At 74.4% G+C, this 114,241-nt stretch carries 98 protein-coding genes (1 of these 98 cut by a window edge); 57 read left to right on the top strand and 41 right to left on the bottom strand.

What is annotated here, in order from left to right; all coding sequences use genetic code 11:
• Positions 1–77: 77 nt before the first annotated feature.
• From ACYP53_RS38575 to ACYP53_RS38565, 3 genes are all read left to right on the top strand, one after another.
• The gene (locus ACYP53_RS38575; RefSeq protein WP_229928320.1) at positions 78–1,094 is read left to right on the top strand and encodes a ScbA/BarX family gamma-butyrolactone biosynthesis protein; all 1,017 of its coding nucleotides are present in this window, start codon (positions 78–80) and stop codon (positions 1,092–1,094) included.
• A gap of 99 nt (positions 1,095–1,193) precedes the next feature.
• Positions 1,194–1,850, top strand: a complete 657-nt coding sequence (locus tag ACYP53_RS38570; protein WP_189913983.1) for an HAD family hydrolase — start codon at positions 1,194–1,196, stop codon at positions 1,848–1,850.
• 130 nt (positions 1,851–1,980) lie between these two features.
• Entirely contained in the window at positions 1,981–3,189 is a 1,209-nt protein-coding gene (locus ACYP53_RS38565; protein WP_459650817.1) for a cytochrome P450, read from the top strand.
• A 147-nt stretch (positions 3,190–3,336) separates the two neighbouring features.
• Here ACYP53_RS38565 and ACYP53_RS38560 read toward each other — a convergent pair whose 3' ends face one another.
• On the bottom strand, positions 3,337–4,827 hold the full coding sequence (locus ACYP53_RS38560) for an FAD-dependent monooxygenase (RefSeq protein WP_459650816.1): 1,491 nt from the start codon (positions 4,825–4,827) through the stop codon (positions 3,337–3,339).
• A 529-nt stretch (positions 4,828–5,356) separates the two neighbouring features.
• Positions 5,357–6,925 carry an MFS transporter gene (locus tag ACYP53_RS38555; protein ID WP_459650815.1) on the bottom strand — a complete coding sequence of 523 codons (1,569 nt, stop codon included), beginning with the start codon at positions 6,923–6,925 and terminating at the stop codon, positions 5,357–5,359.
• A 127-nt stretch (positions 6,926–7,052) separates the two neighbouring features.
• On the opposite strand from ACYP53_RS38555, the gene ACYP53_RS38550 reads away from it, so the two are divergent.
• Positions 7,053–7,364 (top strand): ArsR/SmtB family transcription factor, encoded by a 312-nt coding sequence (locus ACYP53_RS38550; RefSeq protein WP_189914124.1) that lies wholly within the window; start codon positions 7,053–7,055, stop codon positions 7,362–7,364.
• 146 nt (positions 7,365–7,510) lie between these two features.
• Positions 7,511–7,747 (top strand): helix-turn-helix domain-containing protein, encoded by a 237-nt coding sequence (locus ACYP53_RS38545; RefSeq protein WP_189913979.1) that lies wholly within the window; start codon positions 7,511–7,513, stop codon positions 7,745–7,747.
• A gap of 66 nt (positions 7,748–7,813) precedes the next feature.
• Here the strand turns inward: ACYP53_RS38545 and ACYP53_RS38540 are convergent, their stop codons facing one another.
• Complete coding sequence (locus tag ACYP53_RS38540) at positions 7,814–10,993, bottom strand: putative bifunctional diguanylate cyclase/phosphodiesterase (protein ID WP_459650814.1); 3,180 nt, start codon at positions 10,991–10,993, stop codon at positions 7,814–7,816.
• A gap of 217 nt (positions 10,994–11,210) precedes the next feature.
• Here ACYP53_RS38540 and ACYP53_RS38535 point away from each other — a divergent pair, with 217 nt between their 5' ends.
• From ACYP53_RS38535 to ACYP53_RS38525, 3 genes are all read left to right on the top strand, one after another.
• Complete coding sequence (locus ACYP53_RS38535; RefSeq protein ID WP_459650813.1) at positions 11,211–14,786, top strand: amino acid adenylation domain-containing protein; 3,576 nt, start codon at positions 11,211–11,213, stop codon at positions 14,784–14,786.
• Positions 14,783–15,619 (top strand): leucyl/phenylalanyl-tRNA--protein transferase, encoded by an 837-nt coding sequence (locus ACYP53_RS38530; protein WP_459650812.1) that lies wholly within the window; start codon positions 14,783–14,785, stop codon positions 15,617–15,619. The genes ACYP53_RS38535 and ACYP53_RS38530 overlap by 4 nt, the downstream gene beginning before the upstream one ends.
• A 95-nt stretch (positions 15,620–15,714) precedes the next feature.
• Positions 15,715–17,325 carry a hypothetical protein gene (locus ACYP53_RS38525; RefSeq protein WP_459650811.1) on the top strand — a complete coding sequence of 537 codons (1,611 nt, stop codon included), beginning with the start codon at positions 15,715–15,717 and terminating at the stop codon, positions 17,323–17,325.
• 128 nt (positions 17,326–17,453) lie between these two features.
• Here the strand turns inward: ACYP53_RS38525 and ACYP53_RS38520 are convergent, their stop codons facing one another.
• From ACYP53_RS38520 to ACYP53_RS38505, 4 genes are all read right to left on the bottom strand, one after another.
• On the bottom strand, positions 17,454–18,491 hold the full coding sequence (locus ACYP53_RS38520) for a transglycosylase family protein (RefSeq protein ID WP_459650810.1): 1,038 nt from the start codon (positions 18,489–18,491) through the stop codon (positions 17,454–17,456).
• Positions 18,492–18,538: 47 nt separating this feature from the next.
• Entirely contained in the window at positions 18,539–19,768 is a 1,230-nt protein-coding gene (locus tag ACYP53_RS38515) for a hypothetical protein (protein ID WP_459650809.1), read from the bottom strand.
• Positions 19,769–19,906: 138 nt separating this feature from the next.
• Complete coding sequence (locus tag ACYP53_RS38510) at positions 19,907–20,203, bottom strand: hypothetical protein (RefSeq protein WP_459650808.1); 297 nt, start codon at positions 20,201–20,203, stop codon at positions 19,907–19,909.
• A 7-nt stretch (positions 20,204–20,210) separates the two neighbouring features.
• Positions 20,211–20,354: a hypothetical protein gene (locus ACYP53_RS38505; RefSeq protein WP_459650807.1), complete on the bottom strand. Its 144-nt coding sequence runs from the start codon at positions 20,352–20,354 to the stop codon at positions 20,211–20,213.
• A gap of 362 nt (positions 20,355–20,716) precedes the next feature.
• Here ACYP53_RS38505 and ACYP53_RS38500 point away from each other — a divergent pair, with 362 nt between their 5' ends.
• Positions 20,717–21,688, top strand: a complete 972-nt coding sequence (locus ACYP53_RS38500; RefSeq protein WP_459650806.1) for a TrmB family transcriptional regulator — start codon at positions 20,717–20,719, stop codon at positions 21,686–21,688.
• A 71-nt stretch (positions 21,689–21,759) separates the two neighbouring features.
• Entirely contained in the window at positions 21,760–22,530 is a 771-nt protein-coding gene (locus ACYP53_RS38495) for an HAD hydrolase family protein (protein ID WP_459650805.1), read from the top strand.
• A gap of 18 nt (positions 22,531–22,548) precedes the next feature.
• Here the strand turns inward: ACYP53_RS38495 and ACYP53_RS38490 are convergent, their stop codons facing one another.
• Positions 22,549–23,655 carry an HD domain-containing protein gene (locus ACYP53_RS38490; protein ID WP_459650804.1) on the bottom strand — a complete coding sequence of 369 codons (1,107 nt, stop codon included), beginning with the start codon at positions 23,653–23,655 and terminating at the stop codon, positions 22,549–22,551.
• Positions 23,656–23,776: 121 nt separating this feature from the next.
• Positions 23,777–24,238: a nuclear transport factor 2 family protein gene (locus ACYP53_RS38485; protein WP_189913967.1), complete on the bottom strand. Its 462-nt coding sequence runs from the start codon at positions 24,236–24,238 to the stop codon at positions 23,777–23,779.
• Positions 24,239–24,521: 283 nt separating this feature from the next.
• Here ACYP53_RS38485 and ACYP53_RS38480 point away from each other — a divergent pair, with 283 nt between their 5' ends.
• The gene (locus ACYP53_RS38480) at positions 24,522–24,917 is read left to right on the top strand and encodes a VOC family protein (RefSeq protein ID WP_459650803.1); all 396 of its coding nucleotides are present in this window, start codon (positions 24,522–24,524) and stop codon (positions 24,915–24,917) included.
• 403 nt (positions 24,918–25,320) lie between these two features.
• Positions 25,321–27,003 (top strand): CehA/McbA family metallohydrolase domain-containing protein, encoded by a 1,683-nt coding sequence (locus ACYP53_RS38475; RefSeq protein WP_459650802.1) that lies wholly within the window; start codon positions 25,321–25,323, stop codon positions 27,001–27,003.
• Positions 27,004–27,258: 255 nt separating this feature from the next.
• Here the strand turns inward: ACYP53_RS38475 and ACYP53_RS38470 are convergent, their stop codons facing one another.
• Positions 27,259–27,720, bottom strand: a complete 462-nt coding sequence (locus ACYP53_RS38470; protein WP_459650801.1) for an ATP-binding protein — start codon at positions 27,718–27,720, stop codon at positions 27,259–27,261.
• A gap of 131 nt (positions 27,721–27,851) precedes the next feature.
• Here ACYP53_RS38470 and ACYP53_RS38465 point away from each other — a divergent pair, with 131 nt between their 5' ends.
• The 5 genes from ACYP53_RS38465 to ACYP53_RS38445 all read left to right on the top strand — a co-directional run bounded on the left by ACYP53_RS38465 (position 27,852) and on the right by ACYP53_RS38445 (position 31,321).
• Positions 27,852–28,724, top strand: a complete 873-nt coding sequence (locus ACYP53_RS38465; RefSeq protein ID WP_459650800.1) for a helix-turn-helix domain-containing protein — start codon at positions 27,852–27,854, stop codon at positions 28,722–28,724.
• Between the two features lie 2 nt (positions 28,725–28,726).
• On the top strand, positions 28,727–28,912 hold the full coding sequence (locus ACYP53_RS38460; RefSeq protein ID WP_207815074.1) for a DUF397 domain-containing protein: 186 nt from the start codon (positions 28,727–28,729) through the stop codon (positions 28,910–28,912).
• A gap of 66 nt (positions 28,913–28,978) precedes the next feature.
• The gene (locus ACYP53_RS38455; RefSeq protein ID WP_459650799.1) at positions 28,979–29,215 is read left to right on the top strand and encodes a DUF397 domain-containing protein; all 237 of its coding nucleotides are present in this window, start codon (positions 28,979–28,981) and stop codon (positions 29,213–29,215) included.
• A 24-nt stretch (positions 29,216–29,239) separates the two neighbouring features.
• The gene (locus tag ACYP53_RS38450) at positions 29,240–30,004 is read left to right on the top strand and encodes a serine hydrolase (RefSeq protein WP_459650798.1); all 765 of its coding nucleotides are present in this window, start codon (positions 29,240–29,242) and stop codon (positions 30,002–30,004) included.
• Positions 30,005–30,082: 78 nt separating this feature from the next.
• Positions 30,083–31,321: a transferase gene (locus tag ACYP53_RS38445; RefSeq protein WP_459650797.1), complete on the top strand. Its 1,239-nt coding sequence runs from the start codon at positions 30,083–30,085 to the stop codon at positions 31,319–31,321.
• A 16-nt stretch (positions 31,322–31,337) separates the two neighbouring features.
• Here ACYP53_RS38445 and ACYP53_RS38440 read toward each other — a convergent pair whose 3' ends face one another.
• The 7 genes from ACYP53_RS38440 to ACYP53_RS38410 form a co-directional block, all read right to left on the bottom strand.
• Positions 31,338–32,093, bottom strand: a complete 756-nt coding sequence (locus tag ACYP53_RS38440) for a hypothetical protein (protein WP_459650796.1) — start codon at positions 32,091–32,093, stop codon at positions 31,338–31,340.
• A gap of 159 nt (positions 32,094–32,252) precedes the next feature.
• Entirely contained in the window at positions 32,253–33,386 is a 1,134-nt protein-coding gene (locus tag ACYP53_RS38435) for an FAD-dependent monooxygenase (protein WP_459650795.1), read from the bottom strand.
• Between the two features lie 66 nt (positions 33,387–33,452).
• On the bottom strand, positions 33,453–34,082 hold the full coding sequence (locus ACYP53_RS38430) for a GTP-binding protein (RefSeq protein ID WP_189913957.1): 630 nt from the start codon (positions 34,080–34,082) through the stop codon (positions 33,453–33,455).
• Between the two features lie 2 nt (positions 34,083–34,084).
• Entirely contained in the window at positions 34,085–34,606 is a 522-nt protein-coding gene (locus tag ACYP53_RS38425) for a DUF742 domain-containing protein (protein ID WP_459650794.1), read from the bottom strand.
• A 5-nt stretch (positions 34,607–34,611) separates the two neighbouring features.
• Complete coding sequence (locus ACYP53_RS38420) at positions 34,612–35,058, bottom strand: roadblock/LC7 domain-containing protein (protein ID WP_189913956.1); 447 nt, start codon at positions 35,056–35,058, stop codon at positions 34,612–34,614.
• On the bottom strand, positions 35,055–38,063 hold the full coding sequence (locus ACYP53_RS38415) for a sensor histidine kinase (RefSeq protein WP_459650975.1): 3,009 nt from the start codon (positions 38,061–38,063) through the stop codon (positions 35,055–35,057). Before ACYP53_RS38415 ends, ACYP53_RS38420 begins: the two co-directional genes overlap by 4 nt.
• 501 nt (positions 38,064–38,564) lie before the next feature.
• Positions 38,565–39,248, bottom strand: coding sequence for a FadR/GntR family transcriptional regulator (locus ACYP53_RS38410; RefSeq protein ID WP_459650793.1), 684 nt, complete (start codon positions 39,246–39,248; stop codon positions 38,565–38,567).
• 180 nt (positions 39,249–39,428) lie between these two features.
• On the opposite strand from ACYP53_RS38410, the gene ACYP53_RS38405 reads away from it, so the two are divergent.
• The 4 genes from ACYP53_RS38405 (at position 39,429) to ACYP53_RS38390 (ending at position 44,410) form a co-directional block, all read left to right on the top strand.
• On the top strand, positions 39,429–41,225 hold the full coding sequence (locus tag ACYP53_RS38405) for a 2-isopropylmalate synthase (RefSeq protein ID WP_459650792.1): 1,797 nt from the start codon (positions 39,429–39,431) through the stop codon (positions 41,223–41,225).
• A gap of 162 nt (positions 41,226–41,387) precedes the next feature.
• Positions 41,388–41,963, top strand: coding sequence for a YbaK/EbsC family protein (locus ACYP53_RS38400; protein WP_189913953.1), 576 nt, complete (start codon positions 41,388–41,390; stop codon positions 41,961–41,963).
• Between the two features lie 130 nt (positions 41,964–42,093).
• A complete protein-coding gene (locus ACYP53_RS38395; RefSeq protein ID WP_459650791.1) occupies positions 42,094–43,869 on the top strand; it encodes a serine/threonine-protein kinase in 1,776 nt (591 codons plus the stop codon).
• 55 nt (positions 43,870–43,924) lie between these two features.
• On the top strand, positions 43,925–44,410 hold the full coding sequence (locus ACYP53_RS38390) for a hypothetical protein (protein WP_459650790.1): 486 nt from the start codon (positions 43,925–43,927) through the stop codon (positions 44,408–44,410).
• A gap of 80 nt (positions 44,411–44,490) precedes the next feature.
• On the opposite strand, the gene ACYP53_RS38385 is transcribed toward ACYP53_RS38390, so the two are convergent.
• Together ACYP53_RS38385 and ACYP53_RS38380 are read right to left on the bottom strand one after the other, a co-directional pair.
• Positions 44,491–45,282 carry a hypothetical protein gene (locus ACYP53_RS38385; protein WP_459650789.1) on the bottom strand — a complete coding sequence of 264 codons (792 nt, stop codon included), beginning with the start codon at positions 45,280–45,282 and terminating at the stop codon, positions 44,491–44,493.
• A 122-nt stretch (positions 45,283–45,404) separates the two neighbouring features.
• Positions 45,405–47,006 (bottom strand): Na+/H+ antiporter, encoded by a 1,602-nt coding sequence (locus ACYP53_RS38380; RefSeq protein ID WP_459650788.1) that lies wholly within the window; start codon positions 47,004–47,006, stop codon positions 45,405–45,407.
• A gap of 56 nt (positions 47,007–47,062) precedes the next feature.
• On the opposite strand from ACYP53_RS38380, the gene ACYP53_RS38375 reads away from it, so the two are divergent.
• Both ACYP53_RS38375 and ACYP53_RS38370 read left to right on the top strand, forming a co-directional pair.
• Entirely contained in the window at positions 47,063–47,332 is a 270-nt protein-coding gene (locus ACYP53_RS38375) for a UBP-type zinc finger domain-containing protein (RefSeq protein WP_459650787.1), read from the top strand.
• Between the two features lie 123 nt (positions 47,333–47,455).
• Positions 47,456–47,914: a MarR family winged helix-turn-helix transcriptional regulator gene (locus ACYP53_RS38370; protein WP_459650786.1), complete on the top strand. Its 459-nt coding sequence runs from the start codon at positions 47,456–47,458 to the stop codon at positions 47,912–47,914.
• A 90-nt stretch (positions 47,915–48,004) separates the two neighbouring features.
• Here ACYP53_RS38370 and ACYP53_RS38365 read toward each other — a convergent pair whose 3' ends face one another.
• The 4 genes from ACYP53_RS38365 to ACYP53_RS38350 all read right to left on the bottom strand — a co-directional run bounded on the left by ACYP53_RS38365 (position 48,005) and on the right by ACYP53_RS38350 (position 51,535).
• Positions 48,005–48,649: a response regulator gene (locus ACYP53_RS38365; RefSeq protein WP_459650785.1), complete on the bottom strand. Its 645-nt coding sequence runs from the start codon at positions 48,647–48,649 to the stop codon at positions 48,005–48,007.
• Positions 48,640–49,803: a sensor histidine kinase gene (locus ACYP53_RS38360; RefSeq protein ID WP_459650784.1), complete on the bottom strand. Its 1,164-nt coding sequence runs from the start codon at positions 49,801–49,803 to the stop codon at positions 48,640–48,642. Before ACYP53_RS38360 ends, ACYP53_RS38365 begins: the two co-directional genes overlap by 10 nt.
• Positions 49,804–49,859: 56 nt before the next feature.
• Complete coding sequence (locus ACYP53_RS38355) at positions 49,860–50,561, bottom strand: DedA family protein (protein WP_459650783.1); 702 nt, start codon at positions 50,559–50,561, stop codon at positions 49,860–49,862.
• A 161-nt stretch (positions 50,562–50,722) separates the two neighbouring features.
• Positions 50,723–51,535 (bottom strand): nucleotidyltransferase domain-containing protein, encoded by an 813-nt coding sequence (locus tag ACYP53_RS38350; protein WP_459650782.1) that lies wholly within the window; start codon positions 51,533–51,535, stop codon positions 50,723–50,725.
• Positions 51,536–51,735: 200 nt separating this feature from the next.
• Here ACYP53_RS38350 and ACYP53_RS38345 point away from each other — a divergent pair, with 200 nt between their 5' ends.
• Entirely contained in the window at positions 51,736–52,950 is a 1,215-nt protein-coding gene (locus tag ACYP53_RS38345) for a glycosyltransferase (protein ID WP_459650781.1), read from the top strand.
• 123 nt (positions 52,951–53,073) lie between these two features.
• Here the strand turns inward: ACYP53_RS38345 and ACYP53_RS38340 are convergent, their stop codons facing one another.
• Together ACYP53_RS38340 and ACYP53_RS38335 are read right to left on the bottom strand one after the other, a co-directional pair.
• Entirely contained in the window at positions 53,074–54,042 is a 969-nt protein-coding gene (locus ACYP53_RS38340) for a hypothetical protein (protein ID WP_459650780.1), read from the bottom strand.
• Complete coding sequence (locus ACYP53_RS38335) at positions 54,039–54,572, bottom strand: SigE family RNA polymerase sigma factor (RefSeq protein ID WP_459650779.1); 534 nt, start codon at positions 54,570–54,572, stop codon at positions 54,039–54,041. The genes ACYP53_RS38340 and ACYP53_RS38335 overlap by 4 nt, the downstream gene beginning before the upstream one ends.
• Before the next feature lie 203 nt (positions 54,573–54,775).
• Between ACYP53_RS38335 and ACYP53_RS38330 the strand changes: the two genes are divergently transcribed.
• The 3 genes from ACYP53_RS38330 (at position 54,776) to ACYP53_RS38320 (ending at position 57,658) form a co-directional block, all read left to right on the top strand.
• Positions 54,776–55,534: an alpha/beta fold hydrolase gene (locus ACYP53_RS38330; RefSeq protein WP_189913939.1), complete on the top strand. Its 759-nt coding sequence runs from the start codon at positions 54,776–54,778 to the stop codon at positions 55,532–55,534.
• Positions 55,535–55,718: 184 nt separating this feature from the next.
• Positions 55,719–56,450 carry a dienelactone hydrolase family protein gene (locus ACYP53_RS38325; RefSeq protein ID WP_459650778.1) on the top strand — a complete coding sequence of 244 codons (732 nt, stop codon included), beginning with the start codon at positions 55,719–55,721 and terminating at the stop codon, positions 56,448–56,450.
• A 296-nt stretch (positions 56,451–56,746) separates the two neighbouring features.
• Positions 56,747–57,658 (top strand): urea transporter, encoded by a 912-nt coding sequence (locus tag ACYP53_RS38320; protein WP_459650777.1) that lies wholly within the window; start codon positions 56,747–56,749, stop codon positions 57,656–57,658.
• 158 nt (positions 57,659–57,816) lie between these two features.
• Here ACYP53_RS38320 and ACYP53_RS38315 read toward each other — a convergent pair whose 3' ends face one another.
• Positions 57,817–58,254 (bottom strand): protein-tyrosine phosphatase family protein, encoded by a 438-nt coding sequence (locus ACYP53_RS38315; protein WP_459650776.1) that lies wholly within the window; start codon positions 58,252–58,254, stop codon positions 57,817–57,819.
• Between the two features lie 25 nt (positions 58,255–58,279).
• The gene (locus tag ACYP53_RS38310; RefSeq protein ID WP_189913935.1) at positions 58,280–58,873 is read right to left on the bottom strand and encodes a TetR/AcrR family transcriptional regulator; all 594 of its coding nucleotides are present in this window, start codon (positions 58,871–58,873) and stop codon (positions 58,280–58,282) included.
• A gap of 97 nt (positions 58,874–58,970) precedes the next feature.
• On the opposite strand from ACYP53_RS38310, the gene ACYP53_RS38305 reads away from it, so the two are divergent.
• On the top strand, positions 58,971–59,690 hold the full coding sequence (locus ACYP53_RS38305) for an SDR family oxidoreductase (protein WP_459650775.1): 720 nt from the start codon (positions 58,971–58,973) through the stop codon (positions 59,688–59,690).
• A gap of 181 nt (positions 59,691–59,871) precedes the next feature.
• Here ACYP53_RS38305 and ACYP53_RS38300 read toward each other — a convergent pair whose 3' ends face one another.
• Entirely contained in the window at positions 59,872–61,332 is a 1,461-nt protein-coding gene (locus ACYP53_RS38300) for a helix-turn-helix transcriptional regulator (protein WP_459650774.1), read from the bottom strand.
• Positions 61,333–61,480: 148 nt separating this feature from the next.
• Between ACYP53_RS38300 and ACYP53_RS38295 the strand changes: the two genes are divergently transcribed.
• The 3 genes from ACYP53_RS38295 (at position 61,481) to ACYP53_RS38285 (ending at position 64,049) form a co-directional block, all read left to right on the top strand.
• Entirely contained in the window at positions 61,481–62,410 is a 930-nt protein-coding gene (locus ACYP53_RS38295; RefSeq protein WP_459650773.1) for an NADP-dependent oxidoreductase, read from the top strand.
• Positions 62,411–62,628: 218 nt separating this feature from the next.
• Positions 62,629–63,420: an SDR family NAD(P)-dependent oxidoreductase gene (locus ACYP53_RS38290; RefSeq protein ID WP_189913932.1), complete on the top strand. Its 792-nt coding sequence runs from the start codon at positions 62,629–62,631 to the stop codon at positions 63,418–63,420.
• 71 nt (positions 63,421–63,491) lie between these two features.
• Complete coding sequence (locus tag ACYP53_RS38285) at positions 63,492–64,049, top strand: 3'-5' exonuclease (RefSeq protein WP_459650772.1); 558 nt, start codon at positions 63,492–63,494, stop codon at positions 64,047–64,049.
• A gap of 60 nt (positions 64,050–64,109) precedes the next feature.
• On the opposite strand, the gene ACYP53_RS38280 is transcribed toward ACYP53_RS38285, so the two are convergent.
• Positions 64,110–65,006 (bottom strand): NAD(P)-dependent oxidoreductase, encoded by an 897-nt coding sequence (locus ACYP53_RS38280; RefSeq protein ID WP_229928316.1) that lies wholly within the window; start codon positions 65,004–65,006, stop codon positions 64,110–64,112.
• A 70-nt stretch (positions 65,007–65,076) separates the two neighbouring features.
• On the opposite strand from ACYP53_RS38280, the gene ACYP53_RS38275 reads away from it, so the two are divergent.
• The 5 genes from ACYP53_RS38275 to ACYP53_RS38255 all read left to right on the top strand — a co-directional run bounded on the left by ACYP53_RS38275 (position 65,077) and on the right by ACYP53_RS38255 (position 69,267).
• Positions 65,077–65,583: a MerR family transcriptional regulator gene (locus ACYP53_RS38275; RefSeq protein WP_189913930.1), complete on the top strand. Its 507-nt coding sequence runs from the start codon at positions 65,077–65,079 to the stop codon at positions 65,581–65,583.
• Positions 65,584–65,587: 4 nt separating this feature from the next.
• Positions 65,588–66,364 carry a GNAT family N-acetyltransferase gene (locus tag ACYP53_RS38270; protein WP_189913929.1) on the top strand — a complete coding sequence of 259 codons (777 nt, stop codon included), beginning with the start codon at positions 65,588–65,590 and terminating at the stop codon, positions 66,362–66,364.
• A 248-nt stretch (positions 66,365–66,612) separates the two neighbouring features.
• A complete protein-coding gene (locus ACYP53_RS38265) occupies positions 66,613–66,942 on the top strand; it encodes a hypothetical protein (RefSeq protein ID WP_459650771.1) in 330 nt (109 codons plus the stop codon).
• 5 nt (positions 66,943–66,947) lie between these two features.
• On the top strand, positions 66,948–68,618 hold the full coding sequence (locus ACYP53_RS38260) for an alpha/beta hydrolase (protein ID WP_459650974.1): 1,671 nt from the start codon (positions 66,948–66,950) through the stop codon (positions 68,616–68,618).
• A gap of 88 nt (positions 68,619–68,706) precedes the next feature.
• Entirely contained in the window at positions 68,707–69,267 is a 561-nt protein-coding gene (locus ACYP53_RS38255; RefSeq protein ID WP_459650770.1) for a hypothetical protein, read from the top strand.
• 26 nt (positions 69,268–69,293) lie between these two features.
• Here the strand turns inward: ACYP53_RS38255 and ACYP53_RS38250 are convergent, their stop codons facing one another.
• The 4 genes from ACYP53_RS38250 to ACYP53_RS38235 form a co-directional block, all read right to left on the bottom strand.
• The gene (locus ACYP53_RS38250; RefSeq protein ID WP_189913928.1) at positions 69,294–69,965 is read right to left on the bottom strand and encodes an ATP-binding cassette domain-containing protein; all 672 of its coding nucleotides are present in this window, start codon (positions 69,963–69,965) and stop codon (positions 69,294–69,296) included.
• On the bottom strand, positions 69,965–70,735 hold the full coding sequence (locus tag ACYP53_RS38245; RefSeq protein ID WP_189913927.1) for an ABC transporter ATP-binding protein: 771 nt from the start codon (positions 70,733–70,735) through the stop codon (positions 69,965–69,967). Before ACYP53_RS38245 ends, ACYP53_RS38250 begins: the two co-directional genes overlap by 1 nt.
• A gap of 115 nt (positions 70,736–70,850) precedes the next feature.
• Positions 70,851–72,887 (bottom strand): branched-chain amino acid ABC transporter permease, encoded by a 2,037-nt coding sequence (locus ACYP53_RS38240; RefSeq protein WP_459650769.1) that lies wholly within the window; start codon positions 72,885–72,887, stop codon positions 70,851–70,853.
• 6 nt (positions 72,888–72,893) lie between these two features.
• Positions 72,894–73,448, bottom strand: a complete 555-nt coding sequence (locus ACYP53_RS38235; protein WP_459650768.1) for a hypothetical protein — start codon at positions 73,446–73,448, stop codon at positions 72,894–72,896.
• A gap of 333 nt (positions 73,449–73,781) precedes the next feature.
• Here ACYP53_RS38235 and ACYP53_RS38230 point away from each other — a divergent pair, with 333 nt between their 5' ends.
• Together ACYP53_RS38230 and ACYP53_RS38225 are read left to right on the top strand one after the other, a co-directional pair.
• A complete protein-coding gene (locus ACYP53_RS38230) occupies positions 73,782–74,384 on the top strand; it encodes a hypothetical protein (RefSeq protein WP_459650767.1) in 603 nt (200 codons plus the stop codon).
• Complete coding sequence (locus tag ACYP53_RS38225; protein WP_459650766.1) at positions 74,375–75,817, top strand: ABC transporter substrate-binding protein; 1,443 nt, start codon at positions 74,375–74,377, stop codon at positions 75,815–75,817. Before ACYP53_RS38230 ends, ACYP53_RS38225 begins: the two co-directional genes overlap by 10 nt.
• On the opposite strand, the gene ACYP53_RS38220 is transcribed toward ACYP53_RS38225, so the two are convergent.
• From ACYP53_RS38220 to ACYP53_RS38205, 4 genes are all read right to left on the bottom strand, one after another.
• The gene (locus tag ACYP53_RS38220; RefSeq protein ID WP_459650973.1) at positions 75,753–76,985 is read right to left on the bottom strand and encodes a PP2C family protein-serine/threonine phosphatase; all 1,233 of its coding nucleotides are present in this window, start codon (positions 76,983–76,985) and stop codon (positions 75,753–75,755) included. The genes ACYP53_RS38225 and ACYP53_RS38220 overlap by 65 nt on opposite strands.
• A 201-nt stretch (positions 76,986–77,186) precedes the next feature.
• Positions 77,187–77,609, bottom strand: coding sequence for a MarR family winged helix-turn-helix transcriptional regulator (locus ACYP53_RS38215; protein ID WP_189913923.1), 423 nt, complete (start codon positions 77,607–77,609; stop codon positions 77,187–77,189).
• 30 nt (positions 77,610–77,639) lie between these two features.
• Positions 77,640–78,923, bottom strand: coding sequence for a M48 family metalloprotease (locus ACYP53_RS38210; protein WP_459650765.1), 1,284 nt, complete (start codon positions 78,921–78,923; stop codon positions 77,640–77,642).
• 173 nt (positions 78,924–79,096) lie between these two features.
• Positions 79,097–79,483, bottom strand: coding sequence for a dsRBD fold-containing protein (locus ACYP53_RS38205; protein ID WP_459650764.1), 387 nt, complete (start codon positions 79,481–79,483; stop codon positions 79,097–79,099).
• A gap of 275 nt (positions 79,484–79,758) precedes the next feature.
• Between ACYP53_RS38205 and ACYP53_RS38200 the strand changes: the two genes are divergently transcribed.
• The 8 genes from ACYP53_RS38200 to ACYP53_RS38165 all read left to right on the top strand — a co-directional run bounded on the left by ACYP53_RS38200 (position 79,759) and on the right by ACYP53_RS38165 (position 87,436).
• On the top strand, positions 79,759–80,925 hold the full coding sequence (locus ACYP53_RS38200; protein ID WP_459650763.1) for a CapA family protein: 1,167 nt from the start codon (positions 79,759–79,761) through the stop codon (positions 80,923–80,925).
• Between the two features lie 208 nt (positions 80,926–81,133).
• Complete coding sequence (locus ACYP53_RS38195) at positions 81,134–81,712, top strand: class IV adenylate cyclase (RefSeq protein WP_459650762.1); 579 nt, start codon at positions 81,134–81,136, stop codon at positions 81,710–81,712.
• A 180-nt stretch (positions 81,713–81,892) separates the two neighbouring features.
• Positions 81,893–82,672, top strand: a complete 780-nt coding sequence (locus tag ACYP53_RS38190) for a 2,3-dihydro-2,3-dihydroxybenzoate dehydrogenase (protein ID WP_189913918.1) — start codon at positions 81,893–81,895, stop codon at positions 82,670–82,672.
• Between the two features lie 93 nt (positions 82,673–82,765).
• Positions 82,766–83,977 carry an isochorismate synthase DhbC gene (dhbC, locus tag ACYP53_RS38185; protein WP_459650761.1) on the top strand — a complete coding sequence of 404 codons (1,212 nt, stop codon included), beginning with the start codon at positions 82,766–82,768 and terminating at the stop codon, positions 83,975–83,977.
• Complete coding sequence (locus tag ACYP53_RS38180) at positions 83,974–85,632, top strand: (2,3-dihydroxybenzoyl)adenylate synthase (protein ID WP_459650760.1); 1,659 nt, start codon at positions 83,974–83,976, stop codon at positions 85,630–85,632. Before dhbC ends, ACYP53_RS38180 begins: the two co-directional genes overlap by 4 nt.
• A 30-nt stretch (positions 85,633–85,662) precedes the next feature.
• On the top strand, positions 85,663–86,385 hold the full coding sequence (locus ACYP53_RS38175; RefSeq protein ID WP_459650759.1) for an isochorismatase family protein: 723 nt from the start codon (positions 85,663–85,665) through the stop codon (positions 86,383–86,385).
• Entirely contained in the window at positions 86,382–86,615 is a 234-nt protein-coding gene (locus ACYP53_RS38170) for a phosphopantetheine-binding protein (protein WP_459650758.1), read from the top strand. Before ACYP53_RS38175 ends, ACYP53_RS38170 begins: the two co-directional genes overlap by 4 nt.
• The gene (locus ACYP53_RS38165) at positions 86,615–87,436 is read left to right on the top strand and encodes an AMP-binding protein (protein WP_459650757.1); all 822 of its coding nucleotides are present in this window, start codon (positions 86,615–86,617) and stop codon (positions 87,434–87,436) included. Before ACYP53_RS38170 ends, ACYP53_RS38165 begins: the two co-directional genes overlap by 1 nt.
• A gap of 125 nt (positions 87,437–87,561) precedes the next feature.
• Here the strand turns inward: ACYP53_RS38165 and ACYP53_RS38160 are convergent, their stop codons facing one another.
• The gene (locus ACYP53_RS38160; protein ID WP_459650756.1) at positions 87,562–88,752 is read right to left on the bottom strand and encodes an amidohydrolase; all 1,191 of its coding nucleotides are present in this window, start codon (positions 88,750–88,752) and stop codon (positions 87,562–87,564) included.
• Between the two features lie 121 nt (positions 88,753–88,873).
• Here ACYP53_RS38160 and ACYP53_RS38155 point away from each other — a divergent pair, with 121 nt between their 5' ends.
• The 4 genes from ACYP53_RS38155 (at position 88,874) to ACYP53_RS38140 (ending at position 98,557) form a co-directional block, all read left to right on the top strand.
• Positions 88,874–96,346: an amino acid adenylation domain-containing protein gene (locus ACYP53_RS38155; RefSeq protein ID WP_459650755.1), complete on the top strand. Its 7,473-nt coding sequence runs from the start codon at positions 88,874–88,876 to the stop codon at positions 96,344–96,346.
• Complete coding sequence (locus tag ACYP53_RS38150; protein WP_189913912.1) at positions 96,339–96,524, top strand: MbtH family protein; 186 nt, start codon at positions 96,339–96,341, stop codon at positions 96,522–96,524. The genes ACYP53_RS38155 and ACYP53_RS38150 overlap by 8 nt, the downstream gene beginning before the upstream one ends.
• Complete coding sequence (locus ACYP53_RS38145) at positions 96,521–97,939, top strand: DHA2 family efflux MFS transporter permease subunit (RefSeq protein WP_459650754.1); 1,419 nt, start codon at positions 96,521–96,523, stop codon at positions 97,937–97,939. Before ACYP53_RS38150 ends, ACYP53_RS38145 begins: the two co-directional genes overlap by 4 nt.
• 69 nt (positions 97,940–98,008) lie before the next feature.
• Positions 98,009–98,557 (top strand): Uma2 family endonuclease, encoded by a 549-nt coding sequence (locus tag ACYP53_RS38140; RefSeq protein WP_189913911.1) that lies wholly within the window; start codon positions 98,009–98,011, stop codon positions 98,555–98,557.
• Positions 98,558–98,603: 46 nt separating this feature from the next.
• Here ACYP53_RS38140 and ACYP53_RS38135 read toward each other — a convergent pair whose 3' ends face one another.
• From ACYP53_RS38135 to fhuB, 3 genes are all read right to left on the bottom strand, one after another.
• The gene (locus tag ACYP53_RS38135) at positions 98,604–99,458 is read right to left on the bottom strand and encodes an MBL fold metallo-hydrolase (RefSeq protein WP_459650753.1); all 855 of its coding nucleotides are present in this window, start codon (positions 99,456–99,458) and stop codon (positions 98,604–98,606) included.
• Between the two features lie 88 nt (positions 99,459–99,546).
• Positions 99,547–100,761 carry an enterochelin esterase gene (gene fes / locus ACYP53_RS38130; protein ID WP_459650752.1) on the bottom strand — a complete coding sequence of 405 codons (1,215 nt, stop codon included), beginning with the start codon at positions 100,759–100,761 and terminating at the stop codon, positions 99,547–99,549.
• Between the two features lie 19 nt (positions 100,762–100,780).
• Entirely contained in the window at positions 100,781–103,021 is a 2,241-nt protein-coding gene (gene fhuB, locus ACYP53_RS38125; protein ID WP_459650751.1) for a Fe(3+)-hydroxamate ABC transporter permease FhuB, read from the bottom strand.
• A 117-nt stretch (positions 103,022–103,138) separates the two neighbouring features.
• Here fhuB and ACYP53_RS38120 point away from each other — a divergent pair, with 117 nt between their 5' ends.
• From ACYP53_RS38120 to ACYP53_RS38090, 7 genes are all read left to right on the top strand, one after another.
• Positions 103,139–104,173, top strand: a complete 1,035-nt coding sequence (locus tag ACYP53_RS38120; protein ID WP_459650750.1) for an ABC transporter substrate-binding protein — start codon at positions 103,139–103,141, stop codon at positions 104,171–104,173.
• 96 nt (positions 104,174–104,269) lie between these two features.
• Complete coding sequence (locus tag ACYP53_RS38115; protein WP_459650749.1) at positions 104,270–105,052, top strand: ABC transporter ATP-binding protein; 783 nt, start codon at positions 104,270–104,272, stop codon at positions 105,050–105,052.
• 132 nt (positions 105,053–105,184) lie between these two features.
• A complete protein-coding gene (locus tag ACYP53_RS38110) occupies positions 105,185–106,264 on the top strand; it encodes a PQQ-dependent sugar dehydrogenase (RefSeq protein ID WP_459650748.1) in 1,080 nt (359 codons plus the stop codon).
• 264 nt (positions 106,265–106,528) lie between these two features.
• Positions 106,529–107,386 carry a DUF4132 domain-containing protein gene (locus tag ACYP53_RS38105; protein WP_373313672.1) on the top strand — a complete coding sequence of 286 codons (858 nt, stop codon included), beginning with the start codon at positions 106,529–106,531 and terminating at the stop codon, positions 107,384–107,386.
• Positions 107,383–112,467 carry a hypothetical protein gene (locus tag ACYP53_RS38100; RefSeq protein ID WP_459650747.1) on the top strand — a complete coding sequence of 1,695 codons (5,085 nt, stop codon included), beginning with the start codon at positions 107,383–107,385 and terminating at the stop codon, positions 112,465–112,467. Before ACYP53_RS38105 ends, ACYP53_RS38100 begins: the two co-directional genes overlap by 4 nt.
• Positions 112,464–113,633 carry an ATP-binding protein gene (locus ACYP53_RS38095; RefSeq protein WP_459650746.1) on the top strand — a complete coding sequence of 390 codons (1,170 nt, stop codon included), beginning with the start codon at positions 112,464–112,466 and terminating at the stop codon, positions 113,631–113,633. Before ACYP53_RS38100 ends, ACYP53_RS38095 begins: the two co-directional genes overlap by 4 nt.
• A 4-nt stretch (positions 113,634–113,637) precedes the next feature.
• A protein-coding gene (locus ACYP53_RS38090; RefSeq protein ID WP_459650745.1) for a DUF5682 family protein crosses the window boundary here: on the top strand, positions 113,638–114,241 show its beginning. Its footprint extends 3,803 nt past the window's final position; 604 of the gene's 4,407 nt are visible here — the first part of the coding sequence; the start codon lies at positions 113,638–113,640; its stop codon lies beyond the right edge, outside the window.

Here is a 114,241-nt window from a genome sequence, read left to right as displayed (position 1 = left end):
AACAGAGGTACGATCACGCTCGCACCTCCGATCGGAGGGGTACCTACATGCAGGAGCACAGAGGGGGAAGCTCAGTCATGTCCGCAATCCACGACGGTACTCTGACCTACTCGAACACCGTCGCGCGTGCCACCGTCCACCGGGCCGCGATCTGCGAGGTCTTCCTGACCGACTCCGTCCGGGTCGCCGAGGACGAGTACCTCATCGCCGCGCAGCTGCCGCGGGTGCACAGCTACTACAGCGACAACGTCACCGCGCCCGCCGCGTACGACCCGCTGCTGCTGGTCGAGGTCTTCCGCCAGGCGTCGATCTACGCCGCGCACACCTTCCTCGACGCCCCGCTGGACAACAAGTTCATCTTCGTCGGCGGAGAGCTCGACATCACCGACCCGGAGGCGCTGCGGATCGGCGCCCGCCCCGGCCAGGCCGAGATCCGGGCCCACCAGGCCGGCCTCAAGCACCGGGACGGCGTCGTCACCGGCAGCACGCTCGACCTGGTCCTCTCGGTGGACGGCAGCGTGGCCGCCACCATGCGCACCACCTGCCAGTGGATGCCGGGCGCCGCCTGGGACCGGATGCGTGACAAGGGTCGCGCCGCGCTCGCCCTGACCCCGGCCCGGCCGCACCACACCGGCCGCCGGATGCCCGCGCTCTCCGTCGGCCGCGCCTCGGGGCAGAACGTCGTGCTGGCGGGGGTCGAGGTGGGGGACCACGAGCTGCGCACCCAGGTCGTCGTAGACCAGGGCAACCCGGCGCTGTTCGACCACCCGCTGGACCACATCCCGGGCGCCCTGATCTTCGAGGGCTTCCGGCAGTCCGCGATGTACGCGGCGCAGGAGCTGTTCGGGCTGTCGCCGCGCAGCCTGCTGCTCGCCAAGGTGGAGACGGACTTCACCCGCTTCGGCGAGTTCGAGCTGCCGACCGACTGCGTCGTGCGGGTGGTGGAGTCGCCGGCCGCGGACACCGTCGCGTTCGAGATCTCCATGGTGCAGGAGGACGAGCGGATCGCCCGGGCCCGGGTGCACCTGGCGCGCACCAGCCCCATCACCGGGGCTCTGGAGAATCGTTTCGCCTATGCCGCGGCCAGTGCCTGAGCTGCCCGGACGACCCGCGTCACAGCGCACGCAACGTCATCGCGCCACCGCACCAAGGCACCACGGCACCGCACCACGGCACCGCAAGGAGACACCGCCATGTCCAAGCCCATGATCTGGTTCGACTTCGGCGGTGTGCTCTCGCCGCCGCTGGACGACCTGTTCGACTCGTACCACGCCCGCACCGGCATCACCCCGCGCCAGCTGAAGACCGCCCTCGGGACGGTCGCCGGCGAGCTCGGCGTCGAGCCGCTCGCGCCCATCGAACTCGCCATGCTCACCGAGGCCGAGTGGGGCGAGGCCATGGTCCGCGCCCTGCGGGACAAGGACCCGGGGATCGACCTGTCCCGCGCCCGCTTCGAGCACTTCGGCGCTCAGTGGTTCGAGGGCGTGCACGTCAACCCGGTGATGGCCGCGACCGTGCGGCACGCCAAGGAGCACGGCTTCCGGGTCGGCATCCTCAGCAACAACGTCGTGGAGTGGGAGCCGTACTGGCAGGCCATCGTGGCCCCCGCCGGCGAGGTCGACTGCGTGGTCGACTCCTGCAAGGTCGGCTACCGCAAGCCCGACCCGGAGATCTTCCGGCTCGCCGAGCAGCAGGCGGGGGTGGAGGCAGAGGAGTGCGTGCTGATCGACGACCTCCCCGAGAACTGCGTCGCCGCCCGGCGCTGCGGCTGGCGCGCGGTGCACTTCCGCAACAGCGCCCAGGCCGTACGGGAGCTGACCGGTCTGATCGGGCTGCCCGCGCTCACCTGACCGCTCACCTGCGCGCTCACCTGAGCGTTCGCGTGACCGCTCACCCGAGTGCTCACCTGACCGCTCGCCTCACCGCGCCCCGGCCCTCCCCGGCCGCACTCCCTCGCAACGACGTCCAACCGGAGAACGCATGACCACCGTTGTCCCGTCCGCGACCGTCAACGTCACGGACATTCCGCACCTGGACCCCGTCCCGGCCTTCCTCCCGCTGGCCGAGCCCGGTCCCAACGGTGTACCGCTGATCGAACTGCCCAGCGGACACCCCGCCGTCCACCTCACCCGCTACGCCGACGTCCACAAGCTGCTCACCGACCCGGCCTCCGGGCGCACCGAGACCAACGTCGACGGCGGCCCGAGCTTCCTGCCCACGGTGATGCCCAAGGAGCTGCTGCTCAACCTGGACGCCCCGCACCACGCCAGAGTGCGCGGCTTCGTCGCCGCCGACTACAGCGCCAACGGCGTGGAGCGGCTGCGCCCGGTGCTCGACCGGGTCGTCGAGGAGGGGATCGCACGGCTGCGCGCGGCCGAATCCCCGGACCTGTTCAGCGACTTGATCGACCGGGTGCCGATCACCGTCAACTGCCACTTCCTCGGCGTGCCGCTGGAGGACGTGGACCACTTCCGGCCGTCCTCGCGGATCGTGCAGATCGCCTCGCACGAGGACGTGCCCGACCTCGTCGAGCACTTCTACCGGGTCTACGGCTACGTCCAGGACCTGGTCACCGGTGTCCGGCCGGTGGTGCCCGGCGGGCTGATCGAGCAGTTCCGGGCCGACCGGGACCGGGCCGAACCCGCCCTGGACGACGCCGAGCTGACCGGCATCTTCTTCGGCTCGCTGCTCGGCGCGGACCAGAACATCGTGTCCGTGCTCACCAAGTCGCTCTACACCCTGCTGGCCGCCCCGGCGCTGTGGCGCCGGCTCGCCGATGAGCCGGAGATCGCGCCGCGGCTGGCCGAGGAGCTGATCCGGCTGATCCCGCTCGGCACCATCTCCGCCTTCCCGCGGATCGCCGGCCGGGACCTGGAGACCAGCGTCGGCCTGGTGCCCGAGGGCAGCGTCGTCTACCCGGACGCCTTCGCGGCCAACCGCGACCCGGAGGTGTTCCCGGACCCGCTGGTGATCGACCCCGACCGCCAGTCGGCCAAGCGGCACCTGCAGTTCGGGTACGGGATGCACCACTGCATGGGCGCGGCGCTCGCGCGGATGGAGATCGTGACCGTGCTGACCCGGCTGGCCCAGGAGTTCCCGACGCTGGCGCTGGCCGTCGAGCCGGCCGACGTGCCGTGGGACATCGGGACGGTGCTGCGGCGGCCGACCTCGCTGCCGGTGACGTGGTAGCGGAGTCGGAGGCGGCCGGGTAGCGGCCGCCGGTCCGGTCCGGTCCGGTCCAGTCCGGATGGGCAACGCGCGAAGGGCGGGTACGGGGAGCCGTACCCGCCCTTCGCGCGTCGCCGCGCGGGGGTGCGTTGCTGGGTGCGCGGTCGGTTACGGCTCGCCGAACCACTCGCGCAGGGTGCCCGCCAGCGGTCCGCCGTCCGAGGCCCAGGCGACGTAGCCGTCCGGACGGATCAGGACGGCGTCCCACGGGAGCTTGCGGTCGCCCTCGGCGCTGACCACGCGCAGCAGGTGGGACCAGCCCTCGGCCTGCTTGCGGTGCGCCTCCTCGTCGGCGCCGAGCAGGAGCAGCACCGGGCGGCCGTCCAGCAGCAGGCGGATCACGTCGGTCGGACCGTCCGCGGTGGTGAGGGGGAGGTTGGGCAGGAAGTGCCCCTCCCACGGCGAACCGTCCGAGGTGCGGGCCGGGTAGACGGTGTCCTGGGCGCTGATCATGTTGCCGAGGTGGGTGTTGGCGCCCTCGACGCCGAGCAGTTCGGAGACCAGGTCGCGCAGCGGGTCCAGACCCGGATCGGGGCGCATCAGCGCGAGTTGGGCTCGGGTGTTGTCGACCACCCGGCGGGCGACCGGGCGGCGCTCCTCGCCGTAGGTGTCCAGCAGGTCCTTGCCCGCCGTGCCGGCCAGGGTGTGGGCGAGCTTCCAGGTGAGGTTGAGCGCGTCCTGGAGGCCGAGGTTGAGGCCCTGGCCGCCGACCGGGAAGTGCACGTGGGCGGCGTCACCGGCCAGGAAGACCCGGCCCTTGCGGTAGTCGCACACCACCCGGGAGAAGTCGTTGAACTTGGAGAAGAACACCGGGTCCGTCATCGGCACCGGGTGGCCGAGGATGCGCTCGGCCTCGCCGCGCAACTCGCCGAGGGTGAGCGGGGCGTGCCGGTCGCGGTGCGGGCCGCGGAAGTCGATGGTGAAGAACCGGCTGTGCCCGTACGGGTTCACGCCCGCGATGGTCCAGCCGCGCGGGGTGCGGTTCCAGCCGGAGGGCACCCGGTAGGGGTCGGTGAGGCGGACCAGGCCGAGCAGGGCGGAGACGGTCGCCGGGTGGGTCTCGGACGCGAAGCCGAGCAGATCGCGGACGGCGCTGCGGGCGCCGTCCGCGCCGACCACGTACTCGGCCGTGAACCGCCGTACGCCGTCCGGGCCCTCGGCGGTCACCTCGACGGTGTCGGGGCCCTGGACGAGGTCGGTGACGGTGTGGCCGCGCAGGACCGTGACGCCGCGGGCGCGGGCCCGGGCCTCGAAGTCCCGCTCCAGGTCCGCCTGGGAGCGGCCGTAGATGGGTGTTGGCTCGGTGCCGGGGGCGGTGATGACCAGGCCGGGCAGGCCCGCGAAGTGGAAGGCCTCCGCGTTCGGCCGGGCGAGGCCGTTGCCGGTGGCCTGCTGGGCGCGCAGGTGACCACGGCGGGCCAGGCCCTGGACGGTACGGGCGTGCAGGGTGCCGGCCTTGGGCTGGTCGACGGTCTCCGGGTTGCTCTCCAGGACGACGGTCGTGATGTCGTGGTGGCCCAGCTCGGCGGCGACGAGCATGCCCACGGGGCCGCCCCCGACGACGAGGACTTGGGCTCGGGTGGTGGTGGCGGGGTCCATTGGTGCGGGGTCCTTTCCGGGTGGGAATCGCGGGGCCATGAGCGGGGCTCATGGGCGGGCTCGTATGAGCGGGCCTCATGTCTGCCGCCACATGAGCGAGGCTCATGACCGGGCCACATGAGCGGGGCTAATGGGCGGTCGCATGAGCGGGGCTCATGGGCTGACCGGATGAGCGACGCTCATCGGAGGGCGACGACATGAGCGGGGCTCATGCCTGGCGCCTCATGCCTGGCGCCTCATGAGCGGCCCTCATGAGCGGGGCTCATGGCCGGTCCCCATGAGTGAGGCTCATACCTGCCGCCACATGAGCGAGGCTCATAACCGGGCCACATGAGCTCCCCTCATGGCCCCCGCCCGCCATGAGCGGCGCTCATGGCGGGCGGCGCATGGGTGAGGGCCCGGCGCCGCTCGGGGGTCGCGGCGCCGGGCCCGGCTTCGGGTGGTGCGGGGTGGTGCGGGAGGGCGGCCCGGGGGAAGCCGCCCTCCCGCGTCTCGGAACGGCCTCGCGGCCGTGGTCAAGGGGAGGCGGTCAGGCCTGGGCCTTCTGTCCGCCGCCGCGCAGCAGGGCCGCGATCACCACGAACAGCACCACGCCGACGGCCGCGAGGCCCCACAGGACGGAGTGGAAGGCGGAGTCGTAGGAGTCGGCCAGGAAGTCCACGAAGCCCTTGTGGTCGACGGCGCCGGAGAGGTCGGCCGCGCCGGAGAGGTCGCCGCCGGCGGCCTGGTCGGCGACCTTGTCGGCCTGCGAGGCACCCTCGTGGGCGCCGATGCCGTCGCCGATGCGGGTGCGGAGCACGGTGGCCAGCGCGGAGCCGTACACCGCGACGGCGACGGCCTCGCTGCCCAGGCGCAGCGTGTTGAGGAAGCCCGCCGCCATGCCGGCCTTGGCCGGGTCGACCAGTTCCAGCGCCTGGCCGTCGACCAGGCCGGCCGACAGGCCCATGCCGGCGCCGGTGATCAGCATCGGGGCGGCCAGCAGCAGGACGGTGACGGAGGGGGAGAGCAGGGTGAGGGCGAGGTCGCCGGCGACCAGGCAGACCAGGCTGATGTAGATCAGGGTGAGCGCCGGAACGCCGCGGGTGACCAGCTTGGCGGCGAGCATCGGGAAGACCAGCACCGGGGCGGTGAGCAGCAGCATCAGCAGGCCGGCGGCGCCGGTGTCGCGGCCGGTGACGGCGTGCAGGTAGCTGGGCAGGTAGGTGAGCATGGTGACGAAGCCGAAGGAGGCGGCGACGGGCACCAGGCAGAGGCCGACGAAGCGGCGGTTGCGCAGCACGCTGAGGTCCAGCATGGGGTGGGCGCTGCGGTTCTCGACGGCGGCGAAGACGGCCAGGACGACGATCGAGCCGACGAACAGGCCGATCACCTCGAGGCTGCCCCAACCCCACTGGGAGCCTTGCACGATGGCGGTGGTGAGCAGCACCATGGCGACCACGAACAGCGCGCTGCCGGGGACGTCGATGCGCCCGCCGCTGCCGCTGTCGGAGGGCATGGCGCGGGAGATCGCGGGCACCGCGAGCAGGACGGCGGCGAGGGCGACGGCGTGCACGGCGAACACCCAGCGCCAGCCGAGGCCCTGGACGAGCGCGCCGGCGAGGGAGGGGCCGATGGCGACGCCGATGCCGGCGATGGTGCCGAACAGCGCGAAGGCCTTGGCGCGGGCCGGGCCCTCGAAGACGGTGGAGACGATGGCCGCGCCGCAGGAGAAGATCGCGGCGCCGCCGATGCCGGTGAGGGCGCGGGCGGCGTCCAGCCAGATGACGTCGGTGGCGACGGCGCTGGCGAGCGAGGCGACGGCGTAGACGGCGACACCGGCGGCGAAGGCCTTGACCCGGCCGATGACGTCGGCGATCGATCCCCAGACCAGCGTGAAGCAGGCGAACGCCACGTTGAAGGCGTTCACGACCCACTGGAGCGGGGCGAGGTCGGCGTGGGTGCTGGTGCCGATGTCGGGGAGGGCGACCGCCGTGCCGGAGATGGACATGGGCACGACGAACACCGCGAGGAGGACCGCGGCCAGGGTCAGCGTCCGGCCGGGCTGCTGCCCTTCCGTCACCACTGGTGGCGTGGCAGACGACGTGGTCTGCGTACTCATGGGACACAACTCCAGGCTCGGCCCGACCGCGGAACGGCCAGGTAAGGAATTTTTCGAACCTTACCGTGCCATGCGGTCGAGGTACGATGCAACCCATACCTGAGGATGCCTGTGGATGGAGGATCCGATGCCCGACCCGGAAGGCCACCCCTCGGCCGAGGAGATGGACCTGCGCACGGTCCTGAACGCGCTCGCCGATCCGCTGCGCTACGGGGTGGTCTCCGCCCTGCTCCAGGAGGCCGAGGGGGCGGCGCGCACCTGCGCCTCCTTCAACCTCCCGGTCTCCAAGTCCACGATCACCCACCACTTCCGCGTCCTGCGCGAGGCCGGGCTGGTCCGCCAGGTCGACCGCGGCAACAGCCGCGCGGCCACCCTGCGCCGCGAGGACCTGGACAAGCGCTTCCCGGGCCTGCTCGACCTGATCCGCGCGAACCCCTGATCCGCGCGAACGGTCGACTCCCGCAGGGATGCCGGAAGGCCCACCGGCGCCAAGGGGAGGTCAAGGAACCTTGACCTCCCCTTGGCCTCCGGCGCGGTGACGGTGTGTCAAACTGTGCGCCCTCACGGCACGATGAGGAGACCCCGGTGGACCACGCCCGCCCCCTGATCGAGGACTTCCCCGCCCACCCCGACGGCGACCCGGCCGACGCCCTGGCCCGCGCGGTCCGCGACCGCCGCGCCGCCCTCGGCCTCACCCTGGCCGAGCTCGCCGCCCGGTCCGGCCTCCCCGAGACCCATCTGCGCACCATCGAGGCCGGCCACGCGATGCCGACGCTGGCGCTGCTCACCGTGCTGTCCCGGGCGCTGCGCGCGGACTGGTGACCCGGGGTACCGCCGTCCGGTCCCAGCCCGGTCGGCGCGCCGCCTCCAGCCCGTCCGCGTGCCGCCTCAGGCCGGTTCGTACGTGGTGTTGCGGACCAGCGTGCGGGCGTGCGGGGCGTCCATCGGGTGGGCGAAGAGGTAGCCCTGGCCGAGGGGGCAGCCCATGGCGGCGAGGAGGTCACGCTGCTCGGGGTGTTCGATGCCCTCGGCGATGACCTGGACGCCGAGGGTGTCGGCGATCCGGGTGATGCCCTCGACCAGGGCGTACTGCTGGGTCGAGTGGCCGAGGCCGTCGATGAAGGACTTGTCGATCTTGAGCAGGGAGATCGGGAACTCGCGGAGGTAGGAGAGCGAGGAGTAGCCGGTCCCGAAGTCGTCGATGGCGATGCCGACGCCGAGGTCGGAGAGGGTGGCCATGTCGGCGTGGATCCGGTCGTCGCGGCGCATCAGGACGGACTCGGTGAGTTCCAGGACGAGGGTGCGCGGGTCGATGCCGGAGAGGGCGATGGCGTGGCGGACGACGTCGACGAAGCCGGCGTCGCGGAACTGCCGGGCGGAGACGTTGACGTTGACCCGGAGCGGGGGCCGTCCGGTGCCGGCGCGGGCGGCGGAGCTGGCCGCGTGCCAGGCGGCGGCCTCCTGGGCGGCGCGTTCGAGGACCCAGGCGCCGAGCGGGACGATCTGGCCGCTCTCCTCGGCGAGGGCGATGAACTCGTCGGGCAGGACCATGCCGCGCCGGTGGTGCGGCCAGCGGACCAGGGCCTCGAAGGCGACCAGGTCGCCGTTTCGCAGGTCGACGATCGGCTGGTAGTACAGCTGGAACGCCGATTCCGCGATCGCCGAGTCGAGGTGCTCGTTCAGCTCGTGCCGTTCCACCAGCCCGGCCTGCAGGGCCGGCCGGTAATGGCACCACTGGCGGCGGCCGGCCGCCTTGGCGGAGTACAGGGCGAGGTCGGCGTGGGTGAGCAGTTCGGCGGCGTCGACGCTGTCGTCGGTGGTCGCCACGCCGATGCTGGCGCTCACCCGGACCGCGCCCGCCTTGAGCTTGAACGGCTCGGTGAAGACCTCCAGCACGCCGTCCGCGATGCTGTCCACGTCCGCGGTCCGCGTCGCGTCCTCCACCAGCACGGCGAACTCGTCGCCGCCGAGCCGGGCGGCGGTGTCGGAGGAGCGCAGCGCGGTGGAGATCCGCAGCGAGACGGCGACCAGCAGTTCGTCGCCGACCGCGTGCCCCTGGGTGTCGTTGACCACCTTGAAGTCGTCCAGGTCGATGAAGAGCACCCCGGTGACGGAGCCGCTGCGTTCGCCGCGGGACAGCGCGTGCCCGACCCGGTCCTGGAACAGCACCCGGTTGGCGAGGCCGGTGAGGGAGTCGTGGAAGGCCCGGTGGGTCAGTTCGCGCTCCATCTGCCGCTGCGCCGTGACGTCGCGCAGGGTGAGCACCAGGGCGCCGACGGTCGGGTCGGCGCGCAGGTCGTTGAAGCGGACCTCGGCCTCGATCGGGGTGCGGTCCGGGCGCAGCAGCCGCCAGTGCTCGCGCGGCTGCTCCCTGGGCTGTTCGCGGGGCTGCTCGCCGGTGGCCGGGGAGGCTTTGCCGCGCATCCGGGCCAGTACCCGGCCGACCTCTCGGCTGTCCTCGGGTGGGACGAGGTCGATGAGCGGGGTGCCCTCCAGCCCGGGGCGGCCGAGCACGGACTCGGCGGAGGGGGAGGCGTAGCGCACGCGGTCGTCGGCGTCGAGGATCAGGATGACGTCGCTGGTGTTCTGGACGAGCGTGCGGAAGTACAGCTCGCTGTTGCGGCGGGTGACCTCCTGGCTCAGCACCACCCGTTCGACGGCGAGGGCGGCCTGCCCGCCGAGGATCTCCAGCGAGCTCCAGAGGCTGGCCAGCTCCTGCTCGGTGCCGGTGACGATGAGCGCGCCGATCAGCGGATCGCCGGAGGGGCGTTCGGCGAGGGTGAGCGGGCAGATCAGGGCGTACGGCATGCCGTCGAGGTGCCCGGCCAGCTCGCCGGAGGGCAGGTCGACGGACTGGACGGGCAGCAGCCGGCTCTCCCGGTAGCCGGCCAGGGCGAGCACCTGGTCGGAGTCGGAGGCGGTGCCCAGCCGGTGCTTGGCCGCGCCGTGCTCGGCGTGCCGGACGTGCAGCACGCCGGCCTCGGCGACGGCGAGCAGGGCGACGTGTCCGGGTTCGGCGGGCATCAGGGTGGAGGCGGCGGACTGGACGGCGTCGGCGACCTCCTCCACGGTGACGGCGGCGGTGAGCCGGGCGCCCGCCTCGCGCAGCGCCCGCTCCCGGGCGATGGCCTGTCTGCGGGCGGAGACGACCACGGCCAGCCGGGCGAGCACGAGCAGGTAGAGGAGCGCGGAGAAGGCGCCGATGACGCCCGCGTTGCCGGTGTTCCCGGTCGCCGACTCGATGATCAGGATCGCGGGGGCGATCAGCGAGGCGAGGGTGAGCAGGACCAGCCGGGCGGTGCTGAGGTCCGGTTCCTGGGTGGGGACGGGCTTGGTCAGTTCGACCATCGACGGGTGCAGCGCGGCGGCGCCCCAGGCGGCGTAGAACGCGGCCCAGCCGAGTTCGACGGGCGTGCCGATGCGCCAGGTGCCGTGCAGCTGGATCAGCGCGTACAGCACGTCGGAGACCAGCAGGCCGAGGGTGCCGACGGCGAGCAGCTGCAGGGAGCGGGACTTGCCGCCGCGCGGGGTCAGCAGGCGCAGCAGCAGGGCGAGGACGACCACGTCGCCGAGCGGGTAGGCGACCGAGACGGCCCGCTGGAACCAGGTGAGGTCGGGGCTGCGGGTGTACGGGAGGATCAGGTAGATCCAGGCGAGCAGGGCCAGGCCGATGGTGGGGATGAGCGCGTCGAGCAGGACGGCGCGGTCCTGACGGGCCGTGCGCCAGCGGATGAAGCCGAGCACGCCGATCGCGTACAGCACGTACTCGGCGAGGTAGAAGCCGTCCGCGACGGAGGGGAACGGGTTGGGCAGGTGCAGGATGTCCAGTTGGACGGCCTGCACCACCTCGCCCGTGGTGAAGCTCAGGTTGGCGAGCGCCAGCACGTACCAGAAGCCCGCGTGGGCGGGGCGGTTGAGGCGGACACCGAGCGCGATGGCGGCGACGCCACCGAGTCCGATGCCCGTCCACCAGATGATCCGCTGGCTGGGGTTGGCGTAGTAGATGCCGGTGAACAGCACCATCCAGAGCAGGTAACAGACCATCAGGCGTTGGCGCCGGCGTGTCAACGAGTTACCTCCTCCGCGACATCACCCCGCCGGTCGGGCGGGGGAGTTCGGGCGAGGGCGGGGCCCGGGAGCGTCTTGCGGCGGCCTCGGGCGACGGGGCGGTCGCGCGTCCTCGCGCCCTGGTGGGGCGCGGTTCCGCGCGTGGGACGGGCGCTTCTTCGCGCACGTGTGCGGCGTCCGGTCGGTCGGGGGACCGGACGTTCTCAATGTGTCCTGAGTGCGTATAGTCGGAAATGTCGCACTCCCAAGCATTCTGCCGCCACAGCACGAGGTCAAGCCGGTGGACGACGCACTAGACAGCGCACAGGGCGTACGTGCGGATGCGAGGTCCGGCCGTCACGCCGTGGTCAGCAACGACAACGGTCAGTACGCGCTCTGGCCGGGGGACTTGACCGTCCCGGGCGGCTGGCACCGGGTGTACGGGCCGGCCGGGCGGGCCGAGTGCCGGGCCTGGGTGGAGCGGGAGTGGCGGCCGGCCGCCCTGGGGTTCCCGCGGGCGGAGGGCGTCCGGTGGGCGCCGGCGGGGTTCGCCGAGCCGGTGCCGGGCTTCGCCGACACGGTGCACGGACTGTTCCGCACGCGGGCGGCGCACGACCCCGAGGCCGTCGCCCTCGTCGCCGAGGGCGCCACGCTGAGTTACCGCGAACTCGACCGGCGCAGCGACCGGCTGGCCGCCGAGCTGCGGGCGCGCGGGATCGGGCCGGAACGGGTGGTGCCGGTCTGCCTGGAGCGCGGGATTGAGCTGGTCACCGCCTGGCTCGGGGTGCTCAAGGCGGGCGGGGCCTTCCTGCCGCTGGACCCGGCGCACCCGCGGCGGCGGCTGGCCCGGCTGGTCGAGGACTGCGGGGCACGGGTGGTGGTCACCGACGGTGACGGGTTTCCGGGGGCCTCCGTCCTGGGGGTGACCGACGCCGGGCCCGGCGTCGATCACCCCCAGGACGCCCGCCCGCACGAGGACGCCCGCCCGCACGAGGACGCCCGCCCGCACGAGGACGCCCGCCCCTACGACGCCTCGAACCCGCTCGCCGAGGCCGGCCCCGACGACCTCGCGTACCTGATCTACACCTCCGGCACGACCGGCCGTCCCAAGGGCGTCCCGGTCACCCACCGCGCCCTGGTGTTCACCCTGGACCGGATCGTCCGCGCCTACCGGCTGGCGCCCGGCGAGCGGGTGCTGCAGCTGGCCGCGCTGGGCTCCGACACCGCCCTGGAGCAGGTGCTGGGCGCGCTGCTCGCGGGCGCGACGGTGGTCCTGGGCGGGGGGAAGGGCGGCGGGGGCGGCACCTGGGCGCCCACCGAGCTGGTCGGCCGGCTGCCCAGGCTGGGCCTGGCCGTCGCCGACTTCACCCCCGCCTACTGGCACCACGTGCTCGACCTGCTCCCGCCCGGCGGGCGCGGCGCGGCCGGGCTGCGGCTGGTCGTGGTCGGCGGGGACGTCGTGCACGCCGACGACTGCCGGGAGTGCCTGGAGCGGCTGCCCGGCGCCCGGCTGCTCAACGCCTACGGGGTCACCGAGGCGGCCGTCACCTCCACGCTCTGCGAGGTCACGGCGGAGCTCCTCCGCGACGGCGGGTCGGCGGCCCTGGTGCCGATCGGCCGGCCGCTGCCGGGCGTGCGGGTGCACGTGCTGGACGCGGGGCTGCGCCCGGTCCGGCCCGGCGAGAAGGGGCAGATCCACCTGGGCGGGCCCGGCCTCGCCCGGGGCTACTGGCGGCAGGCCGGGCTCACCGCGGAGTGCTTCCTGCCCGACCCGTACGCGCCGCTGCCGGGCGAGCGGATGTACCGCACCGGCGACGCCGGGCGGTGGCGGCCGGACGGGCAGCTGGAGATCCTCGGCCGCTTCGACGACCAGGTGAAGGTGCGCGGGCACCGGGTGGACCCGGCGGAGATCGAGGCGGTGCTGGCCGCGCACCCGGACGTACGGCAGGCGCGGGTCGCGGCCGACGGGTCGGCGGCGGACGGCAGCCGGACGCTCACCGCGTACTACACGCTGGCGGCCGGGGTGGCCGACCGCGCCGAGGGGATCCGGGCGTTCCTGGCCGAGCGGCTGCCGGAGTACCTGGTGCCGGCCGAGTTCGTGCCGGTGGAGGAGATGCCGCTCACGGCGGCCGGGAAGATCGACCGGCGCCGGCTGCCGCACGCCCCGGTGCGCACGGCCCCGAAGGCGGGGACGGCGGCCGGGCCCGGGAACGCGGCGGCGGCCACGGCGGCGGCCGCGCCCGGGACGGCGACGACGTCCGCGCCCGCGATCGAGGAGGCGGTCGGGCACCTCTGGGCGGAGCTGCTCGGCGTCGAGAGCGTCGGCCCGGACGGTGACTTCTTCGCGCTCGGCGGCACCTCGCTGCTGGCGATGGAGATGCTGGCACGGGCCCGGATCCTGTTCGGCGTCGACGTCGGCCGGGTGCGGGCGCTCACCCGCGCGCTGCTGCGCGACCCCGCGCTGCGGGCCTTCGCGCAGGCCTTGCAGGAGGCCCGTACGGACACCGGGACCCGTACCGGCGCCGGGGCCGGAACCGCCCCCGGCGCTACGCCCGCGACCGCCGCCACGCCCGCGACCGCCGCCGGGCGGGTCGGCGGCGGGGAGGCGGCCGTCGACTGGTTCGAGGAGGCCCGGCTGACCGACCCGGTCGGCCAGTCCTGGAGCCCCGCGCCGTCCCGCGCGGAACCCGCCGAGATCCTGCTCACCGGTGCCACCGGCTTCTGCGGCGCGCACCTGCTGCACGCGCTGCTCGCCACCACCCGGGCCCGGATCCACTGCCTGGTGCGCGCGCCCGACGAGGAGCACGCGCTGGAGCGGCTGCGGGCCACCCAGCAGCGCTTCCTGCGGCACGACCTCGCGGACCGCCGGGTGGTGCCGCTGGTCGGCGACCTCACCCGCGCCCGGATCGGCCTGACGGAGCGTCAGTTCGACCGGATGGCGAGCACCCTGGACGCGGTCTTCCACCTCGGCGGCCAGGTCAACTTCCTCTACCCCTACCACCAGTTGCGCGACGCCAACGTCGGCGGCACCCGGGAGATCGTCCGCCTCGCCGGGCACAGCCGCGGCATCCCGGTGCACTACCTGTCCACCCTCGCGGTCCTGGCCGGCTTCGGGGCGGCGGGCGTCGACAAGGTCACCGAACGGACCCCGCTCGCCCACCCCGAGCGGATCGGCGTCGGCTACGTCGAGAGCAAGTGGGTGGCCGAGCAGCTGCTGCACAACGCGGCCGCGGCCGGACTGCCGGTCACGGTGCTGCGCACCAACGACGTCACCGGGGACCTGGCGAGCGGCGTGATGAACACCGGCACCGAGCTGTGCGCGCTGATCAAGTACCTGGCGGACAGCGGTACGTGCCCGGACGTCCGACTGCTGCTGGACTTCGTCCCGGCCGACCGTTTCACCCGCGCCGTCGCCCACATCGCCGCCCACGCCCCCGCCGACGGCGAGGTCTACCACCTCACCTCGCCGCAGCCGGGTCTCCTGGTGGACCTGGCCGACCGACTGCGGGCGCGCGGCCACCGGATCGACCTGCTGCCGTACGGGGAGTGGGTGCAGGGCCTGATCCGGTTCGCGGCGGGGCGGCCGACGCACCCGATCGCGCCGTTCGTCCCCTTGTTCGTGGACCGCGCGCCCGGGTCGGAGCTGTCGATCAGCGAGATGTACTTCCAGCCGACGTTCCCGCTGTTCGACCGGGCCAACACGGACGCGGCGCTGACCGGCAGCGGGATCGAACTGCCGCCGGTGGACGCCGGGTTGATCGACCACTACCTGGCGGGCCTGGAGGCGGAGGGATACCTGGAGGCGGCGGGGTGAGCGGGGCCGGCGCCGTGGGCGGGTCCGGCGAGGCGGCCGCGGCCCTCGACGAGCCCGACCTCTTCGACGCGCTCGACCTGCGGCACGCGCCGGGCGACGGCCCGGTGGCGTTCGGCGGAGTGCTCGGGCCGGCGGAACTGCTGGCGGCGTACCGGCGCGGGCTGTTCCCGCTGCCGGCGGCGGACGAGTACGCGAGCGCGTACAACGAGGCCCTGTACGGGGACGCCGTCGACGCGGGCGAGGTGGCGCTGCTGCCGGGCGGGGGAGACCCGTACGCGCTGGCCTGGTGGTCGCCCGACCCCCGGCCGGTGATCGCGGCCGACGGCGTGCGGCTCGGGCACCGGCTGGCCCGGCGGCTGCGCAACCGGTCGGCCTGGTGGACGAGCGCGGACCGGGCCTTCGGGCGGGTCCTGGAGGCGTGCGCCGACGGGCGGCAACCGGCGTGGCTCACCGAGGAGTTGGCGCTGGCCCTGACCCGGCTGCACGCGCTCGGGGCGGCGCACAGCGGGGAGGTGTGGGAGGGGGAGGAGCTGATCGGCGGGGTGTTCGGGGTCGCGGTCGGTCCGGTGCTGAGCCTGGACTCGATGTTCCGCCGCCGCCCGGACGCCGCCCGGGTCGCCGTCGCCGACCTCGGCGCGCGGTTCGGCGCGGCGGGCGGGCGGCTGCTCGACGCGCAGTGGGACGGCCCGCACGTGCGCAGCCTCGGGGCCGAGCCGGTGGCGCGGGTCCGGTACCTGGCGGAGCTGGCCGGTGGCGGTGGCGGTGGCGACGGGGACGAGGCGAGCGGCCCGGTCCTGGAGGGCGTGCCGATGCCGGTGGCACGGCTGGGGTGACCTGCCCCTGCCCGTAAACCTCTGTTCAGTGTCGATTCGGCCTCCGTTCGGCCTCTCTTCGACAAACTTATTCCTCGTCAGTAACATGACGCCGCGTGTTCAAGAGTTCGATAGGCAGGGCCGCGGGCCCCGCCGTCCTCACCCTCATCCTCGCCGGGGCCGCCGCGTGCGGGCCGACCAGCCCCGGCACCACCCAGACCGGCGCCGCCCCGGCCGCAGCCACCGTCGCCGACCCGACCGCGACCGCCGCCGCGGGCACCCCGGCCGCGCCCGCACCGGCCGCGGGGACCCCGCGCGCCAAGGCCGCCTCGCCCGCCGCCGGCCGCCCGGCCGCGGGCGCGGCCGCGGTCCCCGTCACCGCCGCACCCGCCGGGGACACGCAGGCCGCGATCGGCAGCCCCGGGAAGGACGGCGCCGCCGTCACCGCGGCGACCAGGAGCCTGCAGCTGACCGCCTACGACCCGGCCGGCGGCACGGCGGTCCTGTCCGCCGCCGGCGGCCCGGCCCCGGCGGGCCCGGCCTCCCCGAGCGCGGCGCCGTCGGCCGGCAAGCCCTCGGCGGCCACGCCCCCGACACCGCCCCCGACACCGCCCCCGGCTGCCGCCCCGGCCGCGTCCGCGCCCTCGGCAGCCGCCTCGGCGGCGGCCGTCGCGGCCGTCCAGCCCGGCCAGCTGATCGCCAGCCCGCCCACCGCCGCCGCGCCGCAGGGCGCGCTGGTCGCCGTCACCGCCGTCCACCCCGGCGCCGGCAGCACCCTCAACCTGGCGACCCGGCCCGCCACCCTCGCCGAACTCCTCGGCGGCACCGAGGCCGACGGCAGCGTGCCCGTCGACCCGCACGGCATCAAGGTCACCCCGCTGGTCAAGGACCTCAAGGCGAGCGTCGGCGCCGACCTCAACGGCGTGAAGGCCGACGCCTCCGGCACCCTGGAGGTCGACCTCAAGGCCCCCGTGCCGCTGCCCGAAGGCGCCAGCCTGGACGCCTCCGGCTCGCTGCAGCTCCACCCGGCCGTCCACTTCGCCTACCACGGCGCGGCCGCCGGAAGCCCGCGCACCGCGTCGATCGGCTTCGACCTGGGCGCCCACGCCCAGTGGAAGGTCACCGGCGACGTCGCCCGCAACACCGGCGCGGCGCCCATCCGGGTGCCCTTCGCCAAGCTGCAGGCCAGCCCGGTGCTGACCGTCGCCGGCCTGCCCGTGGTCGTCAACCTCGGCCTGACCTGCTACCTGGAGGTCAGTGCCGACGGCCAGGTCCACCTGGAGGCCGAGCAGGACGCCGCCGGCACCTGGGCCGTGCGCGCCGACTACACCGGCGGCAAGGGCTGGACCCCGGTCACCAGCGCCGACACCAAGGTCACCCCGGTCCACGTCCGCCTCAACGGCAAGGCCGGTGTGCGGGCCGCGCTCGGCGCCGAGATCAGCGTCGGCCTGTACGACACCGTCGGCGTGGAGACCACCGTCGCGCCCTACCTGAAGGCCCAGGCCGAAGGCTCCCTGGTCGCCGACTCCTCCGGCAACCCGCCGCAGGTCCAGGGCAGTTGGTCCCTGGTCGGCGGCGTCGACCTGAACGGGGCACTCACCGCCCACCTCAAGGTCTTCGGCACCCCGATCATCGAGGGCAAGCTGCCGCTCCCGCCGTTCCACAAGGAGTGGCCACTGATCGGCGGCTCGGCGACCCTGCCCGCCCCGAAGCCCACCAAGAGCTGACGCATCGTCACCATCGGCCTCCTTGACCGGTTTTCCGGTCGAGGAGGCCTCGTGACGTCGAAAGCCCGGAGCCCCGTCCGCGTGTTGGGTGCGGGCGGGGCTTCCAGGACCGGTCTGGCGGTTGGCCGTTACCAGCTTCCCTTGAGGGGCAGCCAGCCGGGGTTGCCGAACTTCGTGGTCACGGCGGCGCTGTTGTTGTCGTTGCTGAGGTAGAAGGTGCCGGTTCCCGCGTCGTAGCCGCCGATGCTGTCCTTGCCGTCACCGTTCCAGTCGCCGGCGAGCGGCTTCCAGCCGGGGTTGCCGAAGGTGGTGCTCACGGCGACGGTGCTGTTGTCGTTGCTCAGGTAGTACGTCCCCGTGTTCGGGTCGTAGGCGCCGATGCTGGTGACGCCGTCGCCGTTCCAGTCGCCCACGAGCGGCGTCCAGCCGGGGTTGCCGAACTTCACGGAGCCCGAAACGGTGCGGTTGTCGTTGCTCTCGTAGAAGGTCCCGGTGCTGGGGTCGTAGGCGCCGATGCTGTCCTTGCCGTCCTTGTTCCAGTCGCCGACGATCGGGATCCAGCCCGGGTTGCCGAACGTGGAGTTCACGGCGACGGTGCTGTTGTCGTTGCTCAGGTAGAAGGTGCCGGTGTTCGGGTCGTACGCGCCGACGCTGTCGACGCCGTCGCCGTTCCAGTCGCCCACGAGCGGCGTCCAGCCGGGGTTGCCGAACTTCGCCGAGCCGGCGACGGTGGTGTTGTCGTTGCTCTCGTAGAAGGTGCCGGTGCTGGGGTCGTACGCACCGATGCCGTCCGAGTAAGGCTTGGCGTGGTCGGTCGAGAGCCCGGTTCCCGGAGCGCAGGTCCAGGCACTGGCGCCCTGGCCGGCGAGGATCTTCTCCGCTATGAGGATCTGCTGCTTCTTGGTGGCGAGGTCGGGGCGGGGGGCGACTGCCGTGCCGCCGAAGGCCTTCCAGGTGTCCAGTGAGATCTGCAGGCCGCCGTAGTATAGGCCGTTCGACGAGACGATCGACCAGTTCCCGCCGCTCTCGCACTTGGCGACCTTGTCCCAGGTGCTCACGGACGCGGCGTGGGCGAGGCCTTGAGAGGCTGCGGACAGGACGGCCACGCCGACGGCGACGGCGGCGAGCGAGCGGGTGCGGCGGGTGGCCGGCTTGTTCTTCGGCATGCTGGGTTGACTCCCTTTCGTGTCGGGTGATGTGAGGCCGGGGTGGATTACCAGCGGCCGGCGATCGGGATGTCGCCCGGGGTGCCGTAGACGAAGCTGGTGGCAATGGAGCTGTTGTCGTTGCTGAGGTAGAACGTGGCGGTGTTCGGGTCGAAGGCGCCGATGCTGGTGACGCCGTCGTTGTTCCAGTCGCCGGTGACCGGGAGCCAGCCGGGGTTGCCGAACTTCACGGAGCCCGAAACGGTGCGGTTGTCGTTGCTCTCGTAGAAGGTCCCGGTGCTGGGGTCGTAGGCGCCGATGCTGTCCTTGCCGTCCTTGTTCCAGTCGCCGACGATCGGGATCCAACCCGGGTTGCCGAACGTGGAGTTCACCACGATGGTGCTGTTGTCGTCGGTGAGGTAGAAGGTGCCGGTGCTGGGGTCGTAGGCGCCGATGCTGGTGACGCCGTCGCCGTTCCAGTCGCCCGCGAGCGGGGTCCAGCCCGGGTTGCCGAACTTCACGGAGCCGGAGACGTTGGTGTTGTCGTTGCTCTCGTAGAAGGTGGCGGTGTCCGGGTCGTAGGCGCCGATGCTGGCGACGCCGTCGTTGTTCCAGTCCCCGACGATCGGCTTCCAGCCAGGGTTGCCGAACTTCGCCGAACCCTGCGTGCCGCCGGCGTTGTTGCCCTCGTAGAAGGTCTGGTTGGCCTGGTGGTACACGCCGACCTTGCTCGGGCGGGTCTGCACGTCGTCGACGACCTTGTTGTAGCGGTAGGGCAGGAAGCCGCCGTTGGTGATCTCGGAGCGGCTCATGTCGCGCTGCTGGGCGTGCCCCCCGGGCTTCGGCTCCTCGTAGACCGTTGCCATGGTGTGGCTGGCGTCGGTCCAGCCGACGAACAGCACCATGTGCGTGCTGATGTTGTTGAGGGTGTCTCCGGGCTTGAGCGCGTCGAGGCTGCCCAGCCGGGTGGACCACGAGGGGGCGCTTCCGGTGGTGAAGCCGCCGTTGGTGCCTGCGGTGTCGATGTGCCAGGCCATCGACACGAGACCGGAGCAGTCCCGCCGGTAGGTGCCGTTGCTGTCCGTCCGGAAGGGGGCCTCCTGCGAGTACGGGACCTGCGCGTCGACCCAGGACTTGCCGCGGGCCAGGATCTCGCTGCGGGTGATCTGCCCGTCGGCGGCGGAGGTGCCGACCGCCTGGGCGGTGGTGGCGGTGATGGCGGTGGTGGCGATGGCGCCGGAGGTGGCGATCGCGGCGGCCACGGCGATGCGGATGAGCTTGGAGGTCTTGGACGGCATGGCTGAATTCCTCATGGTGGATCAAGGGGTGACGGCATGGGGTGCCGGGGACGTGGTGCGGCTGACCGGCGTGCGTGGGCGGACGGCTGTCCTGCAGGAACAGCGGTCGGCGCGGGCGGCAGGCCGAAGGGTGCCGGGTCAGTGGCCGGGCGGGGACGGCGGCAGGTAGCGCCGCTGCATCAGGGGTGAGGCCTGGTGGCCCCGGGAGACCAGGGCGTGGACCCGGGCGAGGCTGTCCGCCGCGGAACCGGGGTCACGGGTGGCGAGGTAGACGATCAGGTCGACGCGGTCGGCCTCGCTGTTGACGGTGACGTGTTGAAGGGCGTCGTCGGGTCGGGCGTGGGCCCACAGGACGGCGCGGACCTCATCCGCCTCACCGGCCGGGATTGGCCCGGCGGTCTCCCTGCGCTGCAGGGCGGCGTAGATGACGTCCATCTGTCGGTCAGCCGCCCCAGCCGAAGCTGGCGTTGACGGTGGTGCCCGGGGCGTCCGCAGGGGCGGTGGTGAGGGCGGCGGGGGCGGCGAGCAGGGCGCCCAGCGAGACGGCGATGACCGCGGCGGCCTTGGCGATACGGGTGTGGATCACGATCGGATGTCCTCAACTGTCGTTGGATGCAAGGGGATTCATCCGGTAGGCACGTCCCGCGGTTGACGTCCGTCCGGTTGCCGTCGGGCGTTCTCCCTGGCGGCGATCACTAGCTTCGCCGCTCGGGGAACCCCTCGGAAGGCCTTGTGGGTGTCGCCAATCGGCCTGTCCGACTCCGGACATATGGACATGTCCGTGTCAACCATTTCCCGACGGGCGCCGCCCCGGACGCGCGTGACGCGAACCACCTCCGAGGGCGCCTGATCGAACTTGTGGGCGGCGCCGCCTGGTGAAAGGATCACGACGCTTCGTGTGCACTCGCACACGCGGGAGCTGGCGAATCACCACATTCGGGGGAAAACATGCTGGAGGCGCTGGGGCTGTCGGCCCGTGCCGGACGGGTCTACCAGGCGCTCCTCGACCACCCTGCCGACGACGTCGAGGCGATAGCCGGTCGCTGCGCGCTCACTGCCACGCAGGTCCACGACTGCCTCGACGAGCTCGGCCACCTCATGCTGGTCCGGGTCTCGGCGGACCATCCGGGCCGGATGCGGGCGGTCGACCCGGCCGTCGGCCTCGCCGACATGCTCGCCCGCCAGGAGGCCGACCTCGCCGCCCGCCAGGCCGCCCTCGCCGCGTCGCGCGCCGCCGTCACCCGCATGGTCGCCGAGCGTGCCGAACACCACGCCGCCCATGGTGAACGCCTGCTCGGTATGGACGCCGTCCATCACCGCCTGGAGCAGATGAGCCGCACCACCACCAGGGAGGCCCTCAGCAGCCAGCCCGGCAACCAGCGCGCCGAGGACCTCGATGCCTCCCGCCCGGGAGACGCCGGGGCCCTCGCCCGCGGCATCGCCATCCGCACCCTGTACCAGGACTCCACCCGCCATCAGCCGCACGTCGCCAACTACGCGCAGTGGCTGATCAGTCGGGGCGGTGAGGTCCGCACCGCCCCCACCATCCCGCAGCGCATCGTCATCGCCGACCGCCGCGAGGCCCTCGTCCCCATCGACCCGGAGGACCACCGCAAGGGCGCCCTCCACGTCACCGAACCCGGCATCCTCGCTGCCCTGCTGGACCTCTACGACCAGGCCTGGAACACCGCCGTTCCGCTCGGCGCCACCACCCCTGAGGACCCGGCCACCGGGCTCACGGCCACCGAGCGCCAACTGCTGCGCCTGCTCGGCACCGGCCTCACCGACGACACCGCCGGCCAGCGCCTCGGCATCTCCTCCCGTACCGTCGGCCGTCACATGGCCTCCATCATGGAGCGGCTCAACGCCGCCAGCCGTTTCGAAGCCGGCATCAAGGCCGCCCAGAACGGCTGGCTCTGAGCGCACTGTCCCTGCCGTCGACGAGGCGGCCTCATGCATCGTGTACGACGCAGGCTGGATACCATCACACGATGATCACTTCCAGCGCCCCCGCCACGGTCTTCGACATCGACGGCACGCTCTGCTTCGACGGACGGTCGATCGACGGCCGGATCGTCGCCGCCCTCGAGGAGTGCGAGCTGGCCGGTCGCAGGCTGGTGTTCGCGTCGGCTCGGCCCGTGCGGGACCTGCTGCCCGTGCTCGGCGGGGGCTTTCCGGGGGCCGTGCTGATCGGGGGGAACGGCAGCCTGGTGTCCGTCGACGGGCGGGTCCGGGCGCGGGCGGTGTTCGAGCGGGACGTGTTCGCGCGGCTGCTGGCGGAGGTGGAGCGGTACCGGGCGGAGTACCTCGCCGACGGCCCGTGGGACTACGCGTACACCGGGCCGGCCGACCACCCCATCCGCGGGAGGGTCGACCAGGGCGGGCTCGCCCGCCGGGTGGACCTCGCGGACCTCCCCGCCGTGGTGAAGTTCCTCGTCGTCTCGGCGACCGACATGGCGGCCCTCGCCGAGGCCGGGCGCGCGCTCGGGATGACGGTCAACCACCACCAGGACGAGGCGATCATCGACTTCGCCCCGGGTGCCACCACGAAGTGGGAGGCCCTGGCCTCGCTGGGCATCGACGGGTACGACGCCTTCGGCAACGACATCAACGACCTCGACCTGCTGCGCAACGCCCGGCACTCGGTGCGGGTGGGCGGCCACCCCGGTCTGGACGGGGTCGCCCGCGTCACCGTCGCGGCCGACCCGGCGGCCGTAGCCGCCGAGATCTCCCGGCTGGCGGCGGCGGGGCCCGCGGCCTGAGGGGTCGGGCCGGGGGGCTCAGGTCCAGTGGAGGTGGAAATCGGTGGGCAGTTGCTGCAGGGCGGCCAGTTCGGTGGCCAGTTCGGGTGCGGTCTGCTCGATGCGCTTGCCCTCGACCAGGGGTGCGGAGCTGTAGATCTTGCGCAGGGAGAAGCCCCAGCCGGGGCCGTCCGCCGGAGCGGGGCCGACGGTGACCGCCAGCCGGTGCGGTTCGTAGCGGATCCGGCGGCTCTCCGCCCGGGTGGCGGCGCAGGAGTCGAAGGCGGACCAGAGTTCGGGATCGGTCATCCGGGCGAGCCGGGCCGGGGTGAGCGGCGCGGTGTCGAGCAGCCGGCCGGTGAGGCGCCTGACCACCGAGACCGGGCCGACGTTGTCCCAGGAGGTGTGGAGCAGCGCTTCGGCGCGGACCAGGGCGACGAGTGCGGCCGCGGTCTCCCGGTCGGTCGACACCGCCGAGTCGTGGAGGTCGAGGCGGGCCGGCAGGAGGCCCGGATCGAGGTCGAGACGGCCGGCGGCACGGCCGCTGCGCACGTAGGAGTCGAGGTGGTCGAGGTTCAGCAGCCCGGAGCCGGAGCCGGGGCCGGAGCCGGGGCCGGAGCGGCCGGTGAGGGGCGAGGGGACCTGTCCGTCGAGGACGGCGGCGACGGCCTCGGCGTCGATGCCGTGCCCGGCCAGCACCGGACGGATCGGCTCGGCCCGCAGCAGTCGTGCGCCGATCGCGTGGTGGTCGAGGCCGCCGAGGCCTTCGGCGGTGTGGCTCAGGGGCAGGTGGCCGATGTCGTGCACCAGGGCCGCGACCCGCAGGAGTTCGTCCGCCGGGCGGAAGTGGGCGACCAGCGCGAGGACCCCGAGGCTGTGTTCGAGCCTGGAGTACGACTGCAGGGTGGTGAGCGTCGAGGCCCCCGCGTGGGCGACGAAGTGCAGGCGCCGCAGTGGTTCGGTCCGGAGGAGTGCGACTTCGACGGGGTTCAGGCGGACCGGTATCCGCCACAGCGGGTCGGTGAACTCCTGTGCCAGGCCCGCGACATCGGTCGGGACCGGACGGGCGGGGAGGGCCGGACGGGCGGGACGGGCGGGACGGTCCACGGGATCCTGCGGTGAGGTCTGATCGGTGTGGATGGCCATCGGGTCACCCTAGGCGCATCGGCGACGGGCGGCGCGGTGGTTTTCGAGGGGTCTCCTCGCGGGGCACCGGGGGTCGGTCGGTGTGCGTCGCTCATGGGGACCGGGTGGCCATGAGTGCGGCTCATGGGGTGCGCAGGTGCCCGCTGACGTCGCCGATCAGGGTGATGCGGACCTGTCGTTCGGTGAAGCGCCACTGCCCGTCGTGCCGTTCGAAGCGGTCGTCGTAGCGGCCGACGGCGATGAACTGGAGGTCGAGCCCGGGGAGGGACTGGAGGACGGCGACGTACGAGAGGGCCGTGGCGGTGCCGGCCTGCTCGTCGGTCTCGACGGCGGTGTTGGTGACGACGTGCTGGGTGCGCGGGGTGCCGTCCGGGTACAGGATCACGGTGTCGCGGAACATCCGCTCGATCTCCTCGCGCCCGTGCAGCGGCTTTCCGCTGCCGGTGAAGGTGGCGTCGGCGAGGAGGTGGCCGAGCCCGGCGAAGTCGCCGGCGTCGACGAGTGCGGCGTAGCGGATGATCAGGTCCTTGATGGCGTGGCGGCTCGTCTCGGAGGGGTCGGACGGGCGGGCGGTGGCTGGCATGGTCTTCTCCCTGGGGCTCGGCAGTGGTGCGGGGCGGAGCGCCCGGGAGTGGGAAGTCGGCCGGGCCGACTTCCCACTCCCAAACAATCGACGGGGTGTCCGACAGGGCGTCAGTAGCTGCGGGGCGTACGGGCCCTGTCCCCACTCTGCTCGACCCGCCGCACACGCAGCATCCGTCATGTGACCGTCAGTCGGTCGCGAGGATCTTTTCCTCGGCTGTCCGTCACATGTCCCGCCCGGGATCCGTCGGTGCAGTAGACCGAACGACGGAAGGAAACCCGCGATGCTCACCAACCTCATGTACGTCACCGTGTACGTCACCGACCAGGACCGGGCGCTGCGCTTCTACACGGAGCAGCTCGGCCTGGAGAAGCGGATCGACTACCCCGGCCCCGACGGGCGGTTCCTCACCGTGGGTGCCCCCGGCAGCCCGGTGGACATCATTCTCTGGTCGCACGGCCCGGCCGTCGGCCAGCCGGTCGAGATCGGGGCGGCGGCCGCGCCCGGTCCGGTCATCCTGGAGTCGGACGACCTGCGGGCGGACTTCAAGGTGTTCCGCGACCGTGGGGTGACCTTCGACAAGGACGAGCCGGAGGCGTACCCGTTCGGCATCGCCATCGAGGCGTCGGACCCGGACGGCAACCGGATCTCCCTGCGGGAGCGCCGCCAGCCCGCGTAGGGCGAAAGACGAGGATGAGTGGGAAGTCGGCTGGGCCGACTTCCCACTCCGCTTTTACGGCACGGCCGTGAGGTTCGCGGCTGGGTCGTGCGGTCAAGGGTTCGTGGCGGCGAGGGTATCGATGCTGGTGGTGGCTCCGCAGCTCATCGATTCCACCCCGGATCTTCAGATCGGCTTCATTCGGGAGTCCTCTTGCCCCGGAATCCTGCAGTGCGTGAACGACGGAAGACCGGCCGGGCCCGTGGGGGACGGTCCCTCCGCTCGACCGTCGGCAGCCGGCCACCGACCGGGGGGGACGAGGCCGCCCGCGCGAAGGGGCGCACGTAGCCGTGGTCGACGACGCGCGGCACACGACGTCACCCACTGCCCCACCGCCCCACTGGCCCCCGTTCCGAGGATCACCGTGACCGACCAGCAGCTGCCCGACTGGGCCGATCCCTCCGTCTCCCCCACCGATCTCGACGCCCAGGGCATGTCGAGGCGCGGGCTCCTGCGCCGAGCGGGTCTGTTCGGTGCCGCGTTCGCCCTCGGCGGGGCGGCCACGTCGGCCGCCGCCACGCCGGCCGCCGCCGCCGGACGGGACCTGGGCGGTTCCGACCCGCGCCTCGCCTACCTGGTCGGCGACCACCACGTCCACTCCGTCTACAGCCACGACGCGAAGTACACGTTCTCCCAGCAGGTCCGGGCCGCCGCCCGGTACGGCCTGGACTGGCTGGTGTTCAACGAGCACTCCAACTTCGGTCACGCCCACCACGGTGCCGCGCTGGAGCACCAGGAGATCCTCAAGGCCCGCGCCGAGAACCCGCGCCAGCTGATCTTCCAGGGGCTGGAGTGGTACATCCCGGCCGCCGAGCACGCCACCGTGTTCGCGGCCCCCGGCCCGCACGAGGTCGACCTGCTCACCCGGTTCGAGCTGGCCTACGACGGCAAGCTGCTGGGCTACACCGAGGGTGCGGCCGGCGCGGCCGACACCGCCCGCAACGAGGCCCACGCCGTGAAGGCCGTCCAGTGGCTGGCCGAGCAGCGCCGCACCGGCTACGTGGACGACGTCCTCGTCCTCGCTAACCACCCGCTGCGCCTCGGCATCGACTCCCCGCACGAGCTGCGCAACTGGCGGGACGCCGCCACCGGGATCGTGATCGGCATGGAGGGCGCGCCGGGCGCCCAGGGCGCGGCCATTCCGGGCTGGCGCGGCGCGAACTCGATCCGCGGCGAGTACGAGAACAAGCCGTCCGCGCAGTCGTGGTCCGGCTACCCGGCGGACGCCTACCAGACCTACGGCGGCTTCGACTGGGCGACCGCGACCGTGGGCGGCCTGTGGGACTCGATGCTGGCCGAGGGCCGGCTGTTCTCGATCACCAGCAACTCCGACAACCACCGGACCGTCTTCGACACCTGGAAGAACGGCGACTGGCAGCCCGGCCAGAACTTCGACAACACCGGCAAGGTGCCCGACCCGGTGGACACCGGCACCGCGCAGCCCGGAAGCGACTTCTGGCCCGGTCAGTTCAGCCGCACCCACGTCGGTGTGACCCGCTACGGCTACCGCGCCGTGATGGAGGGCCTGCGCGCCGGCCGGGTCTGGGTGGACCACGGGCACCTGCTCGACGGGCTCGACGTGCGCCTCAAGCGGGAATGCGACCACGGCCGCGGGGTCACCCTCGGCGGACGGCTGCGCGTCCGCAGGGGAGAGCGGCTCACCCTGTCGGTGACGGTCACGACCGCCTCCCGCCCCAACCCCCAGGGCATCCTGCCCCGGTTGGCGAACGTGGACGTCATCCGGGGCGCCGTGCGCGGCCCGGTCGCCGACCGGGACACCTGGCGGGCGCCGGACACCCGGGTCGTCCACACCGCCGACGTCACCGGCCGCACCGGCACCTACACCCTGCAGATCCCGCTCACCGCCGGCGACGAGTCCTTCTACCTCCGGCTGCGCGGCGGCGACGGCAACCGGCAGGGCACCGGCTACCTCGGTGCCGCCGTCGACCCGCACGGGCCGATCCCCCACGAGCCCGGGAACGGTGACCCGTGGGCCGACACGTGGTTCTACGCCAACCCCGTGTTCGTCGACGTGACAGGAGCCTGACCGACCCGGACGGCATCTGGATCTCCCTGTGGGAGCGCCGCCGGCCCGCCGAGGGCGAAGAACGAGGAGGAGTGGGAAGTCGGCTGGGCCGACTTCCCACTCCGCTTTTATGGGCCGGTGGTTGGGGTTGTGGTGGGGTGTGGGTGCTCGTCGTGGTGGTGGGCGGTGAGGGGGTAGATCCAGGCGAGGAGCGCGAGGAGCAGCGCGAACGGGAGAAGCGTGCAGAGGGTGACGTACCCCTCGCTATGGCGGGGCTCAGGCGGCATCGGGGACGGTGGCGAGGTCGAGTTCGGCCCAGACGGTCTTGGCGTTGGGGTGCCGGGGGATGGTGCCCCAGCGGTCGCAGAGGGCGTCGATGAGGGTGAGACCGCGCCCGGACTGCGCGTTGGGCAGGTGGACGGTGGGGAGGACGGGGAGCCGGTCGCCCCTGGGGTCGCTGATCTCGATGCGCAGGGTGGTGCCCCGGCGCGTACTGGTGGTGAGGGAGAGGTGCAGCTCGAACCCGCGCCCCGCAACGCGACCGTGCGTAGTCGCGTTAGCGGCCAGCTCCGCGACGATGAGGAGAGCCGAGTAGAACGGCTCCGTGTGCGTCGAGTTCAGCCCCCAGACGGTGAGTTGACGTCTGGCGATGCGTCGGCAGATGGCGGCGCCCTTGGGGGTGGCGGCGAGGAGGACGGTGTGGGAGTGGGGGTTGTCGAGCGGGATTTCGGTTGTCATGGGAGAAAAGCGTGACGGCACGGACGTACCCTGGCCATGGATTCGACGGGCACGGAGAGTGCTTGTACGGATGCGGACGGTCGGCATGTCGGCTGACCCGGATCAATTGAGCAAGGGGGCGAGGGGTACCTATGAGCGGTGTCGAGCGCACGGTGTTCGATGACGGTGAGACGGCGGAGAACTCGGACGGGGTCGCGGAGTTCTACAGTGCGGTGGGAAAGCAGATCAAGATCCTCCGTGAGCGGGCCGGCGTCACGCAGAAGGAACTCGCGAAGCTGACCGGCTACGGCGAGGACCACGTGAGTGCGGTCGAGCGGGGAATCCGGACCCCTCGGATCGAGTACCTGACGGTGGTGGACAAGATCCTCAACGCGGGCGGTCTGCTCGTCGTCGTCGCGGACGACGTGATGAAGGCGAAGATCCGGGTGAGTGAGCGTCACCCGGCGTTCTCCAAAGCCTTCACGGCGGAGGAGAATCGGGCCATCGAGATCCACGAGTACAGCACGATGGTGATCCCGGGGCTACTCCAGACCGAGGCGTACATCCGCGCTTTGTACGAGATGCGTCGGCCGCTGCTCTCACCCGAGCAGATCGACGAGTGGGTGGCAGCGCGAGTCGCTCGGCAGGAGATTCTCGCGCGGTGGCCCTTGCCGGTGGTGACCTGGGTGATCGATGAGAGCGTGCTCCGTCGGCCCTTGGGCGGGTGGGACGTTCACAAGGAGCAGCTCCAGCACCTGCTGAAGGTCGGACAGATGAGGGGCCCCGAACTCCAAGTCATGCCGCTCGATCGGATGAGCCACGCTGGCATGGGGGGCTCGTTCACGATCCTCACTCCGCCTGCTAGGCCGTCGATCGGCTACGTCGCGGCGCAGCACGTGAATCGATTGATCACGGATCCGGTGGAAGTCCGTAATATGGCCGCACGGTACAGCAGTATCCGGGCCCAGGCTCTGGGGCTGAAGGAGTCCCTGGCCTTGATCGAAGCGATTCTGGGAGAGCGGTAGGCATGGCCGAGCTGGCGTGGTTCAAGAGCAGCTACAGCACCAACGAGGAAGCCCAGTGCGTCGAGGTCGCTGAGACCCCCGGTGTCGTCCACGTGCGTGACTCCAAGGACAAGAGCGGTCCCCAGCTGGCCTTCGAGCCGGCCGCGTGGGAGGCGTTCGTGACGTTCGCCGCCACTGCCGAGGTCTGATCCAGGCCTCCCCTCAACGGCCCACCGTCTACCCGGCGGCGGGCCGTTGGCGTACCGTCAGGCACCATGGAACTGGTCTGGTTCAAGAGCAGCCACAGCGGCAATGAAGGCGGCGCCTGCGTCGAGATCGCCTGGCGCAAGAGTAGCCACAGCACCAACGAGGGCGGCCAGTGCGTCGAGGTCGCCGAGACCACCGAAGCCGTCCTCGTCCGTGACTCCAAGGACAAGAGCGGCCCCCACCTCACCTTCGACCCCACCGCTTGGCAGGCGTTCGTCGCCTTCGCCGCCCGGGCCGACGTCTGACCCGATCTGCCCTACCCTTCCTCCATGCTCTCCGTGGTGGTGGCCCCCTGGGCAGACAATGCAGAGCCGGTGTTCGTGCGCAACCCGGACGTCCTGCACGACGCTGCGAGCACGATGAAGGTCGCCGTGCTCGCGGCGCTCTGGCGTAACGGCGTGAACCTCGCCGCCGACGTTCCGGTGGTGAACCGGTTCGAGTCGGCCGTCGGCGGGGAGTTCGGCAACAACCAGGACTACGACAGCGACCCGCTGCCCTGGGAACTGCTGGGCACCCACGTCCCGCTGAGTCTGCTCGCGGAGCGGATGATCACCCACTCCTCGAACCTCGCCACCAATCTCTGCCTCTCCCGCACCACCCCGCAGGCCGTCGCCGACGTCTGGCGCCGCGCCGGTGCCACCCGCAGCTGCACCCCGCGCGGGATCGAGGACTACGCGGCGCGGGCGGCCGGCGTCAACAACGTGGTCAGCGCCCGTGACCTCGTCCGGTTGCTCCACTCCCTCGCCGAGGAGCCGGAACTCCTCGGTCTGATGGAGGAGAACGACTTCCGGGTGGACCTCGCCGCCGGCCTGCCTCCGGGCACCCGGATCGCCTTCAAGAACGGCTGGATCACCGGCGCCCGGCACTGCGTCGGCCTGGTCCATCCCCGGGACTGCCCGCCGTACCTGCTCGCCGTCTGCTACACCGGTCCGCTGGCCTCCGGCGCCGACCGTACCGACCCTGCCGCACGCCTGCTGGCCCGGGTGTCGGCGGCGGTGTGGAGGAGACGCCACGACATTCACCCGTTCCCGTGAGCATGACGACCGGTCAAGTGCGGTACGAACCATAGGCGTCCGCTCACACTGCCGGGGATCGCTTGGGGGTGAGCCGAAGTGTCGTCGCGCCTGCGGAGTCTCGCCCGACTGGTCACCGTGCTCGCGGTCACCGCTGCCTACGTCGCCTTGCACCTGGCGGTCAGCGCGGCCGGTGACCGCACGGCAAGTCCCGGGACGGCGGCCCTCGAAGCGGGGGCCGCGCTCTGGTGCGGGCTGTTCGCCCTGCTCCTCCTCGGCCCGGCCCTGTGGCTGCGCCACCTCCGCCGCTCGGGCGCGGCCGAACTGGTGCGCGTGGTCAGCCAGTACGTCCCGCCCCGGCCGCCGTGGCAGCGGGCACGGCGGGTGGCCAACGGCCTCGGCCTGCTGCTGTTCGGCTGCGGGGCCGGTGCCGTCCACGCCTCGGGGCGGCACGGTCACACGATGCCCCCGGCGGTGCGGATCCCGCTGCTCCTCGGCGGCGTGGCGGCCGTCGTCGCCGCTTTGCTGATCCTGCGCCGCACCCGCCCGTACGCGGTGCGACCGGCGGCCCGGGCACTGCTGCTGAGCGGCTGCCGGCCCGTCCTCTACCTGCGCAGCTTCGGGGACGACGAGGGCCCGGTCCAGCTGGACGACGGGGCGGATCTCACCCTCCACACCCGGGAGGAACAGCTCGCGAGCGCCCTGGGGGCGATCGGCCCGGTGATCGCGGTCGGCCGGCCGGGGGAGCGGCTGCCGCAACTCGGCGCGGCGCGGTTCTACCTGCCGCTGGACGACTGGAAGCCCACCGTGCTGCGGCTGATGGACCTGTCCCAGCTGATCGTGCTGCGCCTGGGGCAGGGGGACGGGCTGTGGTGGGAGGTCGAGCAGGTGCGGACCACCCAGCCCGCGCGGAAGCTGGTCCTGCTGCTACCGGGCGGCGAATCGGCCCTGGCGGCCCGGCTGAACACGTACCTGCCGGAGCCCCTGCCGCCGGGCGAGTTGGGCGCGGGCGGGGAGTGGGTCTCCACCGTCATCGTCTTCGACGACGCCTGGACGCCCCGGGTGTTCCCGGTGGGCCCGCGGCGCTCGGGCCGGTGGGGCTGGTCGGGCTGGTTTGCGAACGCCGGCCCGGGGGCGGCGGTGGACCCGAACACCACCGAGGTGGCCCGCGCGGTGCGGACCGCGCTGACCTCCTCGGGGCTGCGCCGCCGGACGATGACCTGGCGGTCCCGGCTCGCGGCCCACTCCGCCCTCCTCGCGGGCCTCGGACTGGCGGTCACGGTGGCCCTGGCGGGCTGGCTCGGCCTGCGGGCCCTGCAGTTGATCGAACTCTGGTGATCACCGGCCCCGACGGCTACTGGCGGCTGAGCTTCGCGGCCATCACGGTGAGCGCATGTCGTGCGCGCGCTTCGGTCTGGGCCTCGGTCTGCCCTGTCTCGCCGATGGCGAAGGCAGTGAGGACCACCGGGCCCTTCGTGGCGACCAGATAGATGTAGGAGTTCAGGATGCCGTCGCCCCCCTCCTGCTGCCCCTGTTCGGCGTAGATCTGGTCGACGGCGCCGGTGAAGCCGTCGAAGGGAATCTCGTGGAGGCCCTTGTTGGGGACGTCTTGGTCCTGGACGTAGCTGGTCGGGCAGCGCTTGGTGTCCGCCCTGGCGGAGGTGAGGTAGTTCAGGGCGCCGGCAGGCGTGGTGAAGACGCTCACGGTCGTGCTACCGCTCGCAAGGTACTTCGTGGGATCGCCGGCGACCGGGAGGTTCACGTTCCGGGTCATCTGCCCGGTCAGGCTCGGCGGCGGGTCCACCAACTGGTACTTGCACGACGCGTCGAGCTTGTAATACACAGGCCTGGAGTCCTCTGCGTACTCATTGCTCTTGTAGCCGTCGCCCCAATCGGCCGGAGTGAGGGCCACCGCGGCGGCCAGCGCACTGCCGGGCCCCGGCTTGCTCGTGAAGGTGGAGGCGGCCGCCGCGGGTGTCGCAGGGGCCGTTGCCGTTGCGGTGGCGGCGGCCGGGGAAGGCGACGGCGAGGAGCTCGCCGTGGAGCTCGCCGTGGAGGCGCCGGAGGAACACGAGGTCAGCAGCAGTGCGGGCAGGAGGGCGCAGACCACCGCTCCCGCGCCTCGTCTGAGGGCAGTTCGAATCACAGGGGAGAACTAAACCACCATCAAGATCGCCAGTGCGGGCGGGGTGGTCATGAACCCCGGGCCCGTACGGACGACGTCCGTACGGGCCCGGGGGCTCAAGCCGTCACGCTCAGCCCGTCACGCTCAGTACGGCTGGACGAGGACGTGGGCGGCGCCGGGGATGCCGACCTTCAGGAGCTCGTCCTCCTCCGCCGTGGTCGGGGTGCCGGTCTCCTGCTTGAGGATCGCGCGGGACAGGGCCTGGACCCACATGGCGCGAGGGCGGCGGCGCTCCTCCCAGGCGGTGAGGGCGGCCGGGACGCCGTCCGCCGCGTCCAGGCTCTGCGCGAGGACCAGCGCGTCCTCGACGGCCATCGCGGCGCCCTGGGCCAGGTGCGGGGTGGAGGCGTGGGCGGCGTCGCCGGCCAGCACGATCCGGCCGACGTGCCAGGGCTGCTCGACGGTGACCTGGGAGATCCGCGAGTAGACCACGGAGGCCGGGTCGGTGACCTGGGCGAGCGCTTCGGCGATCGGGCCGCCGAAGCCGGCCAGCCGCTCGCGCAGCTGCTCGTGGGCGTGCTCCGGGTCCGGACGGAAGTCCTCGGCCTCGGCGAACACCGAGCCCAGGTACATCAGGTCCGTGCTGATCGGGGTGAGCAGTGCCTTCGCCTTGAGGTTGCCGGTGGACATCACCACGCCCCGCACCTCGGGCGAACGGGGCAGCGTCACCCGCCAGTTGGCGAAGCCGGTGTACTCGGGGGCGTACGCCTCGCCGTACAGGTGCCTGCGCAGCGGGGAGCCGATGCCGTCGAAGCCGACGACCAGGTCGTAGCGGCCGGTGTGCCCGTCGGTGAGGGTGACGTCGACGCCCTCGCCGTCGTCCGTGACGGAGGCGATGGTGGTGCCGAAGCGGACGGTGGCGCCGGCCTTGGCGGCCGCGTCGGCGAGGACGCGGGCGAGGGCGGGGCGCGGTATGCCGTTGGCGGCCGGGGCGTCGCCCATCCGCGGCTGCGGGATCGCGGCGAGGGTGGCGCCGGCCGGGTCGCAGACGGTCAGCACCTCCCACTCGAAGCCGTCGGCCAGGCAGTCGTCCAGGACGCCGATCTCCCGCATCACGTGCAGGGCGTTGGAGGGCTGGATGATGCCGACGCCGAGGGCCTCCAGCCGCTCGCGCAGCTCGGCGACGTCGACGTGGTGGCCGCGCCGGGCGAGGGCGGTGGCGAGGGTGAGGCCGCCGATGCCGCCGCCGTGGACGAGGACGCGCAGGGGTGTGGTCATGGTGGTGCTCCCAGGGAGATGCGGTTCAGCGGGTCAGCGGACGGGAGGGCCAGCGGGCAGCCGGGTTCAGCCGACCGGGGCGACGGAGGCGAGCTCCATCAGGTGGTCGACCAGGGCGAGCAGCAGGTCCCGCCCGAAGACGCGCTCGCGCACGTCGCCGAGCAGCATCGGCACCTGCGGGTCGAGGTCGAGCGCGGCCCGGATCTCGTCGGGGGTGCGGGTGTTGGTGTTGTGGAAGCAGTTGATCGCGACCACGAACGGGATGCCCCGGCTCTCGAAGAAGTCGATCGAGGCGAAGCTGCTCTCCAGCCGGCGGGTGTCGGCGATGACGATCCCGCCGAGCGCGCCGTTGACCAGGTCGTTCCACATGAACCAGAAACGTTCCTGCCCGGGCGTGCCGAACAGGTAGACGACCAGCTCCGGGCTGACGGTGATCCGGCCGAAGTCCAGGGCGACGGTGGTGGTGTCCTTCTGGTCGACACCGGACAGGTCGTCGACGCCGACACTGGCCCGGGTCAGGTACTCCTCGGTGCGCAGCGGGGTGACCTCGCTGACCGAGCCGACCAGGGTGGTCTTGCCGACGCCGAAACCGCCCGCGATCAGGATCTTCACGGCGGCCGGGGCTGCGGGGGCGGTGGGGGAGGTGGGGGAGGTGGCGGCGCCAGGGGCGCCGGTGGCGGCGTGGGGTGTTGCCATCTTCAGAGTCTCCGGAGTCCTTCGCGTACGGCCGTGAGCAGGCCGAGGTCCACGCCCCCGGCGGCGCGGGCCACCGACAGCGGCGCCCGGGCCCTCAGCAGGCCCTGGGCGACCAGGTCGCCCAGCAGGATCTTGGTGACCGAGACCGGGAGGTCCAGGCCGGCCGACACCTCGGCGACGGCCGCCGGGCGGCGGCAGCGTTCGAGGATCATGCGGTGCTCGGGCTGGAGGCCGCGGACACCGGCGCGGCTGCCCCGCGCCAAGGCCGCGGCGGCCTCCTCCTCGACCGTGGTGAGCACGGTGATAAGGGTGAGGTCGTCCCGCTCGGGGGCGGTCCGGCCGCGGGTGATCGTGTACGGGCGGACCATGCTGCCCGACTCGTCCTCCGCGTCCTCCTCCTCCAGCTCGCTCCAGTGCGGCACCGCGCCGCGGCGCCAGCGGTCGTCGCGGGTGTCGCGGTCGTCTCGGGTGCCGCGGGTGCTGTCCCGGCCGTCCCCCCGGGCGTCGTTCCCGTACGGGCCCACCCTGGTCAGCCCCGGTTCCGGGCGGCGAAGACGTCGAAGGAGGCGGGGGCGCTCTCGTTGCGGGCCGGGGTGGTCAGCTTCTGGCCGACCTGCTGCACCAGGGTGTGCATCGCCACCGACATCACCTCGGCGTCCACCTCCTGGGAGGCGACCACGGCCAGGTGGGTGCCCTGAGCGGCGGCGATGATGAACAGCCAGCACTCGGCGAGCTCCACGATCACCTGGTGCACCGGCCCGCCGTCGAAGAGCTGGCCGACCCCGCGGGCCAGGCTCTGCTGGCCGGTGGCGACGGCCGCCAGGCGCTCGGCGTCGGCCCGCTCGATGGTGCGGGAGTGACTGACCACCAGGCCGTCGTCGGAGAGCAGGACGGCGTTCATGGTCCCGGGCACCGAGTCGACGAGTCCGTCCAGCAGCCAGTCCAGGTCCTGGTGGGTGGCGATCGTACGGTTCATGACTCTTCATCCGTTCGTGTGATTCGGGAATCCGCGGCAGGCAGCTCGGCCCAGGGGGAGGGGCCGGGAGCGGGTGCGGGAGCCGGGGGACCGGCGGGCGTGGGGGGAACCGGCCTGATGAGGGCGTCGGGCAGCCGGTGCTCACCGCTGTCCTGGGCCCGGGCGGCGCGGGACTGGCGCTGGAAGGCGCCGATCGCCGCACCCGAACGCCGCACCGGGCGCTCGGGGCGCTGGAACGGGCCCGCAGGCGGCGCGGCACCCTCGGCCGACGGGGTGGCCCCGGCCGTCGGCTCGACCCACTGCGGGCGGGCCGGCGGCGGCACCCGCAGCTCGGCGGCCAGGCTGGCCTGCCGCACCCGCTGCGGCAGCGGCGGCTGACCGCCCTCGGCCGGGCTGTACGGCACCGAGGTCGGGTACTCCCGGCTGCCGCGCCGCTCGGCCAGCCGGTAGTGGTCGGCCGGGCGGTACTGCTCGTCCGCGTACGGGGCCTCGGCCTCGGTGACCCGGGCGTAGGCGATGTCCGGGTACGCCTGGGTCTCGTGGGCCTGCGCGGGCGCCTGCGTGGGCGCCGGCGTGAGAGCGGGCCCGGGCTCGGCGGGCGAGCTGTGCTCGATCGGCTGCTCGGGGGCCAAGGGGTGCTCGGGGGCGATCGGCTGCTCGGGCCGGTAGGCCTGCGCGAGGGGCTGTGCGGGCCGGACGGCCTGCTGCGCGGGGGGCGCCGGCACCGGCGGGTAGGCCTCCTGGACGGGCTCCGGCAGGTACGGGGGCTGGTGGGCCGGGGCCTGGGGTGCGGGGGCCTGGTGTGCCGGGGCCACGGGGGAGGGCGCCACGGGGGAGGGGGCTTCCGGCAGCTGTGCCACCGGCAGGGGCACCGGCGCCGCCAGCGGCCCGAAGCCGTCCTGGCCGAGTCCGCCCGGCCCGAAGGCCTCCACCGGCGCGACCGGCGGACCGGGCTGCACCTGGGCGGGCACCTCGTCGGAGGCGGAGCGCACCGTCCGGCGCGAGCGCCGCACCAGCGGGATGGGCTCGGCGGCCGTGGCGGGGGCGCCGTCCGGCAGTCCGGCGTCGCCGTCGATGACCAGCTCGTCCGGGACGAGCACGACCACCCGGGTGCCGCCGAAGGCCGACGGGCGGAACTCGATCCTCAGCCCGTGCAGCGAGGCGAGGCGGGCCACCACGTGGAAGCCGAGGCGGATGTCGTCGGCCCGGGCCAGCACGTCGGTGCGCGGCGGACGGCTCATCAGCTCGTTGGCCGCGTCGTACTGCTCCGGGTCCATGCCCAGACCGCGGTCCTCGATCTCGATCGCGAGGCCGCGGCCGACCATGGCCGCGCGGACCTCGACCGGGGTGGGCGGCTTGGAGAAGGTGGTGGCGTTCTCCATCAGCTCGGCGAGCACGTGCGCGACCGGGCCGACCGCCCGCTCGGACAGCCACGGGTGGCCCTCGACGTCGAGCATGATCCGGCGGTAGTCCTGCACCTCGCCCTGCGCGGCGCGCAGCACGTCCAGCAGCGGGACGGGCTTGCGCCAGCGCCGCTGCGGCTGCCCGCCGGCCATGATCACGAGGTTCTCCTCGTAGCGGCGCAGCCGGGCGGTCAGGTGGTCGAGGTCGAACAGGCCCTCCAGGACCTCCGGGTCCTCGTGCTTGCGCTCCAGCTCGTCCAGCTTGCGCAGCTGGCGGCCGATCAGCAGCTGGGTGCGGCGGGCGATGCGCTGCAGCAGCCGCTCGAAGCCGCGGTGCTGCTCGGCCTGGCCGACGGCGGCCTTCAGGGCGGAGGCGCGGGCCAGGTTGAGCGCCTGGCCGAGCCGGGCCAGCTCGTCGGTGCCGGTGCTCTTGCCGTCGGTGCCGGTGCCGGTGCCGCTGCCGCCCGTTCCGGTGCCGTCCGGGCCGGTGCCGTCCGCGCCCGCGGTGATGCTGCGGGTCTCGGCCTCCACGTCCACCTGCTCGCCGCGGCCGAGGCGCTCGACCACCTCGGGCAGGGTGCGCTGCATCTCCTCGGCCTGGGTGTGCAGTTCCTTGATGCGGCGGCGCAGCGAGCGGCTGAGCCGCCAGGAGGCGATGACCACCGCGACGACCGTGATCAGGCCGATGACGGTGGTCAGCACCACCCGGGTCAGCAGGTCCAGGATCGTGCCCTTGCCGACCTCGACGATGCCGCTGGTGCGGGTCTCGATCGCCTTGACCAGGGCCGGGTTGACCTGGTCGAGGGCCTGCCGCCACTGGTCCTGGGCGGCCGGCAGCCTGACGGTGCCGTTGGCCTCGGCGGCCGTGGGTCTGGTCAGCTGCTGCTCGACGGCGGCCTTGGTCTGCCAGGCCGGGCTGTTCATCAGGTCGTGCCAGGCGGCCGCCTCGCCGTCCGGGACGTAGGGGACGACCTGGACGGTGAGCAGGTGGTCCTGCGCGCCGACGGCCTGCTGGACGGCCTGGTAGTCGGCGGTGCTCAGCCGGCCGGTGGGCCAGCCGCGGGCCAGGAGGGCATCCTCGCGGGCGAGCATCTCCTTCGCCCAGAAGGCGTTGACCAGGGTCTTGGAGATCCAGGTGACCTCGCCGGTGTCCACGTGGCTGAGCGCGGTGAACAGCCGCAGGTCCACCGCGATCAGGTCGGTGTAGTAGGTGTAGACGGTCTGCTGGTCGACGGCGCCGCGGTCGACGGCGGCGCGCTGCTCGGCCAGCTTGCCCATGGCCTGGCGGGCCTCGGCGACGGCGGTGCGCACCTCCGCGGGCGCGCTGTCGGCGGTCTCGCCGGACAGGGTCTGGAACTGGCGCACCGCGTCGTCGGTCGACTGCCGCTGGCGGCGCAGCTGGTCGGCGTTGGCGCCGGGCCGGGCGAGCGCCTCGGCGCTGAGCCGGCGCTCCTCCTGGAGGTTGTAGTAGACGATGTTCGACGGCTGGCCGGCCTTCTGGGCCAGGAGGCCCTGGGCGGCCTGCCGCTGGAAGTCGAAGACGGTCTCGCCGCTGGTGACCGCCCAGAGGAGGACGAGGGCGAGGCTGGGGACGACGGCCAGGACGAGCAGCGCCGTCCGCAGGGACAGGCGTGGACGCCTGCGGGGGCCCTTCGGCGTCGGGGGCCGCCGATTCGCACGCGCGCGCAGAGCAGACTCCTAGGGACTGGCGGCCGGCCTACAAGGGGCGGGCCGTCCGGGCACGGGCTTTTTTGACGAAGCGATACTAGTCATACCGTGTGATTGGAGTGAAAGCCCGTTCGCTGCCTGAGCGGTGCTTGTGCACGCATTGATCACAAGGTCTTGGGATCGCCGACCGTGCGTATGCGGAGCAGGCTGCTTCAGACTTGCTTGACACAGTGTCAACGGTCCTCACGGCGCGTAGGTGGCCTCCGTGTGAAAACTGTGTGACGCCGTGCCGGGGGCCGGTCGAGACCCGCTCCACCAGGCTCAACGGGCCGGGCGCCGGTCCGCGTTCACGCGGTGCGGTGGTGCGGCGGTGCGTTCTTCGCGGGCGGCCTGTTCGGCGTGGTCGGCCCGGCGGTCCGTCAGTCCGTCAGTCCGTCAGTCCGCGAGGAGGCGGGAGCGGGTGGCCTCCAGCTCCGCGGCCAGCACCCGGCCGGCCGCCTCCGGGTCGCCGTCCTGGACGGCGCGGACCAGGGCGGCGTGCGAGTCGTAGCCCTGGTTCGGGTCCTCGGCGCGGATGCCGAACAGGCCGACCAGGGCCACCAGCTGCTCCCGCAGGACCGGGGTGAACTGGGCGAAGAGGTCGTCCAGGACGGGGTTGTGGGCGGCGGCCACCAGGGCGGTGTGCAGGGCGATGTCGGCGTCCACGAAGGCGGCGTCATCGGCCCCGCCCGCCGCGTGGCGGGCCGCGAGGGCGGCGTCGAGGGCGGTCAGGTCCGCCGCCGTGCGACGGGTGGCGGCGAGCCGGGCGGCCTGCACCTCGACCATCGTCCGTACCTCGTAGACGTGCGCCAGCTCGGCGCGGCGCAGCCGGGCGGGCCAGTCCCCGGTGGGGCGGTCGGCGGTGACGAACACCCCGGAGCCCTGGCGGCTCTGCACCATCCCGGCCGCGGCGAGCGTGCGCAGCGCCTCCCGGACGGTGGAGCGGCCGACGCCCAGCTCCTTGGCCAGCGCCACCTCGCCCGGCAGCTTCCCGCCCACCGGCCACTGCCCGGCTCCGATCTGCTCCTCGATCCGCGCGGCGGCCTGTTCGGCGAGGGGGGAGGGACGGAGCGGGGTCATCGAGCTCACCTGTCAGGTTGTCTGAGGACTTCTGTCGTGGTTACTCTACCCGGCATGCAGCCGTGGATCCTCCCCGTGGGAGGCCTTCTTCTTGGTGGCCGCAGCGGGGCGTGACCGGACCGGCACCCCGCTGCGGGGCGCCGTCCTGCCGGTCACCGGTACGCGTCATGAGGAAGTCGCATGAACATCCCGACCCCGCACGCTCCGCACGCCACGCAGGCCGCGCAGACCCTGCCCGCTCCGCAGGCCACGCGGACCCTGCACGCCCCCGCCGGGCCCGTCCCGGCCGACGCCCCCGCCTGGAACCCGCAACGCGGCGGCACCATGCCCTCCCACCGCTACCGACCCGCCCACGAACGGGTCCACGTCCCCGCGCTGATCCGGCGCTGGCCCGGGCGGCGCACCGAACGGGCCCCGCTGTGGGTGCCCGTCGACCTGCGGGACGGCAACCAGGCGCTCGCCGAACCCATGGACCCGGCACGCAAGCAGCGGATGTTCGACCTCTTCCTGGCCATGGGCTTCAAGGAGATCGAAGTCGGCTACCCCTCCGCCAGCCGCACCGACTTCGACTTCGTCCGCCGGCTCGCCACCACCCCCGGAGCCGTCCCCGAGGACGTCACCGTCGTCGTCTTCACCGCCGCCCGCGCCGACCTGATCGAGCGCACCTTCGAAGCCGTCGCCGGGCTGCCGCGCGTCGTCGTCCACCTCTACACCGCCACCGCGCCGCTCTGGCGCGACGTCGTCCTCGGCCGGGACCGGGCCCAGGTGCGGGCCCTGATCACCGAGGCCGCCACCCACATGGCCCGGCTCGGGGAGGGCCGGGACGGCCTGCGGTTCCAGTTCTCGCCCGAGGTGTTCAACCTGACCGAACCCGACTACGTCCTGGAGGTCTGCAACGGCCTCACCCGGCTGTGGGACGCCAGCCCCGACCGGCCCGTCATCCACAACCTGCCGGCCACCGTCGAGATCGCCACGCCCAACGTCTACGCCGACCAGATCGAGTACCTCGACCGGCACCTGGAACGGCGCGACGCGGTCATCCTCTCCGTCCACCCCCACAACGACCGGGGCACCGGCGTCGCCTGCGCCGAACTCGCGGTACTGGCCGGTGCCCAACGGGTCGAAGGCTGCCTGTTCGGCAACGGCGAACGCACCGGAAACGTCGACCTGGTCACTCTCGCGCTCAACCTGCACACCCAGGGCGTCGACCCGATGCTCGACCTGTCCGACATCGACGCCATCCGCCGCACCGTCGAACACTGCAACCGGCTGCCCGTCCACGAACGGCACCCCTACGCCGGGGACCTGGTGCACACCGCCTTCTCCGGCACCCACCAGGACGCCATCAAGAAGGGCTTCGCGCAGCACGCCAGGACCGCCGCCGAACTCGGCGTCCCGGAGCGGGAAGCCCCCTGGTCGGTGCCGTACCTGCCGATCGACCCGGCCGACCTCGGACGGGACTACGAGGCGGTGATCCGCGTCAACAGCCAGTCCGGCAAGGGCGGGATCGCCTACCTGCTGCAGGCCGGGGCGGGACTGGAACTGCCGAGGCGGCTGCAGATCGACTTCGCCCGGGTCGTGCAGGAGGCGACCGACGACAGCGGGCGGGAGGTGACGGGCGAGGAACTGTACGGACTGTTCCGGGCGGAGTACCTCGATGAGAGTTCCTCATGGGCCTGGCGGGTGGGTGACGACTGGGCCGAGGTCGAGGGCAAGCGGGGCACCGGCGCCGGACCGCTCGACGCGGTCGCGGACGCCGTCGGGGTGGAGATCCTCTCCTTCAGCGAGCACGCGATCGGCTCCGGGCCGGACGCGGTCGCCTACGTCGAGGCCCGGGTCGACGGCCGGGTGGTGTGGGGCGCCGGACGGGACGCCTCCGTCCTCACCGCGGGCGTCCGGGCGGTGCTCAGCGCGGCCGGCCGGGGCGGCGCCGGGGAGCGGGAGGGTATGAGGGGGACTCATGAGCCGCGGTCATGAGCAAGTCTCATGGGGGCGGGTCATGAGCAGGTCTCATGGGGGCGGGTCATGAGCAGGTCTCATGGCGGTAGGTCATGGAGCAGGTCTCATACCGGGCGTCATGAGCAAGTCTCATGCGGAAATGGCATGAGCGAGCCTCATGGGCGTAGGCATGATGAGCCGATGACCTCCTCCCCTTCTTCCTTTTCCTCCTCTCCTTCCTCGTCGTCCTCCCTCCCCGCCCGCAGCCTGGCGGTCGCCGAGGCGCTGGCGGCGGCCGGCGTGCCCGGTGAGATCGTCGTCCTGCCCGACTCCGCCCGTACCGCGGCCGAGGCGGCGACGGCCCTCGGCTGTGCGGTCGGGGCCATCGCCAACAGCCTGGTCTTCCTCTGCGACGGGGAGCCGCTGCTGGTGATGACCAGCGGCGCCCACCGGGTCGACACCGGCTACCTGGCCGAGCGGCTGGGCACCGGCCCGATCACCCGGGCCGCCGCCGACCGGGTCCGCGAGGCCACCGGCCAGGCCATCGGCGGCGTCGCCCCGACCGGGCACCCGGCCCCGCTGCGTACGGTCGTCGACACCGCGCTGCGGCAGTACGAGGTGCTGTGGGCGGCCGCCGGGCACCCGCACACCGTCGTGCCGATGACGTACGACGAACTGCTGCGGGTCACGGCGGGCACGCCGAGCCCCGTCGAGCCGGACGGGACGGGTGAGCCGGGGTCGGACGGGGTGGACGGCGCCGACTCGACGGGTCCCTGACACCTCTTCCCAGCAGGGGAGTTGGCCGCGGTCGGCAGTCTTTCCGGCCCGTGATCGTCTTCGACCCCCGCCGCGCTCCCCGGACCGGTAGCGTCAGCTCCGACCTACCGACCCCCGAGGGAGCGCGGCCATGCAGCCACTGGGTCCTGACGACCCGAGACACCTGGGCGACTACCGGCTGCTGCGGCAGCTCGGGGCGGGCGGAATGGGCCAGGTCTACCTGGGCCGGACCCCGGGCGGGCGGACCGTGGCCGTGAAGACCGTCCGCCCCGAACTGGCCCGGGACGAAACGTTCCGGGCCAGGTTCCGCCACGAGGTCGCCGCCGCCCGCCGGGTCGGCGGGGCCTGGACGGCGCCCGTCCTGGACGCCGACACCGAGGGCCCGCAGCCCTGGGTCGCCACCGGCTACGTCGCCGGGCCCTCGCTCTCCTCCGCCGTCCACCAGCACGGGCCGCTCCCCGGGGCGACCGTCCGCCTGCTCGGCGTCGGGCTCGCCGAGGCGCTCGCCCACGTCCACGGGCTGGGCCTGGTGCACCGCGACGTCAAACCGTCCAACGTGCTGCTCACCCTCGACGGCCCCCGGCTGATCGACTTCGGCATCGCCCGCGCCCTCGACGCCACCACCAAGCTCACCCAGACCGGCCACGTCATCGGCTCGCCCGGCTACATGTCCCCCGAACAGGCTCAGGGCCGGCCGGCCGGACCCGCCGGCGACGTGTTCTCGCTCGGTGCCGTCCTCGCGCTCTCCGCCACCGGGCGCCAGCCGTTCGGCGAAGGCGTCGGCAGCGCGGTCCTGATCTACCGGGTCCTGCACGAGCAGCCCGACCTCGCGGCGCTCGACCAGCCCCTGCGCGCCGTCATCCTCGGCTGCCTGGCCAAGGACCCGGCCGCCCGGCCCACCCCGGAGCAGCTGCGCTCACAGCTCGACCCGGACGGCACGGCGGGCGCCCGGCTCGGCCGCAGCAGCTGGCTGTCCGCGGAACTGTCGGCGGCGGTCGGCCGGGCGGCGGTCCAGCTGCTCGACCTGGAGTCGGACGCGCCGGCCCCTGCCGCGGCCCCGCCCGCACCGGTCGCGCCGCCGATACCGACCGCCGCCCCGATACCCGCCGCCCCGATACCCACCTCCCCGTCCATCCCCGCCCCGGCCACCCCCGCCCCGACCGGCCGCTACCAGCCGTCCGTCACCGCCCCCGTCCCGCCCGGGCCCGCGCACTCGCAGCCCGTCCCGTACGGCTACCCCGTGCGGTCCGGCCCCGTAGCCCCCGCCGGGCCCACGGCCGTGCCCACCGCCCCGACCGCTCGGCGCGGGCGTGGCCTCCGACTGGCGGCGCTGGTGGCCGCCGGGGTCGTCGCGGTGACGCTCGCGGGCTACGGGATCGTCAGACTGGGGAACGGCGACAGCGACGGCTCCTCCTCGGCGGGCGGCGGTTCGTCGGCGAGCACCACGACCAACCCGCCCGTCGCGGGGGCGCCCGCGGCCGGCACGACACCCCCGGCGGCCCCGCCCGAGACCGGCGATCCGACCACCCCGTCCCCGGAGCCGTCCGACCGCTCGATGCCGCCCAGCGTCGTCCCGCCCGCCTTCCTCGGCACCTGGGAGGCCGAGCACGCGGGCGCCGACGGCAAGGGGAAGCTCTCGGTGCTGGTGGGCGAGAGCTGGATCGGCTACACCTTCGCCGCCCAGGTCCGGCTGACCGGATCCGGCGGCGGGTACTGCTCCGGGGCCTGGACCCTCACCACCGTCACCAAGACCCAACTGCGCTACACCTCACGGCTGACCGACAGCAACAACATGCAGTGCGGCAGCAACGGCGAGCGGATCCTCGACCTCCAGCCGGACGGCAACCTCCGCTACTCGGTCGCCGGCGGCAACGCCACGCCGCTGGTACTGCACAAGGTGAGCTGAGCCCGGACCGGTCCCCGCGGGCGGTCCAGGGGCCGGGCCACGGCATACTGCAGCGATGCTGTTGACGTACATCGCCGAGCTCGCCGACGAACCCCTGGCCCTGGAGCCGGACGACCACCCGGTGGAGTGGGAGACCAACACCTGGTGGCTGAGCGCCGAGGCCGAGGACCGGCGGGCGCTGACGGTCGACGAGGTGGTCGCCGCCTTCGAACGGACGGCTTCGCTGCTGCGGGCCCGGGTCGACGGCCTGGCGCACACCGGCCCGGCGACCTTCTACGTCTGGCACGACGAGCAGGCCGGTCAACTGCGCTGCTCCACCGGCTCAGTGGGCCCGCAGGGGCTGCCGTTCGGCGGCGCGTACGTGCCCGTCGACGACCTCGCGCCGATCGTCGCCGCCTTCCTGGCGGACGAGGAGCCCGGCGTGGTCAGGCTGACGGACGACGAATCGGACGACGAGACGGAGGAGGGGGCCGGCGACGAGCCGGTGCTCCAGTCCTTCCCGGTCTGGGTCCGAGCGGTGGGGACCGCCGACCACACGTGACGGCCCCGCGTGACGGCCCCGCGTGACGGCCCCGCGTGACGGCCCCCGCGTGACGGCCCCGCCCCGGGCAGGCCGCCGGCTCAGGCCGGGTAGACGAGCGAGCCCAGCGGCGGGCAGGGGACGACCAGGGTGGAGAGGCCCGGACGCTCGACGAACGCCCGTGCCGCGGCGGCCTGTTCGCGCCGGGTGTCCAGGACGTCGGCGTCCCAGGCGTCGCGCCGGGCGCCGGGGTAGTCCCAGGTGTCGTCGATGAGGCTGAGGCTGGTGTTGCCGGAGCTGCGGCTGACCTCCGCGTTCCAGGCGGCCTGGCGGAGTGCGGTCTGCACCGCGGCGACCTCGAGGCGGGAGGCCAGGATCCCTGGGGTGTTGGGCACCCGGGTCGGCAGCGGGGCCTGGGGGAGGAGGGATATGCCGGTGTCGCGGCGGCCGATGTTGTCGACGCTCGCCTGGGAGGCCTCCTGGGACATGATCACCACTTCCCGGTGCAGCCACTGGAGTTCGTCCAGGTCCGCCAGGGTGATCCGCATCCGCTGGTACAGCGCGCGGAAGCGGGGATCGCCGTGGTACGCCACCAGGGCCGGCGCGTGCAGTTCCAGGCAGTCGTTGTAGCCGGCCGTCACCGCGACGTCCAGGTGGTACAGCGCCTGGTCGACCTGCCGGTGCTTGAACGCCAGACCGGCGAGGCCGGAGTTCCCGAAGGCGACCAGCCAGCCGGCGTCGGAGCCGAGGACCAGGGCCCGCCCGATGAGGTCCTGGAAGCCCGCGACGAGGTGCGCGTCCTGCCCGGCGGCGCCCGCCGCCGCCGGACTGCTCAGGCTCGCCACCATCAGGTCGTGGGCACGGGAGGTGAGCGAGCTGACGGTGTCGACCATGGATGTCCTCGGAGCTCGGTGGAGAACGGGAGAGTGAGGGAGAGTACGGGCACGACGCTAACTCCTGTGGGGCGTCGGGCGGTAGGCGTCCAAGATTCCCTGGCCCCTGCTCCGGCACCCGCTCAGTCCTCCGTGTGCTCCAGCAGCGCCTCCTCGAAGTCCAGCCGCCGTACCAGCCGGCGCAGCAGTTCGTCGTCCATCCGGCCCGCGTCGCGCTGGGCGACCAGGGCCACCCGTTCCGCGTCGAGGGTCTCGCGGGCGAGGCGGCGGTAGGCGGAGTCGACGGATTCGCCGGTCTCCTCGTGGACGGGGGCGCCCATCCGCTCCCAGACGCCGTTGCGGCGGCGCTCCATCATCCGGCGCAGCCGGGCCTCCATCGCCTCCGGGACGCGGTTGCGCGGGTCCTCCAGCAGCTCGTCCAGCCTGGCCTCGGCCGCCTCGGAGGCCTCGTACTGGGCCTGGGCCTCGCGCAGCGTCTCGGTGGCCGGGTCCGGGGGCGGCATCGGCAGCCGTCGCACCAGGGCGGGCAGGGTCAGTCCCAGGACCAGCAGGGTGCCGAGGACCAGGGCGAAGACCAGGAACAGCACCAGGTCGCGCTGGGGGAAGGGGGTGCCGTCGTGCGTCGTCTCCGGGATGGAGAAAGCGACCGCCAGCGAGACCACCCCGCGCATGCCCGCCCAGGAGAGCACCACCGGCCGGGTCCACGCCGGACGGCCCTCCCGCTCCCGCACCCGCCGGCTCAGCAGGCCCGGCAGGTACGCCGCGGGCCAGGCCCAGACGAGGCGCAGCCCGATCAGGGCGGCCAGCAGCACCGCCGTCCACAGCGTCAGCTGCCCGGCCGAGAAGCCGTGCAACTTGCGGACGACCACCGGCAGTTGCAGGCCGATCAGGGCGAAGGTCACCGACTCCAGGATGAACGAGACCATCCGCCAGACCGCCTCCTCCTGCAGCCGCAGCGCGAAGTCGACGCAGTTGGCGTAGTGGCCGAGGTAGAGCCCCACCACGACGACCGCGATCACCCCCGAGGCGTGGAAGGCCTCCGCCGCCGCGTAGGCCGCGAACGGGACCAGCAACGAGAAGGTGTTGGCCAGCAGCGGGTCGCCGAGCCGCACCCGCAGCCGCTGGAGCGGCCACATCAGCACCAGTCCCACCGCCGTGCCGCCCAGCGCGGCCAGCAGGAACTCGCCCACCGCGCTGCCGAAGGAGAAGCCCTCGCCCACGGCCGCCGCGACCGCGACCCGGTAGGCGGTGATCGCCGTCGCGTCGTTCACCAGGCTCTCGCCCTGGAGGATCGAGACCAGCTGCGGGGGCAGCCCGACCCGGCGGGCGATCGCCGTCGCCGCCACGGCGTCCGGCGGGGCGATCACCGCGCCGAGCACGAAGGCCACCGCCACCGGCAGCCCCGGGACCAGCGCGTGCGCCACCAGGCCCATGGTCACCGTGCAGAACAGCACATAGCCGACGGAGTACAGGGTCACCGCCCGCAGGTTGGCCCGCAGGCTGGAGTACGAGGCGTCCTGGGCGGCCGTGTACAGCAGCGGCGGCAGGACCAGCGGCAGCACGATCTCGGGGTCGAGCGAGTAGTCGGGGACACCGGGCAGCTCCGAGGTCAGCAGGCCCGCCACCACCAGGAGCAGCGGCGCGGACAGCCCGTACCGGCGGGCGACGCCGGCGACCGCGGCGCTGCCCGCCACCAGGAAGAACAGGACGTTGGGGCCACTCATGGACATAGCGTCACAGAACCACACGAGTGGGGCCGCAGCCCCGTATCCTGGAGGCCATGTCCCCCTCCCGCCCCTGCGCCCACCTCGCGGACCTGCCCAGCCCGGAGCCGGCGCCGCTCACCGCCACCTGCCCGCACTGCGACCGGCTCGGCCAGCGCTCGGTCGCGCTGCGGCTGTGCCTGTACTGCGGCTTCGTCGGCTGCTGCGAGTCCACGCCCGGCTACTGGTCCGCCGAGCACCACCGGAGCACCGGCCACGCGGTCATCCGCAGCTTCGAGCCGGGGGAGAGCTGGCGCTGGTGCTTCGAGGACCGCCGGCTGGTCTGACCGCGGGCTGCCGAGGGCCCGCCTCGCGCTTGACCTGAAGTCAGCTTGAACTTCTAGGGTCGGTCCCATCGAAGCGATCGAGCGCGATCGAGCACGGTCGACGGGAAACGGAAGGTCCGGGCCATGGAGTACTCGCACAGCGACGCCGAACTGATCAAGCAGCCCATCGGCTACTGGACTTGGGCGGCCTACAAGGCCGTCGTCAGCCGCACCCGCGGCGCCCTGGAGGAGCTCGGCACCACGCAGCCGCAGTGGTGGGTCCTCGCCCAGCTCGCCCGCGCCGAGCGGCCGCGGACCCGCGACGACGTCTCCGGCGTCCTGCGCGACTACCTCGACACCGGGCAGGAGGCCCTGGGCGCCGAGATCGACGCCACCGTCGAGCGCGGCTGGGTCGTCGAGTCCGCCGGGGGCCGGCTCGACCTCACCGCCGAGGGGCGGGAGTTCTTCGACAGGGCGGCCGCCCTCCAGGACGAACTGTGGGCCGAGCGCCACGCGGGCATCACGGACGAGGAGTACCTGACCACCCTCAAGGTCCTCCAGCGGGTCGTCCACAACACGGGAGGGCGGGCCTGGCACCACTGAGGGCCCGTGTCCAGCTCGCCCGTGCCCCGCTCCGCCCTCCGCCCTCCGCTCTCCGCCCTCCGCTCTCCGCCCTACACGCCGACCTCCGCCCTACGCGCCGAGGTGGCGGAGGACGGCCAGGATGCGGCGGTTGTGGTCGGTGGTGCGGGGCAGCTCCAGCTTGTCGAAGACGGCGTTGAGGTTCTTCTCCACCGCGCTCTGCGAGATGTGCAGCCGCTGGGCGATCGCCGCGTTGGTCCAGCCCTGGGCGAGCGCCTCCAGCACGCTGCGCTCGCGCGGGGTGAGCGCCGCCAGCGGGTCGGTGCTGGTGGAGCGCACCACCAGCTGCCGCACCACCTCCGGGTCGATCACCGCGCCGCCCGCCGCGACCCGTACCAGGGCGTCCAGGAAGTCGTCGACCTCGGCCACCCGGTCCTTGAGCAGGTAGCCGACCCGCTCCGCGCCGGCGGCCAACAGCTGGGCCGCGTACCCGCGTTCGATGTGCTGGGAGAGCACCAGCACGCCGACCTCCGGCCACCGGGCGCGGATCTCCACCGCCGCCCGCAGTCCCTCGTCGGTGTGCGTCGGCGGCATCCGGATGTCCACCACCACGATGTCGGGCCGCCGCGCCGCGACCGCCGCGGTCAGGGCGGTCGCGTCGCCGACCGCCGCCAGGACCTCGTGGCCCTCCTCGGCGAGCAGCCGGACCAGGCCCTCCCGCAGCAGGGTCGAGTCCTCGGCGAGGGTCACGCGCATGGCAGCTCCGCGGTGATGACGGTCGGGCCCCCGGCGGGGCTGTCGACGTGGAGGGTTCCGTCGAGTGCGGCGAGCCGGCCGCGCAGGCCGGTCAGGCCGCTGCCCGCCGGGTCCGCGCCGCCGGCGCCGTCGTCCTCGACGCGGACGGTGAGCAGGGAGCCGGTCCGTCCGAGCCGCACCTCGACGGCCGAGGCGCGGGCGTGCTTGGCGGCGTTGGTGACGCACTCGGAGACCACGAAGTAGGCGGCCGTCCGCACGGGTTCGGGCAGTGGGCCGTCCACCTCGTACCGGAGGCGGAGCGGGATCGCGCAGCGCCCGGCCACCCCGCCCAGCGCCTCCTCCAGCCCGAGGGTGTCCAGCGCCGACGGGTACGCCCGCCAGGCCACCTCGCGCAGTTCGGTCAGCACCTCCCGCGCTTCCCGGTGGGCCTGGCGCAGCAGCGCGTCGGTCCGCTCCGGGTCCTGGTCGCGTTCCCGGCCGCGGCGCGCCCGGCCCAGCAGCATCGCCAGTGCCACCAGGCGCTGCTGGACGCCGTCGTGCAGATCGCGTTCGATCCGCCGCCGCTCCGCGTCCACGGCCCGGACCACCGCGGCGCGGCTGTCGGCGAGTTCGGCGACGCGGCGGCGCAGCAGCTCGGCCTCGGACGGGCCGAAGCAGGCGCGGGCGGTGCGGGCGTCCAGCGCCGCCAGCGAGTACAGGCCCTGCACGGCGAGGAACAGCAGCACCCCGCCCAGCAGTACCTGGGTCAGCAGTTCCTCCCCGCCGAGCGAGCCGCGCAGCACGCCCCGGACCAGCAGCCCGACCAGGACGGCCCCGAAGCCGAGCAGCGCCAGCACCGCCCCGGTGACCAGTCCGCCGCCGGCCCGCACCGCGAGGTAGCGCAGCAGCCTGTGGTCGTCCGCGCGGTAGTGGCGGGGGAAGCGGTCGCCGAAGAACGCGCGTCGCCGGGCCCGTTCGAGCGCGGCGAGGCGGCGCACCCCGGCCAGCAGGCTCCCGTACGCGTACGGGCGGGTGCGCGGCCAGAACAGGAACGGGCCGAGGGCGGCGCCGGTGAGCAGGAGGTGCAGCGCGGCGAGCGCGGCGGTCGGGACGCCGAGCAGGACTCCGGTGGCACGACGCGGCCATGACGCCGTGTCCGCTGTTCTCCCCCGCACGGGGTCCGAGCTTACGGGGTGGGGCGCGGCGGTGGCCGGGGTGGTCGCCCAGGTGGTCACCGGGTGCGGCGGTGCTGGGCGGTACCGGCGCCGCCGCGTCCGCCGCTGCGGCCACCGTTGCGCCCGCGGCCGCGCCAGCGCACCGCGACGTACCCGGTGGCGGCCAGCACGACCAGCGCGAGGACCACCTTGGACAGCAGGCCGACGTACGTCTCGACCACGTCCCAGCGGTCCCCGAGCAGGAACCCGGCCATCACCAGCACGCCGTTCCACACCAGGCTGCCCAGCGTGGTGAGCATGACGAACGCGGGCAGCGGCATCCGCTGCACCCCGGCCGGGACGGAGATCAGGCTGCGGAAGATCGGCACCATCCGGCCGAGCAGCACCGCCTTGGTGCCGTGCCGGGCGAACCACGCCTCGGTGCGCTCCAGGTCGGAGACCTTGACCAGCGGCAGCCGGGCCCAGATCGCGTGCATCCGCTCCCGGCCGAACAGCGCGCCGAACCAGTAGAGGACGACGGCGCCGAGGACGGAGCCGAGGGTGGTCCAGGTGAGCGCGGAGGCGAGGCTGATCACGCCCTGCCCGGCGGCGAAGCCCGTCAGCGGCAGGATCACCTCGCTGGGCAGCGGCGGGAACAGGTTCTCCAGGGCGATCGCCAGGCCGGCGCCGGGGCCGCCCAGGGTGTCCACCAGGTCGGCCGCCCAGCCTGCGAAGCCGTCGGCGGGCTGCTGGGCGACGGCGAGGACGGTGTGCGGCATGCGGGTCTCCCGGGGAGGTCGAAGTGGATGACTCCCACGCTAGGAACCGCGGCTCAGCGCCGGTATGGGGGTTTCCGGCGAGCCGGCTGCGGTTTTCCGCACCCCGGCACCCCGGCACCCTGCGGAGAACCGCAGGGTGCGGGCGACCGGCCGAGGACGGCTCAGCCGGCGAGTGCCGCGACGGTCTCCCGGGTCAGCTCCCGCGCCCGGGCGACCGTCGCCGCCAGCTCCGCCGGTGTGCCGCCGGGCGCGGCCAGCAGGGCGCGTACGCGCGGGCCGAAGTCCGGTGGGGCGGCGGCGAGTCGATCGGCGACGGCCAGGGCGCCCTTCTCGTTGAGGCACCACCGGCGGTCGTGCGCGTACAGGGCCTGGACCAGGACGCCGAACGCCCGGGACAGGCAGAGCGAGACGTACAGGGCGTCCGCGCCCGCGCCGCCGTCGGCGCTCTTCGCGGCGATGTCGAGCAGGAACCCGGCCTCCCAGGCGGCCGCGGTCAGGGCCCCGCGGAGCGGCTCGGGGTAGGCCGCGGTCTGCTCCTTGAGCCGGGTCAACTCGCCCGTGGGGTCGGCCAGTACCTGCCCGTACGCGACTTCGCCGGCGTAGCAGGGCGACCAGAAGCCGAGCGGATGGCCCGGTTGCACCCCGACCTCGTAGCGGCCCTCCCGGCAGTCCGTCCACACCCGCTCGACCCGGTCCAGGTCCCGCAGGATCCAGTCCACGGCGACCCCGTCGACCCGCAGCCACGCGCCGCCGTTCACCCACGGACCCCAGCCGCCGGGCCCGGCCAACTCCACCCCGGGGCCGGCCAACTCCCGTAGCCCGTCCAGGTCGAGCTCACCCCGGTAGTACACCCCGAGGTCCCAGTCCGACCCCGGCCGGTGCTCGCCGCGAGCCCGGCTCCCTCCGAGCATCACGCCCACCACGCCCGGCACCGCGGCCAGTTGCCCGGCCATCTTCTCGATGATCGTTCGCATGGACAGAGTCTGACAGAGACTGACGGAGACTGACGGAGCGAAAGACACAGAGGGGAGAGGGGTGAAGGGGTCGGGGGAGGTGGACTCACTCCCCGTCATGCTCAATGTATAGCGCACGAAGGGGCTTGCGGCAAGGCCCCGGTCATACCGCAGAATCACCAACTCAAGGCCGGGACCAGCGAAAACGGGAGAGTCACGAAGTGCGTGTGGTGTTGTCGACGTATGGATCGCGCGGGGACGTCGAGCCGCTGGCGGGGCTGGCACTGCGACTGCGGGAGCTGGGCGCGGAGGTGAAGGTGTGCGCGCCGCCGGACGAGGAGTTCGCGGCGCGGCTGGCCGAGGCCGGGATCGACCTGGTGCCGGTCGGGGAGAGCGTGCGCGCACTGGTGAGCGGGCCGCCGCCGGCGCCGGGGGATATCCCCAAGCGGGCGGCCCGGCTGGTCGAGCAGTTCTACGAGGCCGTGCTGGCGACGGCCGAGCCGGACGGCGCCGTGGTGGCGACCGGGCTGTTCCCGGCGGTGGCCGGCGCCCAGGCGGCGGCCGAGAAGCTGGGCGCGCGCTTCGCGTGCGTCGCGCTGCAGCCGCTCATGCTGCCCTCCCCGCACCACCGGCCGTTCGAGTACCCGATGATGCCGTACCCGGCGGATGTGACGGACAACCAGGAGCTGTGGGACCTCAACATCGGGGCGATGAACGCGCTCTTCGGCGAGCCGGTCAACTCCCACCGGACCGCCGTCGGGCTGCCGGTGGCCGAGAACGTCCGCGACCACGTCCTCACCGACCGCCCGTGGCTGGCCACCGACCCCACGCTCGACCCGTGGCGGCTCCCGGCCGACCGCGAGGTGGTGCAGACCGGCGCCTGGATCCTGCCGGACGACCGCCCGCTCTCCGCCGAGCTGGAGGCCTTCCTGGCGGCCGGCGAGGCGCCGGTGTACGTCGGCTTCGGCAGCATGCCGCTGCGTGACGCGGCGGACGCCGCCCGGGTGGCCGTCGACGCGGTCCGCGCGCAGGGCCGCCGGGTGCTGCTCGGCCGCGGCTGGGCCCAGCTGGCCGAGGTCGACGGCGCGGACGACTGCTTCGCCGTCGGCGAGGTCAACCAGCAGGCCCTGTTCCCCCGGGTCGCCGCCGTCGTCCACCACGGCGGCGCGGGTACCACCACCACCGCCGCCCGGGCCGGCGTGCCCCAGGTCCTCGTCCCGCAGATCGTCGACCAGCCGTACTGGGCGTCCCGGGTGGCCGAGCTGGGCATCGGCGTCGCCCACGACGGCCCCACTCCGACCGTCGACACCCTGTCCACCGCGCTCGCCCGGGCCCTCGCCCCCGCGGTCCGCGAGCGGGCGGCGGCCACCGCCGGCGAGCTGCGCACCGACGGGGCGGCGGTGGCGGCGAAGCTGCTGATGGACGCGGCGGGCTGAGCACGGCCCGCGACGGGGCGTGCGGGAGTGGGAAGTCGGTCCCGCCGACTTCCCACTCCCGCACGGGTCAGGACACCGGCGTCAGGACACCGGCGTCAGGACACCTGCGTCAGGAGGCAGGCGTCAGGAGGCGGGCTCCGTCAGGTACTTGGCTCCGGCGTCGGGAAGCTTCGTGCCGTTCTTGTCGAAGAACTGCCAGGACTTCGCCCGCATCGTCCCCGGGCGGGGGATCACCATGTGGCGGGTCGGGGAGTCGCCGACGGTGACGGGCGTGGGCTCGGTGGTCGTGCCGTCCTCCCAGGTCACCAGCACGCGGCCGACGTCGGGGCCGATGGACAGGTGCACCAGGTCGAGTGGGATCACGGGGACGTCGTCCTTGCCCCGGTGGCCGACCAGACCGCCGCCGAAGGTGTTCGCCATCCGCGGGTCGAGCTTGCCCGGGGACGGCGTGACGCCCTCGCTGTCGTGGCCGAGGCGCACCCCGTCCACCATGACGTAGGTGTTGATGACATCGGAGTCGGGGTCGTAGTAGTGCAGGACGAAGTCCTCCGTGGGCTTGGTGACGACCGGGTCGTAGGGGGCGCGCTCCTGCCACACCGCCAGCGCCTGCTCGTACGCCCGCTCCTTCGGCGCCACCGGCCAGAGCGCCTGCCAGAGCTCCCAGGTCTTGCCGTTGACGACGCCCTTCCCGAGCCGGACCCGGATCGGGCTGAACGGATCGCGCACGCCCGGGACGATCGCGCCCACCGTCACCGCCGGCTCCGGCTGAGCGGCCGCGGCTCCGGCACCGGCACCGGCACCGGCTCCGGCACCGGCACCGGCTCCGGCACCGGCTCCGGCTGCGGCGGGGGCGACCGAGGCGGCCCGGGCGGCCGCCGGGTCCGGCCGCAGCTGCGCCAGCGCCCCGCCCGTCAGGGCCACCACCGAGGCCAGCGCCACCGCGCCGACCACCGTACGGCGGCGGTGCCGCAGCCGGCGGCCGCCCGCCAGGATGTCCGCCACCGGCGCCGGGCCGATCCGCGCACCGTCGGCCGCCTCGGCCAGGCCCAGGCCGATCCACGGGTCCTTGCCGTGCTCCACGTCCGCGCTCATACCGCTCCTCCGATGTGTGTCGTGTCCTTGAGCCCCACCAGCTCCGTGACCTGCCGCAACCGCGCGATGCCCTTGGCCGCGTGGCTGCGCACCGCGCCCACCGAGCAGCCCATGGCGGCCGCCGTCTGGCTGTCGCTCAGGTCCTCCCAGTGCCGCAGCACCACGGCCTCCCGCTGGCGCGGCGGCAGGGTGGCCAGCGCCGTCATCAGCGCGCCGCGCTGGTCGGCCCGGGCGAACCCGCCCTCCACGCCGACCGCGTCCGGCACCGCGTCCACCAGCAGCTCCGGCGGCCGGCGCCGCCAGCGGCGGGCGTGCTGGTTGACCAGGATCCGCCGCACGTAGGCGTACGGGTCGTCCGCCCGGCGCACCTTCGACCAGGCCGCGCAGGCCTTCTCCGCGGCGGACTGCACCAGGTCCTCCGCCGCGTACTGCTCACCGGCCAGCAGGTATGCCGTCCGCACCAGGCGAGGCCAGACCGCGACGATGAACGCCTGGATCTCCTCGTCCCGCCCGTTCTTCGGTTCTCCCATGAGCACCTCCTCACCCACCCAGAGCCCGGGGGCGGCCGGAAGCGCTTACTCCCGCCCGGGCCCGTCTCGTCCGTCTCCGATGAGCACGGACGGCGGGGGCGGTGGGGATCGACGGGGCTCGGTGGGGTTCGGTGGAGGGGGTTCGCCGCGGCCGGGAAAAAATCCCTTGGGGATCGGCGGGCGGGCCGCTAGCATCCGACCTGATGATCATTTCTCATGACGTAGCAGGCAGTGGGCCCGCCGTGGTGCTGCTGCACTCCTCGGTGTGCGACCGACGGATGTGGGACGCGCAGTGGCAGCCGCTGCTCGACGCCGGGTACCGGGTGGTGCGGGCGGACTTCCACGGGTTCGGCGAGACGCCGCTCTCGGAGGTCCCGTACAGCGACTCCCGGGACGTCCTCGCCCTCCTGGACCACCTGGGCATCGAGTCCGCGGCGCTGGTCGGCGCCTCGCACGGCGGGCGGATCGCCCTGACGGTGGCCGCGCTGCGGCCGCGGGCCGTCACCGCGCTGGCGCTGCTGGCGGCGGGCATGCCCGGGCACGAGCCCAGCGAGACGCTGCGGGCGTTCGGCGGGCGCGAGGACGAGCTGATCGAGGCCGGGGACATCGACGGGGCCGTCGCGCTGAACGTCGACACCTGGCTCGGCCCGGAGGCCGGCGCCGAGGTGCGCGAGAACGTCCGGCGGATGCAGCGGCACGCGTTCGACGTGCAGATGGAGGCGACCGTCGGCCCGGACAAGGAGGAGGTCGACCTCTCGCTGGTCACCGCCCCGACGCTGGCCGTCGGCGGCGCGCACGACCTGCCGGACTTCCGGGAGATCGCCGCGACCCTCCCGACCGTCCTCCCGAACGCCCGGCACCTGGAGCTGCCGTGGGCCGGCCACCTGCCGAGCCTGGAGCGGCCGGAGGAGACGACCGCGCTGCTGCTGGACTTCCTGAAGGAGAACGCGGCCGCGCAGTAGCGGCCGGGACGTACCAAGGCCGAGGAGTGGGACGTCGGATCCGCCGACTTCCCACTCCTCGCCGCTTGTGCGGCCGTGTTGCCGCCGCGGTGACTGTCCTGCGCCGCCCGGAACCCGGCGGCGTTCACCGGCCGAGTGCGCGATCAGCCGGACTCGAACGTGTGTCGGGGGCCATGATGGCCGGGTGGACTTCACCTCGGAGATCGGCTCGGACGGCGTCGCGCAGCGCGGCTTCACCCTCGGCGGAGTGCCCGGAGTGCTCTGGCAACCGGACGGACCGCCCCTCGACGGGCGGCCGTTGGTGCTGCTGGCGCACGGCGGCGGCGGGAACCGGCTGACGGTCGCGGAGCGCGCCCGGCGGTGTGTCCTGCGGTACGGCTTCGCGGCGGTGGCGCTGGACGCGCCGGGGCACGGGGAGCGGCCGCGCACCGCGCAGGACGAGCGGTTCGTCACGGAGATCGGGGAGTTGCTGGCGGCCCGCCGCCCGATCAGCGCCTGGGTGGCGAGGCACACCGCGGCCCTCGCGGAGCGGGCGGTGCCCGAGTGGGTGGCCGTCCTGGACGCGCTGGGCGCGGTGGGGGAGGGCCTCGGGCCGGTCGGGTTCTGGGGGCTGTCGCTGGGCAGCGTGGTCGGGATCCCGCTCGCGGCGGCCGAACCGCGGATCTCCGCCGGGGTGTTCGGGCTGGCGGGCCACCCGGCGCAGGCGGAGGCGGCGCAGCGGGTGGGCGTGCCGCTGGAGTTCGTCGTGCAGTGGGACGACGAGCTCGTCCCGCGCGAGGGGGCGCTGGCGCTGTTCGGCGCGTTCGGCTCGCGGGAGAAGACGCTGCACGCCAACCCCGGGGGTCACCTGGAGGTGCCGGACCACCAGGTGGCGGCCTCGGAGCGGTTCCTGGTCCGGCATTTGGGCCGCGAGTAAAATTTCGCAAAGAAGTTCCTGGTGGAGGGGCCCTTCGCGCCCGGCCAGCTTCAACAAAATGTTGCAGATCAGCTGCCCTGTGGTGACGCTCCGCCGATCCGGCGTAGCGCGCCGTGTGCGCCCGTGCCCGCATTCCGCGGCTGTACGGTTCCGGGGGAATCGCCGGGGGTGGCCTGCAACCGCACCGGCCGTACCGGGAATTGGTGCGAGGTATGGGGCAGTACAAGGGCGGGGAGAGAGCGGTCGAGGCCGTTCGTCCGACATCCGCATCCGTGATCGGATCCGGACCTCTCAGGGTGGTCGCCGAAGTCCTGCGCGGCGTCGCGCAGGTCGACTTCATGCCCTCCGTGGTGTGCGGGGCCCTCTTCGTGGCCGCACTGTTCGCGGCCGGCCCGGCGTACGGGCTCTACGGCCTGCTCGGCAGCGCCGTCTCCACCGCCGTCGCGTACGGGCTGGGGCTCGACCGGCGCGCGGTCGGCATCGGGCTGCACGGGTACAACGGCTGCCTGGTCGCGCTCGGTTGCGCCGTCCTCCTCGGCGGCGGGCGGCCGGCCACGGTCGCGGTGGCGGTCCTCGGGTCCGCCGTCGTCGTGGTGGTCACGGCCGGGCTCGGGACCGTCCTGTCGACCTGGCGGCTCCCGGCGCTCACCGCGCCGTTCTGCCTGGTCTCGACGGCCCTCGAGGCCGCCGCCCCGGGCCTGCGACGGCTGTGGCGCGGCGCGGCCGAACCCGCCGCCCTGCCGGTGGCCGCCGTCGGGGAGACCGGGCTGGGCTGGGACCGGCTCTGGCGCGGGTTCTTCGCCAACATCGGCCAGGTCTTCCTGCTGCCCCAGTGGTACGTCGGCCTGCTGTTCCTGGCCGGCCTGTTCGCGGCGAGCCGGCTCGCGGGCGTCATGGCCTGCGCCGGCAGCGCCACCGCACTGCTCACCGCCTGGGCGTTCGGCGCGCCCGCCGAAGCCGTCGGGCAGGGACTGCTCGGCTACAGCGGCGTGCTGGTGGCCCTCGCGCTCTGCGGAGTGTTCGTCGCCCCGAGCGCCTGGAGCGCGGCCTACGCCCTGCTCGGCGCGGCCACCGCCACCGTACTGACCCCGGCGCTCGACGCGATCTGCGCGCCCTTCGGCGGGCACGCCTTCACCTGGCCGTTCGTGCTGACCGCGATGCTCTTCCTGGCGGCCGTACCGGCCGTTCCCCGGCTGCGCCGGGTCTGAACCTCCGTCCGACTCCCTTGCACTTCACCTGAGGGGCCGTTCGCCGGGCCGTCCGTCGGGGTCGTCCGTGGGGGTCGTCCGTCGGGGCCGTCCGTCGAATCCGTCCGTTGGGTCCGACCGTCGGGGCCGTCCGGATGTCGGGGGTCTCGTTCGGCCGCCTACGCCAGCCGCTCGACGAACTTCCGCTGCCACGGCGTCTCGACGGCGTGCCGGCTGTAGTGCTCCCGTACGTAGGCGACCGCCTCCGCGGCCGGGACGCCGTCCAGGACGGCGATGCAGGCGAGCGCCGTGCCCGTGCGTCCGCGCCCGCCCGCGCAGGCGAGCTCGACGCGTTCGGTCGTGGCGCGCTGCCAGGCGTCGCGGAAGGCGTCGGCCGCGTCCGCGCGGTCGCTCGGCAGCCGGAAATCGGGCCAGCGCACCCAGCGGTGCTCCCACTCGATGTCCTGCGGCGGCCGGCCCAGCAGGTAGAGGCCGAAGGCGGGCGGGGGCCCGGGCGGCAGCGGACGGCTCAGGCCGCGGCCGCGCAGGAGGCGGCCGGAGGGCAGCCGCAGGAGGCCGGGGGTCTCGGGATCCCAGGTGGTCGGCCGGTCGGTCATGTCGCCCCTCTCCGATTGGACGTCGTCAGTTGCCACCGTAGGTCAGCACGCCGACCAGCTCCTCGACGAGCAGGTCGTCGAGCTCCTGTCCGGTGGCCAGCAGCCGGTACCAGACGACGCCGAAGACCAGGTCGACGGCGGTGCCGACGGACAGGCCGGGCGGGAGTTCGCCGCGCAGCCTGGCCCGGTCGAGCAGGGCGCCGAGCGCGTCGCGTCGCGGCCGCAGGAAGGACGCGCGGAACCGCTCGCCGAACGCGGGGTCGATCTGCGCCTCCGCCATGAGCGCGCGCAGTCCGGCGGCGACCTCGGGGCGGCGGCCCAGCACCATGCTGGCGCGCAGGAACTCCCGCAGGTCGGCCGGGTGGCTGCCGGTGTCGGGCACCGGCACGTACAGGTCGGCCTTGGTGGCCAGTGCGTCCATCAGGACGTCGGCCTTGGCGGGCCACCAGCGGTAGATGGTCTGCTTCCCGGTGCCCGAGCGGGTCGCGATGCCCTCGATGGTGAGGGCGGCGTAGCCGACCTCGGCGAGGAGCTGGAAGGCGGCGGTCAGGATCGCCAGTCGGCTCTCCTCGCTGCGCTTCCGGCCGGGGCGGGGGAGATCTGCTCGTTGCTCGGTCACGGTCGGCACGCTACCGTAATTCGAGACGAGACGTCACGGTTCGAAATTGCCGTCGGCATCGGACCTGGAAGTTTTTCCATCGGGGAGATGAGCGTTCGTGAACAAGCACACCGCACTGGTCGTCGGCGGGACCTCCGGAATCGGGCTGGCCACCGCGCGCCGGCTGCACGGCCTCGGCGCCGCCGTCCACGTCGTCGGCCGCGACCAGGAGAAGCTGGCAGCCGTCGCCGGCACCGACCCGGAGCTCACCGGCCACCGGGCCGACGGCGGCGACCGGGCGCAGATCGCCGGGGTGATCGAGTCGATCGGGCGGATCGACTGGCTGGTCGTCACGCTCGCCGGCAGCGAGGGCCCCGGCCCGATCGCCGACCTGGACCTCGCCATGCTGCGCCGCGCCTTCGACGCCAAGTTCTGGGGGCACCTCACCACCGTCCAGGCCGCCCTGCCGCACCTCGCGCCCACCGGGTCGATCACCCTGCTCGGCGCGACCACCGCCCGCTCCGGAATCCCCGGCACAGCCGGCATCGCGGCGATCAACGGCGCCGTCGAAGCCCTGGTCAAGCCGCTCGCGGCGGAGCTGGCGCCGATCCGGGTCAACGGCGTTTCCCCGGGGCTGGTCGACACGCCCTGGTGGAACGGGCTGCCCGAGGAGGCGCGGAAGGCCTACTTCGCCCAGGCCGCCGAACAGCTGCCCGCCCGGCGGGTCGCCACCGCCGAGGACATCGCGGACGTGGTGGTGCTGGCGGCGACCAACCGCAACCTCACCGGCACCGTCATCGAGGCGGACGGCGGGGCCCGGCTGGTCACCCTGGGCTGAGCTCCGTCCGCGATGTCGGCGGGATGCGCGGGGCTCCCCGCCGTCCGACCGCGCGGTCCGCCCCCGCCGTCCGACCACGCTGCCCGACCGCGCCGTCCGGCCACGCTGTCCGGCCGCGCCGCCCGGCCACGCTGTCCGACCGGGCCGCCCGGCGGGGCGGCAGGGCGGGGGCGTTCGGGGCTCAGGACGCCACGTGGAGCCCCACCGTCCCGTTCGGCAGCCCGGCGCGGTGGGCCAGGGCCGCCGCCTCGCCGCGCGAGGCCACGCCCAGCTTCGCCAGGATGTTGGCGACGTGGAACTTCACCGTCGACTCGCTGATGTGCAGCGCCGCGGCGATGTCGCGGTTGCGCCGGCCCTGGGCGAGCTGGTCGAGGACCTCCGACTCGCGCGGCTGGAGGCCGGCCAGAGGATCGGAGACGAGGGCGGGCTCGGGGAGGGTGAGCGGCAGGTCGACCGTCACCGTGGTGCCCCAGCCGGGGACCGCCTCGACGGTGCAGCGCCCGCCGAGCGCGGCGATGCGGTCGGCGGTGCGGTGGACGGCGAGGGCGTCGACGGCCAGCACGCCCAGGCCGTCGCCGCGGACCACCGCCCGTAGCGCGTCGTCCGCGGTGAACTGCCAACTCACGTGCAGGCGGCCCGGCTTCTCCTGTTCCAGCATCAGCAGGACGGCCGCCCGGACGGCGTCCCGGGCGGTGTGCGCGGCGTCGGCGGGCACCGAGCGGGCGGCCTCGGCCGGAGGCGCCGCGTCCAGCCGCACCCGGGTGTGCCGCAGCAGCGGACGCAGCTCCCGGGCGAGCCGGGCGAAGGCGGCGTCGGCGGGCTCCTCGCTGAGCGCGCGGTCCAGGTCGGCGCCCCGGCGCAGGTCGAGCAGGGCGGTGACGGCCAGCTCGGTGGCGCTGCGGCGGGCCGTCGCGTCGTCCAGGTCCGCCGAGCGCAGCGGCGCCAGGATCGCGCTGAGCGCCGCGCTGTGCGTGCCGGTGAACTCGGCGATGGCCCGGGCGCGGGCGTTGGCCGAGACGCGGGAGGCCGCCGCGTTCCTGGGCCCGGCGTCGGTGGAGCGGTGGTCGGAGTGGGCGATGACCAGCTCCCACAGCTGCTGCAGCACGGCGAGCGCCCCCGGCGGCACGGGTGCGGCGTCCGCCCGGACGAGGACGAGGACGGCGCCGTTGCCGGTGGTCGGTCCGCCGGTGGCGGGTCCTTCGGTGGACGGTCCGGTGCCGCCGTCCGGGGTGGCGCCGGCTGATGTGCCGCCGTCCGGTGTGCCGCTCGGGGTGGCGGTGACGACGACCACCGGCCGGGTGCGGCCCGCGAGTTCGGCCTCGCCCTGCCAGGGGCGGCCCGCCGAGGTGGTCGCGGTGGTCCGCTCGGCCAGCCGGGACAGCTCCAGGCTGCTGATGCCCTCGGTCAGTTCGGGCAGGCCGTGGGCGTGCGTGGGGGAGAAGGTGCAGGCGCCGCTGAGCTGGGCGATCGCCACGTGCGGCACGAGGGTGCCGAGCGTCCGGGAGAGGCGGGGCAGGATGTCCGGCCGTGGCGCGCGCAGCACCTCGACGGCCCGCGCCAGCGCGTCCTCGGGGCGGCCCCAGGCCTCCTGCCACCGCTCGTCCGCGCCGCTCGTCCCGTTCACGCCGTCCGCACCATCCATGGCGCCGAGTCTAGTCCGGTCACGACCGGACCCACCTGGCCGTTCGGACAGGTCGAACCGTCCGAAAGGCTTGGTCTCCGACCCTGGCATCGGGGCCAGGATGGGAACCGACGGACAGACCAACTCGCAGAAACCCCAAGGAGCTTCCATGACCAAGGCGATCGCCTTCCACGAGTACGGAAGCGCGGACGTGCTGCGTCCGATCGACATCGAGCTGCCCGCCCCCGGGCCCGGCCAGGTGCGGGTCGCGGTCCGCGCCGTGGGCGTCAACCCGCTGGACCACAAGGTGCGCAGCGGCGCGATGGCCGGGATCTTCCCGGTCACCTTCCCCGCCGTGCCCGGCTACGAGCTGGCCGGTGTGGTGGAGGCGGTCGGCGAGGGCGTGAGCGGCTTCGCCCCCGGCGACGAGGTGTTCGGCGCCGTGATGGGCGGCGGCTACGCCGAGCACGCCCTGGTGCCCGCCGCGATGCTCGCCCACAAGCCGGCCTCGCTGGGCTGGGCGGAGGCCGCGGCGATCCCGGTCGCGGCCGAGACCGCCGAACGGTCGCTGGCGCTGCTGGGCGCGCAGGCCGGCGAGACCCTCCTGGTCCACGGCGCCGCGGGCGGGGTCGGCACGGTGCTGCTGCAGTTCGCCCGGGCCCGCGGGATCACCGTCATCGGCACCGCGAGCGAGGCCAACCACGACCACCTGCGCGAGCTCGGCGCGATCCCCGTGACGTACGGCGACGGCCTGGCCGAGCGGGTGCGGGCCGTCGCCCCGGGCGGGGTGGACCGGGCCTTGGACGCGGCCGGGAAGGGCGATGTGCTGCCGCTGTCCGTCGAGCTGACGGGCAGTACGGACCGGGTCCTGACCATCGCCGACTTCGAGGGCGCGCAGAAGTACGGCATCCGCGTCACCGGCGGCTCCGACGGCGTCGAGTTCCACCACCAGAACGCCTACGCCGCCGCGATCGCCCTGCACGAGGCCGGCACCCTGCGGCTGCCGCTGCACCGGGTGTTCCCGCTGGCGGAGGCGGCCGAGGCGCAGCGGATCAGCGAGCTCGGGCACCTCCGGGGCAAGATCGTCCTGACGGTCTGACGGTCTGACGGTCTGACGGCCGGCCCTCCGCCGCCTGGGTCCGTCCCGGGCCGGGCGGCGGAGGTTCTTTCGGTAGCAGCCCTCAACACCTCTCCGCGGCAAGGCTGTTGTGATCTCCCTCCGGCGTATCCGGGGTGCCCGCCGTCCTTCGACACGCCGAGCGCGGGTGGCCGGTGGAACCCCGGTGTCCGGGCCGTCCGGTGGGTAGAGTCGCGTCCATGGTGACGGTGGACGCGGCGGGGAGTCGCGCGGGCGGCCGGCTGGCCGGTCGCTCCTGCGTGGTGACGGGTGCGGCGAGCGGCATCGGGCGGGCCGTCGCCGAGCGGTTCGTCCGGGAGGGCGCGTCGGTGGTGGCCGCCGATGTGGACGCGGCCGGGCTGGACCGGCTGGCCGGTGAACTCCCGGGCGCTGTCAGCACGGTGGTCGGTGACGTGGCCCGCGACGAGGACGCCCGTCGGATGATCGAGGCGGCCGTGGAGCGGCACGGCCGGCTGGACGTCCTGGTCGCCAACGCCGGGGTGATCCCGCTGATGGAGATCACCGAGGCCACCGCCGAGGACTGGGACCGCGTGATGGCCGTGGACGGCCGCGGCATGTTCCTCACCTGCAAGTACGCGATCCGGGCGATGACCGCCCAGGAGCGGCCCGGCGGCGCCATCGTCTGCCTCTCCTCGATCTCCGGCGAGGCCGGCCAGCGCGGCCAGGCGGTGTACGGGCCCGCCAAGTTCGTCGCCTCCGGCCTCACCAAGCACCTCGCCGTCGAGTGGGCCGACCGGGGCATCCGGGTCAACGCGGTCGCGCCCGGCACCATCACCACCGAACGCGTCGCCCGGCTGCGCGACGAACCCGGTGGCCCCGAATACCTCGCGGCCATCGAGAAGCTCCACCCGATGGGCCGCCTCGGCGCGCCGGCCGAGGTCGCCGCCGCGGTCCTGTTCCTGGCCTCCGACGAGGCCTCCTTCATCACCGGCACCGTACTGCCGGTCGACGGCGGGTACTTGGCGCAGTAGGGGCGCGCCGACCGGTCGCCCGGCGAAAACCGGGTGACCGGCGGCGGGTGCCGCTCCTACGCTCGCTCGCCATGGACGTCAACGTGCACCTGCTGAACGTGGTCGATGTCGAAGCGACCTGCTGGGAGGGGCAGCCGCCGCCCGGCCAGGTGAGCGAGATCATCGAGATCGGGCTCACCGTCGTCGACCTGCGCGCGGGTGAACGCCTCGCCAAGCACCGGCTGCTGGTGCGCCCGGCCCGGTCGGAGGTGAGCCCGTTCTGCACCGAACTGACCGGTCTGACCCAGGCCGAGGTGGACGGCGGCCTCTCCTTCGCCGAGGCGTGCCGGACTCTGGCGGGCGCGCACCGGGCCGGCTCGCTCCCGTGGGCCAGCTGGGGCGACTACGACCGCAACCAGTTCACCCGCCAGTGCCGACAGACCGGCGCGGAGTACCCCTTCGGCCACCGCCACACCAACGCGAAGGTGGTCTTCACCGCCTCCTACGGCCTGCGCCGACGTCCCGGCATGGCCCAGGCCCTGACCGTCGCCGGCCTGCCCCTGGAGGGCCGGCACCACCGGGGCGACGACGACGCGTGGAACATCGCCGCCCTGGTCCTGGACCTCGCCGCGCGCGGGGACTGGCCGTAACGGGCCGGTGGGACGTACCGGTGAGACGGGCCGGCTCGGCGGGCCGGCCCGGTAGGCCGGTCACCGGACGGAGAGCCGTTCCACCAGGGCGGACACCCCGTCCGGTCCGTGCCCCGCGTCGACCGCCCGGCGGGTGAGGGCGAGTGCGGCGTCCAGGACGGAGGTGTCCAGGCCGCGGGACCGGGCGGTGTGCGCGACATGGGCCAGTCCGGCCGCGGCGGAGGCCAGGGTGCTGTGGTCGCCCGGGTGCCGGTGCTCGTCCGCACGCCGGGCGAAGTCGTCGATCAGCGGCGGCAGGATGCGGGGCAGGCCCTGGGCGTACGGGGCGAGTTCGGCCCCGGAGATGCCCTCGGCGCGGGCCAGGGCCAGGGCGTGGACCCAGCCGTGCACGGTGGTCCAGAACAGGTCGAGCAGGGCCGCGTCGAAGGCCGCCGCCCGTCCCGGGTCGGTGCCCACGTGGCGGACGGTGCCCAGGGCCCGGAGGGTGTGCTCGTGCTCGGCGAAGGCCGCGGCGTCGCCGCTGACCAGGACGGTGCCGCCGGGGCCGCCGATGGTCGGGGTGGGGGTGAGGATCGCCGCGTCGAGGATGCGGTAGCCGCGGGCCCCGGCCTCGACGGCGTCGGCCCGGGCGTCCTCGGGCGTGATCGAGGTGGCGTTGACGACCGTCCGGCCGCGCAGCGCCTCCCCGGCGGCGTCCAGGACGGCCCGGGCGGCCGTCCGGTCGCGGACGCAGAGCAGGACCAGCGGGGCGTCCGCCACCGCTCCGGCGGCGGTGGCGGCCGGTCGCGCGCCGAGGGCGAGCGGTTCGGCGTCCCGGCCCGGCGTGCGGTTCCAGACGGTGGTCGGATGGTCCGCCGCGCGCAGCGCCCGGACCAGGGCCCGGCCCATCGGGCCCAGGCCGAGTACGGCAACGGCGGTGCGGGGGGAGGGGGTTGAGGAAGACCGTTCGTTCGGCACGGCGGTTACGCTAGACCTTCACGCCGACGGCAGAGTCAAGGCGGACGGCCGACCGAACGAGGTGCCCGCGATGCGGATCGGAGAACTCGCCCGGCGAACCGGGGCCACGCCGCGCGCCCTGCGCTACTACGAGGAGCAGGGCCTGCTCACCCCCGAGCGCCGCCCCAGCGGCTACCGCGAGTACGGCGAGCCGGACGTGGCCGCCGTCCACGGCATCCGCACCCTCCTCGCGGCCGGCCTCAACAGTGCCGTGATCGCCGAGATCCTCCCGGGTCTGCCGCCGCCCGGAAGCCGCGGGCCCGGCCCGACCTGCCCGGAACTGCTCGCGGGCCTGGCGGCGGAACGCGCCCGGATCACCCGGCAGATGGACGAACTCGCGGCCGCCCGGGCGCTGTTGGACGCCATCATGGGGGCGGAGGCGCCGAGCTCGGTGATCCTGGCGGGCCGGGAGCCGGCCGGGCCGTCCGCACGCTCCTCCGCCGGGCCGTCCGCACGCTCCTCCGCCGGGCCGGCCGTCCGTGCGGAGCCGGCCGGGCGGAAACTCGGTGGCGCCCGTTCCCGGGCCGTGCTGGAGTGAGCGGATGGATCATGACGAGGTACTCGCCCTGTTCGACGACCGGGTCCGGCGCGGCGCACGGCCCGACGGCCCCGCGGCCGACGTCGAGCGCGACGGCGCGGTGGTGCGGCAGGTGGGCGGGGCGACCGGCTGGAACGGCGTGGTGTGGTCCGGCCTGGACGAGGCCGGGGCGGACGCGGCGATCGCCGCGCAGGTGCGCCACTTCACCGGCCTGGGCCTGGAGTTCGAGTGGAAGACCTACTCCCACGACCGCCCCGCCGACCTCGGGGACCGGCTGCGCGCGGCCGGGTTCACCCCCGAACCGGACGAGGCGCTGATGATCGCCCGGATCGCCGACCTGCCCACCGAGGTCGTCCTGCCCGAAGGCGTCCGGCTGCACCCGGTGACCGACCCGGCCGAGGTCGACCTGATGATGGAGGCACACACCCAGGCCTTCGGCCGTGACCTCCCCGGCCTGCGCGAACAGATGCTCGACCACCTCCGGCACGGCAGCGACACCCTCTCCATGGTCGTCGCCCTCGCCGGCGACCGCCCGGTCTCCGCGGCCCGGATGGAACTCAACCCCGGCACCGGCTTCGCCGGCCTCTGGGGCGGCGGCACCGCCCCCGACTGGCGCGGCCGCGGCATCTACCGCGCCCTCGTCGCCCACCGCGCCCGCCTCGCCGCCGACCTCGGCTACCAGTACCTCCAGGTCGACGCCAGCGACGACAGCCGCCCCATCCTCCAGCGCCTCGGCTTCGCCCGGTTGAGCACCACGACGCCGTACGTCTACCGCCCGTAGCGGGCCCGCGCGCTCTCCGGGGCATCGCCGGGGTCGAGCCTGCCTTCCGGGAACTGCGCGTCCCGCCACCTGCTGCGGACGTCGATTGATGGATCAGCCCACTGGTTGCCCGGGGCAAGCCATGGCCGATAAATCATCACAAACAGAGATATTCATCTGATATCGACTGAGTATCTGTACGGATAGGACTCGTTCGATTGCCGAAGTACTCTGCCTGTTGATCCAACGCCCGTCGGGAGGGGAAAGCAGTGGGTCATCTCAAGGTCGATCCGGGTGAGATCCACATGTCCGCGGGTGTGGCGCGGGCCATCGGCGAGGACTTCGCGAAGCCGTGTCAGGCCGCCGTCACGGCCGGCCAGACGGCCGCCGGCCAACTGGTGGGCTGGTCGGTGGGCTCACGGCTCGGCCAGGTCGCGACCAACTGGGCGCCCGTGCTGACCAGCATCGGCGACCGGCTGAAGAAGACGGCCGACAACCTCACCGCCACGGCGCAGGCCTACACGAACAATGAGAACGCCAACGCCGAGGTCTGGCAGAAGCAGCGGATAGGCGACGTGTGGGAGAAGCCGGGCCAGTGAGCACCATGTACGAGCTGCTGCTCGCTTTCAATCCGGCGGGGATGCACGACGCCGCCAAGGCATGGCGCGACCTGTCCAACGGCGCCCAGTCCGCTGACAACAGGCACCGCAGCCAGGTGAACGGTCCGCTGCGCCAGGCGAAGTGGGAGGGCGGAGACGCCGAGTCCGCGTTCTACGCGCTGGGACGCACCGAGCAGATCCTGGAGATCGTGCGGGTCGAGTCCGCCGCCGTCGCGCTCACCCTGGACACCGTCGCCGACCGGATCCACCAGGCGCAGACCAACCTGCAGAACGCCGTGCACCGCGCCGAGGAGTGGGGTCTGACCGTCGGTCCGGACGGGACGGTGAACATGCCGCCGCTGGGCAAGGGCGAGCAGAACGACCCCGAGGCCAGAGACGACCCCGAGCGCAAGGCCCTGGCCACCCTGCGCGGAAACGTCCAGGACTGGATCAACAAGGCGCTGACCGACGCGAAGGAGGCGAGCGACAAGGGCGACCTCGCCCTCAGCCGCCTCGACGCCGACATCCTCACCCGGCCCCGGGTGTTCGGCTCCACCGCCGAGACCGCCACCGACGTGAAGGACGTGGCGAAGGACCTCGGGCTCGCCGATCCGTACGTCCCCGACAACAAGGACCCGCAGAAGTCCGCCGACTGGTGGAAGTCGCTGACCCCCGAGCAACAGAGCAGCTACCTCGCGCTCTACCCGGACCGGATCGGTGGACTGGACGGCCTGCCCGCCACCGTGAGGGACGAGGCCAACCGGCTGGTCCTCGACCAGCAGCTGGACGCGATGAAGGCCGGCAACGCCCGCGGCAGCGGCATGACCTCCGAGGACTACAACAAGACCGAGCAAGCGCTGATGGAGCTCAAGAAGCGGCTCGACCGGCAGGACGGTGCGCCCGAGGAGAAGCAGCTGTTCCTGCTCGGGCTCGACCCCAAGGCCTATGACCACGACGGCAGGGCGATCATCGCCATGGGAAACCCCGATACCGCCGACCACACCGCCGTCATGGTGCCGGGTACCGGGACGACGCTCGCCAGCATGCCGGGTCAGATCGAGCGCATCAACGCCCTGCAGCGCGCCTCGATGCAGACGGCACCGGGCGCGAAGGTGTCGGTGATCTCCTGGCTCGGGTACGACGCCCCCGAGATCCCGGTCATGGAGGCGCCGAACGTCGCGGTCGCCGGCACCACCCGGGCGGAGGACGGAGCCGAGGCTCTGAGGCAGTTCACCAAGGGCGTTCGGGTCGCGCAGGGCGACCACCACACCCACCTCACCGTCGACAGCCACAGCTACGGCACGACGGTCGTCGGTGCGGCCGCCGCGGGCGGGGAGGGACTGGGCGCGGACGACATCATCGCCATGGCGAGTCCCGGGATGACCGTCCAGCGCGCGGACCAGCTCCACATCGAACCCAACCACTTCTGGACCGGCAGGGCGGACGACGACAACATCGCGCTCGCCACCGGCCTCACCCTGGGCGGTGACCCGATGATGGACATGTTCGGCGGGAACAACATCCAGGTCGACACGTCCGGGCACAGCGGCTACTGGAACGGCCAGGACACCTCGCAGGGGCAGCCGGACAGCCAGAGCCTCCTGAACCAGGCCCGCATCATCGTCGAGGGGCAGCCGACCACGGTTCCCAAGGACCACACGCGGCCTCCCAAATGACCGTGCAGGCCGGGCCGCCCCGCTCCCGTTCCGCCAGGTCCGCACCCGTCCCGCCCGGTCCGCACCCGTCCCGTACAAGGAATCCGCCATGCCGTTCCCCCTGTCACGACCTGCCGCACGCCGCGTCCCGGCGCGACGCCTCGGCGTCGCCGCGGTGGCGGCCTGTCTCTCCCTGATCCTCGGAGGATGCATGTCCACGTCCGACCCTGACGCGCCCGTGCCCGTGATGGCCCGCCAGGACGCACAGGCCTGGGCCCAACACATGACCGAGTACATGGCCCAGACCGCCGGTGTCACCCTCACGCCCGGTACCGTCGATCCGTCCTTCGACCCCTGCGTCGGCAAGAACGACGAAGTCGCCAAGGACGGCCGGTACACGATGTCCTACGCGGTCTACAGTCCCGCCCCCCTCGACCGGCACCCCGAGGCCGTTCGCAAGATCCGCGCGATGCTCGAGCAGCAGGGCTTCCAGATCAAGGGCTACCGGGAGACGGCGAACGGCAAGGTGGCCGCCCTGCTCGACGCATTCCAGCCGTCGGGCAGCTACCTGGTCAGCGTCGAATCCACGGTGACCAAGGAGCTTCTGCTCTTCCGGATCAACACCCGTTGCCTCATGCCCCCCGCAACGCCGTCGGCGGCCTCCGGCTGACCGCGGACACATCCGGGAGGGGCCGGTCACCGGGGAGTGGCGAAACGTTTCGGCAGGGGCTCCCCGGGTTCGCCGGAGAAGGCCACCTCGCCGCGGTGCAGCACGTGGACGACCGCTGCCCCGGCGAGGGTGCGCGGCAGCGACTGCGCGGCCAGGACGACCGTACGGCCGTCGGTGGCTGCGGCCAGCAGGTGGGCGTGGAGCCTGGCGGCGACGGCGGGGGCCAGGCCCCGCTCGGGTTCGTCGAGCAGGAGGAGGGCCGGGCACGCCGCCAAGGCCCGTCCGACGGCGACCAGTTGCTGCTGGCCGCCGGAGAGGGTTCCGGCCCGGCGGGGCAGCAGGGGGGCCAACTCCGGGAAGAGCTCGATCACTTCGTCGTGGCCCGGACCACCGAGGCCCAGGTTCTCGGCGACGGTCAGTGACCCGAACACCCCGCGCTCGGCCGGGACGAGGGCCAGCCCCCGGCGGACCCGCTGGTGCACCGACAGCCCGCCGAGGTCCCGGCCCCGCCAGAGCGCCTGCCCGCCCGACAGCGGGACGACCCCGGCCAGGGCGTGCAGGGCGCTCGTCCGCCCGGCGCCGTTGCGGCCGAGCAGGACGGTGACGGCGGCGGACGGGAAGGCGAGGTCCACACCGTGCAGGGCCTCCAGCGGGCCGTACCGGACCCGGGCGGAGCGGAGAGCGGCCTCGACCGGCATCAGCCCACCGCCCCCCAGGCCCGGGTGACGCGGGGGTCGGCGAGGACGGTCGCGGTCGGGCCGGCCGCGACCATCCGGCCGGCGGCCATGGCGTAGACGGTGTCGGCGAGTTCCGCGACCAGCTCGGCGTCGTGCTCCACCAGCAGCAGCGCCATCCCGCGCTCGGCGAGGCCCCGCAGCACCGACACCAGCCGGGCCGTCTGGGCGGCGTCGAGACCGGCGGCCGGCTCGTCCAGCAGCAGTACCCGGGGCCCGCCCGCCAGCGCCCGGGCCAGCTCCACCAGCCGCAGCACGCCGGTCGGCTGCGCACCGGCCGGCTCGGCGGCAAGGCCCTGCAGCCCGAACAGCCGCAGCGCCTCGACGGTCCGCTCCGCCACGTCCCGGGCCTCGGCCCGGCCGGCCGGGCCGGTCCGCCCAGCCCGCCCGGTCCGCTGCTCGGCGCCGACCCGGACGTTGTCCGCCACCGAGAGGGTGGGGAAGACGGCGATCTGCTGGAACGTGCGCGCCAACCCGAGCCGCACCCGCCGGTGCGCGGGCAGCCCGGTGACGTCCCGCCCGCCCAGCAGCACCCGCCCGGCGTCCGGGCGGACCGTTCCGGCGAGGCAGTCGAACAGGGTGCTCTTGCCCGCCCCGTTCGGTCCGACCAGCGCGGTGATCCGCCCCGGCCGCGCCACCAGGTCGACCCCGCCCACCGCCTCGATCCCGCCGTAGCGCCGCACGACGCCCCGTGCGGTCAGCCGGGCGGCGGGACGGTCATGAGAGTTGTTCATGGCGCGCCCGATGAGAGTCGCTCATGGCATGCCCTATGAGACTTGCTCATGGCCGCGCCCCATGAGAGGTGCTCATGGCATCCCCCATGAGAGTTGCTCATGCCATGAGAGTTGCTCATGAGGCCCCGTCCTCCCCGGTCTTCCGTACCCGCCCCGCCTGCCTCGTCGCGATCGCCGCCCGGACCCGCCGCCCCGTCGGGCTGAGGCGGGACGGCGGGAGCGCCGGGAGCGCCGGGGGAGGCCGGCGGCGGGGGACGGGCAGGGCCGCGAGACCGCCGGGGAGGCGGCCGATGGCGGCGGCCAGGGCGCCGACGGCCACGGCGGAGACCCCGGCGACGGTGCCGGCGTCGAGGCCGATGAGGAGGGCGGCGGCCAGGACGGCGGCGAGGGCGCTGTCGGCGCCGGCCACGACGACGGCCGCGAACCAGAGCAGGCCGCGCACCGGATCGAAGGCGGCGGGGTCGAAGGCGCGTCCGGCGAGGCCGATCAGTCCGCCGCCGAGAGCGGCCAGGGCCGCGCCCGCGACGAAGGCGAGGAGCTTGAGGCCGGGGACGTCCACGCCCGCCGCGACCGCGCCCGGCTCGTGGTCCCGCATGGCGGTCAGGGCGCGGCCGAGGCGGCCCCGGTGCAGGGCCCGGACGGTGAGCAGGCCGAGACCGAGGAGGAGGAGTTCGGCGAGGTAGAACGCGCGGTCGCCGGCCAGGAAGGACGGGCGGTCGAGCACCAGCCCGGTGGTGGCGTACGGCTGCTGGAAGACGAAGCGGCTCATCGCCGTGCCCACCGCGAAGGTGACCAGGGCGAGGGCGAGCCCGCGTCGGCGGATCGCGGGCCAACCGGTGAGCAGGCCGAGCGGGGCGGTGGCGAGGACGGCGATCAGCAGCGCGGGCGCGGCGGGCAGCGACGGCACGCCGGGTACCCGGCCGGACATCAGCAGCGCGGTGCCGAGCGCGCCGAGGCCCGCGTACCCGGCCTGGCCGAGCGAGATCTGCCCGCCGTAGCCGGTGACCACGACGATCGACAGCAGGACGAGCGCGAGCGCGGGCACCAGCAGGGCGCTGCGCAGGTCGTTGCCCCGGAAGCCGAGCGGCAGCAGGAGCAGCACCAGGCAGACGGCCCCTGCCAACCGTCCGCTTCCGCCGGCCCCGCCGCCCCCGGCGCGCTCGTCACCCGTACGGCGGACCGCGAGTGGCGCGGCCCCGGCCCCTTCCCCGGCCCCTTCCCCGCCGATGCGTGGCCCGGCGAGCAGGGCGGTGGCGAGCAGCGCGACCACGAACAGGTTGGACTGCACCGCCTCGACCAGCGGCAGCAGCTGTCCGGACGGGCGCAGCCGGGTGAGTTCGGCCTGGGCGATGCCGAGACCGAGCCCGGTGGCGACGGCGACCGGGATGCTGCGCAGCCGGGCGGCGACCGCGACCGCCATGGTCTCCATCACCAGCAGCGGCAGCCCGTACGGGTCGAGCAGCAGGTACGGGGCGAGGGCGATGCCGACGAGTCCGGCGGTGAAGGTGCCGAAGGCCCAGCCGGCGGCGGAGACCCGGTCGGCGTCCACGCCGGTGAGGGCGGCGAGGCGGCGGTCGTCGACGACGGCGCGCAGTCGCAGGCCGAAGCGGGTCCACCGGGTGGCGGCGAAGACGGTGAGACCGAGGAGGAGGATGGCGGCGAGCTGGGCGACGGTGTCGGGCCGCAGGCCGTGTCCGCCGGGCAGCCGGATCGCGGCGCCGCCGAGCGGGGAGGGCGCGCCGGCCAGGGGTGCCGCGCCCCACAGCAGCACGGCCACGCCGATGAGCAGGACGAACACGCCGAGCCCGGCGACCATGGTCTCGGCCGGTCCGGCGCCGCGCCGCTGGAGCGGGCGGTAGACCAGCACGTCGAGCAGTACGCCGAGCGCGGGGGCGACGAGCAGCAGGCAGCAGGCGACGGCGGGCCAGACCGGCCAGTGCCGCACCACGACGAGGTCGCGCAGCAGGTAGGCGACGGCCATGGCCTGGGCACCCTGGGCGATGTTGAGCACCCCGGTGGCGCGGTGGCAGACGAGCAGGCCGATGCCGCTGAGCGCGGCGGCGCTGCCGACGGTGAGCCCGGCGAGCGCGAGGTCGACGGTGAGGCCGAGCGAGTCGGTGGTGGTGGCGGCGAGCTGGGCGGCGGCGGTCACGGGCGGTCAGCCGGCCGGCGGGGCGGATTCGCCCGGACGGGTGGCGGGGTCGGGGCCGGAACCGGAGCCGGGGTCAGGGCCGGGGTCAGGGCCGGGGTCAGGGCCGGGGCCCGTGGCGGGCGGTGAGCAGAGCGGGCAGGGCGTCAGGCCCCGGGCCTGGACGGCGGCCGCGTCCACGGGTGCGGCCCGCGCCTTGCCGGTGACCAGCGGACAGTCCGGGCGGTGGTAGCGGGTGCCCTCGGGGACGGCCAGCCACCCCTCGGGCGGCCGGGTGCCGGGCGGAGCGGCATCGGGCGGAGGGGCATCGGCCGGAGGGGCATCGGGTGGTCCGTCATGGGGCGGCCCGTCGTCGGACGGTTCGACGAGCAGCTCGTACAGCCGTTCCACCCGCCGGTCCGTCAGCTCCCGGCGTTCCGGCGGGGACGGGGGCCGCAGGGCGACCAGGAGGGTCCCGGCCACGATCAGCGCCGCGCCGGGGATGGTGGACGAGGCCAGGTAGGGGACCTGCTGTTCGACGAAGCGCTCGCCGGAGACCCCGTACCAGCCGAGCACGCACAGCACGGCGCCGACCGCGACGAGCAGCCAGCCGGCCCACTCGCGCGCACCCCGGAGCGCACTGCCCCGGAGCGCACCGCCCCGGAGCGCATTGCCCCGGAGCGCACCGCCCCGGAGCGCACCGCCCCGGAGCGCACCGCCTCCGTACGCACCGTCTCCGCGCGTACCGCCCCGGACGGGGGAACCCTTCGGGGCGTTACGAGTGATTTCTCCCTCGGATTGCGATTCGTCCATGGATCCGCCTTCATGGTGTCACTTGAGACGTTTCCAGGATCGGCCTGGAACAGCATCCGGGAGACCGTGAGACCGGCCCGGGCGGCGCAGTCGAGAGGGAACACCATGCACGTGACGCGAAGCGGCACTCCCACGGGCGGCGGCCGGCCCCTGCGGACGGCGAGTGTGCTGCTCGCCCTGCTGCTGGCGGGCGCGGCGGCCGGGTGCAGCAGCGGCAAGTCCGGTTCCTCGGCCTCGTCCCCGGCGAGCACGAGCGCGAGTGCCGGCGCCAGCGCCAGTGCGAGTGCGAGCGCCAGTACCGGCGCGAGCGCCGCCGCGAGTCCCAGCGGTACCGCCCCCGCCGACCCGGTCGCCGCCAAGACGGAGATCACCGCCAACTGGGAGAAGTTCTTCTCCCCCGACACCCCGATCCCCGACAAGGCCAGGCTGCTGCAGGGCGGTGACGTGCTGCTCCCGGTGCTGCAGGGCTTCTCACAGGATCCCCGGGTGGGCCAGGTGCAGGCGAAGGTCTCGGACATCGCGTTCACCGACGCCGCCGACGCGAACGTCACCTATGCGCTGTCGCTCCAGGGCACGGTGGTGGAGCCGAGCGCGTCCGGTCAGGCCGTCCTGGAGAGCGGTACCTGGAAGGTGTCGCGGTCGACCCTGTGCGGTCTGCTGACCCAGGCCGGCGGTGCCAGCGGTACCCCGATCCCCGGATGCAGCTGACCGCCCGCGCGCGGTGCCGGGCCGTCGACGCGTTCGCGCGCCGGCGGCCCGGACGCGTCCCGGCGGTGCTCTGCGCCCTCCTGCTGTGCGCCGTGCCGCTGGCGGGCTGCGGCACCAGGCTGCCCGAGGGCGCTTTCGCCGCCCGCGCCACCCGCACCGCCGGAGCCACCGGCGGCACTGAAACCACCGGGGCCACCGGAGCCACCGCGGCCGCCAACCCGGCCTCCGACACCGGGGTCTCCGCCACCGAGATCCGGATCGGCGTCGTCACCTCGCTCACCAGCCCGGTCGGCAGCGAGGTGTTCAGCGGCCCCCGGTACGGCGCCCAGGCGTTCTTCCAGGCCCTCAACGACCGCGGCGGCCTGCACGGGCGCACCGTCCGGCTGGTGACCTGCGACGACGGCGGCAGCGGCGTCGGCAACCAGGACTGCGTGCACCGGCTGATCGACCAGGCGCACGTCTTCGCCCTCGTCAGCGGCAGCGTCCTCGACTACGCGGGCGCGCCGTACGTGAGCGGCAAGGCGGTGCCGGACGTCGGCGGCCAGCCGATCGGCACGGCGTACGACCGCTGGCCGCACCTGTACGGGATCTACGGCAGCGGCGCCCCGCGCGACGGGCGGTCGGTCGGCTGGAACGGGACGCTCTACGCGAGCACCGAGGTGTTCCGTTTCTTCAAGCAGCGCCTGGGCGCGGGCAGTGCCGCCGTGGTCGCCTACAACCAGGCCGACTCGGCCCGCTACGCCGGGCAGCTGAAGGCCGGGCTGGAGGCCGAGGGCTACCGGGTGCTGCTCCAGACGGTGGACTTCGCGCTGCCGAACTTCCAGGCGGTGGCCGCGGCCGTGCGCGCCGACGGTTCGCAGCTGCTGTTCGACGCCATGGACGGCCGGGGCAACGCGGCGCTGTGCCGGGCGCTGGACGAGTCCGGGGTGGCGGTCGCGGCGAAGGTGACCACCGTGCAGAACTGGTCGGAGTCGGTGCGCGACGACTACCGGTCCTCGCCGAACTGCCGCAACGCGCTCTGGGCGACCTCGTCGAGCCTGAACTACGAGGACGAGCAGTACCCGGCGGTCCGCGACTTCCGGGCCGCGATGGCCCGCTACTTCCCGGACCGGGCCGGGCGGCTGTCCGCCTGGGAGCTGGAGGGCTGGGCGGGCGCGCAGTGGCTGGCCGACGCCGTGGACTCCTGCGGCGCCGCGCCGACCCGCTCCTGCGTGGAGGCGTTCATGAACCGCGCCGAGCCGTACGACGCCCACGGCCTGATCCTGCCCGCCTCCTTCGTCCCGCAGCCGCCGCCCACCGGGCCGGCCCGCGCCTGCCTGAACGCCGCCCGCTGGCAGGACTCGGCGCAGGGCGGGCGGGGCGGCTGGGTCACCCAGGTGCCGTCGATGACGACGAACTGCTTCGACGTGCCGCAGCTGCCGTACCGGTCGTAGCCACGGCAGACCCGATGTCGGCGGCGGGCCCGAGGCCGATGGCGGACCCGAGCCCGGCCGTGGCCCTGAGGCCGGCCTGCGAGCGGCTCCCGTGCGGTCCGTCGTCCGGGAGCCGCTCCACCAGGACCATGGCGGCGTCGTCGTCCAGGTGCCCGCCGACGTGGGCGAGCAGGTCGTGGTGGAGGCGGTTCAGCAGGGCGGCGGGGCGGTCGGCGCTCCAGGCGGCGACGCGCTCGGCCAGCGGGTAGAAGCGCCGCTGGGAGTCCCGGGCCTCGATCACGCCGTCGGTGTAGATCAGCAGCCGGTCGCCGGGGCGGAACGGGAAGGTCTCCACCTCGTACGGCGCCGGGGCGAGCTCGCCCAGGCCCAGCGGCGGGGCGGGGCGGCGGGCGGCGAGGGTGGTGATGCCCTCGGGGCGCAGCAGCAGCGGGGGCGGGTGGCCGCAGTCGATCAGGCGGACCGGTGAGCCGTCGTCGGGGATGTCGAGCAGGACGGCGGTGATGAAGGACTCGCCGGACTCGTAGCCGTCCTGCCGGGCCTGCTCGGCGAGCTGGGCGAGGTCCCAGCTGACGCTGCCGTCCAGGTAGGCGGCCAGGTCGGGCAGCTCGGCGTGCAGGTGGGCGGCGGCGCGGAAGGCGCCGAGCAGCAGGGCCGCGTCGCCGAGCGAGGACAGCCCCTTGCCGCGGACGTCCCCGACCAGCAGCCGGGTGCCGGTGGCGGTGCGGGCGGCCGCGTACAGGTCGCCGCCGACCTGGGCCTCGGCCTCGGCGGCCAGGTAGACGGAGGCCAGGTGCAGTGGCCCGATCCGCTCCGGCAGCGGGCGCAGCAGCACCCGCTGGGCGGCCTCGGACACCGAGCGGACCCGGGCCAGTTCGCGCTCGTGCCGCTCGCGCAGCACCCGCAGGCCGACGATCAGCACCGAGACGACGATCTGGGCGCCCAGCTGGGTCTCGTGGTTGGCCGTGGTGAGGCCGTCCCGGGCGAGGCCGATGACGGTCAGCGCGGCGAGAGCGAGCAGGGCGACCCCGGTGGTGGCGCGCGGGCCGGCGAAGGAGGCGGTCAGCGCGGGGGCGACGATCAGCAGCGGGCCGAGGTGGACGTCCGGCGGGGAGAGCACGTCGACGACGGTGATCAGGGCGATCAGCGCGAGCGTCAGCACCGTCAGCACCCGGGGGTCGGGTCGCCAGGTGCGGCGGCGGTCGGGGGGATGCGGGGCGGACGGCGGGTGCGGCGCATCGGGACGCTGCCGGAGGGGCACCTCTCCTCTGTACACCGTGGGGGCGGCGGGGCGCACCCCGAGACGGTGGCGGGTTCGTCCGTTGACCGGCTGCCCCGCCGTTGCCCCGGGTGGCGGCCCGGTCAGCCCGGGTCAGCCCTCTTCGCCGTAGCGGGCCAGGTAGTCGGCGAAGCGGGCGACGTCCTCGTCGGACCAGTCGGTGAAGCGCGCGGTGAAGGACAGCCGGCGCTGCTCGTTGGCGTCCCGGAGCAGGGTCAGCCCGGCCTCGGTGGCGCGCAGGATCTGGCCGCGCTGGTCGTCCGGGTCGGCCTCGCGGGCCAGCAGGCCGAGTTTCTCCAGGGCGGTGACCTGGCGGCTGACGGTCGACTTGTCGAGCATGAAGTACGCGGCCACGTCGGCGGCGCGGCAGCCGCCGCGCTCGGTGATCAGGTCGAGGATGCTGTAGGTGACCAGGGAGAGGTCGGGGTGCAGCTGGGAGGCCTTGTGCCGGGCTCGGCGGGCGAAGGCGGTCAGCTCGCGCTGGATGGTGTCGATGGACGACTGGCGGCCGGGCACGGCGGTCCTACCTCCTCGAGATTTGTTGCACTATACAACGGATTCTCCCGGGGTCGCGCGGCGCTCCGGCACGGGCCCTCCCCGGGCGGCCTGCCAGGCGCGGGCGGCGGCGATCCGACGGCTCGCACTCGGGTGAGTGGCGAACAGTAGCTCAAGCAGCCTCGGCGGGTCGACATCGGAGACGTTCGCCAGTGCCAGTCTGCGCTGCATGGCCACGAACTGCTCGGCATCACCCGTCAGTTCGAGCGCGTGCCGGTCCGCCCGGGCCTCGATCCGGCGGCTCACCGCACTCTGCGCCGGCCCCGACAGCGCACCCAGCAGCGCGGCGAGCGCCGCCAGCAGCGGCAGTGCCCGGGGGTCCGCCGCGTCCGTCGCCCCCGCGGCGTCCAGCAGCGGGCGCCAGGCACCCAGCAGACCGAGCACGGCCACCGCGACCGCCGCCCCGACCGCGCCCAGCGCGGTGCCGACCGGCACGTCCCGGTGCTTGACGTGGCCCAGCTCGTGCGCGACCACCAGCTCCACCTCGCGCGGCGCGGCGGTGGTCAGCAGCGTGTCGTACACCACGATCCGGCGGGTCGCCCCGAACCCGGACACGTACGCGTTGAGCGCGGTCGTCCGACGGGAGGCGTCCGCCACCAGCACGTCCCGCACCCGGACGGCGTCCCGCTCGGCCAGCGCCAGCAGCGCGGTGCGCGGCCCGCCCTCCGCCATCGGGGTGAAACGGTTGAACACCGGCTCGATCAGCAGCGGGTGGAGGAAGGAGAGGACGGCCGTCAGCAGCGCCGCCGCGCCCGCCGCCGGCAGCCACCAGCGCCGCGGCGACCACGCCGTCAGCGCGAACAGCCCCAGCACCAGCGGGAGGACCAGGACGAGGGCGAGCGCCAGGCTCCGCAGCGCGTCCAGCGCCCAGCCGGCCCAGCCCTGGGTCACCAGCCCGAACCGGGCCCGGACGGCGCGCGCCCCGGCGCCGAACGGCAACTGCAGCGCCTGCCCGAGGACCACCAGCGCCGCGGCACCCGCCAGGACCCCGGCCGTACGGGAGCCGCCGAACCACCGGCCGGTGGCGGTGACCAGGGCGGCGCCGGCCGGGGTGAGGCCGAGCAGCAGCGTCAGCGCCAGGCCCGCCAGCCGGCCGCCCAGCGCCCACGGCAGCTGGGCGCGGCGCAGCGCACGGCCGCGGGCGCGCTCGGCGGGGGTGAAGTCGGGGGCGTCGGGGTCGCCGACGGGGGCGTCGGGTCGGTCGCCTGCGCGTCCGTGGCCGGTGGGTCCGTTGCCGGCGGCGGGGCCGGGGGTGGGGCCGGGGGTGGTGTCCATGGGCGGGGTGCGGCTCTTCCGGTCGTCCGGTCTCCCGGTCGGGCTGTCGCGGTTCAGCATGGCGTACCCGGCCGGGCGGCGCGCCCTCCCCAGCGGGCCCTCCCGGCGGGCCCTCCCCGGCGGGCCGGCCGCGGTGCTTTCCGCGGTGCCCGCCGCCCGGCTCGCCGCGGCGTTCACTCCTCCGTGGGACGGGTGGCGCCGTGGACGCCCGCGCGCAGCAGCTGGTGGCCCAGGTCGACCAGGGCGCGGCCGACCGCGAACTCGTCGCCGATCTGCGGGGCCGGGGTGTCGCGGGGATTGCGGTGGGAGCGGGCGTCGCTGTGCAGGACCTCGCCGTCGGCGTTCAGGACGGCGTGCACCCGGGTGGTGTCGCCCTCCTCGACCACGTGCAGGCTGAGCTGCCAGTCCTTGGTGCGGACGGCCTGCCCGGCCGCCCGGTGCGGGGCGGCCTCCGACGGTGCGGAGCCCTCGGTGCCGACCACGGTCCGGTGCGCCCGGCCGGGGGAGGGGCGGGTCGTGCCGGTGTCCCCGGGCTGCTCGCCGCCGATGCCGCCGTTCATCACGCCACACCTCCGGGCTTCAGGACCTCCGGGCCTCTGGGCCTCCGGGCCTCCGCTACGGGACGGGTTCCTCCCGTACCACCACGCTGCGCGCCTCTCCGTCGCCGCGCCAGGGACACGGTGGCCGGGACAGGCGGGGCGATGGGGACGAGCGGGCCAGGAGAGGGCCCACCGGTGCCCTTTTGTGTCCGGAATGTTGTGGGTCCGGGCTGAAGGGGTGCGGAATCGGTGGCGTAGGCTGACCGCTCTTGCACCGTCCTCGGGGGGAACCACTCATGCGCCGTGCCGCGGCCGCCGTCGCGCTGCTCGTCGGGCTGACCGCCGTCACCGGCTGCGGACCGGACGACCCGGATCCGGCCCCCGCGAGCTCCGCCGCAGCCCCGGCCCCGAGCTCCGCCGCCCCGGGCCCGGGCGCCCCCTCCACCGGCGCGGCCCCGACCAAGAACGCCGCTCCCCGGCCCGACGGCACCATCACCGTCGCCTTCGCCGGGGACGTCCACTTCGAGGGCCGCACCGAGGCCCGGCTGGCCGTACAGCCGCCCGAGCCGGCGCTCGGGCCGCTCTCCCGCACCCTCGCCGACGCGGACCTGTCCGTCCTCAACCTGGAGACCGCGATCACCGGGCGCGGCGCCCCGGAACCCAAGCTCTACACCTTCCGCACCTCGCCCAAGGCGCTCTCGGTGCTCAAGGACTCCGGCGTCGACGTCGTCTCCATGGCCAACAACCACGCCGTGGACTTCGGCGCCGACGGCCTCACCGACACCCTCGCCGCCAAGGACTCCTCGCCGATCCCGGTCGTCGGCGTCGGCCACAACGCCACCGAGGCGTACGCCCCGTACGTCACCACCGTGCGCGGGGTGAAGGTCGCCGTGGTCGCCGCCAGCCAGGTCGAGGACCTCACCAACCAGAAGTGGCGGGCCGGCGCGAACAAGCCGGGCATCGCCTCCGCGCTGGACGTTCCGGCGCTGGTCAAGGCGGTGGAGACGGCCAAGCGGCAGGCCCCGGTCGTGCTCGTCTACCTGCACTGGGGCGAGGAGGGCAAGGCCTGCCCGACCTCCGCGCAGACCGCCGTCGCCAAGAAGCTCGCCACCGCCGGCGCCACCGCCGTGGTCGGCACCCACGCGCACACCATGGTCGGCTCGGGCATGCTCGGCAACACCTACGTCGGGTACGGCTTCGGCAACTTCCTCTGGTACGGCACCTCCAACTACCCGAACTCCAACGAGACCGGCGTCACCACCCTCACCCTCACCGCCGACGGCAAGGTGACCGGCGAGGCCTTCGCTCCGGCCACCATCGACGACAAGGGCGTCCCGGAGCCGGTCACCGGCGCGGCCGCCGAGGCCGCCCTCAAGCGCCGCGACGGCCTGCGCGGCTGCACGGGCCTCACCCCGGCCCCGAAGGCCCCCGACGCCCCGGCCGGTACCGCCGCACCGCAGTAAGCCGACCGCCCGACCGCGGGACATGAGGAGGAGTGCGGGAGCTGACGTCAGGTCGGCGCCGTTCCGGGGTTCTGCGGAGTCAAGCCCATGGCGCTGCTGGGACTCGTCCCCGCCCTCCCGGCGACCGCCCGCGTCCGCCCGGCCGGGGGTAGTCTCGCCGCCACCGGATCCACCCAGGCGGAGGCAGCGCGATGAGCGGGGCAGCACGGTGATCGAGGCGGAGCTGAAGGCACTGGCGCGTCAACCCGGCGTGCTGCTGCGCCGCTTGGAGGGCACCCACGGCCCCGGCCGGGCCGAGGTCTACCGGGACACCTACTACGACCTCCCCGACGGCAGCCTCCTCGGCACCGACCGTGAGCTGCGCGTCCGCGAGATCGAGGACGCGGACGGGGGCCGGCGCGCGCTGCTCACCTACAAGGGCGCCCGGGTGGACGAGGCCTCGGGTTCGAAGCCGGAGCACGAGACGGCGGTGGCGGACGCCGGGGCGGCGCACGCGATCGTCCGCGCCCTCGGGTACCGGGCCCGGCTCTCCTTCGAGAAGCACTGCCGGAACTACCGGCTGGAGCGCGGCGGCCGCCGGTTCCTGGCGACGCTGGTCCGGGTACCGCGACTGGCGGGGGTGTTCCTGGAGGTGGAGACGACCGTCGCCCGGGAGGACGAACTGCCGGCGGCGCTCGGCGCCGTGCGCGAGGTCCTGGCCGAACTCGGCGTGGACGAGGGCGACTTGACGGCCGAGCTGTACACCGACGCAGTCCTGCGGGCCGGGAGCGCGGACGGGCGCGGGTAGTCGGCCGGTCGGGGCGGCGACCGGGCGTCGGTGCGCGAGGTTGGCGAGACGGATCGTCTCGTCTCGCCCAGTCGGGCGACCGGCCTTTGTTCGAATTGACGGTCGCACAGACTCTCGGTGTAGGCGAACAACTGTGTTAGGTTAGGCTTGCCTAATCTTGCTGGTCGGAGGGGATGTCCTGTGCAGCAGTCCGAATTCGCCGGTGCCGTCGCGGTGGTCACCGGGGCCGGGCAGGGCATCGGCGCGGCCGTGGTCCGGGCGCTGGTGGCCGAGGGTGCCGTGGTCGCGGCCGTGGACCGGAACGCCGGCTCGCTCGACGCCCTGGCGGCGGAGTTGCCGGGCGTCCGGCCGTACGTGCTGGATGTCGCCGATGCCCGAGCGGTCGAGGATGCGGTCGAGTCGATCGAACGTCAACTCGGGCCGGTGGCCGTGCTCGTGAACGTCGCGGGCATCCTGCGTACCGCGCCGGTCGTCGACCTCACCGACGCCGACTGGGCGGACACCTTCGCCGTCAACACCACCGGCGTCTTCCACGTCAGCCGTGCCGTCGGGCGACGGATGGCCGAGCGGGGGCGCGGGGCCGTGGTGACGGTCGGGTCCAATGCCGCCGGGGTGCCGCGGGCCGGGATGGCCGCCTACGCGGCGTCCAAGGCGGCGGCCACCATGTTCACCCGCTGCCTGGGGCTGGAGCTCGCCCGGTCCGGCGTGCGGTGCAATGTGGTGTCGCCCGGGTCGACCGACACCGAGATGCAGCGCGCGCTGTGGGGCGAGGACGCCGAGGCGGCCGAACGGCGCGTCATCGAGGGCGACTTGGGCGCCTGGCGGGTCGGCATCCCGCTCGGGCGGATCGCCGCGCCCGCCGACATCGCGGAGGCCGTGGTGTTCCTGGCCTCCGACCGGGCGCGGCACATTACCATGCACGACCTGTACGTCGACGGCGGCGCGACCCTTCGGGCCTGAGCCGCCCCTTCGCCCGGCCTCCCGAAGGCCCGCCACTTCCCCCGCCGGCCCGCGACCTCACCCGTAGACCCGTCCCAGACTGGAGAATCCACCGTGACCACGGTGCATCACGCCCCGGCGGCCCCCGCCGCCGGCGGCCCCGACCACGCCGTCATCGGCGCGGCCAGCGGACTGCTCGGCCAGTACCGGGCCGCCACCGGCGAGGCGTTCCTCGCCTCGCCGACCCGCACCCTGCTCACCTCCGGCGTGCACGCCCGGGTGCCGCAGGACGGGCGGCCGCTGCCCGTCCGGGTCGCCGGGACGCTGGCCGCGGCCGGCCGGGCCGGGGTCGAACGTCCGCTGGTGGTCGGCGCGGTGGCGTTCGACCGGGAGAGCCGGGTCGAACTCGCCGTGCCCGAGCGGGTCCGGACGGCCGGGGCGCTGCGGGACGACCCGCTGATCGCGCTGCCCGCGCCGCCGGCCGAGCGGGTCGACTGGCGGATCCGCCCGGTGCCCGAGCCGGCGGCGTACGGCGCGGGCGTCGCGGCGGCCGTCGAGCGGCTGCGCGCCGGGGAGTTGAGCAAGGTGGTGCTGGCCCGGACGCTGGAGCTGAGCGCCGCCGAGCCGCTCGACCTGCCGGCCATCCTGCAGCGGCTCGCCCGTCGCGACCCGGGCGGCTACACCTTCGCCGTACCGGCCGGCGGCGGCCGCACCCTGATCGGTGCCAGCCCCGAACTCCTGCTCTCCCGGCGGGGAACGGCCGTGCTGGCCAACCCGCTGGCCGGGTCGGTGCCGCGCAGCGAGGACCTGGGGGAGGACGTCCGGCGCGCCGCCGCGCTGCTGGAGTCCCCCAAGGACCTGCACGAGCACGCCGTGGTGGTGGACGCGATCCGCGAGGCGCTGGCGCCGTACTGCCGCATCCTGGAGGTGCCCGAACGGCCCACCCTGGTACGGACGGCCGCGATGTGGCACCTGGCCACCACGATCAGCGGCGAGCTGGCCGACCCGGCGGTCTCCGCCCTGGAGCTGGCCTGCGCGCTGCACCCGACCCCGGCCGTCTGCGGCACCCCGACGGACGTCGCCCGCCGGGTGATCGGCGAGGTCGAGCCCTTCGACCGCGGCCTCTACACCGGCATGGTCGGCTGGGGCGACGCGACCGGTGACGGTGAGTGGGTGGTCACCATCCGCTGCGCGGAGGCGGACGAGCGGACGCTGCGGGTGTACGCCGGCGCGGGGGTGGTCGACCGGTCCCGGCCGGAGGCCGAACTCGCCGAGACCAGCGCCAAGTTCCGTACCTTCCTGGACGCCGCGGGGGTCTCCCGGTGACGGCGCTGGAGGGATTCACCCCGTACCCCGCCGAGTTCGCCGAGCGCTACCGGGCCGCCGGCCACTGGCGCGGCGAGACCTTCGGCCGGATGCTGCGCGAGCGGGCCGCCGCGCACGGCGAGCGGACCGCCGTCGTCGACCCGGGCGGCCACTCGGTGGCCGCGACCGAGCGGCGCTGGACGTACGCCGAACTCGACCTCAGGGCCGACCGGATGGCCGCCGGGCTGCTCGCCCGGGGGGTCCGGTCCGGGGACCGGGTGGTGGTCCAACTGCCCAACGCCGCCGAGTTCTTCGAGGTGGTCTTCGCGCTGTTCCGGATCGGCGCGCTGCCGGTCTTCGCGCTGCCCGCGCACCGGTACACCGAGATCGGGTACTTCTGCTCCTTCACGGACGCGGTGGCGTACGTCGTCCCGGCCGTCGAGGGCGGCTTCGACTACCGCGAACTCGCCTCCCGGGTACGGGCGGAGAACCCCGCGCTGCGGCTGGTGCTGGTGGCCGGCGAGGACGCCGGGGAGCACCTCCGGCTGGCGGACGTGCCCTGCGACGGACCTGGTCCCGCCGAGGAGCCCGAGCCCGGGGACGTGGCCTTCCTGCAGCTCTCGGGCGGCAGCACCGGCGTGCCCAAGCTGATCCCGCGCACCCACGACGACTACATCTACTCGCTGCGCGGCTCGGTCGAGCTGTGCGGGCAGGACGCGGACAGCGTCTACCTGTGCGTGCTGCCCGCCGCCCACAACTTCCCGCTCAGCTCGCCTGGTTCGCTCGGCACGCTGTACGCGGGCGGTCGGGTGGTGCTCTGCCCGCAGCCCAGCCCGGAGACCGCCTTCCCGCTGATCGAGCGCGAGGGCGTGACCATCACCGGACTGGTGCCCCCGCTCGCGCTGCTCTGGCTGGAGGCTGCCGAGCGCGGCGCCACCGGGTACCGGAGCCTGCGGGTGCTGCTGGTCGGCGGCGCCAAGTTCAGCACGGAGGCGGCCCGCAGGGTGCGGCCGGTGCTGGGCTGCACGCTCCAGCAGGTCTTCGGGATGGCCGAGGGGCTGGTCAACTACACCCGGCTGGACGACCCGGAGGAGCTGATCACCACCACCCAGGGCCGTCCGATCTCCCCCGACGACGAGGTCCGGGTGGTCGACGACCAGGACCGGGACCTGCCCGACGGCGCCACCGGCCACCTGCTGACGCGCGGCCCGTACACCATCCGCGGCTACTGGAAGGCGCCGGAGCACAACGCGAACTCCTTCACCGCGGACGGCTTCTACCGCACCGGCGACCTCGTCCGACGGACCCCGACCGGCCACCTGGTGGTGGAGGGCCGGGCCAAGGACCAGATCAACCGGGGCGGCGAGAAGGTCGCCGCCGAGGAGATCGAGAACCACCTGCTCGCGCACCCCGCCGTGCACGACGCGGCCGTGGTGTCGATGCCCGACCCGTACCTGGGCGAGCGCACCTGCGCGTACGTGGTGCTCCGCGCCGAGCACCGCGAACAGCCGCCGAAGGGCGTCGAGTTGAAGCGGTTCGTGCGCGGGCGCGGACTGGCCGACTACAAGGTGCCGGACCGGGTCGAGTTCGTCGACGCCTTCCCGGCCACCGGCATCGGCAAGGTCAGCAAGAAGGACCTGCGCGCCGCCATCGCGGCCTCCCTGACCGCCAGTTGATCCGTTTCTAGTTGCTAAGGAACACCCATCGTGGGCCTGCCCCGCATTCCCTCCTATCCCATGCCCGTCGCCGAGGAGCTGCCCGCCAACCGGGTCTCCTGGACGGTGGACCCGGCGCGCGCCGTCCTGCTGGTGCACGACCTGCAGAACCACTTCCTCGGCGCCTTCGACGCCGAGGCCGCTCCGGTGCCCGAACTCCTGGGCAACGTCGCGGGCCTGGCCAAGGCGGCCGGCGCCGCCGGTGTGCCGGTGGTCTACTCGGCGCAGCTCGGCGGACAGAGCCCGGCCGAACGCGGACTGCAGCAGGACTTCTGGGGGCCGGGCATCCCGGACGACCCGCGCGCCACCGCGATCGCCGACGCCGTCGCACCGTCGCCGAGCGACACGGTGCTGACCAAGTGGAAGTACAGCGCCTTCGTGCGAACGGAGTTGGAGCGGCTGCTGCGCTTGCAGGGCCGGGACCAGCTGGTGATCGCCGGGGTGTACGCGCACATCGGGGTGCAGGCCACCGCCTGCGACGCCTGGATGCGGGACATCCAGGCCTTCGTGGTGGCCGACGCGGTCGCGGACTTCGGGCCGGCCGAGCACCGCGCCGCGCTGGACTGGGTGGCCGGGCGCTGCGGGCTGGTCACCACGACGGGGGCCGTGCTCGGGGCGCTCGACGGCACGGGTGGGGCGGGCGAGACGGGCGCGACGGGCGGAATGGGCACGACGGGCGAGATGAACGAGACGGGCGAGGTGGCGGCGAAGTGACGGGCGTGGGCTTCACGGTGGAGCGGATCCGGGCCGAGGTCGCCGACCTGCTCGGCGAGGACCCGGCGGACATCCCGCTGGACGAGAACCTGGCCGACTGGGGGCTGGACTCCATCCGGCTGATGACGCTCGCCGAGCGCTGGCGGGCGGAGGGTGCCGAGGTGGCGTTCGTCCAGCTCGCGGAGCGGCCGGCCCTGGAGGCCTGGGCCGAGCTGCTGGGTGCGGCCTGATGGAGGCGGTCGTCCGGGACGCCGCCCGGGATGCAGCCCTGGTGGGTGTGCGCGGGGCCGTCCGGGAGCTGGTGCGGGAGGAGGCTCTGGGCGCGGCGCCGGCGCTGCCCCGCCGTACGGTGAGCTACCCGGCGACCACCCTGGTGGGGCCGGTCGAGGCGCAGGCGGCCCGGACGCCGGACGCCCCGGCCCTGGTGCTCGCGGGCGGGCGGACCGTCCGCTACCGGGAGCTGAACGCCTCGGCCAACCGGCTGGCGCGCGCCCTGGCCGCGCGGGGCGCCCGCCCGGGCACGGTGGTCGGCCTGGCCGGCGCCCGCGACCCGGCCGAACTGCTGACGGCGCTGCTGGCGGTGGTGAAGTCGGGCGCGGCGTACCTGCCGCTGGACCCGGCGGACGCGCCCGGGCGACGGGACCGACTGCTCGCCGAGAACGCGCCGGTGTGCGTGCTGGGGGAGGGGGTGCCGGGTGCGCTCGCCGGGCTGGACACGGACGGCGAACTGCCCACCGACCCGCCGCGGGCGCTCACCCCGCACCACCTGCTCTGCGTCGGGTACGGCCCGGGCGGGCGTCCGACCGCCGTCCGGGTCACCCACGGGGAGGCGGACCGCCGGGTGCGTGAGCTGCAGGCCGAGCACCCGCTCGGTCCGGGCGACCGGGTGCTGCAACTGGGCCTGCCGCTCTGGGAGTTCCTCTGGCCGCTGCGGACGGGTGCCGCGCTGGTGCTCGCCGACCCGCGGCGGGAGGGCGAGGTCGGGGCGCTGGTGCGGGAGCTGGGCGTGACGGCGGTGCGGGTGGCCCCGGCGGTTCTGCTGGGCGGGTGACGGTGGGCGGGGCGTCGACGGCGGGCGGAGTTCAGGCGGCAGCTGACAACTGACAGCTGACAACTTTCAGACGACAGCTTTCAGCGAACAGATGATGAAATCTGTTCGCTGAAAGCTGTCAGCTGTTACTTGTTCGCTGCCACCGGGCCCGCCGCCGGGCCGCCCGACGCCAGGCCCACCGCCAGGCCCACCGCCAGGCCCACCGCCAGGTCCGCCGCCGTCCACGCCATCGCCACCGCGCCGTCCAGTACCGCCCGTTCCGCCTCCGCGCCCAGCGCGGCCTCGGCGAACGCCGCCTCGTGCGGCGCGCAGGCGCCGCCGGTGATGTCCAGGACCGGATGGATCGAGGGCACCGCGTGCGACACGTTCCCCATGTCGGTGCAGGCGAACGGCCCGCTCTCGACCGGCTCCGGCCGGCCGAGCGCCGCCGCGTTGGCCCGCCACAGGGCCAGCAGTGCGGGGTCGGACCGCATGTCCAGGTAGTCCGGCTCGGGTCGGGTCAGTTCGACCTCGCAGCCGGTGGCGAGCGCTCCGGCGCGGAAGCAGTCCTCGACCCGGGCGCGCAGCTCGGCGAGGTCCTCGGCCGCCGAGGCCCGGATCTCGTACTCGGCGCTGGCGCTGTCCGGGATCAGGTTCGGCGCCGTCCCGGCGGCGGTGGTGATGCCGTGCACCCGCCAGTGCGGCGGGAGTTGCTGGCGGAGCAGGCCGATCGCGACCTGGGCGACGGTGAGCGCGTCGGCGGCGTTGCGGCCCTGGTGCGGATCGAGGCTGGGGTGGGCGGCCCGCCCGGTGTAGCGGACGGACAGCGTGCCGAGCGCGAAGGAGCGGAAGTCGGCGACCTCGACCGGGCAGGGGTGCACCATCATGGCCGCGTCCACCCCGTCGAAGGCCCCGGCCTCCAGCAGCAGCGCCTTGCCCGCCCCGCGCTCCTCGGCCGGCGCGCCGATCACCCGGACGGTGAGCCCGAGCCGCTCGGCGTACGGGGCGAGCCCGAGCGCCGCGCCGAGGCCCGCGGCGGCGATCAGGTTGTGCCCGCAGGCGTGGCCGAGTCCGGGCAGCGCGTCGTACTCGCAGACCAGGGCGACGGTGACCGGTCCGCTGCCGAGGGTCGCGCTGAACGCGGTGTCCAGGCCGTGCGCGGGCGCGGTGACGAAGTAGCCGTGGCCACGCAGCAGTTCGGCGCACCAGGCGGCCGCGCGGTGCTCCTCGAAGGCGGTCTCGGGGTGGGCGTGGATGCGGCGGCTGAGCGCGAGCAGCTCGTCCCGGTGCGCGTGCACGCGGTCGCGGACGGCCTGCTTGGTCGCGGACAGGGGCATGGGTGGCGCCTCCAGGGGGTGTCAGGGCCCGGTCTCGCTGGGGCCGTTGACCAGATCATATGAAGTTAGATTAGGCTAACCTAAGTAAAGCGTTCCGGATCCCCGAGGAGCTCTCCGAACCATGCCCGCCGCCGAGACCCAGACTGGCGAGTCCCGTACTGGCGACACCCAGACCGTCGAGACCCAGGCCGCAGACATCCCGTTGCTCGCCGCCCAGGCCGCCATCTGGTACGCCCAGGCGCTCGACCCCGCCAGTCCGGTCTACAACACCGGCGACGCCGTCGAGATCGCCGGCCCACTGGACGAGGACCGGTTCGAGCGGGCGCTGCGGCAGGCGGTGGCGGAGGCGCAGGTGCTGAGCGCCGTCGTCGTCATCGGCGCCGACGGAACGCCCCGTCAGCGACTGCGGCCCGACGGCCGGTGGCCGCTGCACCGCCTCGACCTGCGCGCCGCTACGGACAGTGCGGACGAGGCGGACAGTGCGGACGAGACGGACAGTGCGGACGAGACGGTCACCCCCGAGGCGGCCGCCGAAGCCTGGATGCGCGCCGACCTCGCCCGTCCGGCCGACCTCGCCGAGGGCCCGCTGTTCACCCACGCGCTCATCCGGCTCGCCGACGACCGGTGGACCTGGTACCGGCGGATCCACCATCTCGCCGTCGACGCCTACGCGTTGTCCCTCCTCGGCGAGCGGGTCGCCGAGCTGTACCGCGCGCACACCACCGGCACCGAGCCGGCCCCGAGCCCGTTCGCGGGCCTCGCCGAGGCCGCCGCCGAGGAGGCCGCGTACCGGGAGGGCGAGGAGTACCGGACCGACCGCGCCCACTGGGCCGCCCGGATGGCCGACGCCGACGCCCCGGCGACCCTCCCGGCCGCGCCCGCGCCCCTCCCCGGTGCGCCCGAGCGCCACGCCGAGACGGCCCCCCTGCGCCTCACCGCCGTCCTCCCCGCCGGCACCCGCGACCGCCTGGAGCGGGCCGCCACCGCCGTCCGCGCCACCTGGGCCGAACTGCTGCTCGCCGCCACCGCCGGCTACCTGCACCGCCTGTCCGGCAGTCGGGACGTCGTCCTCGGCCTGCCGCTCGCCAACCGCCGGGGCCCGGCCGCCCTGCGCACCCCCGTCGCCGCCGCCAACGTGCTCCCGCTGCGCCTCGCCGTCGGCCCGGCCGACAGCGCCGAGGGCCTGCTGCGCCACGTGGTCCGCGAGCTGCGCGCCGTCCGCCGCCACCAGCGCTACCCGCTGGAGGACCTCCGCCGCGACCTCGGCCGCACCGGCGACCGCCGCGCCCTGTTCGGTCCGATGGTCAACATCAAGGCCTTCGAGGGCGACCTCGACCTGGCCGGCCTGCCCGGCACCGTCCGCAACCTCGCCGCCGGCCCGGTGGACGACCTCGCCCTGAACGTCTCGCCCGGCCCGGACGGCGCCCTGCGCCTGGTGATCGACGCCGACCCGGCCCGCTACGACGCCGCCACCCTCACCGGGCACCGCGACGGCCTGCTGCGCTACCTCGACGCCCTCGCCGAACTGCTGCTCACCGCCCCGCACACGCCGATCGCCCGGATCGACCTGCTGGACGCGGACGGCCTGCGCCGCGCCACCGCCGGCCGCACCGAGCCCCCGGCCGAGCGGACGGTGCCCGAGCTGTTCGCCGCCCAGGCCGCCCGGACCCCGGAGGCCGTCGCCGTCCGCTGCGGCGCGACCGCGCTGACGTACGGGCAGTTGGACGCCGCCGCCGACCGGCTCGCCCGCCGCCTGGCCGCCCTCGGTGTGCGGGGCGGCGCGCCGGTCGCGATCGCCCTGCCGCGCGGCGCGGACACCCTCGTCGCGATGCTCGCCGTCCTCAAGGCCGGCGGCGCCTGCGTCTCCCTCGACCTCACCCACCCCGCGCAGCGGCTGGCGGCCGTTCTGGCCGACGCCCGCCCGGTCTGCGCGGTCGGCACCGCCGAGGCCCTGGCCGGGCTCGACCTGCCCGCCGGCCTGCCCACCGTACGGCCGGCGGAGGCCGAGGACGAGCCGGGCGGCGAACGGCCCGCCGAGCCGACCACCGCCCCGTCCGCGCCGGAACTCCACCACCCCGCCTACGTGTTGCACACCTCGGGCTCCACCGGCCGCCCCAAGGGCGTGGTGGTCACCCACGCCTCGCTGGCCAACCTGCACGCCGGCCTCGCCGAGGACCACATCGCCCCCGCCGTGCGCCGCACCGGCCGCGAGCGCCTGCGCGTCGCCCACAGTGCCTCGTTCGCCTTCGACGCCTCCTGGGACCCGGTGCTCTGGATGGTCCACGGTCACGAGCTGCACCTGCTGGACGACGCCACCTACCGCGACCCGGCCGCGCTGGCCGCCCACCTCCACCGCGAGCGCATCGACTACCTCGACCTCACCCCCTCCTACCTCGAAGTCCTCCTCGCCGAAGGGATCCTGGACGAGGGGCGGCACCGCCCGTCCGTCCTGGTGGTCGGCGGCGAGGCCACCCCGCCCGCCCTCTGGCAGCGGCTGACCGCCGTCCCCGGCCTGCACCCGGTGGACCTCTACGGTCCGACCGAGACCACCGTCGACGCCTACGCCTGGACCCCGGGCCCGGACGGCGCCCCGGTCGGCCGGGTGGTACGCGGCTCCCGCGCCTACGTCCTGGACGGTTCGCTGCGCCCCGCGCCCGACGGCGCGACCGGCGAACTGTACGTGGCCGGAGCCTGTTTGGCCCGCGGCTACCTCGGCCGGCCCGACCTGACCGCCGAGCGCTTCCTCGCCGACCCCTTCGGTCCGCCCGGCACCCGGATGTACCGCACCGGCGACCTCGCCCGCCGCCGTTCGGACGGCACCCTGGAGTTCCTCGGCCGCGCCGACGACCAGGTGAAGATCCGCGGCTTCCGGGTCGAGCCCGGCGAGATCGCCGCCGTCCTCGCCGAACTGCCCGGTGTCGCCCAGGCCGTGGTGATCGCCCGCCCCGGGCCGCAGGGCCGGCGCCTGCTCGGCTACGCGGTGCCCGTGCCCGGCGAGGCCCCGGACCCGGACGGGCTGCGCGCCGCGCTGGCCGCCCGGCTGCCCGCGCACATGGTCCCGGCGGCCGTGCTGCTGCTCGCCGAACTGCCGCGCACCGCGCACGACAAGCTCGACCACCGTGCCCTGCCCGAACCGGCCGTCGTCGCCGAGGGCGCCGCCGCGGCCACGCCCCAGGAGGAACTGGTCTGCGGGCTGCTCGCCGACGTCCTCGGCCTGCCGCAGGCCCCCGGCCGGGACGCCTCCTTCTTCGACCTCGGCGGCCACTCGCTGCTCGCCGGGCGCCTCGCCGCCCGACTGCGCGAGACCTTCGCCGTGCCGGTCGGATTCGCCGACGTGTTCCGCCACCCGACCGCGGCCGGCCTCGCCGCCCTGCTCGGCGAGCGGGCCGGGGCCGGGAACGCGACGGAGCCGGACATCGTGGCGGACACCACGGCGAAGCCCGCGGCGATCCCCGCCTTCGTGCCCGTCCCGCGCGCCGAGCGGATGCCGCTCTCGCCCGCCCAGCGCGGCCTCTGGTTCCTGCACCGGCTCGAAGGCCCCAGCCCCACCTACAACATCCCGCTCGTCCTCACCCTCACCGGCCCCCTCGACCGGCCCGCCCTCACCCGCGCCCTCGGCGACCTCGTCGCCCGCCACGAGGTGCTGCGCACCGTCTACGGCGAGGAACCGGACGGCACGCCGTACCAGCGGATCCTGCCCGCCATGCCGCTCGCATCCCTCGCACCCGTCGAACTGCACGACGGCCGAGGAGATATGGCCGAAGCCGTCCGGTACGCCTTCGACCTGACCGCCGAACCGCCGCTGCGGGCCACCCTGTTCGCCGACGGTCCGGACCGGCACACCCTGCTGATCCTGCTCCACCACATCGCCGGCGACGGCGCCTCCACCACCCCGCTGGTCCGCGACCTGGCCGCCGCCTACGCCGCCAGGCTCGCCGGAGCTGCGCCCGAACTTCCGGAACTCACCGTGCAGTTCGCCGACCACGCGGCCTGGCAGCGGGGGCGGCTCGGCACCACCGAGGCGCCCAGCCCGCTCGCCGTCCGGCAGGCGGAGTACTGGCGCACCGCGCTCGCCGGACTGCCCGACCAGCTGGAGCTGCCCGCCGACCGCCCCCGCCCGGCCGTCGCCGGCCACCAGGGCGCCACCGTGCCCTTCACCCTCGACGCCGAGGCGCACGCCGCCCTCGTCGCCCTCGCCCGGGCCGCCGACAGCACCGTCTTCATGGCCGTCCTGGCCGGTCTCGCCGCGCTGCTCGGCCGGCACGGCTGCGGCACCGACATCCCGGTCGGCACCCCGGTGGCCGGCCGCGAGGACGACGAAACCGCCGCGCTCGTGGGCTACTTCGTCAACTCCGTGGTCCTGCGCACCGACCTGTCCGGCGCGCCGACCTTCAAGGATCTGCTGGCCCGGGTCCGCGCCACCGTCCTCGACGCCCACGAGCACGCCGACCTGCCCTTCGACCGGCTGGTCGAGGAGCTCAACCCGGCCCGCTCGCTGGCCCGGCACCCGCTGTTCCAGGTGATGCTCGCCTGGCAGAGCCGGCCGGACGAGCCCACCGCGTTCGGCGGCGGGCTCGCCGCCGAGATCACCGCGATCCCCAGCGGCACCGCCAAGTTCGACCTCACCCTGAACGCCGGCGAACTGCCCGACGGCGGCATCGGCGGCTTCCTGGAGTACCGCACCGACCTCTTCGACGCGGCCACCGTGGCCGCCCTCGGGGAGCGCCTGGCCCGGCTGCTCGCCGCCGCCGCGACCGCGCCCGACACCCCGGTCGACCGGCTCCCGCTGATCAGCGCGCGGGAGCGGGAACGCGCCCTGGTCGAGTGGAACGCCGCCCCCGAGCCGGCCCGCCCGGTCGTCACGCCCCCCGGCGCCACTCAGCCTGACGTCACCCTGTCCGGCGCCACCCTGGCCGAGCTGTTCGGGGCGGCCGCCGAGGCCAACCCGCACACCCTGGCCGTGAGTTACGAAGGCAGCTCGCTCGACTACACCGAACTCGCCGCCCGCGCGGACCGGTTGGCCCGGCTGCTCGCCGCCCACGGCATCGGCCCCGGCACCATCGTCGCCCTCGCCCTGCCGCGCTCGCTCGAACTCGTCGTCGCCCTGCTGGCGGTGACCAAGTCCGGCGCCGCCTACCTCCCCCTCGACCCCGACTACCCGGCCGACCGCCTCGCCTACATGCTGGCCGACGCGACCCCCGCCGCCCTGCTCACCGACCGCGCCACCGACCCCCGGCTGCCCGCCCACGAGGTGCCCCGGATCCTCGTCGACGGGCCGGAGGCCGAGCGGTACCCGGCCGTCCCCCTCGCCCAGCACGAGCGCATCCGCCCGCTGCGTGCCGAGGACACCGCGTACGTCATCTACACCTCCGGCTCCACCGGCCGCCCCAAGGGCGTGCCCGTCACCCACCACAACGTGGTCCGGCTGTTCACCTCCACCGACCACTGGTTCGGCTTCGGCGCCGAGGACGTCTGGACGCTCTTCCACTCCTACGCCTTCGACTTCTCCGTCTGGGAGCTGTGGGGCGCCCTGCTGCACGGCGGCCGGCTGGTCGTCGTCCCGCACCTGGTCAGCCGCGACCCGGCCGCCTTCCTCGACCTGCTCGCCCGCGAACGCGTCACCGTCCTCAACCAGACACCGTCCGCCTTCTACCAGCTCAGCGCCGCCGACCGGGACCGCCCCGGCCGCGAACTCGCCCTGCGCTACGTGGTGTTCGGCGGCGAGGCGCTGGAACTCGGCCGCCTGGACGACTGGTACTCCCGGCACGCCGAGGACGCGCCGACCCTGGTCAACATGTACGGCATCACCGAGACCACCGTGCACGTCTCGTACATCGCCCTCGACCGGGCGAGCGCCGCCGCCGGGAGCAGCAGCACCATCGGCGTCAACATCCCCGACCTGCGGGTCTACGTCCTCGACCGGTACCTGCAGCCCGTCCCGCCCGGCGTCACCGGCGAGATGTACGTGGCCGGGGCGGGCCTCGCCCGCGGCTACCTCGGCCGCCCGGAACTGACCGCCACCCGCTTCGTCGCCGACCCCTACGCCGAACTCTTCGGCGAACACGGTACCCGGATGTACCGCTCCGGGGACCTCGCCCGCCGCCGCGCCGACGGCGTCCTGGAGTACTTCGGCCGCGCCGACCAGCAGGTCAAGCTGCGCGGCTTCCGGATCGAACTCGGCGAGATCGAGGCCGTGCTGGCGGCCCACCCGGCCGTCGCCGACGCCGCGGTGACCGTCCGCGAGGACGTGCCGGGGGACAAGCGGCTGGTCGCCTACGCGGTGGCCGGCGGCGCCGGCGCCGACAGCGGGGCCGCCGCCGCTCCGCAGCCCTCGGGCCTGCACACCGACGCCCCGCAGCCCGACGCCCCGCAACCGGCCGCCCCGCAGCCCGAGGACCTGCGCGCCCACGCCGCCGCCGAACTGCCCGTCCACATGGTGCCGTCCGCCGTCGTGCTGCTCGACCGCCTGCCGCTGACCGCCAACGGCAAGCTCGACCGCCGCGCCCTGCCCGCCCCCGAGGCGCCCGCCGCCGGCGCCGGACGCCCCCCGCGCACCCCGCGCGAACAGCAGCTGTGCGAACTGTTCGCCGAGGTGCTGGGCGTGGCCGCGGTCGGCGTGGAGGACGACTTCTTCGCGCTCGGCGGGCACTCGCTGCTGGTCGTGCGCCTCGCCGGCCGGATCCGCGAGGTGCTCGGACTGGAGGTCGGCATCGGCGCGCTCTTCCAGGCGCCCACGGTGGCCGCCCTCGATGCCGCGCTCACCGCCGGCTCGCCGGACACCGACGCCCTGGACGTGCTGCTCCCGCTGCGGCCCGTCGCCCCCGGCCGGCAGCGCCCGCTGTTCGCCGTCCACCCGGCCGGCGGCCTCAGCTGGTGCTACACCGGCCTGATCCGCCACCTGCCCGGCGAGGTCCCCATCTACGGCCTCCAGGCCCAGGGCGTCGGCGCCGCCACCGCGGCCCGGCCGCTGCCCGGCACGATGGAGGAACTCGCCGCGCACTACGCCGACCGGCTGCGCGAGGTCCAGCCCGAAGGCCCGTACCGGCTGCTCGGCTGGTCCACCGGCGGGATCATCGCCCACGCGGTCGCCGTCCGGCTCCAGGAGCTCGGCCAGGACGTCGAGTTGCTCGCCATCCTGGACGCCTACCCCGCCGAGGGCTTCCGCGAGCTGCCCGTCCCCGACCAGGCCGAAGCACTCGAAGCACTCCTCACCATGGGCGGCTTCGGCCCCGAGGACCTCGCCGGCCGCCCGCTCGAACTCGACGCCGTCACCGAACTGCTGCGCCGCGAGGGCAGCCCGCTCGCCGGACTCGACGACACCACCGTGGCCGCGCTCAACCGGATCTACCTCAACACCAACCTCCTGGTGCGCGGCTACGACCACCGCCGCTACGACGGCGACGTGCTGTTCTTCCGCGCCACCGTCGACACCATCGACGACACCCTGGTGCCCGAGCTGTGGACCCCGTACGTGTCCGGCCGGATCGCCAACACCGACGTGGCCTGCTCCCACAAGGACATGACCCTGCCTGCCCCGATCGCGCACATCGCCGCCGTGATCGCCGACCACCTGGAGAACTCCTCCGATGAGTGACGCCCCCGCCAACCCCTTCGACGCCGACGGCGAGTTCCTCGCGCTCGTCAACCCCGGCGGACAGCACTCCCTCTGGCCCGCCTTCGCCGCTGTCCCGGCCGGCTGGGACGTCGCCCACGGCCCGTGCGGGCGGGCCGCCGCCCTCGACTGGATCACCACTCACTGGACCACCCCGTGACCCCTCCCGAGGCCCGTCCCGAGGCCCCCGCCGCACCGGCGGCCCCGGCGCGCCCCCTGCTTGCGGGGCGCGCCGCGGTGGTCACCGTCTACACGGCCGCGATGTGCATGAACGGCCTGGACTCGACCATCGTCAACCCCGCGCTGTTCAGCATCGCCGAGGACTTCGGCCGGCCGGTCTCGGCCGCCAACGCCGTCGAGACCGCCTTCCTGGTCGGCCTCGCCCTCGGCCTGCCCGTGGCCGGCTGGCTCGGCGACCGGTACGGCGTCAAACGGGTCTTCCTCGGCGCCCTGAGCGCCTTCACCCTCGCCTCCGCCCTGTGCGCCGCCGGGCCCGGCCTCGGCTCCCTGGCCGCCGCGCGGGCCGCCCAGGGCGTGGCGGGCGGACTGCTCACCCCCGTCGGGATGACCCTGCTGTTCCGCGCCTTCGCCCCGCACGAACGGGCCGGGCTCGGCCGGATCCTGATCGTCCCCACCGCGCTGATGCCCGCCCTCGGGCCACCGCTCGGCGGCTTCCTCACCGAACACCTCTCCTGGCACTGGCTGTTCCTGGTCAACGTGCCGATCGGGGCGGCCGCCGTCGCCATCGGCCTCCTCGGCCTGCGCGGCGCGGACGAACCCCCGGCCGGCCGCTTCGACACCACCGGCTTCCTGCTCGCCACCCCCGGCCTCGGCCTGCTCACCTACGCCCTCGGCTTCGGCCCGGCCCACGGCTGGACCTCCCCGGGCGTGGCCCTCGGCGGGATCGCCGGACTGGCCCTGCTCGGCGCCGCCGTACGGCACCAACTCCGCACCGGCGAACCCCTGGTGGACCTGCGACTGCTCGCCGACCGGGCCTTCGGCGCGGCGAGCTGGCTGGCCCTGCTCACCGCGGCCGGCCTGATGGGAGCGCTGTTCGCCCTCCCGCTGCTCTACCAGGCGGCGCTCGGCGCCTCCGCCCTCGACGCCGGGCTCAGCGTCTTCCCGGAGGCGGTCGGCCTGATGGCCGCCTCCCAGGTGGTGGACCGCCTGCTGCCCCGCCTCGGCCCGCGCCGCCTCGCCCTGCCCGCCCTGCTGCTCGCCGCCGCGGTCCTCGCCGGGCTCGGCTACGCGGAGAACCCGTGGCTCGTCCGGGCCCTGATGTTCGGCGTCGGCCTCATCCTGGGCACCGCCGTGCTCACCGTCCAGATCGCCGGCTTCGCCGACGTCCCCCCGCCCGCGATGGGCCGCGCGATGGGCCTCTTCACCATCCTGCGCACCCTCGGCGGCGCCCTCGGCATCGCCGCCACCGCCGCCCTCATCGGCGCCTGGCCCACCGACGCCGGCCCCACCCCCTACCGGCTCGCCCTCCTCCTCACCGCCACCCTGGTCGCCGCCGCCACCCTCCTCGCCACCCGCCTCCCCACGGACCCCCCGGGCCCACCCCCGGAGGACTGAGGGCATCGGTCACGTCGTCCTCCGGTGCTCCGGCTGCCGTACGGTGGTCGGAGCACCGGAGGAGTCCGCATGAACCCTGAGCACTACCGCCTGCTCGAAGAGGCCCGCCGCAGCCTGCCGGACGGCTACAAGGTCGAGCTGTCCGGCGACATCATCGTCATGCAGGCGTCACCGTCCTCGATCCACCAGCTCGACCTGGCGATCGTCCAGCGCCAGTTCGAGGCGCACTGCCCGGCCGGGTACTTCCCGTCCGGGAACAGCGATCTCTCCTCGCCGGAGGTCGGCTCGGTCCGGAACCCCGACCTGACCTACCTGCCCGAGGAGGTCATCGAGCTGGGCCGGGAGATCCCCGCCGAGCTGGCGCTGATCGCGGTCGAGATCGTCTCGCCGTCCAACCCCGAGAACGACTGGAGCGGGAAGGTCCGCGACTACCCGCGGATGGGCTTCCCGCTCTACCTCATCGTGGACCCGCGGCAGAAGACCGTGACGCTGTTCTCCGAGCCGAACCGTGACCGCTACCACACCAGGACGGAGCGGGAGTTCGGCGAGAGCATCCGCATCCCCGAGCCCTTCGGCTTCGAGCTGGACCTGTCCCGGCTCGTCCCGTACCGGGACTGACCGCGCGGGGCCGCGAGAGCCCGAGCCCGCCCTCCGGACCCGGGCCTCAGGCCTCGGGCCAGAGGATCAGGTCCGGCAGGGTGTGGCGGCGGGGGCGGTCGCCGAGGCGGGTGAGGGCGGCGCGGATCTGGTGGAGGTGGTCGGGGGTGAGCTGGAGGGGCGGCTCGTGGGGCTGGTAGGTGGTGCGGGCTGGGTAGTCGAGGCCCGGGTAGCGGGTCATCTCGATGTGGCAGCCGAGGACGTACGTCACCGGCCGGGTGGCGGTGAAGCGGACCAGGCGGTCGACGGTGCGGCGGAAGGCGGGCCAGTCGTCGATGTGGAGCCGGCCGGGGTAGACGGTGTCGCCGGTGAGCAGGAAGCCGGTCCACGGGTCGTAGTAGGTGACCGCCGAGGCGTGGTGCCCGGGGGTGGCCAGGCATTCCAGGACGCGTCCGCCGCCCAGGTCGACCGTGGCGACGGCCTCCGGGTCCCGGTCGAAGCCGAAGTACGGCCAGGCGGCGGCCGGCCGGGCGTCCACCACGGTGGTGGCGGGGCGGTCGGCGAACTGCCGGTCGCCCGCGACGTGGTCGGGGTGGTCGTGGGTGTGGAGCACGAGGAGTTCGTAGCCGTCGCGGGGGTGGCGGGCGAGCCACCGGTCGACGAGGCCGTCGACGACCGCGCGCAGCGGGAGGAACTCGGGTTCGGCGGTGGCCCCGGTGTCGAGCAGGAGGGCGCGTTCCTCCCCGAACAGCAGGTAGAGGAACGGCGCTTCGTAGTGGATCGCCTTGTTCTGCCGGAGGATGACGGTGTGCTCGTCGTAGGCGTGGACCTGGAGTTCCGGGTCCGTGTTGTGCTTCGCCGAGGGGGATCCGTGGATCCACCGGGTCTCCAGCGGACGTGCGACGGGCACACCGACAGCCATGGACATCTCCTGTTGGGCCACCCGCTCCGGACGGCGGGTCCCCCCGAACGGTAGGGGTCGGGCCGCCGGGCGGAGGGGTGGCTTCGCCCTACATCGTCCTTTCGAGTGACCCGGGTGCGCTGGGTGAGTCGGGTGATCCGGCGGGCGTTCGCGCCCCCAGCAGGTGGGCCAGCCCGTCGGCCAGTCCGCCGCGCCAACAGGCGTAGTCGTGGCCGCCGTTGAACTCGCGGTAGGCGAGGTCGTAGCCGCGCGCCAGCAGCACGTCCCGCAGGTGCCGGTTCTGGGTGAGCAGCATCCACTCCTGCAGCCCGACCTCGACGTAGAAGCGGGCCGCCCGGCGTTCCTCGGCGGCGAACCGCCGGGTGAGCCATTCGCTGCCCTCGTCGAACTCGGTCTCGTCCGGCCACCAGAAGGAGCCGGACTGGGAGAGCGCGTTGCCGAAGCGGTCGGGGCGCCGGTAGGCGGCGTAGGCGGCGGTGAGGCCGCCCGCGCTCTGGCCCGCGACGACGGTGTGCGCGGGGTCGGTGGTCGCGCCGAACTCCGTTGCGGCCCAGGGGAGGAGGCGGTCGGCGAGGAGGTCGACGAAGTCGGGGTTGCAGCTGAGGTCGGCGGGCCGGCCGGGGCCCATGGTGTGGACGAGCAGGGCCACCGTGGGCGGGATCGCTCCGTCGGCGGTCAGGTTGTCGAGGGTGTCGGCGACGGACAGCACCTCGCCCCACATCTCGCCGTCCAGCAGCACCGCCACCCGGTAGGGGCCGCCGTCCTGCCGCCCGTGCCCGGCCGGCAGGTGGACGTCCACCCGCCGCCCGGCGACGGTGTGCGACACGGTCCGGCCGCGTGGCACGCCCTCCCGCCGCCGGACGTACGGCTGCGCGGGCGCGTCGGGCAGGCTGAGCACCGAGGACGGGTGGCGGCCGTCGCGGGCGGGCAGCCGGGGTTCGGTGTCGTACGGGTCGGGGCGGGCGTGGTCGAGGACGCGCAGCCAGTCGGGGCGGGAGGTGCCGGGGGCTTCGCCGTGGAACGGGTACAGCTGGTAGGAGGCGCGGTGGTCGGCGCGCAGCCGGTAGGTGATCGACCAGCTGCCGTCGGCCTGACGTTCCATCAGATGCGGGGTGAGGTCGCCGGAGTGGCGGTCCTTGTCGGTGACGGTGTGCAGCAGGGCGAGGACGCCGTCGCACCGGACGCCGTCGCGCCGGTCGCCGTCGCGCCGGTCGCCGTCGTACGGCTCGTCGGGGTGGACGAGGGTGACCAGGCGGTAGGCCGGGTCGTCGGGGTCGGGCGCGACGAGGGGAGGGGTTTCCACAGGTGTGACTCCAATGGGCTTACGTGGGGCTGCCCTTGCGGCCGAGCAGCACCCAGAGCAGGAAGGGGCCGCCGAGGACGGTGGTGACGATGCCGACGGGGATCTCGACCCCGCCGATCAGCACCCGTCCGAGGGTGTCCGCGAGGACGACGAGCAGGGCGCCGGTGAGGGCCGAGCCGAGGACGGGGACCCGGGCCGGTCCGGCGAGGCGTCCGGCGACCACGGGCGCGGCGAGCGCCACGAAGCCGACCGGCCCGCAGACCCCGACCGCCAGACCGGCGAGGGCGACCACCAGCAGCAGGCAGGCGAGCCGGACCCGGCCGGGGTCGACGCCGAGCGCGGAGGCGACGTCGTCGTCGAAGCGCAGGACGGCCAGTCGCCGGGCGACCACGAGGGCGAGCGGCACCAGGACCGCGAGCCCGGTCAGGACGGGCGCGGCGATGGCGTAGTCGCGCCCGTTGAGGCTGCCGGAGGTCCAGACGTACAGCGAGCCCGCGGAGTTGAGCGAGCGTCGGGCGAGGGCGACCTGGACGACCGCCGAGGCGAGCGCGGACATCGCGAGTCCGACGACGAGCACCCGGTAGCCGCGGGCGCCGAGCCCGCCGGAGACGAGGGTGACGACGAGGACGGCGACGAGCGCGCCGAGCGGTCCGGCCCACCAGGTGCCGAAGGTGCCGGAGACGGTGGCGGAGACGAGGACGGCGGCCGTCGCGCCGTCGTTGACGCCGAGGAGTTCGGGGGTGGCGAGGCGGTTGCGGGCGAGGGTCTGGGTCAGGCAGCCGGCCAGGCCCAGCGCGGCTCCGGCGGCGAGCCCGGCGACGATCCGGCCGAGCCGGAACTTCTGCACCAGCAGGACGTCGAGGCGGTCGCCGTAGCCGAATACGGCCTGGAAGGTGCGGCCGAGGTCGAGTTCGCTCTGTCCGGCGTGTGCGGAGACGACGACGGCGGCGAGCAGGGCGGCGGTGAGGCCGAGGGAGGCGAGCAGCGCCCGGCGGGGGAGCAGCAGTGACCACGCGCCGTACCGCAGCGCCAAGTCGGGTTTGGGGGTGGGTGGTTCGGCCCGTCGTGCGGGCGGGGCGGCGGCTTCGGCCGGGTCGCTCATGGCGAGGGCGGCGGAGCGCCGGGAGCGGACGATCGCGATCAGGGCGGGGGCGCCGACCAGGGCGACGATCACGGACACCGGTGCCTCGAACGGGCGGGCGACGACCCGGGCGAGCACGTCGGCCCCGATGAGCACGGCGGCGCCGAACAGCCCGGCGAGCAGGGTGAGTCGGCCGACCCGGGGCCCGGCGACGGCGCGGGCGAGGAAGCCGGCGAGCAGGCCGAGGAAGGAGACGGGTCCGGCGAGGGCGACGGCGGAGGCGGTCAGCAGGGTGACGGCGGTGGCGACCGCGGCCCGGGTGGCGCCGGGCCGGTGGCCGAGGCCGCGGGCGAGGTCGTCGCCGAGTGCCAGTGCGGTGAGCGGCCGGGTGGTGAGCAGGGCGAGCAGGAAGCCGGCGCCGAGGACGGGGGCGAGCTGGCGCAGCGTCGTCCAGCCCTCCACCCCGGACAGCGAGCCGAGCACCCAGACCCGGTAGCGGTCGTACGCCTCGGGCGAGTTGACGATCAGCACACCGGTGAGTCCGCCGAAGGTCGCGCCGACCGCGGAGCCGCCGAGGACCAGCCGCATCGGCGATCCGCCGCCCCGGCTGCCCGCGATCAGCAGCACCAGGGTGCTGGCGAGCACCGCGCCGCCGAAGGCGAACGCGAGGTACCCGTACGAGGTCTGGACGCCGAGGACGGCGATGCCGAGCACGACACCCAGCGAGGCGCCGGCGTTGACGCCGAGCAGGCCGGTCTCGGCGAGCGGATTGCGGGTGACGGACTGCAGTTGCGCCCCGGCGACGCCGAGCGCGGCGCCGACCAGCAGGGCGGTGACGGTGCGGGGGAGTCGCAGGTCGCCGACGACCAGGGCGAGCCGGCCGTCGGCGCGGGCGCCGTCGCGGTTCAGCAGGTAGTCGAGCACCCGCCCGGGGCCGACCTCGCCGGCGCCGACCGACAGTGACAGCGCGGCGAGGGCGAGCAGCAGCACCACCGCGCCGACGGCGACCGGCCAGGCGGGCCGGCGGGGCTCGGGCTGGCGGGGCTCGGACCGGTCGGTCTCGGGCTGGTCGGTCTCGGGCCGGCGTGGCCCGGACCGGCGGGGCGCGTCTCCTGGTGGCGGGGCGTTCGACGCCGGGGCGGGGGACGCTTCGTGGACGCCCGCTTGCGACAATGTCATAAGGTAAGGCTAACCTAATGGCCGAGCCGTTCCGTCGGGCGCCGCGCAGCGCACCCCGCCGTGCCGTGCTGCCCGCACGCCGTTCAACTCCCGTACCACCTTTGCCCGGAGGCACCCATGCCGTTCGCCCGCCGCCCGCTCAGCCCCGTCCGCCACCGCGCGGCCCAGGCGCTGGCCGTCACCGGGGCGGCCGCCCTCCTGCTCACGGGCTGCGGCTCCTCGGGCACGTCCGGCTCCTCCGCGTCCGCGTCCTCCCCGGCGGGCGACGCGGCCGGCGGCGGCAACGGCGCCAATGGCGGCAACGGCGGCAAGCGGACCGTCAAGGACGCCACCGGCAAGGCCGTCGAGGTCCCCGCCGAGCCCAAGCGGATCGTCACCCTCACCCAGGAGGACCTCGACGCGGTGCTCGCCCTCGGCGTCAAGCCGGTCGGCATCACCAACGGCCAGGGCCTCAACGAGCCGCCCGCGTACCTGAAGGACAAGGTCCAGGGCGTGCCGGTGGTCGGCAACCTGCTGCAGCCCGTGATGGACAAGGTGATCGCGGCCAAGCCCGACCTGATCCTGGCCGGCGACATGCAGGACGAGCAGATGCTCAAGCAGCTGCGCGAGATCACCCCCGCCACCCTGGTCACCATGGCGCCCACCGACGACTGGAAGCTCGCCTTCAAGGGCATCGGCAACGCCGTCAACAAGCTCGACCAGGCCGGCAAGGTGATCGGCGACTACGAGGCCAAGGCCGCCAAGGCCGGCGGCGAGCTCACCAAGAACAAGGGCGCCGCCGTCTCCATCGTCCGCTGGAACCCCACCGGCCCGAGCTGGATGGAGAAGAAGCAGTTCGCGAGCGGCGTCGCCCTCGACATGGGCCTCACCCGCCCGGCCGCGCAGGACAAGGACGGCAACGCGCACAGCCCGGCGCTCAGCCTGGAGAAGCTCTCCGAGATCGACGGCGACTGGCTGTTCCTGTCCACCCTCACGGACGACGGCAAGTCCGCGCTCAAGGACGTCCAGTCCAAGCCCGCCTACCAGGAGCTCACCGCGGTGAAGAACAACCACGCCGTGACGGTGGACGGCTCGGTCTGGTCCACCCGCGGCGGCCCGCTCGCGGCCGACGTCGTCATCGGCGACTTCGGCAAGGCGCTCGGCGGCAACTGAGCGCGCGGCGGGGCGGGGGAGCTGCCATGGAGCCGACGACGCGGAGCCGACGGCATCGAGTCGACGAGGTGGAGCTGACGGCATGGAGCTGACGACGTGGAGCTGACGATCGAGGGGCTCACCGCGGGCTACGGCCCGGGGCGCCCGGTGCTCGGCGGGGTCGACCTCACCGTCCCCGCCGGGCAGGTGGTGGCGGTGGTCGGGCCGAACGGCTGCGGGAAGTCCACCCTGCTGCGCGCCGTCGCCCGGCTGCACCGGCCGGACGGCGGACGGGTGCTGGTCGGCGGCGAGGACGTGTGGCGGCTGCGCCCGCGTCAGGCCGCGCACCGGATCGCCCTGCTGCCGCAGAGCCCGCAGGCGCCCGAGGCGGTGACCGTCGCCGGACTCGTCCGCTACGGCCGCCACCCGCACCAGGGCCTGTTCCGGCAGTGGTCGCCGGACGACGAGCGGGTCACCGCCGAGGCCCTGCGCGCCACCGGGGTCGAGGAGCTCGCCGACCGCCGCCTGGACCGCCTCTCCGGCGGCCAGCGCCAGCGCTGCTGGCTCGCCATGGTGCTCGCCCAGGACACCCCGGTCGTACTGCTCGACGAGCCGACCAGCGCGCTCGACCTCGGGCACGCGGTGGAGGTGCTGGAGCTGGTCCGCCAGGTCGCGGCGGGCGGCCGGACGGTGGTCATGGTGCTGCACGACCTGGCGGCGGCCGCCCGCTACGCCGATCTGCTGGTCGCCCTGCGCGACGGCGCGGTGGTGGCCTGCGGGCCGCCGCGCGAGGTGGTGGACGCGCCGCTGGTGCGGGCGCTGTACGACATCGACAGCCACGTGCTGACGGCGCCGGGCGACGGTGCGCCGGTGGTCGTGCCCCGGGCATCGGCGGTGTGACGGTGGGGCGGTGGTCGTGCCCCGGGCACCGGCGGTGTGACAGTGGGGCGGTGTGAGGGCGGGGCGGCGGGCCGGCCGGGGGCGGGTGTGGTGTCCTGAAGCCACCCCCGCCGCCCACGGAGAGGTCCCGCGGTGCACCGTCGTCTCGCCGCCCTGCTGCTGGCCGCGCTGGTCGGCGCCGCCGCCTGCTCGCCCGCGTCCCGACCCGAGCCTGTGGCCGGTCCGACCGTGCGCGCCACCGTCGCGGACGGGCTGGCGGTGCCGTGGGGCGTGGCCGTGCTGCCCGGTGGCGACCTGCTGGTCTCGGAGCGGGACACCGCCCGGATCGTCCGGGTCGCCGCGACCGGCGGGACGAAGACCGAGGCGGGCACCGTACCCGGCGTGACGGCCGGAGGAGAGGGCGGACTGCTCGGCCTCGCCCTCTCCCCGTCCTTCGCCGACGACCACCTCGTGTACGCCTACTTCAGCACCGCCGAGGACAATCGCATCGTCCGCTTCGGCTACCACCCCGAGCGGCCCGTCGGAGCCCAACTCGACGCGCCGGCCGTACTGTTGAGCGGAATCCCGCACGGGCCGCGGCACAACGGCGGCCGGATCGCCTTCGGCCCGGACGGCCTGCTCTACGCGGGCACCGGCGACAGCAGCGACTCCCGCATCGCCCAGGACAAAGGTTCACTGGGCGGCAAGATCCTCCGACTCACGGCCGACGGCGCCCCGGCCCCGGGCAACCCCTTCCCCGGCTCGCCGGTCTACTCGTATGGCCACCGCAACGTGCAGGGCCTCGCCTGGGACGGCGAAGGCCGGCTCTGGGCCTGCGAGTTCGGAGCGGACACCTGGGACGAGCTCAACCTGATCCGGCCCGGCGGCAACTTCGGCTGGCCCGTCGTCGAGGGCATCGGCGACCGGGCCGACTACATCGACCCCGTCGCCCAGTGGAAGCCGGCCGAGGCGTCCCCGAGCGGGCTCGCGTACGCCGGCGGAGCCCTGTGGACGGCCGCCCTGCGCGGCACCCGGCTCTGGCGCGTCCCGGTCGAGGGAGACCACCTCGCGGGCAGCCCGCAGTCCTACCTCGACGGCGCCTACGGGCGGCTGCGCACGGTCGTCACCGACCGGGACGGCACGCTGCTGCTCGCCACCGGCAACACCGACGGCCGCGGTGAGCCGCGCCCGGGTGACGACCGCATCCTGCGGCTCGGCGTGCCCGCGCCCTGAGCCGTGGGCGCGTTCTGAGCCGTGCCCGTGTCCTGGGGCTCGGCGTGCCCGGGTCCTGAGCCGACCCCTGTCCTGAGCCGTACCGGAGTTGGGACCTGAGCGGCTTCGTTCACTCGTTCGAGGGGTTTGAGCTCCCCACCCGGCCACCCGCCTCCACCCCGCCCGTCGCGTTGTCAGTGCGCCTCGCTACGTTCCTCGCATCGCTGGTCAGCAGGTGATCGAGACGTGGTTCCCGGGGGGTTCCCGGGTGGGAGGAGTACGGCCGTGGCATGGGTGGAGACGGGCGCGGGAGGGTACCGCGTCACGCTCGACGGGGAGGGCCGGGTGGTCTGCCGCAACGCGGCCGGCCGGGACCTCAAGTCCCTTCCGTCGAAGCTGGGTGACGACCCGGTCGTCACCCAGCTGAAGCAGCTCGCGGAGTGGCTGGCCGCGCACGAGCGGAGCTGCCTGGACGACGTCGAGCGCTGGATGGTCCGCTCGTTGCCGGTGCCCGCCGCGGTGATCACCGCCGTGTGGCCGGACGAGGCCTGGCAGGCCGTGCTGCGCGACCTGGTGGTCACCGGCACGGACGGCGCGGTCGCCGGCTTCCTGCGCGGCGCGGACGCCGAGCGCGGCCTCGGCCTGGTCGACCTGGACGGCGACACCGTCCGGCTCACCGACGGCGAGGTCCTGATACCCCACCCGGTCCTCCTGGAGGACCTCGACGAGCTGCGCGAGTTCGCCGTCGAGCTCGGCGTCTCCCAGCGCGTCCAGCAGCTCTACCGCGAGGTCTGGCACCGGCCGGAGGAGCTGCCGGGCGGCACCGAGGTCACCACCTACGCCGGCGGCCGCTACCGCGAGCTGCGCGAGCTGGTCGGCCGCTGCAACCGGCTCGGTTGCCGGGTCCGCGGCGGCTCCGCGGTCCAGTCGGTCACCGAGGGCGGCCGGACGGTCGAGGCCCGGGTCTGGGTCGGCGACTACTACGAGTACGACGCGTGCGAGACCGGCGCGCTCAGCTGGGCGGGCCCCGACGGCCGGGCCCTGCCGCTCAGGGAGGTCGGACCGGTCGCCTGGTCCGAGGGCATGCGGATGGCCGCCGCCCTGTACGCCGGCCGCACCATCGAAGGGGAGGACGCGGCATGACCGCCACCACCGTCACCACCGCCACCACCGGCCCGGCCACGGCCCCGACGCCCGAGGCGCTGCTCGACGCCGGCGCCGTGCTTCCGGTCGGCACCCTGCCCGGCGCCGGCCGCCCCGACGGCGTCGCCGACGTGCTCACCGCCCGCGGCTACACCCACCCCGCGCTCGACGGCCGCCGGATCGTCCGGCTGGTCCCCGGCGCGCTCGGGCGGGCCGAGGACCTCGCCGTCGACTTCCTCGGCCTGGTGCCTGACACCGACCCCTCCGAGGTCGGCCAGGTGCGCCAGGAGGCGCTCGGCTTCCCCGCCTGGGCGCTGGTCCACGACCCGGCCAACGGCCACCACGCGCTCGCCCTGGTCAAGGAGATGGAGCGGCTGGCCCGCCAGGCGGCCGGCAAGCCCGGCGCCGCCAAGGACGGCTTCGACGCGCTCGTCACCCGGCTCGGCCGCGCCGTCCCGCACTTCCTGCCCACCTTCTGCGAGGAGGTCGGCCGGATCTTCCTCGGCCACGGCAACCAGACCTACGCCGCCGCCTGGTTCGGCAAGGCCCGCGAAGCCGAGCGCACCCACGGCCTGACGGTCGACGAGGAGCGGCTGCGCGCCGTCTTCCTGGAGTTCGCCCTCGCCGGTGCGCTCACCGTCAAGTCCCTGCGCCAGTACGTCAAGGAGCTCGCCCAGCGGCTCGACCCGCTGACCGCCTGGCAGCGCTTCCGCCAGCTGTGCACCGAGCGCTCCGCGGCCGGCATGGCCCCGTACGCCGGCGTCGCCGAGGACGCCCGCGCGCTGATCCGGGCCGCCGGACTGGACCGCACCGAGCACGAACACGCGCTGCTCGCCGAGCTGTTGGCCGCCCCCGCGGTCAACCGGGCGCCCGCCGCCTTCTGGAAGTCCTGGCACGGCGCGCTGATCGAACTGGGCAGGAACGACGCCGGGGTCCGCACCCGGCTGCTGGAGCTGCTGCCCGACCCGGCGGCCTCCGACTCCTCCCCGCACGACACCGCCTGGCTGGAGGTCCTCGCCGGGACGGGCGCCGAGGAACTGCTCACCGGCCCCCGCGCCGAGGGCGCCGAGCCCGCCGCCGCCTGGCTCCAGCGCTGGTGCCACCACCTCGGCCGCGGCTGGCGCAGCCGCCCCAGCTGCCCGGCCACCCTCGCCCTGGCCGGCCGGATGACCGAGCGGCTGCGCGCCGACGCCGTCCCGGTGGACCTCTTCACCGGCATCCGCGCCAGCCACACCCGGCTCGACCTGCTCGACCTCCTGCTGGCCGCCGGCGTTCCGGTGGCCGACCCGCCGCCCGGGCTCGGCTTCGACCTGCGTGACTGGGTCGGGCAGTCCGGCCCCGACAACGCCGGCCTCGCCGCGGTGGCCGCCGACACCCGCTACCGGCCGCTGCTGCGCCGGGCCGCCCCCGCCGCCTGGGAGACGGCCGTCAAGCGCCAGGCGGCCGTGCTGCCGCTGCTGGACGAGCTGTTCGCGGAGTGGGCCGAGGAGCGCGCGGGAGAGGTCGCCGCCGCCCGAGGCCTGGCCGGCGCCGCCGACCTGGTCCGCTCGCTCAGCCAGCACCGCACCGCCATCCGCACGGTCGCCCCGGCCGCCGCCGAGAAGATCGCCGCGCTCGACGTCACCGGCCTGCTCGCCCGCGCCCTCACCACCGGCATCCTGGACGAACTCGGCTGGCCCGCCCTGGAGGACGCGCTCGCCACGCTCGCCGACCCGCCCGCCGACGACGCCCCGCCGGTCACCGCCCCCGGCCTGCGCACCCGCGGCCTGACCGGCCTGATCGTCGAGGACGCCTGGCCGTACCTGATCCTCGCCCGCCTCGACCGCGCCGTCGTGGTCGGCCCGCAGGGCGTCCTGCTGGAGCACACCCTGCGCCTGCCCAAGCTGACGGAGAACTGGAACCGGCCCCGGCTGCGCCTGGTCGACGGCGAACTCCTGGTCGCCTGGTACGAGGACGGCAAGCAGACGGCGTACTGGTCCGGCCGCCCGGGCGAGACCTTCGAACTCGAGGGCGGCACGATCGCCGGCTACCACTACGGCGAGCGCTTCCCGGAGGCGCCGTCCCTCCCGCTGCCCGGCGGCGGCCGCACCACCGGCGAGCGCCCGCTGCACCCCGGCGACACCCGGATGCCCCACGAACACCCCGTCCTCGGTGACGGCACCGGCTACTGGACGGTGCGCCACGGCACGGACGGCCCCGTCCTGCGCGAACTCGACCCGGCCACCGGCACCCTGGGCCGCGCGGCCGAACCGCCCGTGATCGCCGCCACCGCCGCGGCCGGCCGACTCCTCGAAGGCAGCACCCGGCTGCTGCCGCTGCAGCCCGGCCTGGAGCGGACCCCGCTCGGCACCGACGGCACCGTGCTCGGCCACTGGGTCCGCAGCGAGCCCGGCCGCGCCGTCACCGCCTTCACCGCCGACGGGCAGCGCATCGTCCTGCCGCTGGACGGGCGCCGCGAACCGGACACCCTCCCGGTCGGCCGGCTCGCCCTGCCCGGCGAGGCCGGCCCGGTGGTCAGCCGCCCCGGCGGCGAACACCTCTCCCTCAACCTGCCCGATCTCGCCGACCGCGCCGACCGCACCGCCGACCTGCGCCCCTGCCGGTCCGGCGACCTCTCCGCCGCCGGCACCGCACTCGTCCCGCCGTACGACCACTGGCACGCCCTGCGTCCGCGCGACGAGGCCGGATCGCGCGTGCTGCGCGAACTGACCACCGAACAGGCCGCCGGCCTGATCGACGTCGCCTGGCCCGTCGACGCCACGCCCGTCCCGGAGGACGAACAGCGCTGGCTGACCGTCCAGGGCGTCCGGCGCCCGCTCGCCCAGCGCGGCGAGGCCCGCAACACCCTGCCGGTCGAGGCGGTCGGCGCCGCCCTGCCCGGGATCGCCCACCCGCTGCTGCTCGCCGGCGTCGCCGGGCTCGCCCGGGCCGCCGCCGACCTGCTGGACCGGGTCGCCCGCTTCGTCCCGCAGCCGGACGCCGAACGCCCCACCAAGGCGGAGGCCGCCGAGTGGCGGCCCGAGCACGGCCGGGACGACGAGCTGCGCGACGCCGTCGTCGCCGTCCTGCCCCACACCGGTGGTTTCGGCAGCAGCTGGGGCAGCTCCGACCGCTGCTGGGTGCTCAACAACCTGCGCACCGTCACCGCCGCGCTGGCCGCCCCGCCCGCCGCCGACGCCGACGGCTGGAGCACCCCGACGACCCTCACCCTGCAGGGCGGCGACGCCAACCACGGCTGGCTGCACCTGCTCGGCCGGATCGACGTCCTGGCCCACGCCGTGGCCGCCCCGCTCACCAGGCCGGGCCACCGCTCCAGCCTGGTCCTGCTGCTCGGCGAACTCACCAAGGGCCCGCTCGCCGACCGCGGCGCCACCCTGCGCGAGATCGTCCTCGCCGAGGCCCCGCAGGGCGCCACCACCGACAAGCCGGCCACCCACCGCCAGGGCGAGGTGCTGCGCCACGGCGACCGCACCGTCGTCATCCTCGGCCACCGCCGCCAGTTCACCGACGGCACCGTGCACTGGCTCGCCGTCGACCACGACCCGAGCGGGGAGTTCGGCCCCGTCGCGCACTTCACCACCGTCGAGGAGCGGAGCACCGAGGAGCGGGTCACCGCCGCCTGGACGGCCGAGTTCCGGCGGGTCGCCGCCCTGCACGACGGCCTCCCGTGGGACGCGGCGCGCGCCGCCGCCTTCTCCGAACTCACCGGCATCGGCACCGCCCGCGCCACCCTGCTGCTCAGCCCGCCTTCCGGCCTCCTGCCCTGGGGCAACGCCGAGCTGCCCGCCGAGTACGGCTACAAGCCCGCCGAGGTCCGGGCCGCCCGGGCCTGGCTGCGCGGACACGAGCACGCCGGCCTCGCCGAGGTCTGGGGCGCCCTGCTCCCCGCCGACCCGAAGACGCTCTGGACCGAGGGCCCCGACCTCGCCGCCGGCGCCGAGGCCTGGATCCGCCGCTTCGGACGGCTCGTCACCCTCCCCGAGGAGGCCCTCACCACCGTCCAGGGCGTGTCCATCGACGCCATCGAGGCGGTGCTCAACCCCGGGCACACCCCGTGGCTGACCCGCACCACCGGCTTCCGGCTCAGCCGCGAGCACCCGGCCGCACCCCGGCTCGTCCCCGAGGACCCCACCGCGGTGCCCGAGTCCGGTGCGCTGGACCGGGCGGTCGACGCGCTGCGCTGGCTCGCCTACCACCTGCCCGTCGACAGCCCGCTGCGCCCGCTGCTGCGCCCGGCCGCCGCCGCACTGCGCGAGCGCCTGGCCGACCCGGAGCTGCTGCTCGACCTCGGCCTGCTCCACACCCCCAAGGGCGCCCCGGTGTCCGCCGTGCTGCGCACCCACTTCGGCCTCCCCGCCCAGGGCGGCGCCGACCCGGACGGCCTGGTCCGCTGCGGCCCGGCACTCGTCCTCAGCCCGGACCACGAGGAGTACGAGCGGATCTGGCTGCGCCCGGCCGCCCTCACCGGCCCCGACGACCCGCTGCTCGAACTGCTCGGCGGGCTCACCGACAGCTACGGGTTCGCCCTGGAGCGGACCGCCGTCGCCGCCGTCCTGGGCGGCGAGCCGGAGCGCCTGGCCGACTCCGCCGCCACCGTGACGGCGGACGGCGCCGGCGACGGCCCGGCCTGGCTGCAGAACCCGCTGGTCTCCGCCCCCGGCCTGGTCGCCGAGGCGGCCCGCACCCACGACCTCGGCGAGGACGCGGCCACGCTCTACCTCCAGCTGCTCGCCCTGCCCGACCCCACCGACCGCAACGCCGCCCGCTGGACGGGTTGGAAGCCCGCCCGGCTGAAGCGGGCCCGCGCCGAACTCGCCGCCACCGACCTGGTGCTGGAGGCCAAGCGGTCCCGGGCGGGCCGGAGCCTCTTCCTGCCCGGCGGCTGGCAGGAGGCCAAGTCCCCCGCGCTGCCCGCCGAGACCTGGAAGGCCGGCCTGTACGAACTGTCCGCCTACCAGCCGGTGCTGGCGCACCTGCCCGTCCCCGAACTGTTCGCCCGGGCCTGGCAGCGCACCCTCGACGGCGACGCCCCCGGATACGAAGAGCTCCAGACCGGCAAGCGCAGGAAGGCCCGCCGATGACCACCACCCCCGTGACCACGACCACCGCCACCACGGCCACCGCCCCCGCCGAGCGGCAGATCGTCCCGCCCGAGGAGAAGTACGCCGCCGAACTGGAGTTCCTGGCCGCCCACGACAGCGGTCCCCGCCCGCCCGGCTGGCGGCTCACCCCGCGCGCCGTCGTCACCTTCGTGATGGGCAGCGCCGGCGAGAAGCTCAAGGCCGGCCGCAAGAGCCTCGCCGTCGAGCCCAAGTTCGTCGGCGAGCGCGCCCTGGTCGAGCGCTGCGTCGTCACCCTCGCAGGGGAGCGCGGCCTGCTGCTCGTCGGCGAGCCCGGCACCGCCAAGTCGATGCTCTCCGAACTGCTCGCCGCCGCCGTCTGCGGCACCAGCGCGCTCACCGTCCAGGGCACCGCCGGCACCACCGAGGACCAGCTCAAGTACGGCTGGAACTACGCCCTGCTGCTCGCCAAGGGCCCCAGCCGCGACGCCCTCGTCCCGTCCCCGGTGCTCACCGCGATGACCACCGGGGCGGTCGCCCGGGTCGAGGAGGTGACCCGCTGCCTGCCCGAGGTGCAGGACGCCCTGGTCTCGCTGCTCTCCGAACGGCGCATCGCCGTCCCCGAACTGGCCGGCACCCCGGACGGGCAGCTGCACGCCGCCGCAGGCTTCACCCTGATCGCCACCGCCAACCTGCGGGACAAGGGCGTCAGCGAGATGTCCGCGGCCCTCAAGCGGCGGTTCAACTTCGAGACGGTCGGGCCGATCGGCAGCCTCGCCGCCGAGGTCGACCTGGTGCGCCGCCAGTCCACCGTCGCCGTCGCCCGGGCCGGCGCCGCCTACGCGGTCGACGACGCCGTCCTGGAGGCCCTGGTCACCGCCTTCCGCGACCTGCGCACCGGCCGCTCCACCGAAGGCTGGGACGTCGAACGCCCGTCCACCGTGATGAGCACCGCCGAGGCGGTCTCCGTCGCCACCGCCCTCGGCGTCACCGCCGCCTACCTACCCGACGGCGGCGACCTGCTCGGACGCCTCCCCGGCCAACTCCTCGGCGTGGTCCGCAAGGACGACCCGGCCGACGCGGCCCGCCTGCTCGGCTACTGGGACGGGCCGGTCCGCCGCCGCGCCGAGCAGGGCGCGGGCACCTGGCGCACCCTGTGGGACCTCCGTTCGGCACTGGAGGCCTGAGCCGATGAGCAGTGCGGTGACTCCCGTCCCGGACCTCCCGGACCTCCCGGACGCCCCGGACATCCTGGGCCTCCCGGACCTTCAGGACGACCCGGAGCGCAGGGTCCGGACCGAGGCCGACCGGTTGGCGGCCTCCGGCGCCGGCCGCCCGGGGCCCTACCTGATCGGCGTGCGCCACCACGCGCCGTCCCTCAGCGCGGTCGTCCCCGCGCTGCTCGACGCGGCCCGGCCCGAGGTGGTCCTGGTCGAACTGCCCGCCGAGTTCCAGCCCTGGCTCGACCGGCTCGCCGACGAGGCGACCGAAGCCCCGGTCGCCCTCGCCGCCGCCCCGGCCGGGCCCGACGAGACCGGCGGGCCGGCCTTCTACCCGTTCGCCGACTTCTCGCCGGAACTCGTCGCGCTGCGCTGGGCCCGACGCAACGGCGTCGAGGCCATCACCTGCGACCTCCCGCTCGCCCACCGCACCGGGCGGGCGGGTGAGCGGCCGCGGCACGGCGACGCACCCGGCGTCGCCGACGCGCTGCGCCACCGCCTCACCGGCCGGGACTCCGACGAGGACCTGTGGGACCGGCTGGTCGAGACCGCCGCCCCCGGCTCCACCCCGGAAG

The organism is Kitasatospora sp. Ki12 (assembly GCF_054601375.1).
The sequence above is the reverse complement of the archived record's forward strand: the minus strand, read 5'-3'. Positions and strand labels throughout refer to the sequence as shown.

Coding starts and splice junctions, on each gene's coding strand:
- ACYP53_RS38575 (WP_229928320.1), top strand. CDS start 78: ATGTCCGCAATCCACGACGGTACTCTGACCTACTCGAACACCGTCGCG.
- ACYP53_RS38570 (WP_189913983.1), top strand. CDS start 1,194: ATGTCCAAGCCCATGATCTGGTTCGACTTCGGCGGTGTGCTCTCGCCG.
- ACYP53_RS38565 (WP_459650817.1), top strand. CDS start 1,981: ATGACCACCGTTGTCCCGTCCGCGACCGTCAACGTCACGGACATTCCG.
- ACYP53_RS38560 (WP_459650816.1), bottom strand. CDS start 4,827: ATGGACCCCGCCACCACCACCCGAGCCCAAGTCCTCGTCGTCGGGGGC.
- ACYP53_RS38555 (WP_459650815.1), bottom strand. CDS start 6,925: ATGAGTACGCAGACCACGTCGTCTGCCACGCCACCAGTGGTGACGGAA.
- ACYP53_RS38550 (WP_189914124.1), top strand. CDS start 7,053: ATGCCCGACCCGGAAGGCCACCCCTCGGCCGAGGAGATGGACCTGCGC.
- ACYP53_RS38520 (WP_459650810.1), bottom strand. CDS start 18,491: ATGCCGAAGAACAAGCCGGCCACCCGCCGCACCCGCTCGCTCGCCGCC.
- ACYP53_RS38515 (WP_459650809.1), bottom strand. CDS start 19,768: ATGCCGTCCAAGACCTCCAAGCTCATCCGCATCGCCGTGGCCGCCGCG.
- ACYP53_RS38510 (WP_459650808.1), bottom strand. CDS start 20,203: ATGGACGTCATCTACGCCGCCCTGCAGCGCAGGGAGACCGCCGGGCCA.
- ACYP53_RS38500 (WP_459650806.1), top strand. CDS start 20,717: ATGCTGGAGGCGCTGGGGCTGTCGGCCCGTGCCGGACGGGTCTACCAG.
- ACYP53_RS38495 (WP_459650805.1), top strand. CDS start 21,760: ATGATCACTTCCAGCGCCCCCGCCACGGTCTTCGACATCGACGGCACG.
- ACYP53_RS38490 (WP_459650804.1), bottom strand. CDS start 23,655: ATGGCCATCCACACCGATCAGACCTCACCGCAGGATCCCGTGGACCGT.
- ACYP53_RS38485 (WP_189913967.1), bottom strand. CDS start 24,238: ATGCCAGCCACCGCCCGCCCGTCCGACCCCTCCGAGACGAGCCGCCAC.
- ACYP53_RS38480 (WP_459650803.1), top strand. CDS start 24,522: ATGCTCACCAACCTCATGTACGTCACCGTGTACGTCACCGACCAGGAC.
- ACYP53_RS38470 (WP_459650801.1), bottom strand. CDS start 27,720: ATGACAACCGAAATCCCGCTCGACAACCCCCACTCCCACACCGTCCTC.
- ACYP53_RS38465 (WP_459650800.1), top strand. CDS start 27,852: ATGAGCGGTGTCGAGCGCACGGTGTTCGATGACGGTGAGACGGCGGAG.
- ACYP53_RS38460 (WP_207815074.1), top strand. CDS start 28,727: ATGGCCGAGCTGGCGTGGTTCAAGAGCAGCTACAGCACCAACGAGGAA.
- ACYP53_RS38455 (WP_459650799.1), top strand. CDS start 28,979: ATGGAACTGGTCTGGTTCAAGAGCAGCCACAGCGGCAATGAAGGCGGC.
- ACYP53_RS38450 (WP_459650798.1), top strand. CDS start 29,240: ATGCTCTCCGTGGTGGTGGCCCCCTGGGCAGACAATGCAGAGCCGGTG.
- ACYP53_RS38435 (WP_459650795.1), bottom strand. CDS start 33,386: ATGACCACACCCCTGCGCGTCCTCGTCCACGGCGGCGGCATCGGCGGC.
- ACYP53_RS38430 (WP_189913957.1), bottom strand. CDS start 34,082: ATGGCAACACCCCACGCCGCCACCGGCGCCCCTGGCGCCGCCACCTCC.
- ACYP53_RS38420 (WP_189913956.1), bottom strand. CDS start 35,058: ATGAACCGTACGATCGCCACCCACCAGGACCTGGACTGGCTGCTGGAC.
- ACYP53_RS38410 (WP_459650793.1), bottom strand. CDS start 39,248: ATGACCCCGCTCCGTCCCTCCCCCCTCGCCGAACAGGCCGCCGCGCGG.
- ACYP53_RS38405 (WP_459650792.1), top strand. CDS start 39,429: ATGAACATCCCGACCCCGCACGCTCCGCACGCCACGCAGGCCGCGCAG.
- ACYP53_RS38400 (WP_189913953.1), top strand. CDS start 41,388: ATGACCTCCTCCCCTTCTTCCTTTTCCTCCTCTCCTTCCTCGTCGTCC.
- ACYP53_RS38395 (WP_459650791.1), top strand. CDS start 42,094: ATGCAGCCACTGGGTCCTGACGACCCGAGACACCTGGGCGACTACCGG.
- ACYP53_RS38390 (WP_459650790.1), top strand. CDS start 43,925: ATGCTGTTGACGTACATCGCCGAGCTCGCCGACGAACCCCTGGCCCTG.
- ACYP53_RS38385 (WP_459650789.1), bottom strand. CDS start 45,282: ATGGTCGACACCGTCAGCTCGCTCACCTCCCGTGCCCACGACCTGATG.
- ACYP53_RS38380 (WP_459650788.1), bottom strand. CDS start 47,006: ATGAGTGGCCCCAACGTCCTGTTCTTCCTGGTGGCGGGCAGCGCCGCG.
- ACYP53_RS38375 (WP_459650787.1), top strand. CDS start 47,063: ATGTCCCCCTCCCGCCCCTGCGCCCACCTCGCGGACCTGCCCAGCCCG.
- ACYP53_RS38370 (WP_459650786.1), top strand. CDS start 47,456: ATGGAGTACTCGCACAGCGACGCCGAACTGATCAAGCAGCCCATCGGC.
- ACYP53_RS38365 (WP_459650785.1), bottom strand. CDS start 48,649: ATGCGCGTGACCCTCGCCGAGGACTCGACCCTGCTGCGGGAGGGCCTG.
- ACYP53_RS38355 (WP_459650783.1), bottom strand. CDS start 50,561: ATGCCGCACACCGTCCTCGCCGTCGCCCAGCAGCCCGCCGACGGCTTC.
- ACYP53_RS38350 (WP_459650782.1), bottom strand. CDS start 51,535: ATGCGAACGATCATCGAGAAGATGGCCGGGCAACTGGCCGCGGTGCCG.
- ACYP53_RS38340 (WP_459650780.1), bottom strand. CDS start 54,042: ATGAGCGCGGACGTGGAGCACGGCAAGGACCCGTGGATCGGCCTGGGC.
- ACYP53_RS38335 (WP_459650779.1), bottom strand. CDS start 54,572: ATGGGAGAACCGAAGAACGGGCGGGACGAGGAGATCCAGGCGTTCATC.
- ACYP53_RS38330 (WP_189913939.1), top strand. CDS start 54,776: ATGATCATTTCTCATGACGTAGCAGGCAGTGGGCCCGCCGTGGTGCTG.
- ACYP53_RS38315 (WP_459650776.1), bottom strand. CDS start 58,254: ATGACCGACCGGCCGACCACCTGGGATCCCGAGACCCCCGGCCTCCTG.
- ACYP53_RS38300 (WP_459650774.1), bottom strand. CDS start 61,332: ATGGATGGTGCGGACGGCGTGAACGGGACGAGCGGCGCGGACGAGCGG.
- ACYP53_RS38295 (WP_459650773.1), top strand. CDS start 61,481: ATGACCAAGGCGATCGCCTTCCACGAGTACGGAAGCGCGGACGTGCTG.
- ACYP53_RS38290 (WP_189913932.1), top strand. CDS start 62,629: ATGGTGACGGTGGACGCGGCGGGGAGTCGCGCGGGCGGCCGGCTGGCC.
- ACYP53_RS38285 (WP_459650772.1), top strand. CDS start 63,492: ATGGACGTCAACGTGCACCTGCTGAACGTGGTCGATGTCGAAGCGACC.
- ACYP53_RS38275 (WP_189913930.1), top strand. CDS start 65,077: ATGCGGATCGGAGAACTCGCCCGGCGAACCGGGGCCACGCCGCGCGCC.
- ACYP53_RS38270 (WP_189913929.1), top strand. CDS start 65,588: ATGGATCATGACGAGGTACTCGCCCTGTTCGACGACCGGGTCCGGCGC.
- ACYP53_RS38260 (WP_459650974.1), top strand. CDS start 66,948: ATGTACGAGCTGCTGCTCGCTTTCAATCCGGCGGGGATGCACGACGCC.
- ACYP53_RS38255 (WP_459650770.1), top strand. CDS start 68,707: ATGCCGTTCCCCCTGTCACGACCTGCCGCACGCCGCGTCCCGGCGCGA.
- ACYP53_RS38250 (WP_189913928.1), bottom strand. CDS start 69,965: ATGCCGGTCGAGGCCGCTCTCCGCTCCGCCCGGGTCCGGTACGGCCCG.
- ACYP53_RS38245 (WP_189913927.1), bottom strand. CDS start 70,735: ATGAACAACTCTCATGACCGTCCCGCCGCCCGGCTGACCGCACGGGGC.
- ACYP53_RS38230 (WP_459650767.1), top strand. CDS start 73,782: ATGCACGTGACGCGAAGCGGCACTCCCACGGGCGGCGGCCGGCCCCTG.
- ACYP53_RS38225 (WP_459650766.1), top strand. CDS start 74,375: ATGCAGCTGACCGCCCGCGCGCGGTGCCGGGCCGTCGACGCGTTCGCG.
- ACYP53_RS38210 (WP_459650765.1), bottom strand. CDS start 78,923: ATGGACACCACCCCCGGCCCCACCCCCGGCCCCGCCGCCGGCAACGGA.
- ACYP53_RS38205 (WP_459650764.1), bottom strand. CDS start 79,483: ATGAACGGCGGCATCGGCGGCGAGCAGCCCGGGGACACCGGCACGACC.
- ACYP53_RS38200 (WP_459650763.1), top strand. CDS start 79,759: ATGCGCCGTGCCGCGGCCGCCGTCGCGCTGCTCGTCGGGCTGACCGCC.
- ACYP53_RS38165 (WP_459650757.1), top strand. CDS start 86,615: ATGGAGGCGGTCGTCCGGGACGCCGCCCGGGATGCAGCCCTGGTGGGT.
- ACYP53_RS38160 (WP_459650756.1), bottom strand. CDS start 88,752: ATGCCCCTGTCCGCGACCAAGCAGGCCGTCCGCGACCGCGTGCACGCG.
- ACYP53_RS38155 (WP_459650755.1), top strand. CDS start 88,874: ATGCCCGCCGCCGAGACCCAGACTGGCGAGTCCCGTACTGGCGACACC.
- ACYP53_RS38150 (WP_189913912.1), top strand. CDS start 96,339: ATGAGTGACGCCCCCGCCAACCCCTTCGACGCCGACGGCGAGTTCCTC.
- ACYP53_RS38140 (WP_189913911.1), top strand. CDS start 98,009: ATGAACCCTGAGCACTACCGCCTGCTCGAAGAGGCCCGCCGCAGCCTG.
- ACYP53_RS38135 (WP_459650753.1), bottom strand. CDS start 99,458: ATGGCTGTCGGTGTGCCCGTCGCACGTCCGCTGGAGACCCGGTGGATC.
- fhuB (WP_459650751.1), bottom strand. CDS start 103,021: ATGACATTGTCGCAAGCGGGCGTCCACGAAGCGTCCCCCGCCCCGGCG.
- ACYP53_RS38120 (WP_459650750.1), top strand. CDS start 103,139: ATGCCGTTCGCCCGCCGCCCGCTCAGCCCCGTCCGCCACCGCGCGGCC.
- ACYP53_RS38100 (WP_459650747.1), top strand. CDS start 107,383: ATGACCGCCACCACCGTCACCACCGCCACCACCGGCCCGGCCACGGCC.
- ACYP53_RS38095 (WP_459650746.1), top strand. CDS start 112,464: ATGACCACCACCCCCGTGACCACGACCACCGCCACCACGGCCACCGCC.